The sequence below is a fragment of the Vibrio coralliirubri genome, from assembly GCF_024347375.1.
GTDB classification, from domain to species: Bacteria; Pseudomonadota; Gammaproteobacteria; order Enterobacterales; family Vibrionaceae; genus Vibrio; species Vibrio coralliirubri.
Genome location: NZ_AP025471.1, coordinates 1,383,472 through 1,498,814 on the forward strand (window position 1 = coordinate 1,383,472; position 115,343 = coordinate 1,498,814).

General features: G+C 44.9%; 108 protein-coding genes and 2 pseudogenes (2 of these 110 only partly in view). 59 read left to right on the forward strand and 51 right to left on the reverse strand.

Annotated features, from left to right (window positions below; translation table 11 throughout):
* The 4 genes from OCV20_RS22890 to OCV20_RS22905 form a co-directional block, all read right to left on the reverse strand.
* Positions 1-90, reverse strand: the 5' portion of a protein-coding gene (locus tag OCV20_RS22890) for a hypothetical protein (RefSeq protein WP_086774175.1). Its footprint begins 1,836 nt before the window's first position; the window shows 90 of its 1,926 coding nt (coding positions 1-90); it begins with the start codon at positions 88-90; the stop codon falls past the left edge of the window.
* Positions 91-92: 2 nt separating this feature from the next.
* Positions 93-1,943, reverse strand: a complete 1,851-nt coding sequence (locus OCV20_RS22895) for a hypothetical protein (protein ID WP_157896344.1) — start codon at positions 1,941-1,943, stop codon at positions 93-95.
* Positions 1,944-2,086: 143 nt separating this feature from the next.
* Entirely contained in the window at positions 2,087-3,370 is a 1,284-nt protein-coding gene (locus OCV20_RS22900; protein ID WP_086774177.1) for a site-specific integrase, read from the reverse strand.
* Between the two features lie 183 nt (positions 3,371-3,553).
* Positions 3,554-4,450: a LysR family transcriptional regulator gene (locus tag OCV20_RS22905; RefSeq protein WP_086774178.1), complete on the reverse strand. Its 897-nt coding sequence runs from the start codon at positions 4,448-4,450 to the stop codon at positions 3,554-3,556.
* A gap of 154 nt (positions 4,451-4,604) precedes the next feature.
* Here OCV20_RS22905 and OCV20_RS22910 point away from each other — a divergent pair, with 154 nt between their 5' ends.
* Positions 4,605-5,243, forward strand: coding sequence for an NAD(P)-dependent oxidoreductase (locus tag OCV20_RS22910; RefSeq protein ID WP_086774179.1), 639 nt, complete (start codon positions 4,605-4,607; stop codon positions 5,241-5,243).
* Positions 5,244-5,320: 77 nt separating this feature from the next.
* Here OCV20_RS22910 and OCV20_RS22915 read toward each other — a convergent pair whose 3' ends face one another.
* Positions 5,321-5,974, reverse strand: a complete 654-nt coding sequence (locus tag OCV20_RS22915; RefSeq protein WP_086774180.1) for a cupin domain-containing protein — start codon at positions 5,972-5,974, stop codon at positions 5,321-5,323.
* A 134-nt stretch (positions 5,975-6,108) separates the two neighbouring features.
* Complete coding sequence (locus OCV20_RS22920; protein WP_086774181.1) at positions 6,109-6,876, reverse strand: SDR family NAD(P)-dependent oxidoreductase; 768 nt, start codon at positions 6,874-6,876, stop codon at positions 6,109-6,111.
* A gap of 105 nt (positions 6,877-6,981) precedes the next feature.
* On the opposite strand from OCV20_RS22920, the gene OCV20_RS22925 reads away from it, so the two are divergent.
* The gene (locus OCV20_RS22925) at positions 6,982-7,320 is read left to right on the forward strand and encodes a winged helix-turn-helix transcriptional regulator (RefSeq protein WP_017103534.1); all 339 of its coding nucleotides are present in this window, start codon (positions 6,982-6,984) and stop codon (positions 7,318-7,320) included.
* Between the two features lie 47 nt (positions 7,321-7,367).
* On the opposite strand, the gene OCV20_RS22930 is transcribed toward OCV20_RS22925, so the two are convergent.
* On the reverse strand, positions 7,368-8,273 hold the full coding sequence (locus OCV20_RS22930) for a LysR family transcriptional regulator (RefSeq protein ID WP_086774182.1): 906 nt from the start codon (positions 8,271-8,273) through the stop codon (positions 7,368-7,370).
* Between the two features lie 210 nt (positions 8,274-8,483).
* Here OCV20_RS22930 and OCV20_RS22935 point away from each other — a divergent pair, with 210 nt between their 5' ends.
* A complete protein-coding gene (locus tag OCV20_RS22935; protein ID WP_086774183.1) occupies positions 8,484-9,203 on the forward strand; it encodes an SDR family oxidoreductase in 720 nt (239 codons plus the stop codon).
* Positions 9,204-9,309: 106 nt separating this feature from the next.
* On the opposite strand, the gene OCV20_RS22940 is transcribed toward OCV20_RS22935, so the two are convergent.
* Complete coding sequence (locus OCV20_RS22940) at positions 9,310-11,121, reverse strand: choice-of-anchor I family protein (RefSeq protein ID WP_086774184.1); 1,812 nt, start codon at positions 11,119-11,121, stop codon at positions 9,310-9,312.
* Between the two features lie 202 nt (positions 11,122-11,323).
* Positions 11,324-11,965 carry an outer membrane protein OmpW gene (ompW, locus tag OCV20_RS22945; RefSeq protein WP_086774185.1) on the reverse strand — a complete coding sequence of 214 codons (642 nt, stop codon included), beginning with the start codon at positions 11,963-11,965 and terminating at the stop codon, positions 11,324-11,326.
* Between the two features lie 401 nt (positions 11,966-12,366).
* Between ompW and glgC the strand changes: the two genes are divergently transcribed.
* On the forward strand, positions 12,367-13,587 hold the full coding sequence (glgC, locus tag OCV20_RS22950; RefSeq protein WP_086774186.1) for a glucose-1-phosphate adenylyltransferase: 1,221 nt from the start codon (positions 12,367-12,369) through the stop codon (positions 13,585-13,587).
* A 120-nt stretch (positions 13,588-13,707) separates the two neighbouring features.
* Here glgC and OCV20_RS22955 read toward each other — a convergent pair whose 3' ends face one another.
* Both OCV20_RS22955 and OCV20_RS22960 read right to left on the reverse strand, forming a co-directional pair.
* Complete coding sequence (locus OCV20_RS22955; protein ID WP_086774187.1) at positions 13,708-15,138, reverse strand: YfcC family protein; 1,431 nt, start codon at positions 15,136-15,138, stop codon at positions 13,708-13,710.
* Positions 15,139-15,579: 441 nt separating this feature from the next.
* Positions 15,580-16,137, reverse strand: coding sequence for a hypothetical protein (locus OCV20_RS22960; RefSeq protein WP_086774188.1), 558 nt, complete (start codon positions 16,135-16,137; stop codon positions 15,580-15,582).
* A gap of 292 nt (positions 16,138-16,429) precedes the next feature.
* Here OCV20_RS22960 and OCV20_RS22965 point away from each other — a divergent pair, with 292 nt between their 5' ends.
* The 7 genes from OCV20_RS22965 (at position 16,430) to OCV20_RS22995 (ending at position 19,795) form a co-directional block, all read left to right on the forward strand.
* Positions 16,430-16,777, forward strand: coding sequence for a hypothetical protein (locus OCV20_RS22965; RefSeq protein ID WP_086774189.1), 348 nt, complete (start codon positions 16,430-16,432; stop codon positions 16,775-16,777).
* Positions 16,778-16,799: 22 nt separating this feature from the next.
* The gene (locus tag OCV20_RS22970; RefSeq protein ID WP_050643743.1) at positions 16,800-17,270 is read left to right on the forward strand and encodes a hypothetical protein; all 471 of its coding nucleotides are present in this window, start codon (positions 16,800-16,802) and stop codon (positions 17,268-17,270) included.
* A gap of 2 nt (positions 17,271-17,272) precedes the next feature.
* Positions 17,273-17,767, forward strand: a complete 495-nt coding sequence (locus tag OCV20_RS22975) for a hypothetical protein (RefSeq protein ID WP_086774190.1) — start codon at positions 17,273-17,275, stop codon at positions 17,765-17,767.
* A 60-nt stretch (positions 17,768-17,827) separates the two neighbouring features.
* Positions 17,828-18,235, forward strand: coding sequence for a hypothetical protein (locus OCV20_RS22980; protein ID WP_086774191.1), 408 nt, complete (start codon positions 17,828-17,830; stop codon positions 18,233-18,235).
* Between the two features lies 1 nt (position 18,236).
* The gene (locus OCV20_RS22985; RefSeq protein WP_238382731.1) at positions 18,237-18,704 is read left to right on the forward strand and encodes a hypothetical protein; all 468 of its coding nucleotides are present in this window, start codon (positions 18,237-18,239) and stop codon (positions 18,702-18,704) included.
* 338 nt (positions 18,705-19,042) lie between these two features.
* A complete protein-coding gene (gene hpf, locus OCV20_RS22990; RefSeq protein ID WP_048611638.1) occupies positions 19,043-19,399 on the forward strand; it encodes a ribosome hibernation-promoting factor, HPF/YfiA family in 357 nt (118 codons plus the stop codon).
* Positions 19,400-19,639: 240 nt separating this feature from the next.
* Complete coding sequence (locus OCV20_RS22995) at positions 19,640-19,795, forward strand: DUF3012 domain-containing protein (protein ID WP_017061679.1); 156 nt, start codon at positions 19,640-19,642, stop codon at positions 19,793-19,795.
* Between the two features lie 162 nt (positions 19,796-19,957).
* On the opposite strand, the gene dgcA is transcribed toward OCV20_RS22995, so the two are convergent.
* From dgcA to OCV20_RS23020, 5 genes are all read right to left on the reverse strand, one after another.
* On the reverse strand, positions 19,958-20,944 hold the full coding sequence (gene dgcA / locus OCV20_RS23000; RefSeq protein WP_086774192.1) for an N-acetyl-D-Glu racemase DgcA: 987 nt from the start codon (positions 20,942-20,944) through the stop codon (positions 19,958-19,960).
* A 57-nt stretch (positions 20,945-21,001) separates the two neighbouring features.
* The gene (gene dgcN, locus OCV20_RS23005) at positions 21,002-22,009 is read right to left on the reverse strand and encodes an N-acetyltransferase DgcN (protein ID WP_086774193.1); all 1,008 of its coding nucleotides are present in this window, start codon (positions 22,007-22,009) and stop codon (positions 21,002-21,004) included.
* A gap of 91 nt (positions 22,010-22,100) precedes the next feature.
* Positions 22,101-22,991 carry a LysR family transcriptional regulator gene (locus OCV20_RS23010; RefSeq protein WP_086774194.1) on the reverse strand — a complete coding sequence of 297 codons (891 nt, stop codon included), beginning with the start codon at positions 22,989-22,991 and terminating at the stop codon, positions 22,101-22,103.
* Positions 22,992-23,086: 95 nt separating this feature from the next.
* Positions 23,087-23,923, reverse strand: a complete 837-nt coding sequence (locus OCV20_RS23015) for an SGNH/GDSL hydrolase family protein (RefSeq protein WP_086774195.1) — start codon at positions 23,921-23,923, stop codon at positions 23,087-23,089.
* A gap of 87 nt (positions 23,924-24,010) precedes the next feature.
* Positions 24,011-24,523 carry an RNA methyltransferase gene (locus tag OCV20_RS23020; RefSeq protein ID WP_017111519.1) on the reverse strand — a complete coding sequence of 171 codons (513 nt, stop codon included), beginning with the start codon at positions 24,521-24,523 and terminating at the stop codon, positions 24,011-24,013.
* A gap of 275 nt (positions 24,524-24,798) precedes the next feature.
* Here OCV20_RS23020 and OCV20_RS23025 point away from each other — a divergent pair, with 275 nt between their 5' ends.
* Positions 24,799-26,460, forward strand: coding sequence for a methyl-accepting chemotaxis protein (locus OCV20_RS23025; protein WP_086774196.1), 1,662 nt, complete (start codon positions 24,799-24,801; stop codon positions 26,458-26,460).
* 229 nt (positions 26,461-26,689) lie between these two features.
* Complete coding sequence (locus OCV20_RS23030; protein WP_050620063.1) at positions 26,690-26,908, forward strand: hypothetical protein; 219 nt, start codon at positions 26,690-26,692, stop codon at positions 26,906-26,908.
* A gap of 5 nt (positions 26,909-26,913) precedes the next feature.
* Here the strand turns inward: OCV20_RS23030 and OCV20_RS23035 are convergent, their stop codons facing one another.
* Together OCV20_RS23035 and OCV20_RS23040 are read right to left on the reverse strand one after the other, a co-directional pair.
* Positions 26,914-27,603 (reverse strand): endonuclease III domain-containing protein, encoded by a 690-nt coding sequence (locus tag OCV20_RS23035; protein ID WP_086774197.1) that lies wholly within the window; start codon positions 27,601-27,603, stop codon positions 26,914-26,916.
* A gap of 3 nt (positions 27,604-27,606) precedes the next feature.
* Positions 27,607-28,476: a LysR family transcriptional regulator gene (locus OCV20_RS23040; protein WP_048611669.1), complete on the reverse strand. Its 870-nt coding sequence runs from the start codon at positions 28,474-28,476 to the stop codon at positions 27,607-27,609.
* A 209-nt stretch (positions 28,477-28,685) separates the two neighbouring features.
* On the opposite strand from OCV20_RS23040, the gene OCV20_RS23045 reads away from it, so the two are divergent.
* The gene (locus tag OCV20_RS23045; protein ID WP_086774198.1) at positions 28,686-29,033 is read left to right on the forward strand and encodes a DUF3316 domain-containing protein; all 348 of its coding nucleotides are present in this window, start codon (positions 28,686-28,688) and stop codon (positions 29,031-29,033) included.
* Positions 29,034-29,208: 175 nt separating this feature from the next.
* Here OCV20_RS23045 and OCV20_RS23050 read toward each other — a convergent pair whose 3' ends face one another.
* Entirely contained in the window at positions 29,209-30,846 is a 1,638-nt protein-coding gene (locus OCV20_RS23050; protein WP_050643733.1) for a methyl-accepting chemotaxis protein, read from the reverse strand.
* Positions 30,847-31,106: 260 nt separating this feature from the next.
* On the opposite strand from OCV20_RS23050, the gene OCV20_RS23055 reads away from it, so the two are divergent.
* On the forward strand, positions 31,107-31,532 hold the full coding sequence (locus tag OCV20_RS23055; protein WP_017069797.1) for a DUF3010 family protein: 426 nt from the start codon (positions 31,107-31,109) through the stop codon (positions 31,530-31,532).
* A 104-nt stretch (positions 31,533-31,636) separates the two neighbouring features.
* Here the strand turns inward: OCV20_RS23055 and OCV20_RS23060 are convergent, their stop codons facing one another.
* Positions 31,637-32,536: a DMT family transporter gene (locus OCV20_RS23060; RefSeq protein WP_048611675.1), complete on the reverse strand. Its 900-nt coding sequence runs from the start codon at positions 32,534-32,536 to the stop codon at positions 31,637-31,639.
* Between the two features lie 124 nt (positions 32,537-32,660).
* On the opposite strand from OCV20_RS23060, the gene OCV20_RS23065 reads away from it, so the two are divergent.
* From OCV20_RS23065 to OCV20_RS23080, 4 genes are all read left to right on the forward strand, one after another.
* Positions 32,661-34,088: an aminotransferase-like domain-containing protein gene (locus OCV20_RS23065; RefSeq protein ID WP_086774199.1), complete on the forward strand. Its 1,428-nt coding sequence runs from the start codon at positions 32,661-32,663 to the stop codon at positions 34,086-34,088.
* A gap of 119 nt (positions 34,089-34,207) precedes the next feature.
* Positions 34,208-35,212, forward strand: coding sequence for a LacI family DNA-binding transcriptional regulator (locus OCV20_RS23070; protein ID WP_048611949.1), 1,005 nt, complete (start codon positions 34,208-34,210; stop codon positions 35,210-35,212).
* Positions 35,213-35,357: 145 nt separating this feature from the next.
* The gene (nhaC, locus tag OCV20_RS23075; protein WP_086774200.1) at positions 35,358-36,821 is read left to right on the forward strand and encodes a Na+/H+ antiporter NhaC; all 1,464 of its coding nucleotides are present in this window, start codon (positions 35,358-35,360) and stop codon (positions 36,819-36,821) included.
* Between the two features lie 12 nt (positions 36,822-36,833).
* On the forward strand, positions 36,834-38,009 hold the full coding sequence (locus OCV20_RS23080; RefSeq protein ID WP_086774201.1) for a MalY/PatB family protein: 1,176 nt from the start codon (positions 36,834-36,836) through the stop codon (positions 38,007-38,009).
* Positions 38,010-38,103: 94 nt separating this feature from the next.
* Here OCV20_RS23080 and OCV20_RS23085 read toward each other — a convergent pair whose 3' ends face one another.
* The 6 genes from OCV20_RS23085 to OCV20_RS23110 form a co-directional block, all read right to left on the reverse strand.
* Positions 38,104-38,652 carry a carboxymuconolactone decarboxylase family protein gene (locus tag OCV20_RS23085; RefSeq protein WP_050651355.1) on the reverse strand — a complete coding sequence of 183 codons (549 nt, stop codon included), beginning with the start codon at positions 38,650-38,652 and terminating at the stop codon, positions 38,104-38,106.
* A 236-nt stretch (positions 38,653-38,888) separates the two neighbouring features.
* On the reverse strand, positions 38,889-39,458 hold the full coding sequence (locus OCV20_RS23090) for a GNAT family N-acetyltransferase (RefSeq protein WP_086774202.1): 570 nt from the start codon (positions 39,456-39,458) through the stop codon (positions 38,889-38,891).
* On the reverse strand, positions 39,459-40,694 hold the full coding sequence (locus OCV20_RS23095) for a MerR family transcriptional regulator (protein WP_086774203.1): 1,236 nt from the start codon (positions 40,692-40,694) through the stop codon (positions 39,459-39,461).
* A gap of 146 nt (positions 40,695-40,840) precedes the next feature.
* Positions 40,841-42,061 carry an MFS transporter gene (locus tag OCV20_RS23100; RefSeq protein ID WP_086774204.1) on the reverse strand — a complete coding sequence of 407 codons (1,221 nt, stop codon included), beginning with the start codon at positions 42,059-42,061 and terminating at the stop codon, positions 40,841-40,843.
* Positions 42,058-43,203: a D-alanyl-D-alanine carboxypeptidase family protein gene (locus OCV20_RS23105; protein WP_086774214.1), complete on the reverse strand. Its 1,146-nt coding sequence runs from the start codon at positions 43,201-43,203 to the stop codon at positions 42,058-42,060. Before OCV20_RS23105 ends, OCV20_RS23100 begins: the two co-directional genes overlap by 4 nt.
* A 137-nt stretch (positions 43,204-43,340) precedes the next feature.
* Complete coding sequence (locus OCV20_RS23110; protein WP_086774205.1) at positions 43,341-44,777, reverse strand: Mur ligase family protein; 1,437 nt, start codon at positions 44,775-44,777, stop codon at positions 43,341-43,343.
* 66 nt (positions 44,778-44,843) lie between these two features.
* On the opposite strand from OCV20_RS23110, the gene OCV20_RS23115 reads away from it, so the two are divergent.
* From OCV20_RS23115 to OCV20_RS23145, 7 genes are all read left to right on the forward strand, one after another.
* On the forward strand, positions 44,844-45,869 hold the full coding sequence (locus tag OCV20_RS23115) for a LysR substrate-binding domain-containing protein (RefSeq protein ID WP_238382732.1): 1,026 nt from the start codon (positions 44,844-44,846) through the stop codon (positions 45,867-45,869).
* A gap of 365 nt (positions 45,870-46,234) precedes the next feature.
* Positions 46,235-47,398 (forward strand): amino acid permease, encoded by a 1,164-nt coding sequence (locus OCV20_RS23120; protein WP_086774206.1) that lies wholly within the window; start codon positions 46,235-46,237, stop codon positions 47,396-47,398.
* 341 nt (positions 47,399-47,739) lie between these two features.
* Positions 47,740-49,038, forward strand: coding sequence for a nucleoside permease (locus OCV20_RS23125; protein ID WP_086774207.1), 1,299 nt, complete (start codon positions 47,740-47,742; stop codon positions 49,036-49,038).
* A gap of 74 nt (positions 49,039-49,112) precedes the next feature.
* Positions 49,113-50,135, forward strand: a complete 1,023-nt coding sequence (locus OCV20_RS23130; protein WP_050620074.1) for an ADP-ribosylglycohydrolase family protein — start codon at positions 49,113-49,115, stop codon at positions 50,133-50,135.
* The gene (locus OCV20_RS23135; protein WP_050620075.1) at positions 50,125-51,078 is read left to right on the forward strand and encodes a PfkB family carbohydrate kinase; all 954 of its coding nucleotides are present in this window, start codon (positions 50,125-50,127) and stop codon (positions 51,076-51,078) included. Before OCV20_RS23130 ends, OCV20_RS23135 begins: the two co-directional genes overlap by 11 nt.
* 94 nt (positions 51,079-51,172) lie before the next feature.
* A complete protein-coding gene (locus tag OCV20_RS23140) occupies positions 51,173-52,459 on the forward strand; it encodes an L-lactate MFS transporter (protein WP_086774215.1) in 1,287 nt (428 codons plus the stop codon).
* A gap of 119 nt (positions 52,460-52,578) precedes the next feature.
* Positions 52,579-53,322, forward strand: a complete 744-nt coding sequence (locus OCV20_RS23145) for a GntR family transcriptional regulator (protein WP_048613788.1) — start codon at positions 52,579-52,581, stop codon at positions 53,320-53,322.
* 100 nt (positions 53,323-53,422) lie between these two features.
* On the opposite strand, the gene OCV20_RS23150 is transcribed toward OCV20_RS23145, so the two are convergent.
* Entirely contained in the window at positions 53,423-55,402 is a 1,980-nt protein-coding gene (locus OCV20_RS23150) for a methyl-accepting chemotaxis protein (protein ID WP_086774208.1), read from the reverse strand.
* Positions 55,403-55,873: 471 nt separating this feature from the next.
* Here OCV20_RS23150 and OCV20_RS23155 point away from each other — a divergent pair, with 471 nt between their 5' ends.
* Positions 55,874-56,047 carry a hypothetical protein gene (locus tag OCV20_RS23155; RefSeq protein WP_086774209.1) on the forward strand — a complete coding sequence of 58 codons (174 nt, stop codon included), beginning with the start codon at positions 55,874-55,876 and terminating at the stop codon, positions 56,045-56,047.
* Positions 56,048-56,186: 139 nt separating this feature from the next.
* Positions 56,187-56,771: a TetR/AcrR family transcriptional regulator gene (locus OCV20_RS23160; protein ID WP_017087226.1), complete on the forward strand. Its 585-nt coding sequence runs from the start codon at positions 56,187-56,189 to the stop codon at positions 56,769-56,771.
* 125 nt (positions 56,772-56,896) lie between these two features.
* On the opposite strand, the gene OCV20_RS23165 is transcribed toward OCV20_RS23160, so the two are convergent.
* Entirely contained in the window at positions 56,897-58,762 is a 1,866-nt protein-coding gene (locus tag OCV20_RS23165; RefSeq protein ID WP_086774210.1) for a fructose-specific PTS transporter subunit EIIC, read from the reverse strand.
* A 328-nt stretch (positions 58,763-59,090) separates the two neighbouring features.
* On the opposite strand from OCV20_RS23165, the gene OCV20_RS23170 reads away from it, so the two are divergent.
* Together OCV20_RS23170 and OCV20_RS23175 are read left to right on the forward strand one after the other, a co-directional pair.
* Positions 59,091-59,393 (forward strand): PTS fructose transporter subunit IIB, encoded by a 303-nt coding sequence (locus OCV20_RS23170; RefSeq protein WP_017070485.1) that lies wholly within the window; start codon positions 59,091-59,093, stop codon positions 59,391-59,393.
* A gap of 7 nt (positions 59,394-59,400) precedes the next feature.
* On the forward strand, positions 59,401-60,174 hold the full coding sequence (locus OCV20_RS23175; protein WP_086774211.1) for a PTS sugar transporter subunit IIA: 774 nt from the start codon (positions 59,401-59,403) through the stop codon (positions 60,172-60,174).
* 17 nt (positions 60,175-60,191) lie between these two features.
* On the opposite strand, the gene OCV20_RS23180 is transcribed toward OCV20_RS23175, so the two are convergent.
* The gene (locus tag OCV20_RS23180; RefSeq protein ID WP_050647271.1) at positions 60,192-61,031 is read right to left on the reverse strand and encodes a helix-turn-helix transcriptional regulator; all 840 of its coding nucleotides are present in this window, start codon (positions 61,029-61,031) and stop codon (positions 60,192-60,194) included.
* Positions 61,032-61,409: 378 nt separating this feature from the next.
* On the opposite strand from OCV20_RS23180, the gene OCV20_RS23185 reads away from it, so the two are divergent.
* Together OCV20_RS23185 and manA are read left to right on the forward strand one after the other, a co-directional pair.
* Positions 61,410-63,314 carry a PTS fructose transporter subunit IIABC gene (locus OCV20_RS23185; RefSeq protein ID WP_086774212.1) on the forward strand — a complete coding sequence of 635 codons (1,905 nt, stop codon included), beginning with the start codon at positions 61,410-61,412 and terminating at the stop codon, positions 63,312-63,314.
* Between the two features lie 110 nt (positions 63,315-63,424).
* Entirely contained in the window at positions 63,425-64,642 is a 1,218-nt protein-coding gene (gene manA / locus OCV20_RS23190; RefSeq protein WP_086774216.1) for a mannose-6-phosphate isomerase, class I, read from the forward strand.
* 163 nt (positions 64,643-64,805) lie between these two features.
* Here manA and OCV20_RS23195 read toward each other — a convergent pair whose 3' ends face one another.
* The gene (locus OCV20_RS23195; RefSeq protein ID WP_261881408.1) at positions 64,806-65,726 is read right to left on the reverse strand and encodes an IS5 family transposase; all 921 of its coding nucleotides are present in this window, start codon (positions 65,724-65,726) and stop codon (positions 64,806-64,808) included.
* Between the two features lie 633 nt (positions 65,727-66,359).
* Here OCV20_RS23195 and OCV20_RS23200 point away from each other — a divergent pair.
* The 5 genes and pseudogenes from OCV20_RS23200 to folM all read left to right on the forward strand — a co-directional run.
* Positions 66,360-66,546 (forward strand): annotated as a pseudogene (locus tag OCV20_RS23200) (IS5/IS1182 family transposase); the annotation flags it as partial.
* 475 nt (positions 66,547-67,021) lie between these two features.
* Positions 67,022-67,519 carry a 2-amino-4-hydroxy-6-hydroxymethyldihydropteridine diphosphokinase gene (gene folK / locus OCV20_RS23205; RefSeq protein ID WP_086775918.1) on the forward strand — a complete coding sequence of 166 codons (498 nt, stop codon included), beginning with the start codon at positions 67,022-67,024 and terminating at the stop codon, positions 67,517-67,519.
* Positions 67,520-67,616: 97 nt separating this feature from the next.
* Positions 67,617-67,988: a dihydroneopterin triphosphate 2'-epimerase gene (folX, locus tag OCV20_RS23210; protein ID WP_017067658.1), complete on the forward strand. Its 372-nt coding sequence runs from the start codon at positions 67,617-67,619 to the stop codon at positions 67,986-67,988.
* Positions 67,989-68,006: 18 nt separating this feature from the next.
* Positions 68,007-68,645 carry a GTP cyclohydrolase I FolE gene (gene folE / locus OCV20_RS23215; protein WP_048611743.1) on the forward strand — a complete coding sequence of 213 codons (639 nt, stop codon included), beginning with the start codon at positions 68,007-68,009 and terminating at the stop codon, positions 68,643-68,645.
* Positions 68,642-69,358: a dihydromonapterin reductase gene (folM, locus tag OCV20_RS23220; RefSeq protein WP_086775919.1), complete on the forward strand. Its 717-nt coding sequence runs from the start codon at positions 68,642-68,644 to the stop codon at positions 69,356-69,358. Before folE ends, folM begins: the two co-directional genes overlap by 4 nt.
* 155 nt (positions 69,359-69,513) lie before the next feature.
* On the opposite strand, the gene OCV20_RS23225 is transcribed toward folM, so the two are convergent.
* Positions 69,514-69,891 carry a DMT family transporter gene (locus OCV20_RS23225; protein WP_261881460.1) on the reverse strand — a complete coding sequence of 126 codons (378 nt, stop codon included), beginning with the start codon at positions 69,889-69,891 and terminating at the stop codon, positions 69,514-69,516.
* Positions 69,884-70,804, reverse strand: coding sequence for an IS5 family transposase (locus OCV20_RS23230; protein WP_086773621.1), 921 nt, complete (start codon positions 70,802-70,804; stop codon positions 69,884-69,886). Before OCV20_RS23230 ends, OCV20_RS23225 begins: the two co-directional genes overlap by 8 nt.
* Before the next feature lie 96 nt (positions 70,805-70,900).
* On the opposite strand from OCV20_RS23230, the gene OCV20_RS23235 reads away from it, so the two are divergent.
* Positions 70,901-71,083, forward strand: a complete 183-nt coding sequence (locus tag OCV20_RS23235; protein ID WP_157896354.1) for a hypothetical protein — start codon at positions 70,901-70,903, stop codon at positions 71,081-71,083.
* Entirely contained in the window at positions 71,080-71,229 is a 150-nt protein-coding gene (locus tag OCV20_RS23240; RefSeq protein WP_017092238.1) for a hypothetical protein, read from the forward strand. Before OCV20_RS23235 ends, OCV20_RS23240 begins: the two co-directional genes overlap by 4 nt.
* A 93-nt stretch (positions 71,230-71,322) precedes the next feature.
* Here OCV20_RS23240 and OCV20_RS23245 read toward each other — a convergent pair whose 3' ends face one another.
* A complete protein-coding gene (locus OCV20_RS23245; RefSeq protein ID WP_048611958.1) occupies positions 71,323-72,063 on the reverse strand; it encodes an amino acid ABC transporter permease in 741 nt (246 codons plus the stop codon).
* Positions 72,064-72,187: 124 nt separating this feature from the next.
* Here OCV20_RS23245 and OCV20_RS23250 point away from each other — a divergent pair, with 124 nt between their 5' ends.
* On the forward strand, positions 72,188-72,964 hold the full coding sequence (locus OCV20_RS23250; RefSeq protein ID WP_086775207.1) for a transporter substrate-binding domain-containing protein: 777 nt from the start codon (positions 72,188-72,190) through the stop codon (positions 72,962-72,964).
* A 479-nt stretch (positions 72,965-73,443) separates the two neighbouring features.
* On the opposite strand, the gene OCV20_RS23255 is transcribed toward OCV20_RS23250, so the two are convergent.
* From OCV20_RS23255 to OCV20_RS23280, 6 genes and pseudogenes are all read right to left on the reverse strand, one after another.
* Positions 73,444-74,856 carry a PTS fructose transporter subunit IIBC gene (locus OCV20_RS23255; RefSeq protein ID WP_086775206.1) on the reverse strand — a complete coding sequence of 471 codons (1,413 nt, stop codon included), beginning with the start codon at positions 74,854-74,856 and terminating at the stop codon, positions 73,444-73,446.
* Positions 74,857-74,869: 13 nt separating this feature from the next.
* Positions 74,870-75,310 carry a PTS sugar transporter subunit IIA gene (locus OCV20_RS23260; protein WP_017111489.1) on the reverse strand — a complete coding sequence of 147 codons (441 nt, stop codon included), beginning with the start codon at positions 75,308-75,310 and terminating at the stop codon, positions 74,870-74,872.
* A gap of 220 nt (positions 75,311-75,530) precedes the next feature.
* Positions 75,531-76,451: an IS5 family transposase gene (locus OCV20_RS23265; RefSeq protein ID WP_086773621.1), complete on the reverse strand. Its 921-nt coding sequence runs from the start codon at positions 76,449-76,451 to the stop codon at positions 75,531-75,533.
* Positions 76,452-76,632: 181 nt separating this feature from the next.
* Positions 76,633-78,931, reverse strand: a pseudogene (pflB, locus tag OCV20_RS23270) (formate C-acetyltransferase).
* A 232-nt stretch (positions 78,932-79,163) separates the two neighbouring features.
* Positions 79,164-79,508, reverse strand: a complete 345-nt coding sequence (locus OCV20_RS23275; protein ID WP_017069768.1) for a DMT family transporter — start codon at positions 79,506-79,508, stop codon at positions 79,164-79,166.
* A 220-nt stretch (positions 79,509-79,728) separates the two neighbouring features.
* A complete protein-coding gene (locus OCV20_RS23280) occupies positions 79,729-81,900 on the reverse strand; it encodes a metallophosphoesterase (protein ID WP_086774476.1) in 2,172 nt (723 codons plus the stop codon).
* 510 nt (positions 81,901-82,410) lie between these two features.
* Here OCV20_RS23280 and OCV20_RS23285 point away from each other — a divergent pair.
* The gene (locus tag OCV20_RS23285; RefSeq protein WP_017076927.1) at positions 82,411-83,559 is read left to right on the forward strand and encodes an S-(hydroxymethyl)glutathione dehydrogenase/class III alcohol dehydrogenase; all 1,149 of its coding nucleotides are present in this window, start codon (positions 82,411-82,413) and stop codon (positions 83,557-83,559) included.
* Positions 83,560-83,715: 156 nt separating this feature from the next.
* Positions 83,716-84,555, forward strand: coding sequence for an S-formylglutathione hydrolase (gene fghA, locus OCV20_RS23290; protein ID WP_086774477.1), 840 nt, complete (start codon positions 83,716-83,718; stop codon positions 84,553-84,555).
* Positions 84,556-84,632: 77 nt separating this feature from the next.
* Here the strand turns inward: fghA and OCV20_RS23295 are convergent, their stop codons facing one another.
* Entirely contained in the window at positions 84,633-85,715 is a 1,083-nt protein-coding gene (locus OCV20_RS23295) for an aminotransferase class I/II-fold pyridoxal phosphate-dependent enzyme (protein WP_086774478.1), read from the reverse strand.
* A 306-nt stretch (positions 85,716-86,021) separates the two neighbouring features.
* Here OCV20_RS23295 and OCV20_RS23300 point away from each other — a divergent pair, with 306 nt between their 5' ends.
* Positions 86,022-86,423, forward strand: a complete 402-nt coding sequence (locus OCV20_RS23300) for a hypothetical protein (protein ID WP_017061631.1) — start codon at positions 86,022-86,024, stop codon at positions 86,421-86,423.
* A gap of 226 nt (positions 86,424-86,649) precedes the next feature.
* The gene (locus OCV20_RS23305) at positions 86,650-87,387 is read left to right on the forward strand and encodes an NUDIX domain-containing protein (protein ID WP_086774479.1); all 738 of its coding nucleotides are present in this window, start codon (positions 86,650-86,652) and stop codon (positions 87,385-87,387) included.
* Between the two features lie 83 nt (positions 87,388-87,470).
* Here OCV20_RS23305 and OCV20_RS23310 read toward each other — a convergent pair whose 3' ends face one another.
* The 3 genes from OCV20_RS23310 to OCV20_RS23320 form a co-directional block, all read right to left on the reverse strand.
* Positions 87,471-88,172 (reverse strand): DUF1028 domain-containing protein, encoded by a 702-nt coding sequence (locus OCV20_RS23310; RefSeq protein WP_086774480.1) that lies wholly within the window; start codon positions 88,170-88,172, stop codon positions 87,471-87,473.
* A 21-nt stretch (positions 88,173-88,193) separates the two neighbouring features.
* Positions 88,194-89,585, reverse strand: a complete 1,392-nt coding sequence (locus OCV20_RS23315) for a YfcC family protein (RefSeq protein ID WP_086774481.1) — start codon at positions 89,583-89,585, stop codon at positions 88,194-88,196.
* Between the two features lie 121 nt (positions 89,586-89,706).
* On the reverse strand, positions 89,707-90,960 hold the full coding sequence (locus tag OCV20_RS23320) for an allantoate amidohydrolase (RefSeq protein ID WP_086774482.1): 1,254 nt from the start codon (positions 90,958-90,960) through the stop codon (positions 89,707-89,709).
* Between the two features lie 237 nt (positions 90,961-91,197).
* On the opposite strand from OCV20_RS23320, the gene OCV20_RS23325 reads away from it, so the two are divergent.
* Positions 91,198-91,944 (forward strand): FadR/GntR family transcriptional regulator, encoded by a 747-nt coding sequence (locus OCV20_RS23325; RefSeq protein ID WP_086774483.1) that lies wholly within the window; start codon positions 91,198-91,200, stop codon positions 91,942-91,944.
* Between the two features lie 153 nt (positions 91,945-92,097).
* Here the strand turns inward: OCV20_RS23325 and exaC are convergent, their stop codons facing one another.
* The gene (gene exaC / locus OCV20_RS23330; RefSeq protein WP_086774484.1) at positions 92,098-93,618 is read right to left on the reverse strand and encodes an acetaldehyde dehydrogenase ExaC; all 1,521 of its coding nucleotides are present in this window, start codon (positions 93,616-93,618) and stop codon (positions 92,098-92,100) included.
* A 327-nt stretch (positions 93,619-93,945) separates the two neighbouring features.
* On the opposite strand from exaC, the gene OCV20_RS23335 reads away from it, so the two are divergent.
* Positions 93,946-95,733: a sigma-54-dependent Fis family transcriptional regulator gene (locus OCV20_RS23335; RefSeq protein WP_086774485.1), complete on the forward strand. Its 1,788-nt coding sequence runs from the start codon at positions 93,946-93,948 to the stop codon at positions 95,731-95,733.
* 18 nt (positions 95,734-95,751) lie between these two features.
* Here the strand turns inward: OCV20_RS23335 and OCV20_RS23340 are convergent, their stop codons facing one another.
* A complete protein-coding gene (locus tag OCV20_RS23340) occupies positions 95,752-96,603 on the reverse strand; it encodes a LysR family transcriptional regulator (protein WP_086774486.1) in 852 nt (283 codons plus the stop codon).
* Positions 96,604-96,721: 118 nt separating this feature from the next.
* Between OCV20_RS23340 and OCV20_RS23345 the strand changes: the two genes are divergently transcribed.
* Positions 96,722-97,369, forward strand: coding sequence for a glutathione S-transferase family protein (locus OCV20_RS23345; protein ID WP_086774487.1), 648 nt, complete (start codon positions 96,722-96,724; stop codon positions 97,367-97,369).
* Between the two features lie 82 nt (positions 97,370-97,451).
* Here OCV20_RS23345 and OCV20_RS23350 read toward each other — a convergent pair whose 3' ends face one another.
* The 3 genes from OCV20_RS23350 to OCV20_RS23360 form a co-directional block, all read right to left on the reverse strand.
* On the reverse strand, positions 97,452-98,390 hold the full coding sequence (locus OCV20_RS23350; protein WP_238382773.1) for a LysR family transcriptional regulator: 939 nt from the start codon (positions 98,388-98,390) through the stop codon (positions 97,452-97,454).
* 104 nt (positions 98,391-98,494) lie between these two features.
* The gene (locus tag OCV20_RS23355) at positions 98,495-99,985 is read right to left on the reverse strand and encodes a DUF1254 domain-containing protein (RefSeq protein WP_086774488.1); all 1,491 of its coding nucleotides are present in this window, start codon (positions 99,983-99,985) and stop codon (positions 98,495-98,497) included.
* Between the two features lie 118 nt (positions 99,986-100,103).
* The gene (locus OCV20_RS23360; protein ID WP_086774516.1) at positions 100,104-101,582 is read right to left on the reverse strand and encodes a DUF1214 domain-containing protein; all 1,479 of its coding nucleotides are present in this window, start codon (positions 101,580-101,582) and stop codon (positions 100,104-100,106) included.
* A 287-nt stretch (positions 101,583-101,869) separates the two neighbouring features.
* Between OCV20_RS23360 and OCV20_RS23365 the strand changes: the two genes are divergently transcribed.
* Entirely contained in the window at positions 101,870-103,312 is a 1,443-nt protein-coding gene (locus OCV20_RS23365; RefSeq protein ID WP_086774489.1) for an AGE family epimerase/isomerase, read from the forward strand.
* Between the two features lie 69 nt (positions 103,313-103,381).
* Here OCV20_RS23365 and OCV20_RS23370 read toward each other — a convergent pair whose 3' ends face one another.
* Entirely contained in the window at positions 103,382-103,789 is a 408-nt protein-coding gene (locus OCV20_RS23370; protein ID WP_017061620.1) for a hypothetical protein, read from the reverse strand.
* Positions 103,790-103,928: 139 nt separating this feature from the next.
* Positions 103,929-105,260 (reverse strand): ferredoxin reductase family protein, encoded by a 1,332-nt coding sequence (locus OCV20_RS23375; RefSeq protein ID WP_086774490.1) that lies wholly within the window; start codon positions 105,258-105,260, stop codon positions 103,929-103,931.
* Positions 105,261-105,495: 235 nt separating this feature from the next.
* Here OCV20_RS23375 and OCV20_RS23380 point away from each other — a divergent pair, with 235 nt between their 5' ends.
* The 5 genes from OCV20_RS23380 (at position 105,496) to OCV20_RS23400 (ending at position 108,152) form a co-directional block, all read left to right on the forward strand.
* The gene (locus OCV20_RS23380) at positions 105,496-106,185 is read left to right on the forward strand and encodes a flavin reductase family protein (RefSeq protein ID WP_086774491.1); all 690 of its coding nucleotides are present in this window, start codon (positions 105,496-105,498) and stop codon (positions 106,183-106,185) included.
* Positions 106,186-106,305: 120 nt separating this feature from the next.
* A complete protein-coding gene (locus OCV20_RS23385) occupies positions 106,306-107,097 on the forward strand; it encodes a CLCA_X family protein (protein ID WP_086774492.1) in 792 nt (263 codons plus the stop codon).
* 186 nt (positions 107,098-107,283) lie between these two features.
* Positions 107,284-107,541: a type II toxin-antitoxin system Phd/YefM family antitoxin gene (locus OCV20_RS23390; RefSeq protein WP_017061616.1), complete on the forward strand. Its 258-nt coding sequence runs from the start codon at positions 107,284-107,286 to the stop codon at positions 107,539-107,541.
* On the forward strand, positions 107,531-107,797 hold the full coding sequence (locus OCV20_RS23395; protein WP_017069754.1) for a Txe/YoeB family addiction module toxin: 267 nt from the start codon (positions 107,531-107,533) through the stop codon (positions 107,795-107,797). Before OCV20_RS23390 ends, OCV20_RS23395 begins: the two co-directional genes overlap by 11 nt.
* A 31-nt stretch (positions 107,798-107,828) precedes the next feature.
* Entirely contained in the window at positions 107,829-108,152 is a 324-nt protein-coding gene (locus OCV20_RS23400; protein ID WP_086774493.1) for a DUF4144 domain-containing protein, read from the forward strand.
* A 155-nt stretch (positions 108,153-108,307) separates the two neighbouring features.
* On the opposite strand, the gene OCV20_RS23405 is transcribed toward OCV20_RS23400, so the two are convergent.
* Positions 108,308-109,636, reverse strand: a complete 1,329-nt coding sequence (locus OCV20_RS23405) for an anaerobic C4-dicarboxylate transporter (protein ID WP_010432780.1) — start codon at positions 109,634-109,636, stop codon at positions 108,308-108,310.
* A 411-nt stretch (positions 109,637-110,047) separates the two neighbouring features.
* Between OCV20_RS23405 and OCV20_RS23410 the strand changes: the two genes are divergently transcribed.
* The 6 genes from OCV20_RS23410 to xdhA form a co-directional block, all read left to right on the forward strand.
* Positions 110,048-110,707, forward strand: coding sequence for an HAD family hydrolase (locus OCV20_RS23410; RefSeq protein WP_010432777.1), 660 nt, complete (start codon positions 110,048-110,050; stop codon positions 110,705-110,707).
* Positions 110,708-110,871: 164 nt separating this feature from the next.
* Positions 110,872-111,498, forward strand: a complete 627-nt coding sequence (locus OCV20_RS23415; protein ID WP_086774494.1) for an HD domain-containing protein — start codon at positions 110,872-110,874, stop codon at positions 111,496-111,498.
* Between the two features lie 43 nt (positions 111,499-111,541).
* The gene (locus OCV20_RS23420; RefSeq protein WP_086774495.1) at positions 111,542-112,069 is read left to right on the forward strand and encodes a GNAT family N-acetyltransferase; all 528 of its coding nucleotides are present in this window, start codon (positions 111,542-111,544) and stop codon (positions 112,067-112,069) included.
* A gap of 89 nt (positions 112,070-112,158) precedes the next feature.
* Complete coding sequence (locus OCV20_RS23425) at positions 112,159-112,845, forward strand: DNA-3-methyladenine glycosylase I (RefSeq protein WP_086774496.1); 687 nt, start codon at positions 112,159-112,161, stop codon at positions 112,843-112,845.
* 194 nt (positions 112,846-113,039) lie between these two features.
* Positions 113,040-113,774 carry a GntR family transcriptional regulator gene (locus OCV20_RS23430; protein ID WP_050645885.1) on the forward strand — a complete coding sequence of 245 codons (735 nt, stop codon included), beginning with the start codon at positions 113,040-113,042 and terminating at the stop codon, positions 113,772-113,774.
* 509 nt (positions 113,775-114,283) lie between these two features.
* A protein-coding gene (gene xdhA, locus OCV20_RS23435; protein WP_229634943.1) for a xanthine dehydrogenase small subunit crosses the window boundary here: on the forward strand, positions 114,284-115,343 show its 5' portion. It continues 329 nt past the right edge of the window; only the first 1,060 of its 1,389 coding nucleotides appear in the window; the start codon lies at positions 114,284-114,286; its stop codon lies off the right edge, out of view.

A 115,343-nucleotide genomic window follows, 5' to 3' on the forward strand; every position in this document is an offset into this window, starting at 1 on the left:
CAAATCAAAGGTGGTGAACAACTCAAGATCTAAGCTAGATTGAAAATCAGCTCTTACGCTGGCAACATCAAATGCTCGATTACTGGTCATGATTAATCCTCGTCCCAGTATGGGTGCAATCCATCATCAATTAATTTCTCTCTGGCTAACGTAAGAGTTTCCTCGGAAAATTTTCCTATGATAATATCTATCTTTTCAATCACTTCACTAAAGTTGTTTGCGAAATGCTCCCTATCAATGCTAAATATCTTCCCCTCAAGCAATTTTTCCTTGAATGACAAGAAGTTCCAAATATCATCGATAGAATCCACAATTGCAGCACTAGGGCAGTCAAAACAAGCTAATAAATCAGAACAAGCCAACACTCCAAAATTGCTTCTTTCAGCCTTCTTACTGAATGCACTAACTGTTGTAGGCTTTGTGCAGACAGTTCCCATTGGAGTGTTTGATTGAACGTCTAGAATTGGTATCAATGAAGCCTTATACAGTCTATCTTTGACCTCTGATGCTGTTACATCGTCTTCGATCGATAAGGCAACGGATTGAATCGCAGCAGCAACACCACCTAATGAAACTTTATGCTCCACAGGAGAGCCTTCAGAATAGTTTTTCATTACAACAGCAGGACTACTCCCTGAACGTTTGATCGCTGCAACAGTCCCACCTTTGCTGTGCTCAAGTGATATCTCAGTTTCGCGTATTCTCTGTGTTGTTAGTGTTTTTAAGCCTTCGATTTCCCCAGTTATAAAGTCAACTATACATGGGTTCTTAGCGTAAAAAGCGGATTGATTGTCCTTGGTGACTCTAAAGAGAAGATTGTCTGTAGGGATATCAAATAATTCATGAACCTCTAGTAGATTCTGAATAACTCGGTATCCCGTTTTTTTTATTTTCAACTCTTCTGGGCTTGAGCTGTTCAGACTAGGCAAATCCATAGATAAATTCTTGTATATACCACGATTCTTTTGGGCTTTGAGATGAACCCACTCACCATGCTCATTATCGAACTCTACGTCACTGGTGCGAATATTGGTTAAAGTTGTGTCAGTCCATGCTGAGTAACGCGCTATAAGGTAATACGCAGTCGTATTTAATAGATTTATAGCAGCTCTTCTTGAAGAGAACCTGAGGTTTGAGTTACCCCCTACGTATTCATATGCCGACGTACTTGGTGATTTAATATATTGATAAGCTCTTCCGTGCAGTCTAAATAGAAGTCTCACTAACTTCTTATACCTTACGTCATCATACCCATTCACAGGGACACTAGAGACGCTTGGGAGCTTATTTACTGCTACTGACACGGCGTGTGGCAGACTAACCTCAGCAGCTTCGAAAGTTTTCAACAACCTTCTAGCTTTAGGCTTTGACTTAGAACTACCCTTAGCCTTCGCATCCACAGCTTTGTGAAGATTAGAAATGTAGTTAGCTAAATTGCCAGCATCGAAAAAATGACTGCTACATGTCTTTGCATAGTTCCTTATTGTACTAATGTACGCCAATAAGGTGTCACCAGATAACTCATCATATAAAGCTTTGATAGCCGTGAATAAAAGTCCAGCATCTTTCAGATGAGAGACATCATTACTCATATCAATTGTCTTGAAGCCAGCAGAACGAGTATTAATTCCTATGTAATGAGTTCCATCAGCAGCCCACATTACGCCTTCCTTGACGGATTGCGGCTTCTTATTGTTAAACATTGACTCAATTGGCGTTTGCGAAGCGTCATATTTAATACCCAAACGTTCAAACATCGACTTAACCGTACCAGTCACCTTATGATGCTTATCATGTAATATATACGCACTGACGGCTTCACCAGTCATTGGGTTTTGGTAATCGTTGTTTTCGCACCAAACAAAGTATTTCTTCAGATTAAAGAAAGCAGTTTTCTTGCCAGCATTATGTCTAGCATCTACATGAGAGAATATTTCGGTCATGTATTGAGATCTGTGACTACACACAGCAGATTGGTCGAACTCATTGGGTACACCGAAGCAGACCAGCCTTCTAGTGTCAATTTCCGTTATTGGTCGCCCCTTATAGGGCGTGAAAGTAATTTTAAATTGGTTCTGGATCATGTTTAGTCTTTCAAAATCTCTTGTGTGTACAACTCTAATTCCATTGCAGACTCTCTTTTCACTTCTTGACTTTCAATGATGCTCATATACCTAAAAGTATCCTTGTCCAACTTATGACCAAGTGTGCTTTTCACCTCATTGAATACCTCTGAAAACTTCATGCCTCTATCAAGTAATCGAGTCCCGTATTCAGTAGCAAAAGTCGCCCTTAAGTCGTGGTACTTGTGATTAAAGTCAACACCATGCTCTTGAAGAAGCTGTTGCCTAAGCTCGCTCATCCTCTTTGTAAGTTCATCTGAACGGAAAGGTGTTCCTCGGTTATTCAAAAACAACCTTGGATTATCCACTGCAAACTTTTTACCTAAGGCAAGTCGCTTATCTGAGGTTGCGTAGTCGCATAGGCGCTCATAAAGAGCGAACGGTATTTCAACTATACGTCTAACGCCGTTTTTAGTCTTAGTACCTTCGTTGCCACCCACTGAAACCACGACAGTCTCCCGAGCGCTAAGATTTGCATTAGCGAAATCACCAGTGAAAAATGAGTAAGGAAGCGTCAGCGCTTCATTCTCACGCAACCCCATCAACAGTGAAACCTGAGATGCTAACACCATATGAGGCTTTCCAAGAATTGCCAGCCCAAGCTTGAATTGCTCGCGACCAAGCGCATTTATTGGCTTCAGCTCTCTGCCGCCATTTTTCTTGAAGGAGTCAGAGATACCACGTAACTTTTGTGGCAACTTCATATCACTCGTCGCAGCATAAAACCTTTTCTTACCTGAAGCAGTGTGCTTTTCAACTCTTCGAGTGTCTGTGACGAATGGTTGGTTGATATCGCTTATATCCAACACTCTTTCGTGGAAAGCCCATAAGTAAAACCTCTTCACAGCCCCTAGCCATTGGTTTCCTGTATCAAAGGAATAATCGCCATTTTTCACCTTATCCATAACATGCCTCTTGAATGCATATGTCGGACGCTGAAGTTTTGAACGAGGAAATACGTTCCAACAACAACCGTTATCCTTCAAGAATTGAAAGTATGCTTTCAGTCCCTTGGTTGTTGTCAGATTGTTCTCATGCATGAACGCTGGATCGGCAATCAAATCAATAAGAAATAGATTTACTGGAGTTATGGCGAGTCCCGTCTCTGAATCGTAAAGTATGTTGGATTTGATGGTTCGACAGCTAGTATCAAAATTAACAGAAGAAGTTATGTTGTTTGATTCATCTCGGCTTAGAACTGGAGTACCATCGACTCGTAGTTCAACCTCTAAATATTTTATACTCACTGCATGTCCCTAAAACAATTGAAGAATAATGATATCATCACTCCAGATTACAGGAAAGATAAGAGGTTAGGAGGGTTAGAGGAATATAAGAAGTTAGGAGGGTTACAAATCCGATATCACCTTTGATATCGGATTTTTGTATTTATGGGTTGTAGATTTATGTAGGTAAGCATTTATGCCACTTCAAACATCGCCAGACTTGATATCGCTAGACCAAGCTTCTGCGGCAAAATCAATGAACTGACGAACAACTGGAAGCTGATAACTACGAGACAAATACACCGCCCAAAGCACACTACTCGGTGAAACAAAATCATCCAAAATTCGTTTCAATCTGCCATCTGTAATCAAAGGATTAGCTAAATCACAGGGCAAGCGAACAACCCCTTTTCCATGCTGTGCAGCGCGGGTTAATACCCCAACATCATTGGCTTTAATAGTGCCAGACACCTCAACAGAATAGTGCTGATTATCCTTAACGAAATCCCACTTAGAGACACTCAAATGGCGAAAACAATTGTGCTGTCGAAGCTCGTCGACTGTTTTCGGTTGACCATGTTTGTCTAAATAAGCTTGCGATGCACACACCACCGAATCAATTTCCATTAGCTTACGAGCAATCAAGCTATCGTCAGGTTGATCGGTATAACGCAGCGCAATATCGATTCTGTCATCCACCAGCTGAGCAAAACGGTCAGAAGCAAAAAGTTCTACCGTGATATTGGGATGAAGCTCTGTGAACTGTTCAACCACATCCAACAACATGTGCTGAGTTAAACCAATGGGTGCAGCAATTCGAATGGTTCCGGAGAGAGCATCGGTTTGATTAAGCGCGGTCACTTCTAACTCCGCCGTTTCATGGAGTATTTTCTCGCAGCGCTGTAAGGCGATTTCCCCTGCCGCCGTCAAACTCACCTTACGAGTGGTTCTGTGCAACAACCGCTGTTTTAACCACCCTTCGATCTCTTGAACATGACGCGAAACCTGCAACCGGCTCATGTCCAAATGCTCTGCTGCTTGAGTGAAGCTGGCACAATTTGCGACTTCAACAAAGCTACGCATCGCCGTCAATCTATCCATCACACTTTTCCTTATCCACTGAACCAAGCCTATTAGATAACTATATAGATACAATCTACATCATTTTACGATATTTATCGCAGCTTAGTGAGCTATTAGACTGCAATGGCTGTCGAGAAACAGACTCAATAAATTAGATAATTGGAGAGACATTATGAAAATTGCAGTATTAGGCGCATCAGGTTGGATTGGTAGTCACATCGCTCAAGAAGCTCAAGCTCGCGGACACGAGGTTGTTGCTGTTGTAAGAGATGCAAGCCGTGTAGAGCTCAGCGATGTTGAGGTTCGTTCATTTGATTTACAAGATGAAGCAGCCAGTCTAACGACTGCTTTCTCCGGCGTTGATGCGGTTATTGCTTCGATTGGCGGACGTGCTCTAGGCAATCACGACATCGTAAAAAGTACAGCAACTAAACTGCTTGATACACTGCCAAGCATTGGTATCGAACGTCTACTTTGGGTAGGTGGTGCGGGTTCATTGGAAGTAGCGCCAAACGTACCGCTAGTTACCGTTCCGGCCTTTCCAACAGAGCATAAAAACGAAGCGCTAGCACAAGGTGAAGCTCTTGAAGTATTCAAACAGTCTAACAGCGAGGTTAACTGGACGTTCATTAGCCCAGCAGCAGAAATCTTCCCGGGCGAGAAACTATCAACCTACCGTACAGGTGGTGACCAACTGCTCACCGACCAAGATGGCAACAGCAAAATATCCGTCAGCGATTACGCTATTGCGATGATTGATGAGCTCGAAGCTGACAAGTTCCCACGCCAACGTATTGGTGTCGCTTACTAGTCAGCTCATATATAAAAACTAAAAAAAGCCGCTTGTTCAAAACAATGCGGCTTTCTCATCTTTTACTGAGCATTCCTTTAATCCAATGGCAGATGCCCCGTTTTCACTAGGATAACCGTCTCTTCTTCCACATAAGGAAAATGCTCACTCATGTGCGGGCTGCGCATCCAGGTGTGTTTCGGGTACTCACCATGTTCGTCTTTAAAGGTGCCAGAAAGTACAAATATCTCTTCACCGCCAAAGTGGCGATGCGGCTGAAAACGTTCGCCAACCGGCCACTTCACTAACGCGACATGCTCGTGTTCGAACTCATGCAGTGGCATCACTTGCAAACCGCCAATACCCTGAAGCCATTCGGTTTCCAAAGTATTAATGCGAACTTGAGTTAAGTCTCTCGCGTCAAACTGGTTGAGCTTAACCAAGATCTTGCAGCCATTTTTGCTGGATGGCGAATGCGCGCTGCCCGGCGGATTACGGATATAAGTACCTGCAGGGAAATCACCCGTTTCATCTGAGAACACGCCATCTAATACGAAGATCTCTTCGCCTTGTGGGTGTGGGTGCTCAGAAAACGAAGATTCAGGATCGTACTTCACCACACTGGTTGTGTGGCCCGATTCTTTCTCTTCTCTTTCAAGTGGCTTACGCCAAACCCCTTTAGCAGGGCTTGCGACCCAATCTAATGTCTCGGTTTCTATAACCAGTCTCTTTGAAAAGTCCATGTTGAACATAATGGCGACCTTACTCTTGTTATCGTTTTAATTATTATGATTGTCTTTCTCGTTTCTATTCTACGCGAATACTGATCAAGGAGGCTATCTCGCTGCTATTTTGCCTGCGCGATAGCCACCTAAAAGAATCCTGATTAATTACGACCAGCAATCACACCGCCATCAACATCCCAGATGGCACCCGTTACCCAATCTGCACTGTCTGACAGTAAGAAAGAGATGCTATTAGCGATGTCTTTCGGCAAACCAACTCGACCAATAGGATGGAACGCGTTGAAGCCTTCTAGCGCTTGATTCACTTCTTCAGGTTTGATGAAAGATTCGTAAATCGGCGTTTTAACCACGGCCGGAGACACCGCATTCACACGAATGTTATGCTCAGCCAGTTCCATTGCCATGTGTTGTGTTAATGCATGCAGGCCAGCTTTAGCCATTGAATAGGCAGAAGATGGCGTCGCTTTGATTGCCTGTTTCGCCCACATAGAGCCTACATTTACCACGTTTCCGCCACCATTTTTGATCATCAACTTACTTATCGCTTGAGTGATGAAGAAGGTTGCTTTATTAAGCTGCATATACTGCTCGTAATCAGATTCTTGGTGCTCAATAAACGCTTTAGGGTTGAAGTAACCTGCAGCATTCACAAGGTAACCAATACCTTCTTCGAGCGACTCTAAATGCGCAATAAGACGAGACACACTTGCATCATCATAAAGGTTAGCTTGCCAGCCTGAAGCGTGACCGAGCGATTGCAGCTCTGACACCGCTTTATCTAACTTAGTTGGGTTATTGCCGACCACCAACACATGGATGTTTTGAGCGACTAACTGCTTCGCTGTTTCAAAGCCCATACCACTTGTGCCACCGATTACGACTGCAATACCATTTTTAGTGAAGTTCATTTTGTTATCTCCTAAGTCATGTGAACGTGGTAATCTTAGGCTTTGAACTAACACTATGAATAGTAAGTACAAATCGGTTAGGTAGGTACTTATTGGTACATCTTTATGAAAAATCAGGAAAACTTTTTTTCAAGAAAATCAGCACCAGAGCGCTCAGCTCGCATGGTAGAAACCATCTACGGCTGTAAATGGTCGCTAACGGTTTACCAATTACTGGCAAATGGCATTAATCGCCCCGGTGAAATGGTGCGCTCGGTCGAAGGGTTATCGACCAAGGTATTGAATGAATGCTTGAAGCGAAATGTTGAGTTTGGGATTTTGGATAAGCAGATGTTCAACGAACTGCCACCAAGAGTTGAGTATCAAGTGACGCCCTTTGGTGAGAAGTTCTTACTGATTCTAGAGCAGTTGGAAAACCTACAAAACGAAATCGACGAGATGTAAGCCCAAGCAAATCCACTCTATTCCAAATAATGGACAGCACGCACTATTTAGCTGACTGGCATTTGCTCAAAACGGCCTTTCACAAAATCAATGAAGGTTCGAATTCGGCTCGGTTGATAGCGGTCTCGATGATAGATCGCTGAAAAGTCCACTTTCGGTACCACCCACTCATCAAACACCTGCTCCAGTTGCCCATCATTGATCTCTTGCAAGCAATAGATGGTTGGAACACGAATAATCCCGTTGCCCGATTTCGCGCCTTGTACTAACACTCGGCCATTCTTACATTGCAACCTACCCGTCACATGCACATCGACCGTTTTCTTAGTATCGTCCAGAGCTTGAAAGCTCCACTTACGCACAGACCCCGTTAAGCAATCATGGTGGATGAGGTCTTTAGGATGGTTTGGCTTCCCTTTGCGAGTGAAATACTCAGGGCTCGCGAGTGTTCCCATCTCAATGTCCAAAAGCTTTCTTGCGATAAAGCCCGCATCTTCTAGGCTCCCCATACGAAAAGCGATATCAAAAGCGTCTTCAATCAAGTCAACTCGGTTACTACTGAAATCAAGGCTAATGCTGATGTCTGGGTAGAGCTGCATAAACTCATTGACCAGATCCGCGATGATCACCTCACCCAGATAACCGCCGACACAGTTTACTTTTATGTCGCCGCGCACTTCTTCGACATCATCAACCGCAGCAATCAGCGCTTGGTCTATGTTATCGAGGGCTTGCTCACATCTCGCGTACAGATCTTGCCCTGCGTGAGTCAGCCTCAAGGTTCGAGTGGTGCGGATAAACAGTGTCACACCCATCTGCTTTTCTAAACTACTTACTTGGCGTGATACGTGGGAGCGAGACACATCTAACTCCTCCGCCGCTTTGGTGAAATTACCTAAACGAGCGATCAGCACGAAGGAGCGAATATCAGACAGATTAATTTGATTGAGCATAGTCGCCAGCTTACTAATGAAGTTATGAGATAGACGCTTTTATTGTTGCACCATGGCAACAGTGTTTCAAGTAAAGCGCTATATATCAACAATGCTATTTTCCTTAATATACCTCCATCGCAACGAAGCAAGGCAACAAGCACTTGATTCGAATGCACTTAAACAATACGTCGTAGCCAACCGACGCAATAAAAGTACAGAGGAAATAAAATGAAAAAACTAATCGTAATTACAGGTGCAAGCTCTGGTATTGGTGAAGCAATCGCTCGTCGTCTAAGCGATGAAGGTCACCCTCTGCTACTTGTAGCTCGTCGTATTGACCGCCTTGAAGCGCTGAATCTACCAAACTCACTGTCAGTGAAAGTAGACGTAACAGACAAAGCGTCTTTTGATGCAGCAATCGCACAAGGTGAAGAGAAGTTTGGTCCTGTAGATGCGCTTATCAACAACGCTGGCGCAATGCTTCTTGGTCAAATCGATACTCAAGACGCACAAGAGTGGAAGACAATGTTCGATGTGAACGTGATTGGTCTTCTAAACGGCATGCAGTCTGTACTTGCTCCGATGATGGAACGCAATACAGGTACTATCATCAACATCAGCTCTATCGCAGGTAAGAAAACATTCCCAAGCCACGCGGCTTACTGTGGTACTAAATTCGCGGTACACGCTATCTCTGAAAACGTTCGTGAAGAAGTTGCGGCTTCAAACGTTCGTGTTACCACTATTGCACCAGGTGCTGTAGAAACAGAACTTCTGTCTCACACAACATCTCAAGAGATCAAAGACGGTTACGACTCTTGGAAAGAAGACATGGGCGGCGTATTGGCAGCTGACGATATCGCTCGCGCTGTATCATTCGCTTACCAACAACCACAGAACGTATGTATCCGTGAGATTGCTCTAGCACCAACTAAGCAACAGCCATAGGCCTTTGCTATCGCTACTAAACAAGCGATGAACTAAAAAGCGCCACTACTGAATAAGTAGTGGCGCTTTTGTTTTTATTGAGTGTAGCTACAAGCAGTAACCGTGATTAAAACTCAACGCGATAAACTGATGTACTGCCGCTTACTTCGTTCCCAACCGCAATAAAGTGGTTACCTGAACGTGTGAAATACTTAATTGATTCAGGGCCTAAATCACCCGCTTTAGCGTTGTAAGTATCGTTGTCGCAATCACCGTCGTCATCAACCTTAGTGCACACTGGCTGAGTAAAGTCACGGTTGTTCAAGTAGCTGATGAAACTTGCGTTTTTAGGCTCTGTTACGTCGTAAACCATGATGCCACCTTGGCGCTCCAGCCCAATAAATGCATAGTGCTTGCCGTTGATCTCAGCCACTTCGATAGCCTCAGGTTCTACCCCTTTATCATCACTGCGATCGTCACCACTTTGGTTGTTATCATTGGTGCTGTTGAAGTTTGCAGGATCTTGATCAAGAACGATCCGAGCGAAATCATCGCCGCTATCAAACACTAATTCGCCTGACTCATCCCAGATAGAGAAAGAACGGCTGCCGAATGCTTGAACCTTTTGGTCAGCAGCGAGTGTCCCTTGTGGCTTAATCACTTTAAGACGTGCAAGTTGCTTGTTGTCTTTCAACGCGCCAGCCAATGAGTGGTTAGCGTCAACATCTAACTTATTGCCGCGTACTTCATCGACATAAGCAATACAAAAGTCTTTTTCTGTAGTGTAGTTTTCGGTGCCTTGATAATCGTCACCGTCCCACTCAAAACCTTTCTCATCACACATTTCTTGCGTGGTCTTGATGCCATATTCACGACCATCACCTTCGTTCGCAGTCACAATGTAGGTGTTGCCCTCAACACTGTAGCTAGTGATGCTATCTGGCATGTAAAGGCCTTCTAACATTGCGTAGCTTTGTAGATTACCGATGTTTTTGTCTTTGTTTGACGCATCTAGCTTAGCGTTATCCCAAGGCTTCCCGTCTAGTCCAAGAATCGCATCCACTTGCGCACTCGCCACATCAATCGCTGCCAACGCATTGTTCTCTTGAAGGGCAACGTAGAGTTTTCCGTTATCAGCAAACGTTAGGTATTCCGGTTCAAGGTCTTGAGCTACGGTTGCATTCGGCGCAGAGATTCGAACCTTGTCGGTCAACTCTGCATGACGAGGCTGACCTTGATTAAATACCTTGAAATCAATTTGAGTGACAGTCGCTTGCAACGGACCCTTGGTTAAATCCACCAGCGTTACTGTACCTTCAGGGTCAATGCTGTAATCCGCATTCGGCTCACCTTCATTTGCAGAGGCAAAGTAGCGACCATCTTTCGAGAAGCTCACCATGTCCGGTAATGCACCAGCAGTATAAGTCGTGATCAGCTCTAATGTGTCTGAACGATAAAGGGCAATGATGCCGTTTTGTTGCTTGTCAGCATTTTCAATCGCGACAGCAACTAATCCTTGATATGTCGACACACTGTTCGCTGCACCAATATCAATACCAGAAGCTGCAGCCGCTAATTGAAGATCAATAGAACCCGAAGATGTTGGTTCGCTAGCTGAGTTCATTGATAACACATCAACTTTCTGAGCTTGAGCGTTCACAACATAAAGCTTGTCGGTACATGAATCGTAGCTGACGATTTCGGCTGCAGAAGTATCAAACGGGGCGTCGGCAATTGAACGGCCAACTAGGCTGATTCCAGTTACCTCAGCATTGGAAGCGCTTGGCTGCTCGATGGATTGGCATTGAAGGCTAAAAGCATCAAGTGACGTTTGAGATGGCGTAGCTGTCGTTGGTGATGTTGATTGAGAACAGCCTACTAGAGCAGAACTTACCGCGATAGGTAGTAATAATGTCAGCTTATTAAATTTACGATTCATATATCCTCCATAATTTGAATCGCGATCATAGAGGGCTGTTATGACACTTATCTTTCCCTTTTATTAACAATAAATGACAACAATGAGCTTCTCTTTCCCATAACTACAATAAGTTGGACTAGGCATTTCATTAACAAGTAAGCAAAAAAAAGCGCCCAAGCTGGCTGATGCTTGAGCGCCTTTAGTAAACCGAATAGGGAGATTAGAAGTTGTAACCACCACCAATCATGAATACCCATGGGTCGATATCAACGTCTGTAGAGTACTGTTTACCACCCGCTTTGTATTTAGCTGTAGTGCCGATATCTGCATACCAAACCGATGCGTTCAGGAACCAGTCTTCATTGATCATGTAGTCCATACCAATGTTTGCTGCTAAGCCCCAAGAGTCATCAAGAGATAAGTCGCTTAAACCTAGATCTTTCGCTCCTTGATTTAGTGACTCATCGAAGAATACCGTGTAGTTGATACCTGCACCTACGTAAGGGCGGAAATCACTGCTCGCTTGCCCGAAGTAGTACTGAACCATAAATGTTGGTGGTAGGTGTTTAGTCTCAGCAATTTCACCTAGACCAGTTGCAGAAATGTTGTGAGAAAATGGGCTTGCCGCTAGTACTTCAAAGCTGATGTTATCTGTAAACATGTAGCCAAAAGTCAAACCAAGTTGAGTGTTTGAGTCTACAGAGAATTCTGTATTTGGATCATTCAACACAGCGCCACTGCTGTCGTTGGGAGATACCGTTGCTGCACCTGCACGGATGATGAAATCACCTTCTTTATGAGCAAAAACATTGGTTGACATAAGAGCCGCAATAACCGCAATACCACATACTGTTTTTTTCATTATAATTTCCTTTTGGGGGCTTAATCTTTATTGGTGAATGAGTGATCATTTCTTATTTTGCGTGCAAGGTAGCATAGAATAACCCTACTTTATTGATGGAAATCAATTTGTGAAAAGTTGTGATTATTTATGTAAATTTATATCGACCCGATCACTTTATTCCTTCATTTTATTGACAGTTTTGTAATGCAACTTTTCCGTGCGTCATTTTGTTAATTCAATCCCTTCACTTTGTTCGGATCTTTTTTGGATCAAAATAGAGCAAGCCAATATCTCGCACGCATCATTTTGGTGCAGCTCTACAAGAATCAATCTCGCCTCGTATAATATTCAATGAGTTACATTTGGCTTAGTGCTTGCAAGTCTATGTTCATAATCATAAATACATTGAGGTTCTGATCATGCAAGACACTCTAACAATCGTTCTGGCCGGCGGTGTTGGCTCTCGGCTTTCCCCTCTCACCGATAACCGTGCAAAACCTGCGGTACCCTTTGGTGGCAAATATCGAATCATCGATTTCACTCTCGCGAACTGCTTACACTCTGGGCTACGCCAAATTTTGGTGCTGACTCAGTACAAGTCTCACTCTTTGCAAAAACATTTGAGAGATGGTTGGTCGGTGCTTAACCCCGAGCTCGGCGAATACATCACCAATGTTCCCCCACAAATGCGAACCGGTGATAGCTGGTACAGCGGTACTGCCGATGCGATTTATCAAAACTTGTATCTGCTGTCTCGCAGTGAAGCTAAGCATGTGGTGGTGTTATCTGGCGACCATATCTATCGCATGGATTACGCTCCAATGCTCAAGCAGCACAAAAAGAACGAAGCCGACCTAACTGTGGCGTGCATGGAGGTTTCGATTGACGAAGCCAAAGAGTTTGGTGTGATGGAGATAGACGAATCTCTAGAGATCAATAACTTTACCGAAAAGCCACGTTACCCTACATGTGTACCTGGTAGGCCAACTCGAAGCATGGCTTCAATGGGTATTTACGTCTTTGATAAAGAAGTGCTAACACAAGCGCTACTGGCGGACGCCGAAGATCCGAACTCAAACCACGATTTTGGTAAAGACATCATTCCTAAATTGGTCGGCAACAACAGTGTTTACGCATACAAGTTTGGGGATGAAGAAGGCCGAGTGACCCAAGATGCGTACTGGAGGGATGTTGGTACTATCGACTCTTATTACCAATCCAACATGGACCTGTTAAAGCCAGCTTCGCCTATCGATTTATATCAACCTGATTGGGCAATTCGTACTTACGAACCTCAGCTGCCACCCGCACGAACCATTGCTTCGGTTGAAGGTAACCAAGGAATATTCATCAACTCGATGATAGCGAATGGTGTTGTAATTGAAGGCGGCTCGGCGCAAAACTCTATCTTCTTCCCGAAAGTGAAAGTCAGCAATGCCGCGATTGTGATTGATAGTATTCTGTTTGAAGATGTTGAGATTGGAAAAAATTGCCACATACAAAACTGTATCATCGATAAGAACGTTAAGGTGCCAGATGGAACCCAGATCGGTGTTGATAGCCTTGCCGATGCGAAACGCTTCCACATATCAAAACAAGGCGTGATTGTTGTGCCCTCTTCTTACCAATTTGAAGAGTAACCTTTAACGTTGGGATAGCTTTTCTTTAAACGAAAAAAAGGCAGCGAACTCGCTGCCTTCTTATTTACTCACACGGCTTCAGTTAAGCTTAACTGTCTATGTATTCGATTAAACAGAACCTTAGAAAGGCCCTAGCTCGATCATTTGAGCAATCACAACTGAAATCAAAGCGCCCACCGACCAGAACAAGAACAGTGGCAAAAAGAAACGAACCCACTTGGTGTAAGGCACTTTTGCAATAGCCAATACCGCTAACAAACCACCATTGGTTGGGTAAATATAGTTAGAGATACCATCACCTAATTGAGAAGCCAGTGCCGCCACTTGGCGAGTCACTTCACCAATATCTGCCAATGGAATAATGATTGGCATGGTGATCACCGCTTGGCCACTGCCAGACGGAATGAATAGGTTGATCGCAGCCTGCGAGAAGTAAATCCCTGCTGCTGCCACAAGTTTAGAGCTACCAGAAATGATCTGTGCAAGATAGAAGATAATTGAATCAACAATCTTCGCGTCTTCCATAATGGTCAACACTGAGCGAGCGAAAAAGATGATCAGTACCGCAACCAATACGTCGCTAACGCCTTTGGTCCAATACTCACATATCTTGTTCGGAGATAAACCCGCCACCAAACCCGGAATGATCGCCATCGCCACGAATGCACCCGCAATCTCGGTGAAGCCGAACCCCATCGTCAACGTGCCGAAGATCATGTATGCGAACACGCCCAAGAACGCGATGCCCGCAAGCTTTTCACGTGTGGTCAGTGTTTTCGCTTCAACGTTAGATTCGTAGTGGTAACCCGTACCGTGCAACAAGCCTTTGGTCGGGTCTTGCTTAACTTTACGCGCGTAGTTAAGCACATACCAAGCACCCGTTAGCAACATGAACATGCCAACAATAAAGCGATACCACATGCCTGAATACATAGGCAGTTCAGCGATAGTGTGTGCGATACCCGTAAAGAATGGGTTAGCCAAAGCGGCGGCGAAACCGGCACAACTTGCCAGTAAAACAACACCAAGTGCCGTAATCGCGTCATAACCAAGCTTGATACAGATCGGGATCATCAAAGAGATAAAAATGACATCAAGTTCACGCATACCGGTGAAGGTAACGTTGAAGAAGATCGCCGTCATGATCACAGGTGCAATCACGTATAAGCCTTGTTTGTTTAGCTTAGTGGTTAGTGCAACAACGGATGCGTCTAACAAACCCATGTGTTTGATAATGCCAAAAGCACCACCCACAAATACCACAACGCCCATCACGCCAGAAGCGGATTTGAAGCCTTTAAAAAATGATTCGAAAAAAGAGGCTAATGTTGTTGGGTTGCTGGTCAATTGTGTGTAGCTGTCTGGGTCGATAACCGTGCGGCCATTCATGACCACTCGCTCGAATTCACCAGCAGGGATGAAGTAAGTTGCGATTGCAGCAACGATCACCATGATAACCAAAGAGAGAAACGGGTGGTTTACTTCTTTCTCTGTCGGCGCTGTGTTACCAGCTTGAGATGTAGGTACGGATGTGGATACCGTAGTCGTCATATAGACTCCTTATTTGTCAGCAACTAAGGTTCACTTAGCCGCCGAGAGGGATTTTTGGAAAAACGAAACCCTTCACGCTGAACTAAGTTCGCGCTAATTTAGGCTGTTTCAAAAAGGCCTTTGATAGATGGTGCTCTCAAATGTACATAGTGAAGTAGTGAGTACTACTCTCTTTGCGTCCGAGCAAAATGCAGATGTTCAGCCAAGTTAGGCCAAACTGAATGAGGTCATTACAAGCAGGTAAACAGAAAAGTCTGTTTTGGTAATGCGTTTTTTATCAATTACAAAGACAAGCGGCGCATACTAGCATAACGAGTCATGAATTGTCAGAAAAGTGTGAGTTTCGTCATGTTTTGGTGAGCAACAAAAAAGCGCCCACTAATAAGCAAGGCGCTTTTCTGCAATCGAATCGAGTTACTTAGGTGCTAATTCGTAGTTTTCTTACATCTCATGAGGGGCAATCCCGTACTCATAATCCGCTAAGTAACCATCCTTATAGACCTTCATTCCCTTCTCATCCCAGCTCACTTTGATCATCGCCGTGTTGCCATCTTCACTGCCTAACAGCTCAAGCATTTCTGCATCAATCTTAATGGCTTTGATGGTTTTAATACGCTTAAACGGCTTAAATTCAGCGGTCGAGGTTGGCAAAGAACCGTAGCTGCTGATCCACGTATCTTTAGGTACTAGCCATTGGTTGAAAACATCATCAACAATCGCTTTCGGCATGCTTGCGATAACAACAGAATCTGTCATTACGTTGTTTGTCTCTAGGCTGTAACCGCCCTTTCCATCCGAAACATAAGTAGGAAAATCAATGCCAATTTCAGACTCAGCTGGTAAACGGCCTAAGGTGACCGACTTCTTAACGTACAGTTCTGCCGTTTCAAATTGCTGCATGATCTCAGGGATCTTCTGAAATTCAACTGGGGCAGCAAAAGCATTAAAAGCGAAAGAAAGGGAAGCTGCAATTGCAGCGAATTTAACAGGCATTTTCATGATAACGGATCCAAATAGAAGATAGCTGTTAGAGTATCCCGTACTAACAAATACCTCAATAAACTGCAGCGTATTATATTTGTAATTGTGATACTAAGTGATGAAATCATAAATAGTTACTTTGCCCTTTCACTTCAGCTCGGCCCGCCTAGTTTCGCTGCTCTTCAGTTTCAACCTAAAAAATCTCAGTCATTTTTACCGTACTGTCAGCCTTATGTCAGTGGCGCAAAATGGTAAGTCCTGTCTTTGAACAAACCTAAAATGAGACCTCGATCATCATTTTGAGGTTCTCATGAAGGCTATTTACATCATTGCTGCCGCGTTATTGCTGAGCAGTTCCTTAGCAAACGCAAATGTGCACAAGTGGAAAAATACCGAATTTCAGACCTACTCCGACAAAACACAGGTCAGGTTTTTATTGGTAAACCGTTACACCAAACAAGCGGATTACTACCTGCGAATTGATGACAAAGAGTTTCCAAACAAGATCCAATTGGATGCAAACCAAGAGATAGAGCTGGATATCAATGTTAAGACGCCAGCCGCTCAAATAACCAAGAAGAAAATTTGTACGCGCATGGTGACGGATTCCCCGAACAGCTACGAAGTATGCACAAACCTTAAATTCAAACGATATTAACGACATTCAAGCGGTATCAATTATGCGGAGAACAATCAAAGCGTTACTTAGCGCTTTATTTACTGTCGCTTCATTGGCCATTGCTTCACTGACAAGTCCGGCATTGGCAAACCCAATACCGAGTGTGTCGAACCCTTCAGGTACCGACCGAGTTCGAACCTCTGAAGGGGCTTCATGTGAGCAAGCGATTTCCACAGGTAAAACCGTTCAGTTCGGAACCTACGGATCAACAGGTAATGAAGATAGCGACAGCTATTACAACAATTATTACTACCAAAATCAGGATGAGGCAGGTGTATACGCGGCTGTGACATTCCAATTTGGTGGTGAGGATCGAGTTGACTGTCGTCGACTCTACGAGTTCGAGCTCCGTGAGCGAGAACGTTTAGAAGAGCTAGCTCAAGCGGAACATGAGCTAAAGCTATTACAAATCGAAGCAGAGAAATATCGCCTGCTGAAGATGAAACAAAGCAATACCACTTTTTCGGAGTAAAAATGCTTAATAGAAAACCACTACTTGGCCTAGCTGCCATGTCTGTATTTTCCACTGGTTCGGCTTTTGCCATACCACCTGACCATCAAGATGACAAAACAGGTGATGTTGTATTCTCAGCATCTGTCGAGTCTCAATGTGGCATAGAAGCAACAGAAGACCAAGCCGACTTAGCTTTTGGCGAAAATTACAATGAATCTCATGCAACTGTAAAGTTAGTCAGCAACAGAAACGGAATCAAAGTTCGAGCAGAAGAGATCAAAATCGAATCGTTTGACGGACAAATTCAAAAGAGCGATGTGTTTTTCCAGTCAACGGGTACAACAGAGCTAGACCAATCGGCAGTTAGCTGGGAATCGGGTGTAGACATCACTCGAGATCAAATACGTGAAGATAACAATATGAATCTTTTCGCTCGTGTTGCGGTTGATGAAAGCAATCTCGATGCTAGTGATGATTACGAAGTAAAAACAAAATGGAAGATTGAGTGTAACTAACCCATCATCTCTCCCGCGGTAAGCCCTTTAATCATGAGGGCTTACTGACCCAGAGGCACTATGAAAACTCTAGTTTTATTCTTGGCGATATTGTTTATCGCGCCCTATGCCGTGAGCACAGGGTTTGATAAGAAAGAAGTCGAACATTTCAATCAAATGTGCGTCGATGGCTCAGACAACCACCAACGCCGAATCTTTGATGCACTGTCGAATTCTGAATACATCGATTGGTCGAGTATCGAATTAATCGACACCGAAAGTCGCGTTAACTACACCGATACTACCGTCGAAATTAAGCAAACCGACCGTGTCACGTGCGATCTTATTGTCGAATACAAATATCATCATGCCGATATTGTACTGAGCTCAAGCTATCAGGTCTCTCTCAAAGATAAGCAAACCATCAGTAATGTGGCGGTTACTGAACAAGCGGTCACGGACTTTATTGTCCGCGTTATGGTGAACTAACATGCTACGATTGATTGTCGCATTCACTTTAGTCAGCTTATCCAGTTGTACATTGGCATCCAATAACCACTCAACATTAAGCTTTAAAAAACATGTGAGAGAACGCTGCGGTTTAGAAGTGATCAATAACCAAGGTGAGATGAGTTTTGGTCGAGAATACGATGGCAGAGCCATCACGCTCAAGCTGGAGTCCAATCGCAAAGATTCTCGATTATTGCTCAAACTGCAACATATTGACCTAGGCTCAATTGATGAGTCTCGTATTTCAGAACTTGTGCGATTCAAAGTCGAGACGCCGGTTCGTTATGAAGGCGACATTAATTATTGGCGTCAGGGCGTCGAGTTTCCTGTCGATCAACTTGCATCCAATAAAGAAGTCGATATTCGAGCACGTATTACTATACCCGAGTCTCAACTCACAGCAGGAGAGTTTCACTTCAATATGGAGTGGGCAGTTGAGTGTCTATAAATTAGTAACTTAAGCTGAGTTTTTAATCAAAGAAGAAAAAAGTGAGTGAGCTGGAAAGAAAATCAATGGAGTGACAAGTTCGGAATTATAAAACCGATAAAGAGAGATTCACTGGGAATTCGCTGTAGGTTAGCGCAAATTATCAAGGATGGAGTTTTTTTGAACATGTCTCTAAAACACGAAACATAATATGCGATCAGTTCATCAGACTTTCAAGGGAGTAACAAGAGAATATTTGATAACACTGAAGTCAATCACACATGTGCTAATTCTCAGTTGGTTAATCTATCCGATGTTTGCTACGTTTAAATGACACAGTCATTGGAAAGGTATGATTTATGAAAATAAATGTTCAAACACATCATGTATCAATTAACGACGAGTCACGCAAAGACATCGAAGGTAAATTCGAGAAGATATCTAACCATTTCCCATCACTGATCAGTTGCGACATCATCATTACTAAAGAACACGGTCAACATCAGGTTGAAGTATTCACCAACTACGAAGGTGTACGAGTAACAGCAAAATCTACAGACGATGTTATGTACCCAGCTATAGCTTCAGCACTCAAGAAACTTGAAGCAGGCCTAAGTAACCGTAAGGGACAATTGAAAGCCGACCTACACGAGAAACCAACAAGCACGAAGCCAGAGATTGCTTCGGACATCATCCAAGAGATGAAATTGGTCTAACTCGATAAGTAGTTAAAGCGAAATAACGAATAGAAACTTATTAAGAATTTCAAAGCCAGCACATGTTGCTGGCTTTTTCGAGCTTACAGCCAAGCAACCCCTCCCTTCTTTACCGCCTTTAGAATTCAGCTCAACCCCACATCATTTTTAACGCCCTTAAGTTCTTAGCAGCTATAACAATCACTTGTGGTATTTGATACAGTTATAAGCAGAAATTTAGACCACAACGGAATGTTTATTATGAAGAAAATCGCGTTGATACTTTTCCTTGCCACTCAATTAATGGCTTGTACAGAAGTGGGCAGTGAAGCTTGGTGTGCCGATATGAAAGAAAAGCCTAAAGGTGACTGGACGGCTAATGAAGCGGGCGATTTTGCCAAGCACTGCATTTTTTAAGCGGGTTGTATTTAGCAATTCAGTACACCCCACTCAATGAAGCAAGTGAGCAGTTACAGTATGGTTTACTTATCTCTGTAAAACGGTACAAACAAAAAATCGCATAAGTTAACGCTTATGCGATTTTTGTATGGAGAGATTCCTAGCTAATTTGTTAGGAACTTAGAGAATAATCATCCCATCTCGATAAGTCAGTGCTGGTGCGACATCTTTGCCAAGTAATACTGGGCCATCGAGGTCGACGATTTCAGATTGAACCGCAATAGGCAGAGCTGCACGCATCGCCAACGATGTACCAAGCATACATCCCGACATCAGAGTAAATCCGAGCCTTTGGGCTTCTTCTGCAAGTACCAATGCTTCAGTCAGACCGCCCGTTTTATCGAGTTTGATGTTGACCATTTCATACTTACCCAACAGCGATGAGAGCTGTGAAGTGGTATGACAGCTTTCATCAGCACAAAGTGGTATCGGGTGCTTGATGTGCGCCAGTGAGGCATCGTGCTGTTGGGGTAACGGCTGCTCGATCATCGCAATATCAAATTCTGTCAGTTGATTAAACAACTCTTCGAGATTCAATCCTGTCCACGCTTCATTTGCATCCAAAACAATTTGAACATCTGCCGCGGCTTCTCGTACTGCACGAACACGTTCTACCACTTGCTCGCCATCAAGCTTCACTTTCAGAAGTTTCGCACCATTCGCCACATAGTCTCGAGCCTGAGTCGCCATCGCTTCTGGCGTACCAATCGAGACGGTCATTGCAGTCACAATTTGAGCAGGCAACTCAAACAAGCTATTCGGAAAGGTCTGGTCGTTCTGCTGAGCTTCAAAATCCCAAAGCGCACAATCGACTGCATTTCGCGCTGCCCCTCCGGTCAATAAAGACTGAAGGTGATCTCTTAGCTCTGACGGATCGGTAACGCCTCGTTCAAACATAACTTCTAGTGCACTAGACGCTTGTTGAATTTGCGCTAACACAGACTCCGATGACTCACCGTATCGTGGGTAAGGCGTGCATTCGCCCTGAGCTCGTTTGCCATCATGTTCAATGTAAACACGAACAACGTGACACTCAGTTCGACTGCCACGAGAGATGCGAAAAGGCGTTTGCATCGCGATAGTAATGGGTTCTGCTGTAATCTTCATAATTTCACTCGGTTGATGTTCGCTTTAACAAATGGAAACGTAGAAATGATGAAGTCGTTAAAGTGAATGTCGCAAATGCTCAGTAATGTGTTGTACACCAAAGCGCACTGGATCTGTCACCGGCACTTGATAGAGTGTGGTCCATTCTTGGCACAATGTCTCAGCATCTTCAATGCTAATCGCCGACGTGTTCAAGCAGATACCCACCAGCTTCGCGTCTGGATTGGTCAGTCGCGCCGCTTGCAAGTTGGCTTCAATCGTCTGTTTTATGCTTGGTAATTGAGCATGAGGAAGGTTACGAATATGAGGTCGCCCAACTTCATGACACAGCACCAAAGCATCCGCTTGTGCGCCATGTAAAAGACCCAAACTCACGCCTGCAAACGAAGGGTTGAACAAAGAGCCTTGCCCTTCAATGATGTCCCAATCGTGGTCGGTAAAATCAGGGCTAATCGCTTCAACTGCGCCAGAAATAAAATCCGCAACCACAGCATCAATCGAAATACCGCTGCCTTCAATCAAGATACCCGTCTGCCCTGTCGCTTTGAATTGAGCGGATGTACCTGACTCTTTAAGCGACTTTTCGATAGCTAAAGCTGAAAACATTTTGCCGACTGAGCAATCTGTTCCGACAGTAAGCAGGCGCTTACCTTGACGAGGCTTACCGTTACCAACATTAAGAACACCGTCAAAATGGCGTACATCATGAAGCTTAGTCAATCCTTGTTGCTGCATGTCAGCAAGCGGTGAAAATTCACTCAACCGTTGGTGCATGCCAGATGCAATCTCATATCCCATTTCTGCAGCGGCCATAATGGTTGACTGCCAAGAGTCAGGAATTACACCACCCGGATTTGCGGTGCCAATCACCAGCGTCTTCGCACCCTGCGCTTGCGCCTCTTGCAAGGTCATGTCCGTTAATCCCAGTGAAACGGTATCGTCAGTTAAACGCAGTTGGCCTAGGCAGATTTCAGGGCGCCATTGGTGAATGCCACGAGCTGTTTTTGCGGCGAGTGGGTCAGTAACATCCCCAAGAAAAAGAAGGTAAGGTTGAGCGATCGACATGAGTATTCCTAATTAATAAGTCCTTGTATGGATTTACTTTAATTAAGAACTTCGAAGGTGCCGAATTCCTATTTATGGCGAGCCTATAACCTTAAGTTATAGGTTGAGTATGGGTTTTCAATGAAGCGATAAATTGCTTAACGGAAATCGACTGAGGGGTGTGCTCTGCGCAAAGCATCGATACCGAAAATTGGATGTCTGGTTGAAGCGGCAACACACAAACCGAGTCGTCATTTTGATATTGTTCTGCCGTCCACGGATCAACAATCGCAAACCCCGCTTGGTGCTTGACCAGTTCCGCCGCCGCGCTATACCCACGTACATAGATTGGATGGTGGTAATGCTCATCTCGCGCAATAAGGCTTTGATGTAATAGGAGGCCTAGTGGATCGCGACTATCAAGCCCAATGATTGGTAGTGGATAATTGATAAGATCATCTAACGTTAATTCCGCGGGTAAATGATCAACCGTATTGGAAGGAACCAAAACCTTGAGCGATTCGGTTAATAGCGTTTCACTTAATATGGCAGGCGGCGTTTCATCGCCAAACGCGATAGCAATATCAAGCTCATGCTTTAATAGCCCAGCACACAGTTCGTCACGGTTAGCTGTTAGTAACTCAAAAGAAATCTCTTGATCGCGAGACATTTGGGCTATTACCGAAGTCAGCAATTTAGTCGCCAGAATCGGTGGCGCACCAATACGTAAATGCTGATGTCCTTGCTTGACTTTATTGGTCAAAGAGCGAAATTGACCCAGTTGCTGATAAACCTTTTCCGCTTCTGGCAGCAAGGTTTTCGCTTCAACCGTTGGTACTAAGCGCCCTTTAACTCGTTCAAATAAACCAAACCCGAGTTGTTGCTCGGTATGTGCCAAAATACGGGTCACGTTTGGTTGCGACACATGCAAGCTGCGAGCGGCTCCAGATACAGTTCCGGTCTGCATAATGGCGTAAAAGACTTCCAACTGTCTTAGGTTCACATTGATGTCCTTATGGTTCACGAAACAAATCTAGGGGTTGGCTTTTCTGGTATTAGCTAAGCTGTTTATCGGTCTAGCTAGCTTTTTGCGTGAGTCTATTTTAGTAGCTCAGCTATCGCAGGTTGAAGCACCTCAGCCCAAGCTTGGTAAGCCTTCGCATTCAAATGCAGGTCATCACACGAATATTCGTTCGAGAGAAGCTGATTAGGTGACAATACTGAATTTACATCTAAAAACGCAATGCCTTGCAGGGAACAGTACTCGCTTATCTTGCTATTGAGCAGTTCAACCGACGGATTCAAACCTTGCAGTTTAGAGCCCACATAAAGCGTTGATTGCACCAATATGCGAATATCATTTTCTTGCCACACCTTAAGCATATCAATGTAGTTCTGGTAGATATGGTCGACATCATAACCCTGAGCTAAATCGTTTATCCCTGCCATAAAGCAAACCAGCTTGGGCTTCACATTCAACGTGGTATCAATACGGCGTAACATGCCCGTTGTGGTATCACCCGCGAGACCGCGATTGACCATCGAGATATCACGGAAAATATCCGCCCACGGTGCCCACTCGGTGATCGAATCACCAAACATCACTAAATCTGCATTTGGAGAAAAGTGGCGATGATTATCTGATGTCATGATGTAACGACTCATGCTGTGACCTCGTTGCTGAATCTCAGACTGAAGAGCGACCGCTTTGAGGATCTCGCTATCTGGCGTGGCGCTATCAAATTGAGCCAGCAATCCTTCGATATGAGGCTTAAAAGGGCTAAGACGAGTGCTCAATTGATGATGTTCTTTAAGGGAAGATAACCTCTCTAGTAATGCATACAGAGAGCGGTTTTGACCAACTTCTTGGAATAACTGATAGAGATCGAGGACAGGGTGTTGCTGTAGCGCGGCAAGTAATTGCTTGTCTTCCATGGTGTTATCTAACCCTTCAATTATCTAGTAATGAACTCAAGATAATATCCGATTGCGTACGGGATAGATAACACTAGAAGAAGAGAATTACTTTTCTTTGATTAGCAGGTGATTACGGTTATCGCGGCTTTTCTTAATAAGCTCGTTGCTCTCGTCCATTTCATCTGACTTAGCAAGGCGATCATAAAGCAGCACGTTAACTGTCGCAGCCAAGTTCATGCAACCAACCGTTGGTACATACACGACGTGATCTGCTCTATCGGCGACATCTTGAGAAATAGAACCGTCTTCAGGGCCAAAGATATAGATGGCATTTTCTGGGTGTTTAAAACGCGGCAGTGGTGTTGCACCTTCAGCGAGTTCTACACAAACAATTTTCGTTTCTGAATCAAGGTTATCCAAAAAGGACTCGACACCCGTTAGTGGGATAGTACGCGCAGCACTCTTGGTATCGGTGTGAAATTTAGCGGCTTTTTCGTAGCGCTGCCCTGTGTATTTAACTTCGTCGACTTGGTAACAACCAGCCGCGCGCATAACAGCACCAACGTTTGTCGGGCTCTTTGGGTTAGTTAAACCAATAGTCACATGGCTTTTGTTCATGAATCTTTCTCACTTAACGAATAGACATAGCAGGGTGCTACAAAGCGTCGCATTCTACCAAAGCAGCGGTAAATTCAAAAGCATCGTAACAAACCACTCTTTTTGTCATTAAGCCCCTAGTTGCAATGCTTCTAACATCAAAAATCTAACCGCCATCATGTTTATAAAACAAAAACATTTCTGGATAACAATTCAACAACAAGTCCATTTACATTTTAAAACCACATTAATAATGTGTTGAAAATTGCATGAGATAATCACACAGGAAGCGTGACATGACCCTAACCATCAAAAACCGCCTTTATATTCTCTCTTTCATTCCCTTGTTACTAATGGCAATTGGCATGATGAGCGTGACGTATATGAAGAGCACCGAGCTAACCGCACAGCAAGTAGAATCGACGCGTAGCAATATGATGGCGATGAAGGAAAAGGAACTCAAAGCGTACCTACAAATGGCCTACTCTTCGATCAGCCCATTTTTGGATAGAGGTGCAACATTAGAAGAAGCCTTACCGACATTAAGAACATTAGAATATGGCGAGTCTGGCTATATTTTTGGTTATGACTCGAAAGGTGTTCGAGTCGTTGTTGGGCAAAATAACGATGGTATTGGTAAAAACTACTACGACCTGCAAGACAAAAAAGGCAACTACCTTATTCGTGACCTGATCAAGAACTCAAAGCTTGGTGAGTTCACCACCTACTACTTTCCAAAACTTGGTCAATCAGAAGCCCTACCGAAACTGAGCTACTCGATATTCGTTCCCCAGTGGGACTTGATGCTAGGCACAGGTTTCTATACTGACGACATCGATGCTGTAATCGCAGAGATGAAAGAGAGCTCGAATGTCGCGTTACAAAGCTCATTGACGGCCATCGCTATATTCTGTGGTTTAATTGCCCTAGTAGTTGCTGTGTTTGCCGTTGCTGTCAACCGCACCATCATGCAACCACTCGAGCAGTTTGACCGTTCAATCAGTGCATTCGCGAGTGGCGAAGCCGATTTGACCGCTCGAATGGAAACCTTCAAAGCGCCTGAGTTCACGAAGCTCAGCGAGAACTTCAATGCCTTTGTAGCAAGCCTGCAAACCATCATTCGCAGCGTAAGTGATGTCGGGCAACAAGTAGTAGCCGAGACATCTAGCATGTCTTCTCGCGCTGCGCAGGTCGACGAAATTGCTACAGGGCAACGTGAAGAGACAGAACAAGTTGCAACGGCGATGACTGAGATGACCACAACGGCGCAAGAGATCTCTAGCAACGCTAGCCAAGCGGCGGATTCCGCAAAGCTCGCAGAGGGCAATGCCAAAGAAGCGCAACAGATAGTAAACGCAGCTGCAGACTCGGTGGCAGGCCTAGCGAGTGAAGTGTCAGAAGCGAACACCGTGGTGTCTCGTTTAGAAGGCGATGTACAAAACATCTCCTCTTCATTGGCGGTCATCCAAGACATTGCCGAGCAAACTAACCTACTTGCGTTGAATGCCGCGATTGAAGCTGCGCGGGCGGGCGAACAAGGGCGTGGGTTTGCTGTAGTAGCCGATGAGGTACGTCAGCTAGCAAGCCGTACTCAAGAGAGCACTGGCGACATTCATAAGATGATTGAGCAACTTAAAGCTGCCTCAGATGCTGCCGTGAAAGCGATGGATTCAAGTCAAACCCGAAGTGCGCAAACCGTGGAAGAAGCGAATGCCGCAGCCGAAGCACTGGCGAAGATCCAAGCGTCGATTGATACCATCATGGACATGAACTCGCTTATTGCGACAGCCACTGAACAGCAAAATATTGTGGGCCAAGAGATATCTCAACGCATCGTGGTTATTTCCGACCAAAGCTCACAATCGGCCGAACTCGCGAATCAAAACCGTACAGGTAGCCAAAACCTCAACAGTCGTGCAAATGAGCTGTACCACTTGGTAGATCGCTTCACCGTCTAATACATTTTCTGTCTAGTAAGCCGTAATCAAACGCGACTTAACCCTAAAACACGTCGGGCTTCAGAATCTCTATTCTGAAGCCCGAACTTTTTGAGTTATTCAATTTTAAGACCAACAGAAAAGTCCCCTCTCCCTCGCTACTCATCTTAAGTTTTAAGTACCTATTTTCAGAAGTTGGTTAAGCTTATTGAGTTGGTGTAGATCATCGATTCGAGTATAAGGACGCAATATGTTTAATTCAGATAAGAAGAAGGTTCGCGATTTATTGATAGCCACTCGCTTTGGCGTATCGGCTTCGGAGATGAAAACCATTATTGGTGTAGAGCAGAACAAAGCGATGAAGTGTATTCTTCAGCTCAAACAAGAAGGTGAAGACATTCGAACACTTGGCGAAGGCAGCAACCCAGAAGAGTTGGTTTTATATTCTATCGGAGAAATTGAGCCTTAAGCTCGCTAAATTTTAGTCTGAGTTTGAGTTTTAGCTTCTAGACAGGTGGCGTTAAGCGGGCAATCTTGACACTTGGGTTTAGGGTTACAGAACTGCTGACCATGTTCGACTAACAAACCATGATAATAGCCGTACCTTTGTGTATCCAGAGGGATCACGCTTTCCATCAAGGCTCGAAATTTTTCATACGATTTAGGCACATCGAGCCCATTGCGAGTGAAGATCCTTCTTGCATACGCATCAATCACAAAAGACGGTTTACCTATCGCGTACACCAGAATCGCATCAGCCGTTTCACCACCGATTCCTTTGACTTCTAATAGCTTTTTTCGGAGCTGATCTTTGTCCTGCTCTCGCACCACAGACATATCGTATTGGTATTTCGAAAACCACTCAGTCACGGCCTTCAACTTAATGGCTTTTTGATTGTAGTAACCACTCGAACGAATCTTTTGGGCAAGCTCATCAAGATCCATCTCAGCGATTGACCTTGGGTCGAGCTTATCGCCTAAGTTGATGAGTGCTTTCTCTGCATTCTTCCAGTTGGTGTTCTGAACCAGAATAGCGCCTAGAACTATCTCGTAAGGGTCTTCCTTTTGCCACCAATCAAAATAGCCATAGTGCTGCTCAAGGGTATTAAATACATCGAGTATTAGCTCACTTTGGTTAGTAAGATCCTGGCGGCCGACAGTCATACACTAATCCAATTGTTCAGAAAGGAAGTCCACCAGCAGACGAACTTTAGAAGATAAGTTACGGTTCTGAGGATAAAGCGCCCATATGCCTTCCTTGTCATCTCGATAGTCGGACAGCACCTCAACCAACTCACCAGAATCAAGGTCTTCACTCACGTAGTATTCAGGTAACTGCACCAAGCCAATGCTCTGCTTAGCTGCGTCTAACAAGGCTAAACCACTGTTGCACTTAATACGTCCATTAACACGAACTGAGCGAGGGCGACCATTTTCTTTAAAGCGCCAGTGTTCAAATCCACCGACTAAACATTGGTGATTATTTAATTCAGACAATGTATGCGGCTCGCCATAACGTTCAATATATTCAGGGCTTGCACATACATAGAGTTGGCGTTGAGAGAGCTTCTTCGCCACAAGGCTTGAATCTTCCAAACGGCCGAGACGAATCGCCACATCAACACCAGAATCGATAAGATCGAGCTTTTGATTGGTCAACATCAACTCTAGTTCTACCTGCGGGTGAAGCTTTAAGAATTGATGCAGTATTGGGGCGAGTTGGCGCTCACCATAAGTCACAGGCGCGGTGACTTTCAGTAAGCCTTTGGGTGTGGATTGCATCTGCGTGACCGCAAGCTCAGCAATTTCTAAACCTTCGACCAACAACTTACATTGTTGGTAGTAGAGTTGCCCAGCCTCTGTTAGAGACACCTTTCGAGTCGTTCGATTAAGCAGTTTCACCGCGAGTCGTTCTTCGAGGTTTGCTACTCTACGACTGATTTGAGCCACTGACGTAGCGAGCTTCTGCGCCGCACCAGTAAAGCTTTCACGCTCTGCCACTGCAACAAACTCACTTACCCCTTCCCAATTGGCCATGCCTTTACCTTATGCTGAACTTTGGTTACCCATACAGTGTATTGAAGTTAGATATCAGTGTCACCTTGCTTGATTTGCGCTGGGCATAAATCTTCGGCACCTAAAGTCATTCCCTTACAGAACCATATTTTTGTCCTAACATTAACCTCACCCCCTATTTCTAGGGTGAGAATCTCTAAAACACTGGTACAACAAAGTAAGGTATCCCTATGAAGAAGTTAATCATACTTGCATCAACTCTTGTACTCAGCACCACAGCGTTTGCAGCAACTAAAACAACGATTCAAGAAACAACGCTAAAATCTGACACATATGCTAATGAAGCCGAAGCATACGATGCAGGCACCAACCTTATGGATGAGTTAAGTGCAAAAACACCTTTTGAGCTTTCAAGAGAACTGCCACAGTTCCAACAGACAACCAAATACGATTCGTTCAAGATTGATGACGCGAACATGGAAGTGAAAAAAATCACTAACATGAACGGCGATATCCATTACCAAGCGAACGTAAAAGTTGACTACCGTTACACATATAAAGACGGTCGTAGCAGCTAACACTGAATGATTGATTTGGTCTAAAGACTAATCACCTAGTCAAAAGACTGATCACCTAGCCAAAAAGAAAGCCCGCACTCACAGAGTACGGGCTTTTTTGTCGTTCAACGCTGATTAATGGGACTCAATACGAGCAACCATTATCAGCTTATATGCGTCTGTCTAATTTTGAAGATCACACTTCAAACTGAGACACAAGGCTATCTAGCGCTTCACACTGTTCGGCCAATGCCATACATGCATTTTCTGCGCTGCTCGCCATCTCAACCATTTGCATGGTGCTTTCTGCGATGCGTTGAACATTCTTATTCACTTCTTCAGACACTTGAGACTGTTGCGAAGCCGCTGTAGCGATTTGTGTGTTCATGTCGTTCATCTTTCCGATTGAGTTGCGAATCTCACTCAATGAAGACGCTGCAGTTCCTGCTTGAACTATGGTTTTCTCGCCACTCACTTTGCTTTCAGTCATCACGCCAACCGCATGTTTCGCGCCCACTTCTAAACGTTCAATCATTGATTGGATTTCGCCTGTGCTGTCTTGAGTTTTGCTCGCAAGCGCACGGACTTCATCAGCCACAACCGCAAAGCCACGACCTTGTTCACCCGCTCGTGCCGCTTCAATTGCCGCATTCAAAGCAAGTAGGTTGGTTTGTTCTGCAATGCCTTTGATCACGCCAAGGATTGAGGCTATGTTCTTCACGTCTGTGTCCAGTTCTTGAACCACACCACCCGCGTTCTCGATATCTTGCGCCAGGCGTTCAATCGAAGTCACGGTTAAACCAAGCGTGGTATCAGCCGATTCCACTTCATGGTTTGCAACGTTACTTGCGGTTGCTGCGTCTAATGCATTACCACTCACCACTTCACTGGTTGCTTGCATTTCATGGACTGCCGCAGCTACCACTTCACTTTCTCGTTGTTGGTTCGATGAAAACTCAGCAACACTTTGCGTTAACGATTTAATGTTTTCCATCTCAGCGCGTACTGCATTCGATGTGAAAATAACTTGTTCGACGGTGACATGGATCTTGCCAACAAACTGGTTGAAAGCGGAACTCAAACGAGCGATCTCATCATTACCTTCGACCTTCATACGTTGAGATAAGTTACCGTCTCCCGATGCGATCTCATTCATTGCTTTCTCTACGTTCTGGATTGGCTGAACGATAAAGCGATTTGATAACCACATCGCGAAAAGTGCAGCGAAAACAGCAACCGCCATACCCACTTCGATGATCAACTTACTCGATTCAATAGAGTCATCGGCTTGCTGACGAAGCTCTTTCTGTTTCAGTTCAATCAGAGTTCGGATATCGCGCAGTTGAGTCCGAATGATCGCAAACTCAGCATCGAGCGCTGTCGAGTAATCAATATTGTATTGGTCTGCGTTTGCTGGATCAGCGAACATTGGCTCGTGCAGTGCCACCCACTTGCTCATCGCGTTTACAAGCTTTGATAACTCGCCACGTGAAGATGGATCCAACACGCCCGCTTGATACAAGGTTTCGACACTTTGAAAACGAGGAACCGCTTTGTAAGCGTTGTCTTTAAATTCAAACTTTTGGTACTCGATCGCTGCTTGGTCTTTGGCAAGTAACAGACCTTGTGCCGAAGCGATAATCTGGTAGATATCTCGGTAGCCATCTTCTAGGTTATCTAGCACTGGCTGAACCACATTATTGAGCTCATTATTAATCGCAGCTTGAGCATTTGATCTGATAACGTTGAGCACAGTAACGGTAGAAAAAACAATCACAATCACCAACAGCGGGATCGCGATTTTACTCTTAATCGAAAGATTATTGATATTCATTGGGATTAATAACCACACTTCAAATAGGGATGCGCGCGCAATATACAGCACACATATGCAATCTCACTAAGGATTTGTGAGCCCCATCTCATAGCAAACGATGTCGTTAATTTTCGTGGTGATTATTCAACCAGAGGTTAACTCTCAAACGTTAACGTATGCTCTGATTTAGACTTATTTTCCGCTGAGTACGTGCAAATACTGGAGAAGTGTGAGAAATAACACCATAATGTAGGGCTCTAAAATAAGTAGGTAAGAACATGAAAATTTGTGGTGTTGAAATCAAAGGTAACGATGCAGTCATCTGTCTTCTTTCTCTATCAGATGGTGTATTTAACATTCCTGATTGCCGAGTTTCTAAAGTTTCAATTAGCGACGCAAACGACACACAGAATATGAAAGACTTTCAATTCTCTTTTGCAAAGTTAATGGAAGATTACCAAGTAGACAAAGTTGTGATTCGTCAACGCCAAACTAAAGGCAAATTTGCTGGCGGTGGCTTTGGTTTCAAACTAGAAGCAGCAATTCAACTGATCGACGGCCTAGACGTAACCGTTGTATCGCCTGCTGACATCAAAGAGAGCCTTAAGCGTAACCCTCTAATGATGAAGTTCAAAGAAACTGGCCTTAAGCAATACCAAGAAGCACCGTTTACAACGGCATACGCTTGCTTGATGAAGCGCTAATCAAAAGTCGCTAGCCAATATTTGATACAGAAAGAGCCTGAATATTCAGGCTCTTTTTTGTTTCTAGTCATCAGCTTTAAGTAGAATGAGTTTTGGTATACAAACTACCGCTCTAACACTGTTCGCCTGCGAGCCTTAATCCATTCTGGCTTCCTCACCACCAAATAAACCGCGGCGGCGGACAAGGCGAAGCCCATTGCACCATAGATGTCGAACGACTCACCGAAAATAAGCCAAGCTTGAATTGCTGTCGTCGGTGGCACGAGATAGAACACCGATGCCACACTTGAAGATGCACCGTGTTCTACCATGTAAAGCAGCAAGAGGATGGCAACACAAGACAGAACAACCACCAGCCAGATTAGAGTCAGTGTGAATTCTACAGTCCAGTTCACTTGCATCGTTTCGTAGCGCATTGCGAACGGCAGAAACAACGCCGCAGAAGCCAAGTATTGCACCATCGCACCGCCGACCATATCTGTCCCCTGACAGAAGCGCTTCTGATACAGAGTGCCGCAGGTAATACCCACCAAAGAAACCAAACACAATAACGTTGCCAAGCCTTTTTGGTCGTCTGACTGCCATTCAATATTGCCCATCAACACCAAACTGATACCCGCAAAGCCGAGCGCTAAGCCCAACCACTGTGCAAAATTAAAACGCTGCGAAGTACAGCTGATCATAATCAATGCGGTAAGAATCGGCTGTAAGCCAACAAGTAGAGAACTCAATCCGGCGGGCATACCCATATCAATCGCCAGATAGGTGCCACCAAGGTAGAAACCATGAATCAAGATGCCGACCACACTTGCGTGGAAGAACGCACGACCACGAGGGATACGACGCTTAAGGATTGCAATCAAAACCAAGAACAGCGCCACGTTGGCTACCATCCTCAATGAAAGTAATGTTGCGGGTTCCGCGTATTCCACACCAAGACGAGCGCCAACAAAGCCTGACGACCACAATATTACAAACACAAACGGAATCATTTTAATCAACATTACAAACCTCTGGTCAACTCTTCATCAATGCTGTTACCTTAGTTGGGTACAGATAACTAATAAAGATACAGATATAACACTTTTTATGGTTACAGATTGAGAGTGTGCAACGAGGGAGAAAAACGTGGAAGCAGAACTCAGCAGCAATAAATACTTTGCTACCGAACAACATATTAAGGCTCAGATCGATAAAGGACTCTTTCATCCAGACGATCGCCTTCCCTCGATCCGCCAGTTAAGCGAACAGCTTGGCGTGAGCAAAAATACCGTGATTCGTGCCTATCAAGAACTGGAGGCGACAGGCTGGGTCTATTCTGTACCTAAATCTGGCTATCGCGTGAAAGCACCGAGCACCACCAGCTGGGATGCATCAAGCCAACCTCAAAAAGTCGATCTGTTGTCTGTCACTAAATCGGTACTCTCTCGTCCAAAAGGTCGCCTGAAACTATTGGCAGGCTCAGCACACCCGAATATCAACAACCCTGCGATTCGTAGCTTGTATGCCGAAATAGGTCGCCACAGTCGATTACAAACTCAGCTTCCCGGTTATTACCAACTGCCTCCCGGAGACGAGCAATTAGTAAAGCAATTGTTAAAGATCACCCATGATCTTGGTGTGCCTGCGGGATCGAAAGAGATTGCGATTACTCATGGTGCTCAACAGGCGATCAGTTTGGCACTACGTGCGCTCACCAAGCCCGGCGACATAGTGGCGGTCGAGTCACCCTGTTACTTCGGTAATCTACTTTTACTTGAATCACTTGGCTTGCAAGCCCTTGAAATACCAAGCAGTGTTAGCCACGGAATCGACATTCCTTCGCTACAAAGTGCGTTGGACAAATGGGAAGTGAAAACCTTACTGCTAACGCCAAACTTTACCAACCCAACCGGTTCACGGATGCCATTGGCGAACCGAAAAGCGTTACTGGAGATCACCGGTTCTTTACCAATTATCGAAGACGATGTGTTCGGTAGCTTGGCATTCGATACACCAATCGCTAGCCTCAAAGAGCTTGATGACCAAGATAGAGTCATCTACGTCAACTCACTGTCTAAAACCTTAGACTCACGCTTGCGAATCGGTTGGTTACTGTCGGGGCGCTACCAACCTTTGGTCGAAAAGTACCTTTTATGCGACAACATGGGCAGTTCAAACCTGATGCAATCCGCGGTGGGTCAATTTCTCACTACCGGCAAATATCGCAGCCACTTATCCAAAATGAAGCGGCTCTACCAAACCAATCAAAAGCAATTCCAAAGCCTGTTACTACAAGCACTAGATAGCCACCCACACCTTGTCGGGCAATACCACCTATCAAAACCGGAAGGCTCTTTTTTAAACTGGATAACACTACCAGAGTCGGTCGATAGCTACGCGGTCTATCAAGATTGTTTGAAGCATAAACTCGGGATCTTACCCGGAACAGTATTTGGCACCAACGACCAATATAAACACTGCTTGCGCTTCACTGTCGCCAACATTGAAGAGACCAAAGATTGGAAAGAAGGGATTGTGACACTAGCGAAGGTAATCGCTAAACACGTACGTTAGATATTTCCAGTATTCGACTAATATTCTCAGTCCAGAGTTAATAGCTTTGACCTTACTAACATATTAAACATTAGAGATTCGCTACACTCGCAGCCTTTCTATGCTTGGCAGAATTAAACGTGGCAACAATAAAAGATGTAGCAGCACTTGCAGGGGTTTCAACAGCAACGGTTTCTCGTGTATTAAACCGAACCTGCTACGTTGAACCTATCACGCTAGAGCGCGTAGAACGTGCAGTAAAAGAGCTCAATTACCACAAAGATGCTCGCGCAACAGCCTTGGCCAGTAGAAGCAGCAATACGCTTGGATTACTGACGGGCAACCTTGCCGATCCATTTTTTGCGCTGGTCGCGAAGAGTGTCGAGGAAGTGGCTAGAACCAATGGCTATCAATTGGTCGTGGTAAGTGGCGGACACAATGCTCAGCGAGAAAAAGAAGGCCTCGACTTTCTTATCAGCCAAGGTTGTGAAGCAATGGTCATTCATTCAAAGATGCTCGATGACACCACATTACTGCGCTACTCCGCTCAATTACCTGCAATGGTTTTACTCAACCGCACGATTGCTCAAATATCGAATCGCTCTGTATGGGTAGATAATAAACTCGGATCTCAAATATCAGTGCAGCACCTCATCGAGATGGGTCATCGAAAAATCGCCTATGTCTCGAGCGACCTTCCAATCCAAGACAGAACAGACCGTTTACAAGGCTACCAAGAAGCTATGAAAGCGGCCAATATCGAAATACAACCTAATTGGATCATCAACCAAAACTTTAGTGAATCAGGTGGTGAAGCGGCAGGTGACATCTTAGTAAACCAATGCCCAGAGGTCACAGCCGCAGTCACCTTCAATGATGTAATGGCTGCAGGCTTAATGACCAGCTTGCAAGATCAAGGCATCTCGGTTCCCAACGATATTTCAGTCATCGGCTTTGATGATGTTTTGCTCGCTCGCTACCTTTACCCTCGGCTAACCACCATGCACAACCCTATCGACGAGATGTCGACTTATGCGGCTAACCTTGCCATAAAACTTAAAGCCGCAGGATACGCGCCTCCTAAGCAACATAAGTTCGAAGCAACACTGGTTGAAAGACAAACAGTTAAGTCAATCAAGCACTAAAATGAGACAAAATGTGACCGAAATCTCATGCACACACCTCATGTAACCGCTTACATGAAAACAGCATTGAAGTCGCACTTTCGATTTCAGAGCACGCTTATTATCCATTCCGAACAAACCCTACATTCACCTGAGGACAACAAATATGAATAACTCAAAGCCTCTACCATCGTTCGGATTAGCATTAGCACCTATAGCCGTTATGTTTGCGCTGCTTGCTATTGGATACGGTGTTTTAGGACTTCGCATTGAAGTTCTGCTACTCATTTCTGCGACTTTCACTGCATGTATTGCTTGGAAGATGGGCTACAACTGGGATGACATCATCAACGCCATTGTTGAGAAACTCGCAAAAGCGATGCCTGTTATCTTGATATTAGTTTCGGTGGGCGGTCTTATCGCAAGCTGGATGATCAGTGGCACCATCCCCTACATGGTTTACTGGGGACTTAAAGTCATCAGTGCTGAATACATACTGATTGCTGCCTTTTTTTTTACTTCTGTTGTCTCTGTATGTACTGGTACATCTTGGGGATCTACGGGTACCGTTGGTGTTGCACTGATGGGCGTTGCGGCGGGTTTAGATGTGTCACTGGCTGCAGCTGCCGGCGCTGTTGTCTCTGGTGCATACTTTGGTGACAAGATCTCTCCTCTTTCTGATTCAACAAACTTTGCGCCTGTCGTTTCAGGCACCACATTGTACGAACATATTCAGCACATGCTTTACACAACGCTGCCTGGTTTTGTGATTGCTTCTGCTGTCTTTTTCTTCGCTGGCCAAAGTGCAGATATCGCGAACGTAGGTGAACCAGAAAAGGTCACTCAAATTCTTGCGGGACTGGATAGCCTATACAACTTCAATATCCTTTTGATCATCCCACCAGTCATGATTCTGTGGGGCGCACTCACCAAAAAGCCTGTTCTACCACTGATGTTAGGTGCCTCTGCTCTTGCGATTGTATTAGGTATGGTTCTACAAGGTTTCTCTCTACAACAAGGCTTCCAAGCTTATGTCGATGGCTTCAATGTCGCTCTGTTTGAAGCGAAAGGTACAGCGATTGATGGACTAATTCCTGATGTGTCCAAGCTGCTAAACCGTGGTGGTTTGTTCTCAATGATGAGCACCATCCTACTGGTTTTCTGTGCGTTCTCTTTTGCAGGTGTTCTAAGCCTAACCGGTGCATTAAATGTGGTACTAGGTCGTTTCTTGCATATGATTCACTCAACAGGACAACTTATCGCATCAACAGTGATCGCGACAATTACAGTAGTTTTCACAACATCTGACGGCAAACTAGCCCTTCTTATTCCAGGTGAATTATTCCAAAACGCTTACCGTAAAATGGGGCTAGACACTAAAAACCTATCTAGAACCATCGAAGATGCAGGCACAATCATCGAACCACTGGTTCCTTGGACTGCTGCAGGTATTTACATGGCGAGTACACTAGGTGTTGCAACGCTAGATTACCTACCTTGGGCAATCCAATGTTACACCGGTGTCGTTTTCGCTCTGATTTATGGCTTCACTGGGTTTGGTATTGCACGTGCAAAGCCTGAACAATCAGAAGACTCCGTAGAAACTTCTCTAGCTCACAGCACTAAGTAAGGCTCACATCCTATGAATTCTTTCGACAATACGATTAACCGCCGAAACACAGGATCGGTAAAGTGGGACTTTATGGAGCAGAAGCTTGGCTTAGAAGGCACCGACTTGCTACCTATGTGGGTGTCTGACTATGATTTTCAAGCACCTCAACAAGTATTAGAACGGTTAGCTCAAGATATTTCGCATGGTATTTTTGGTTACTCAGAACGTCAAGATGACTACTACCAAGCCGCGATCGATTGGTTTAAAAACCAACATCAAACAGAAATCAAACGGGATTGGATTACAACGGTGCATGGCGTTTTGCCCGGTATTGCTATGGCGTTGCAAATGCTCACGCAAGTGAATGATCAAATCGTTATTCAAAGTCCGGGCTACGGTTCATTCCGTAAGATCATCGAACTAAATGATCGTAAGGTGTTGAACAACCCATTGATTGAATCAGAAGGTCATTACCAGCTTGATTTCGCACATTTGGAAGACTGCTTTGCGAGTGGTGCCAAAGCGTTGATTTTCTGCAACCCACACAACCCAACAGGCAGAACATGGAGCGAGCAAGAAATAATGCAAGTTGCCAAGCTTTGTCAAAAATACGATGTGTGGCTAATCAGTGATGAAATTTGGAGTGACCTAGCACTCACACCGAATACATTTCATTCAACATTGAAACTACCAAGTTCGCTAACCAACAAACTTATTGTGGCGACTGCGGCCAGTAAGACTTTTGGCTTGTCATCATTGAGAATCTCTAACTTCATCATTCCCAATGCAGAATTGAAGGGGCAGTTTGTTCGCCGTTTGGATGCTCATGGCATGGATTGCTTCAACAACCTATCAATGTCAGCGGCAACCACTGCTTATCAAGAGTGTGAGACTTGGTTAGAAGACTTAAAGCAATACCTGCAAGACAATATAGAAACGCTAAACGGATTCCTAAAAACAGAGTTGCCTCATATTCGTTTCACAAAACCCGAAGCGACTTACCTTGCATGGCTTGATTGCCGTGCAATGAAGCTAAGTGATACTGAGCTTGAGCAAAAACTCATTGCAGCCGGAATTGTACCGAGTATGGGGTGTGCCTTTGGCGAGGAAGGCTCAGGGTTTATTCGATTGAATCTAGGGTGCCCTGCAGAAGTATTAGCAGACGCTTTGGTACGACTTAAAGTGGCATTAGTTGTAGAACAATAAGTAATTAGAAAACGTAACCCAACCCAAACAACAAAGCCCCACTCAACTGAGCGGGGCTTTCATCATTATCAGGTTTTTATTTGGTTAACGGTAATTAACCTTGCCAAGCGAACTGCTCAAATACTTTGTCAACTGGCGTTTTAGCAACGTGGTTTACGTAGTTACTGATCACTTTCTGAGACAGGCCAAGAATCACTTCTAGCACTTGTTGCTGACCGTAGCCCGCTTCGAAAAATGCTGCCATTTCACTTTCAGGCACATTGCCGCGGTTACGTACCATGCTCAGCGTAAAATCATGCAGGGCTTGCAGCTTTTCAGTGGGTAAAGCTGTGCGATTACGCAGTGCTTCGGTGATTGCAGGATCAACCTTCATTGTATGTGCGATACCTGTGTGAGCTGGAACGCAGTAGTGGCACTCGTGTTCAACGTTGATGGTTTGCCAAACAACCGTTAGCTCTTCAGCATCGAAAGATGAGTCACTAAACGCCTGATGAAGCTGGGTGTAAGCCTTAAGTGTGTTTGGAGATTCAGCCAACACACCAAACAAGCCCGGCACTCTACCCATCTGCTTTTTAGCGCCCTCAAGAATAGGTTGGCTTTGCTCTGGCGCGGATTCTACTGAGTGAATTTTGAAGTTGCTCATTGCTCTATCCCTATCAATTTTCGGTTCTAAAGTTATTCAATCACGGAGCAATTAATGAATGTTCTCCGTTGGTGTGAAAACAATATAGATCAAACAAGAACGATCGTTCAAGCATTATTTTGAACACTCGTTCAAATTGTACATTGAAGCCTGACGGATATCTTTTGTTCATAACGAGAAAGCCCAACAGGCAACACCTGATGGGCTTTCTCTTTTTCTCAATTTTTTGCAAGCGACTACCAATATTCTGCGTGAGCCAAGCCTTTAACACAGCTCGACTTTCCACTTGTTACGTTGATTTCACCACCGGTCAACGATTGAGCTAACCAACCGTGAGGGAAACTCAATTCAAAGGGCGCTGGAACCTGCTCAACGGTAATTTGCCCAAAGCCCACTTTTGAGTAGTAGTCAGGATCACCGTAAGTCACTGCAAGCTCAACACCTTGTTCAGTCAGAATCTGCAAACCAAAGTTAATTAGTTGCTGGCCAATACCACGCTTTTGAACCTGAGTGCTCACCGCGACTGGTGAAAGCAAATATGCCTTGGTTTCATCGTCAAATGAAAGTGGCGTAAAGATAATCGCGCCAACAATCGTACTATCCGTATCCGACTCACTAGAATCGTCTTCAGCAACAAAGCAAAGTAGCTCTGTCGGGGCTGTGGTCGTTAAAAGATCATTGGCAAGCTTACCCACGGTTTTACCTTCGTTCTCGCCTTCTGAATCTGTAAAGGTCTGAGTAAAAACTTGAGTGACCGTTTCGATTTCGTTTGAATTATATTGTCTAAATTTCATGGTGTTACTCACTTACTTTAATTTCTTGAGCACAAAGAACTGATAATCAAAATCACGTTGATTAGAAACTTTAGAAGGCTGTTGATCCAAACCGTTCTTTGATGTGCTGCTATCGAAAAAATGTTTAACTTCATTGTCGCAATCTACGAGCGCTTTTGAGTTCGGCATCGTTGCTTTAAGCGCTTCTACTCGCTTTTGAAAGGGCTGGTAATACGCAAGCCAACCAGCGTCGCTCATTGCAAAGTGCTCCAAAACTTTATAACCCACAGCTTGTGCCTGTTTAATTCGCTCGGATACCGTCGTCATGTCTGGGTACTCTTTTTGCCAGAACGCTTTGCTCGATTCGTTAGGTTGTTCGGTATTCCACACCAAATCATTGACGACCAATATGCCGTCATCACTGAGTAAATTTCGCCACTGGTTTAGCGCCTTTTCAACACCCATGATGTAAGCGCTGCCTTCCGACCAAATTAGGTCAAACGACTTAGCTTCAAACGGCAGATCCATCATGCTCGCGCACACGGTTTTGACGTTGCTTTCTAAGCCAAGAGCCTGTGCATGCTGAGTCAGAATATCTAAGCTCGGTTGATCATTATCTACCGCCGTTATGTGCACATCCGCTTGATGTTCTACTATAGCTTTCGCTAACACAGAGGTGGCAATACCTTTACCACAACCGATCTCAAGCACACGTTTGGGAGAAACTGGAACTCGAGCCAACGCCGCTAAAGTATCTTCCGCGGTTCCTGGCCCTAAACGCTGTAAACCCTCAAAGATCACGTCAAAATCCGCCATATACTGGTCATGATCGTTCATGTCTTTTGAAAGCCATTTCAGTCGCAGTGCTTGCTTCTCATCAAAGCCTTGCTTAATTAGCCAGTCGAGATGCGCATCAGGCGCCACTTTGTCCATCGACTCATGCCAATCTTGCAAACCACTCTCGCCTAACAGGGCCGATAAAAGATCTCTCGAACGCTGTTTCTGAGCGATCTCTTCATCCAATTGTTCAAGTCGGTTTTGCAACAAAGAGCGGTCAACCTTGGCATCTAAACACGCCTGACACTCTTTTAACGTCAGGCCACCCGCTTGTAACTGCTGCAACAATTTCACACGCTGCAAGTCGCGTTCGGAATAACTTCGATAACCATTGCTGGTACGTTGAGCTTCAATCAAACCCAACTTTCCATAGTACAAAAGCGTTGAACGGCTCAGGCTAACGAGCTCCGCTAATTCAGATATGCGATACATGCACTTCTCCCTCATTTCTATCTATAAGATAAACTATGAAGTTGTAGTCAGGTCAACACTCAATTAAGCATTTTTCTCATCTTGTTTAGCTTCAAACTGGTAACGCTCTTTGGCATGTCTTTTAGCGGTAAGCTTTCCATTTATGACTAGCCATCGCTCTCGCTTAACGTCTCTTTGATTGAGGCGTACATTAAGCCGCTAATGACACAAAGAGCTCCCATAATTAAATAGCCGGCACTCATACCAAACAGCTTCACGCTTATCCCCGCAATCAAGTAAGTAAAAAACCACCAGAAATGCGTTAAAGAGAAATGAGCAGCAAAATACGGGGCGGTGTCTTCTCCCTCACACGCTTGGGTGATCAAAAGACCTGCGGAAGTTTGAATACAAGACATTCCGACGCCCATGGCTAAACACATTACGCCAAAGCCAACCCAACCGGGTGTGAAACTGCCAACGGCAAAAGAGGCACAAATCGTCAGCAATCCTATCCAATGAAAATGTTGCGGCGAGTGACTCTCTAACCACTTGGGTAACCGCAGTGCCATAAGCATGGAACCCAAACCAACGACCATCATTGCTAATGCGGTTTGCGTTTCGTCACCGTGCAGCACTTCGTGTACGTAGATAACCGTATTCACTAGCACCATCGCAGAAGCACTGGCCGCGGCAAGATACGCAAACCACAGAGCTCTCAACTTAGGTTTATTCAAGTAATTACGCAGCGCTTGCACCGCGCTGGTCTTTTTCGTTTTATGCGCTGATTCTGTCACTCGTTTCAAATTCGGTAATGTACACAGTAAGATCAACACACCAGACAGTAGAAAAGTGGCTGCATCGAGCATGAATAACTGTCTAAAACCAATCAAGCTCAACAATAGAGCCGTTAGCATTGGGCTAAAGATCTGTTCGAGATCATAAGCCATTCGGCTGAACGACAATGCTTTCGCGTACTGCGTTTTATCCACCAAGACCAAAGGTAGCGTTGATTGAAACAAGGGAGTAAAACCCGCAGAGCACGCATTGATGAGAAACATCAACACATAGACTTCCCACACTTCGGTGACAAACGGTAAACAGACAAACAACAGCGCCCTAATCAAATCCAGCGCGAACAAAGTCCTTCGTTTCGGCAACTTATGTGCGATTGCACCAAATACTGGCGCGAGTCCTATGTACGCCAACATCTTCAAAGCAAATGCAATACTCAGCACCATCCCTGCTTCATCACCCGACAGCTCATACGCGAGCAAAGCTAAGCAGATGGAACTCATGCCAGTTCCGACTAACGATATGATTTGAGCAGACAGCAAGCGAATATAATCTCTATTGCGCCACATTGGAGTAATGTCCGTTCTAGTGCTCATTCGCTTACCTCAATCCGACCTACTAAGTCAGAGAATAGACCACGTAACCAAAGTTGAATGCTGTCCCAAAGTCGTACCATCCAAGATCCTTGTTCTACAGATTGCTCTGCCACTAAAGCGAAACTTGCCACCGTATTACCGTTACTTTTCCAAACAACTTGTCCCACTTCATCCCCTTGCTTAATAGGCGCGAGCAGTGGTTTAGTCATTACCACAGATTTTTGCAGCGAATCGACTAACCCTCTTGGCATGGTGAGGTACGCATCTTCGGCGACCTTGGCACCGACTTGTTCTGTATTCCCCTTCCAAACTCGTACCTGAGACTCTATTCGATCCTCTTGCATCACTTGTTTGGTGTCGTAAAAACGAAACCCATAACTCAATAGATTCTTTGACGCAGAGGTTCGCGCTTGTGGGCTAGTGGTGCCCATAACGACCGATATCAAGCGCATCTTCCCTTCCGTCGCCGAGCTGACTAAGCTGTAACCCGCATTCTCGGTATAGCCCGTTTTTCCGCCATCGACATTAATTGACTTGTCCCAAAGCAGCTTGTTTCGGTTATATTGAGTAATCTTATTCCAAGTAAACCGACGCTCTTGATATAAAGCATAAACGTCAGCTACATCTCGAATAATCGACTTCATCAAAATCGCCATATCCAACGGAGAGGTTTGGATTCCTTCGCCATCTAAACCATGCGCATTCACAAAGTTAGTATCTTGCAGCCCAAGCGACTTCGCCCAACCATTCATTAGGCTAACAAAGGCTTGTTCACTCCCTGCAATGTGCTCTGCCAGTGCGACAGAAGCATCGTTACCCGATTGAACGATCACCCCTTTCATAAGATTTGAAACTGAAATCTCATCGCCAGGCTGAATAAACATCTTGGATGACTCTGAGAACTTTGCCGACCACGCGTTTTCACTGACCGAGACTTTATCCTGCCATGTCAATCGACCAGCTTTAATCTCTTGTCCAACGACGTAAGCTGTCATTAATTTGGTCAAACTGGCAGGGGCTAAAATGGCACGTGAGTTTTGCTCTGCAATGATGCTCCCCGATTGAAAATCCATCAAAACATAACCTTTGGCCGCCAACTCAGGCGGGTTCGGGGTTACCACAGCGAAGCTTGGAGCACTCATTCCCGCTAACAATAAGTAAGTCAACGCTCTCGCCCAGCGAAGCTTTTCTTTCAGAAGCCTTTCTTTTAGTTTCTTTTTAACCTTTGCTACCGCAACTAATGACGAGGAGACACTGAGCTTTAATACCGAAATCTTACTCATAACACTTCCTCCAAAGTCAGTGCGGCAACATCGCCAATATAGCGTTGGCGACCAACTTGATTGGTTGTGATGTACTGGTGCGTTTCTGAGCCCTTACCACACACTAAGATAAGGTCACCGCCACGACTCAGTTGTTTGGCTAATTGAATGGCTTCATAGCGATCGCTAATCTCATAGCAAAGCGTGGGGCTAACTTGTGAAGTTAACGCACGAAAAATATCCTCTTGCATCTCACCCAGCGGATTATCCGAAGTGAAAATCACAACATCAGAATGGGTAGCGCATAGTTTACCGATATCAGCAGCATCTCGTATTCGGTCGCCAGTCACACCAACGACAGTAATCACTCGCTTAGCCGACTGGGATTGGATGCCTTGATAGAGAGCCGATAGACCATCAAAGTTATGTGCGTAATCAACTAAGGCCAATGCGCCATTATCTAGCGAGAGATATTTTGAACGCCCATCCGGCGCAACAACGCTATTCAAGGCTTTTGCGATATCGGCTAGCGACCAATTAAGTGCCAACAATGTCGCCGCCATTGCTAAGCTATTCTCAACGTTAAACAGAAAAGGCAGTTGGCTGAAAACGCGCTCTTTGTTGCCTTGATTATTGAGGATGAAAGTGGCGCCAAATGGCTCAACGTTCAAACCTTCGACATAAAGATCTGCATCTGAATGATTCATTGAGAACGTCAGGACATTCACTCGGCTGCTTGCTCGCTCTATCGCGACATTGGCGTGGGGATCATCCAGATTAATCACAGCGGTACCATTGGGTTGAATACGGTCCAAGATCTGCAGCTTTGCCTGAACATAACCATCCAGTGTTTTATGATAATCAAGGTGGTCGCGGCCAATATTGGTGATCACTCCAACAGACAGAGGGACGAACCCTGCTCTATCTTGCACCAACGCATGGCTGCTTAGCTCCATTACATTATCAGTGACCTGCGCATCCGCCATATCTTTGAATAAGTTCAACAATGTCACGCTGTCTGGCGTGGTATTACTCAATTCTTGTTTGTTTCCCGCATATTCAACGCCAAGTGTTCCAATATAAGCGCTCTGTCGATTGGTCTTTAGAACCTGATTCAAACCATGTGCAACGGTCGTTTTTCCGTTTGTGCCCGTAATACCAATATGGCGAATTTTCTTATGCGGATACTGATAAAAAGCCTTGATGAGCAGCAAGCTTTGGTAATAGCTTCCCGTTACGAATACTGGTACCGATGCCGATATAGGTCTTGTTGCAATGATGGCAACCGCACCATTGGTAATCGCACTTTCAATATAACGATGACTATCATGACTCGTCCCTTCACGACAAACGAATACATCCTGACACTGAACGTGTTCACTGTTTGTTGAGAAGCGCCTAATTGACAATGCGCCCAGTTGTTTTAAGAAGCTTTTCAATGTCTCGCTCAACATTCATTTATCCTTTCTGTTAGCTAGGAATTATTAATTGAGTCGAGTATATTTTCCTGTATCACATCGATGAAATTGAACAAATCAATTCAAGTCATCAGCCATTTTGATAACCTATATTCTTTAGTGTTATCTCTACCAAATGAGAATATTGCTGTGAAAGATCTTAATTGGCGTGGAATCGACCTCAACCTACTGCTCACTTTTGACGCGCTTTTTCGCTTAAAAAGTGTATCGGCAGCTTCAAAAGAGCTGCACTTGGGACAGCCAGCCACCAGTTACAACCTAAAACGACTCCGGGAATTATTGGGGGATCCTCTCTTCGAAAGGCAAGGCAATAAGATGCAACCGACGGTGAGAGCACATGAGATAGCCCCTAAGGTTCAGACGATTTTGTCGATTTTCACGCAAGAGATTTTACCGGCGGAACAATTTGAGCCAGAGAGTTACTCAGGACAGTTCACCATTGGTGTCAGTGATTACGCAGAGCAGATTTTTGGTCCTGAGATTTTCGACACTCTTCAGCAACTCGCCCCGCTCAGTAAAGTCCTGCTCAAGCCTGTCGATAGTGCGAACTGCGTGACGTTACTCGAAGACCAAAACACGGACCTCTGTATTGGTGTTTTTCAGGAGTTACCAAGCCATTTGGATACCACCTTTCTTTACCGAGAAAAGCACCTTTGCACCTTTGATAACAAGGTGTTGAAGACCACACTCCCGATACCGCTCGATACCTATTTAAAGACGCCTCAAATGATAATTACGGCTAACCAAGAACTGACGAGTCAAGTCGATATCACGCTAGAAAATATCGGTGTAAAACGTAATGTGGTGCTTGGTACAACGCGTTTTTTGACCATTCGAAGAATGCTTTCGGGAAGAAATGTATTAGCCGTGATGGCAGAGATGGTAGGCCGTTCTGAATTGATAGATGATGATTTAGTACTATGCGATCCACCCATTGAAATCCCAGATTTTAACGTCGACATGGTGACATTAAAACGCGACGCCAGTCATCCACGTATCCAGTTTCTTACCCAGCTGGTTCAAAACCTAATTCAAGAAAAAGTAAAAGAACTTCGACTCATCAAATAAAGCTGGAGTTACTAACTAAGAGCAGCAACAGTATCTAGCAAGGGGCAAGCAAGGATTCATGAAACAAGCAAGGTTTGCCCCTACTTCACTCAAGTTAAATCATCACTTAATCGACCGCAGATCACCAAATTATTGAGTGCCCATCAATTTACAAAAGTTATCAAAACGATAAAACAAATCAACAGGTGAATACTTAAACCAACCAAGTATACTCATCACAAATCACTTCTTAACTTTTTTAGAAAAATTCAAAATTTATTAGAAATTAACCCCTAACTTTACTGAGTATTTTGTTAGTCTTGGAAACAATTATTTACAATCCAAACAAAAATTATTTGGATCGCTTGAGGTTGTTTTTCTTGAATATGAAATTATTCGGCAGTTCCCTAATCCTTTCGGGAACGGCATTAGGGGCTGGCATGTTAGCTATCCCAATGGTGTTGGCTCAATTTGGCTTCATTATCAGCTCAGTGTTAATGCTACTTATCTTTATCGGCACCACCTACTCTGCTCTTCTGCTAGCCGAGGCGTGTACAAAAACCAAAGACAATAGTGGCATGAGCAGCGTTGCTTACTTAACGCTTGGCAATAAAGGCAAACATTTTATCAATGCCCTCTTTTACCTGCTGCTGGTATGCATGTTGATCGCTTATATCTTGGGTGTAGGTGACATCATTCATAAGCTACTGCTCGATGTGGGTGTCGATGTATCAGCATCCGTTGCGTATACCATTTTCAGCCTATTGATGGGCGCTATCGTCGTCTCGGGCAAGTCTTATATCGACAAACTGAATCGCGGGCTATTCATCTTGATGGTCGTGATGCTGTTTATCGTTATCGCATCCTTGTTTAGCAACATTCGCCTTGATTACCTAACTCAAACCAGCCAATACACGGCCAACGATGTGGTGCAATACAGCGCAGTTATCTTTACTAGCTTTGCCTCTATGGTGGTGATCCCATCACTGGTTATCTACAACCGTGAAGCGACTCAAAAGCAGATCCGCAATATGATTCTGCTTGGCTCAGTGATTCCATTAATTTGCTACCTAACTTGGTTATTCGCAATTATCGGCAACCTCGGCACAGATGCGATCAGCCAGTTCCACAATATCTCTGAGTTGATATCTGCGTTCAGCGGCCAATCTGCTTGGTTGAAAGTGGTGATTGCTCTGTTCTCTGCTTTAGCCTTGGTGACTTCTTTCCTCGGCGTGTCGATGGCGCTTTACGACCAAAACAAAGACGCGGTGACCAACAACAAAGCGTTGGCTTATGCTCTGACCTTCATCTTACCTTTGGTATTAGCAGAGCTGTTCGCTAGCCAGTTTGTAAGCATGCTGGACTACGCAGGCATGGTTCTGGTGTTCCTTGCTATCTGGGGCCCACTCGCAATGGTAGTTAAGGTTCGTAGACCTGACTTCCCTCACCTACAAACTGAAGGCAGCTATACCGCAGCCGGTGGCGACACGGCACTAATGGCAACATTTGGTTTTGGCGCTTTGATTTTCGTGTCTTGGTTTATGGGGTAGATCATCACTCGGTCATAGACCTAAAAAGATACCAAGAAGAGCAGCTTTGGCTGCTCTTTTTTTATGCCTAATATTCTTATCTACAAACTCTGCCTTCATCGCCAAATCCAATTAACTAAGCCTTCAGACAAAGTAATTAGAAACAATCATTTAGATAAACCCTCTCTCAGTATTTCAAACTCCAGCCCTGCTCAAAACAGCATGTTCTATGATCATATAAAGTAGATCGATTGCTGATACATCTGATAATTAGATCACAAAATAACCTCAATGGTATTGTATTGGTATTATCATTTGAAATACCATCATTTGCGTACCCTACAGTACTAAAGGACATAATAATGAAATCGAATAACTTCAAACTATCTTCAATGATGTTCATTGAATGGTTTATCTGGGGAGCATGGTTTGTTCCCCTATGGCAAATACTCAATACCAATGGATTCACACCAACTGAGATCGCATGGTCTTACGCATGTACCGCGATCGCCGCGATCATTTCACCGATCTTAGTTGGATCAATCACCGACCGATTCTTCGCTGCACAGAAAGTACTTTCTGTAATGTTGATAGCAGGTGCAGGTTTGATGTACTTAGCGGCTCAGCAAACCGAGTTCGCCACCTTCTTCCCACTACTTTTGCTTTACTCGTTAACTTACATGCCGACGATTGCACTGACCAACAGCATTGCTTTCTCTAACGTAGAAGACGTAGAGCGTGACTTCCCGCGCATTCGTGTTATGGGTACGATCGGTTGGATTGCATCAGGTATCGCTATCGGCTTCCTACCAGGTTGGTTAGGCTATGGTGATATTTCATCAAGCAATATCCCACTTATTCTGACCGCTTTAGCATCTTTGGCTCTGGGTATCTTCGCGCTAACATTGCCAGATACACCACCGAAAAGTACCGGAAAACTCAGCCTTAAAGTGATGCTTGGCCTAGACGCTATCGTGCTGCTAAAAGACAAAAACTTCCTAGCATTCTTCGTTTGTTCTTTCATGTTCAGCATGCCTCTAGCGTTCTACTACATCTTCGCTAACGGCTACCTAACTGAAGTCGGAATGAGTAATGCGACAGGTTGGATGACGTTGGGTCAGTTCTCTGAAATCTTCTTTATGCTGGCACTACCATTCTTCACAAAACGATTTGGTATTAAGAAGGTATTACTTCTTGGTCTGTTTACTGCCGCAGTTCGTTACGGATTCTTCGTTTACGGTAGCGCAGACACTTGGTACCTCTACTCACTGCTATTCGCAGGCATCCTATTGCACGGTGTGAGCTACGACTTCTACTTCGTTACCGCCTACATCTATGTCGACAAAAAAGCACCGGCTCACATGCGTACCGCTGCGCAAGGCCTTATCACACTCGGTTGCCAAGGTATTGGTAGCTTGCTGGGTTACCGCTTAGGTGGCGTGTTGATGGAGAAGATGTTCGCTTATGACGAACCACAAAACGGACTAACGTTTGACTGGAGTGGTATGTGGGGCTTCGGCGCCATCATGATAGCCATCATCCTCGTTATCTTTATGTACTTCTTCCGTGAGCCAAACGGCGAGATCAAAGAGATCAAAATCGACAACAAATCAGATGGAAACCCATCAGAGCAGACTCAAGTAGAAAAAGCTCAAGCGTAATTTTATACCTGCTCAGTCTCTCTCCTAGTTTCTGGCTGAGCAGCTTTTAGATAACCTATTTTTGGTGAAGTAAGATGAACATTTCAAAACAAGACAGAATTTTAGGCACTTTTTATGGTCAAGCACTGGGTGATTCAATGGGAATGCCATCAGAGCTTTGGCCAAGAAGCCGAGTAAAAGCACACTTTGGTTGGATTGACTCTTTCCTGCCGGGGCCAGCTGAAAACAACGCCGCTTGTTATTTCGATGCTTGCCAGTTCACAGATGACACCTCAATGGCATTGGCTCTTGCAGACGCTATCATTGAATGCGATGGCGAAATCTCACCAGAGATTATTGCTCGTAACGTATTAAGTTGGGCTGAAGGTTTTGATGCATTCAATAAGAACATTTTTGGCCCGAGTTCAAAAGCCGCGATGCGCGCTATCAAGGAAGGGACATCAATTGATGAACTAGAAAACAACGGCGTGACCAATGGTGCGGCAATGCGCGTGTCTCCAATGGGCTGCCTAGTACCAACTACCAGCCTAGACACCTTCATCGACCAAGTCGCATTAGCTTCAAGCCCAACCCATAAATCAGACGTAGCGATTTCTGGTGCTGTAGCTATTGCATGGTCGATATCGAAAGCGATTGAAGGTCACAGCTGGAACGCAATCAAAGATCAACTACCCGCGATTGCGGTTGCAGCTCAAACTAAGAACATCACCACCTTCAGCGCTTCGATGGGGGCACGCATTGAATTGGCTCTGATGGTTGCTTCAGAAAACAGCGGCGTTGAAGAGCGTATGGAAAAGATCTATAACCTTGTTGGCGCTGGTGTGAGCACAATTGAGTCTGTACCAGCAGCAATCGCCATGGTCGAACTGGCTCAAACCGATCCAAATCGTTGTGCCATTCTATGTGCAAACTTAGGTGGTGATACCGATACGATAGGCGCAATGGCTACAGCAATTTGTGGCGCATTGAATGGTATCCAAGCTATTGATATCGATCTGAAAAAACAGCTAGACGACGAAAATCAACTCGACTTCGCGGGTTACGCTGAAACCTTCCTACGCTTAAGAGAGATTAAGGAGCAAGGGTATGCCTCATAGTGCTTTGGTTACACTGATTCCAACTCTACAAAACAAACGACAGTTGTGCCTAATCGGCGCTGCTGTGGTCGATATTGTGACAGAAACACCTGCTCTCCCGAAACGTGGCACTGATGTCGAACTCACAGAGAAAGGCATTCACGTTGGTGGTTGTGCTCTCAACATCGCGATTGCTTTAAAAAAGCTCGGCGTTGAATCTATTAATGCTCTACCGATTGGCCAAGGTAAATGGGCGGACATCATCACTGCCGCGATGGCTGAGAAAGGCCTAGCAAGTAGCCTGCAAGATCCAAGTGGCGACAATGGTTGGTGCTTAGCGTTAGTTGAACCCGATGGTGAACGTACTTTCCTGTCCGTCAGTGGCGTTGAGAACAACTGGAATCAACAAGCGCTTGAACAACTCAAGCTTCAAGACAATGCGATCATCTACCTTTCTGGATACCAGTTGTCTTCAGCTTGTGGAGAACAAATCGTTACTTGGCTTGAAACACTGCCAAGCGGTATTGAACTATTCATCGATTTCGGTCCTCGTATTGGAGACATTCCAAAGCCATTATTTGATCGCCTAATCAAGCTGAAACCGACCATATCTTTAAATCGCCAAGAAGCCGAAGTACTCGGCATGCAAGATATAAATGCGTTTGTAGAACAATGGCATAACCAGTATGGCTGCCCACTGATTCTGCGTATCGACAGTGATGGTGCTCTGTTCGCTACTCAAGATGGCTACGGGAACGTTGCGCCATTTAAAGCGACCGTGGTTGATACTATTGGCGCAGGCGATACCCATGCGGGTGGCGTGTTAGCGGGCTTGGCTTCTGGCTGGGAACTGCCTGACGCGATCTTACTTGGCAATGCAGTTGCGTCTTATGTGGTGAGTCATGTGGGTGGCGACTGCGCGCCAAGCGTTGACGAGATAACTCACTACCTTAACCAATACTAATTCCTGTTAAGTCATGTAGACACAAGGCTCAGTATTACTGGGCCTTTTTGTTATGCCTGTCTTTCTTTTACCTAGCTTTTTTGGCCTTTCTAATATGAATCATTCTTCTGTTATGAACCGTTCTTCCAATGCAAATAACAAAGCGACGAGGATTCTGCTTGCGAGCTGTGGGATCAACCTTTGTATCGGCGTGCTCTATACCTGGAGCGTTTTTAAGAACTCGCTACTAGAACTCGGTTGGAACAACACTCAAGCCTCGATGCCCTACACCATCACTATAATCACCCTATCATTGGCGCTACTCATTGCTGGTCGTATTCAAGATAAAATCGGCCCACAAAAAGTATTAATGGTGGGTTCTTTGATGGCTGGCGCGGGAATGATCTTGGCGAGCCTCTCCCTAACGCCTTGGAACCTTAATGTGAGCTTTGGTCTAGTCACTGGTGCCGGTATTGGATTCGCTTATGCTTGTTTGAATCCAACCGCGATGAAGTGGTTTCACTCTTCTCAAAAAGGCATGGTCAATGGGTTACTCGCCACTGCATTCGGGCTGGCTGCTATTTACTTAGCACCTCTTACTAGCTATCTAATCTCAGAATTCGGTCTAGAGCAAAGCCTTCAAATACTTGGAGCAGGTTTGATTCTTATCGCCTTTCCACTGGCCTGTTCTATCAAAAATCCGCCAAAGGGCTATGAGCCTAAAGTCAGCTCATCACAGCCTGACGCATTAACGCCTGCATCAACGGTCAGCCGAAATTACATGTGGAAAGAGATGCTCGCTACCAAACAGTTCTACTTACTGTGGTTTACTTACGCTTTTGGCGCGGCCGCTGGTTTAATGATCATCGCCAACATCACTTCAATTGCCGCAGAACAAGCCAACATCTTAGAAGGTGCTTATTTGATCGTGACCTTATCGATATTTAACTCGGCAGGTCGACTGGTATCAGGATTATTAAGCGACAAGATTGGCGCATTAAAAACATTAGCTATCGCGCTTGGGTTGCAAACCATCAATATGTTGCTGTTCAGTCAGTTTGTCTCTAGCCCTACTCTGATGGTGGGTGCCGCTTTGGCGGGCATTGGGTACGGCACTTTATTAGCTGTATTTCCTTCAATCATGGCGGACTTATACGGCCTGAAGAACTTCGGCGCCAACTATGGCGTGCTTTATACCGCTTGGGGTATTGGCGGCTTTATCGGCCCTATCTTGGCGGCGATATCGATGGATTGGTATGGCAGTTACTCAATCGCTTATTTGATATGTGCGGTCTTGGTAAGCATCGCGACGGTACTGACGTTCCGTGTCAAGCCCATTTCTACAGAACCGTGCAGCGACAATGGGGAAGCCTCCAATTATCAGTTTGAACGTTCAAGCTAACTCAATGACTCTCTGAGTGGTGGAATCTTTGTTTCGCCCTCAGATTTCACATTTCTCTTAAGTGTGGACTCAGACTTCGGGTATACTTCGGTTAAATATAAAAGCTAAAACAGACCTTTATGAGCGCTTATCAACCACTGCTTACCTTGATTCAAGAGCGAATCGAACAGAAAGATAAATCACCTTTGTATCTGAAGATTGCCGATTCAGTAAAGCTCGCGACTGAGCAACAAATGTTGAAGGGCGGTGACTTTATCCCAACGGAACGTGAATTCAGCGACAAGCTTGGTGTATCTCGAATTACGGTCCGCAAAGCATTGGATATTCTAGATAAGGAAGGTGTGATAGTTCGCTCTCGTGGTTTGGGCACTATGATCAGCGAGACTGTTGAATACTCAAGTAAAGAAGCGACAGGCTTCTCTCAACAAGTGGTTCTAAAAGGCAAAAAACCCGACACATTATGGATAAAGAAAGATGTTGTTCCTTGCTCTTCAGAAATCGCCAAGATGCTCAAAATCGCCGAGAACGATCAAGTCTTTCTATTGAAGCGCGTTCGTTACATCGACGAACAAGCTGTCTCTATCGAAGAGTCTTACGTCCCTGCTCATTTGATCCATGACCCAGACGAGATTCAATTGTCGCTTTACGACTACTTCCGCAGCCAAGACATATCACCAACCAAAACGCAAAGTCGTGTGTCTGCAAAAATGCCAACTGAAGAGTTCCTAGAAAAACTCAATATCGACGAAACCGTGCCTGTACTGCTTATCGAACAAACCGCTTACGATAAAAAAGGCGTTCCGATTGAATACAGCATCAACCGCTGTCGTGGTGATATGTATGTGTTCGTGAGCGAAGATTAAACCTCGTATCCAAAATACAGTAGATACAAAAAGCCCGTTACTCCTGCTATTAAAAGTAGAGACTAACGGGCTTTTTACTTCTTATTGGAGTGCTTGCTAGTTAGCTCTTAAACGTACTCGCAATATCTTTCAATGAAGCTGCTAGCTGAGCTTGTTCTTTGGCTGTTGCAGCTATTTGCGTTGCACCTGTCGTAGATTCTGTCGACTTCTGCTCTACTGCCATCACGTTTTGAGCGATGTCTTGAGTCACTACCGCTTGCTCTTCGGTAGCGGTTGCGATCTGCTCTGTCATGCTAAAGATCTCGCTTACCGATGCTGAGATTCCTTGTAAAGTGTGCTCCACCTCTTTTGAATCTTCAACCGCTCTTGACGACATCTTCTTGCTGTTATCAATCACATTGAACGCGGTTTGCACGTCTGATTGTAGAGAGCTAATGAAGCCTTCGATTTCCAAAGTAGACTCTTGAGTGCGCTGCGCCAAAGTACGAACCTCATCAGCTACGACGGCAAAGCCACGACCTTGCTCACCCGCGCGAGCCGCTTCGATCGCTGCGTTCAGCGCGAGTAAGTTGGTTTGGTCAGCAACCGATTTAATCACATCAATCACGCTGTTAATGTTATTGCTACTTTCGTGTAGATGAGTGATTTTTTCAGCGAGGCCGTTAATCTCAGAGGCCAAGGTTTCGATCGATTGGTAAGAGTGTTGAACCGTGCTCAAGCCTGCTTGTGATTGTTCATCAGCCAATTTAGCTGAACTTGCAGTTTGCTGTGTTTTAGCCGCGACTTCGTTCACCGTTGCCGATAGCTCCTCTGTGGCTGTCGCGATCAAACCGATTTGATCTTGCTGCTCAACTAAGGTTCTAGAGTTGTATTGACAAGTTTGCGCTGTCTCTTCGGCTGCCGAAGCGAGTGTAAGACTAGACTGAGACAGGCTATCGATCACTTCAGAGAACTTCTCTAATGTTTCGTTAAGCGATGAAGAGATCTGGCCGAGTTCACTGTTGCCTTCATATTTCGCTCGCACCGTCAGGTCATTATCATCTCGAACTCTTGAAAGCACTAAGGTCAGATCTTTCACTCGTGTCGTTAGGTCTGTAATTGCTTTGAAGCTAACAAACGTCGCGAACAGAGTGATCACAACAAACATCGCGATACTGCCCATCATCGCTGATTGAGCTTGCTGAGTTTTCTGATCAGTCAATGCAATAAGAGAGTCTGCCAGTTGGTTCTCTGTCTTTTTCAGCTGAACAATGCGCGCCGTTGATTGTGCGAACCAGTACACAGGGTCTACATCAAAACCGCTCATTTTCGATTCAGCTAATTCTCTAAGTTTTTCAACTTCCGCCACAGACTTGTCATTCAGTTGCTGTTCAAAGAAGCGAACGTTATCAGGATTACCCAACACCTCAAAGTTAGAGAAATAAGTATTTTGCTGTGTCACCAAAGAGATGAATCTAACCAACATGCCTGGGCCAAATTCATTTTTAGAAAAGGTGTTGTTGAGAACCGCGCGCTCAATACCAGCGCGCTCTTTACCTTGTAAAAAGTTATAGTAAGCAATGGTTTCTTTAGTGATGGTGGCATCAGAACTCAGCTCTGCAATTAAGGCAGAAACACTGAGTAACTTGGCATTGAGTTTGGTGTAGTAACCCAACGCTTCAGAAAGGGGAATCGATTGAGAATCGACTCGATTACGAATAGAAGTAATTTGATTTAGGCTTTGGCTTATTTCAGTGTTCAGGCGAGTGATTTGCGGTAAATCGATTCCAGCAGATTGCCAGTATTCTGTTTTCAGAGTACGTCTATTATCTGCACTGGTTCTTTGTGCTCGCAGCTCACTGACAAACTTAGTGCCCTGTGAGCCGATAAATCCAGCCGTCATTCCACGCTCTTTTTGTAACTCATGCACAAGTTCACTGTACACAACCGACAAACGGGTAAGTTGGTTTAATGAAGACAATTCACTGGTGGTTTCTACGCCTTTTGAAATCGCAGAAACGCTAAGCCATAGAAATCCCAAGATCGGTAAAATAAGCAAAGCGATAATTTTTTGCTTAAAAGACATATCGGTTAATTTCATTATCATTTCCCTAGCAGCTAACAAATATTTCTCGGTCATCTAGCTCAGTACGTTTCCAGACGGATGTACATTTACTGTGACCGTATAATTATTCAACTTAATTAATATAGTTCAATTACCATGCCACACAGATCGGCGTGCGCTGAAAGTAACATTTAACCTTACAAAATACATTGATTTACCGATAAAACTGTTAGCTAAGCGACCTAACGATACCAAAAACACGTGCAACAACATTTTATTGGCGTAAGTGACTGAAAGTTGACACATTTTAACTACCCAAAAGGGGTAGGGCTGCACCATTTATGTGCTAAGAGAGTGCTCTCGATCCATTCCGTGTCGACTAACGATTTCACCCTAAAAAGCGATTCATCATTAACTCACTATTCAGCGTTAACTAGATATGTATAATGCCGTGCTTGTTAAATTGAGGCTCGCAATTACATGCGACAGTAGCTGAAAGGAATTTTTATGGATTGTCCCGCTTGCGAAGAACATATCGGTTGGGAATGGGTAGAAGAAGCGGCCATTGAGCCCAATGAGGAATTCGATTGTCCAGAGTGCGAAGCAACATTGATGTACACCATCGATGAAGGCACCTACTACGGCGCTCAGCACAAGACCATAGAAGTGATTGATGATTAAGATGATTTCCTGATGATCGGGATGTTTTATTCACTCTTTGATGTTCTAAGCCTGTGCAAAGCAGCCAAACACACCTTTACTAGAACGGGCGTTCAGCATAAAATATTGAACATATGTTCAGATTAATAAAGTAGATGTTATGGCTAAGACCGCTAAGTTCGATAGACAAGACGTAGTAGATAAAGCAACGAACCTGTATTGGGAAAAGGGCTTTCATGCGACTTCTATGCGCAACCTGCAAGACGTGATTGATATGCGTCCGGGCAGCATCTACGCGACGTTCGGCAGCAAAGAAGGTTTGTTTAAAGAGACGCTCGCTCGCTATACCGAACTTGGCATCCTCAACCTGAACCGCTTCCGCAGTGAAACCGAATCGCCTATCAAAGCGCTGGAAAACTTCGTAAAACGTGCGGTTGTCGAATCGAAACAGAGCGCACCAAACGGCATGTGTATGTTGGCTAAAACGGTCGCAGAGCTAACTGATGAACACGCAGAATTGTTAGCAGAAGCGAAGAAGTCACTTAAGATAATGGAAGGTGAGTTCGCCAAGCTGATTGCAGAATCACAAGAATTGGGTGAGATAAGCAAAGAGCGCGAACCAACTCAACTTGCTCGTCATGTTCAGGTTCAAATCGCAGGCCTGCGTACCTACGCGAAAACCTGTGACGATATCGATTTACTCAACTCAATGGTTGAAGATGTATTTAAGTACCACCCTTTTTAAGGGCTGAACTTATACATTAGAAAACGATACAAAAAGACTCCACTTTCACCTTAACCGGCCTGAGCGGAGTCTTTTTAGTTTTGATCTAGTTAACTTTATAGATGATAAGCTTTGCGGCTTAAGGATTACACCTTTCTCATGATCAACGCCTGAGCATTAAGCATCGCTTCCTTAGTACTGACATCTAACGTTTTCACGTTCGCAAAGCGTTCTACTTCTTTAATCGCCACATCGTGAGCAAAGATCACCAACCTCGCCCTTTCAATGTCTTTTTGTGTGATGCGATTACCTATCCCGTTGGCACCTTGTGTTTCGACTTTAATCCGAACCCCGAGATGATGCGCTGCCTTTTCTAAAGACTTAGCAGCCAAGAAAGTATGGGCAACTCCTGACGGACAAGAAGTAATCGCCAATACATCCGCTTGCCCCTCTTCGGTTACAGAACCACCGGTAAACTGATTAGAATTCACTTCGCCTTCGACCACGTTCTTCTTCAGAAGAATCACGATAATAGCTGTCGTTAGAGCACCTACTAGTGTGCCAACGATATAGCCAATCTTGCCATCCACCACTGGCAGCACAATCCAGCCGCCCCATGGTGCATGGTTCACTACATGGAACATAAAGCCAACCACGTTACCGACAATGCCACCAGCAACAACCGCAGGCAGAACCCGCGCAGGATCGGCGGCTGCAAATGGGATCGCGCCTTCACTAATGCCAATCATGCCCATGATGCCCGCCGCTTTACCTGCTTCACGTTCGTCTCTTTTGAATTTCTTTGGTGATAAGAAAGTCGCCAGTGCCATGCCTAGTGGTGGTGTACAAATCGCAATACCAACACCGCCCATCAACCATGGTTGAGTATTCACCTGAGTTTGGGCAAACAGCGTTGCTACTTTATTGATTGGGCCGCCCATATCAAAGGCCGTCATTGCACCTAAAATACTGCCCAATACCACTTTTCCTGAGCCTGCCATGCCAGTCAGCATTTGGTTCATCTCTAGCATCACTTGAGCTATCGGTGAGCCAATCACCCACATCACCGCACCACAAGTGACAAAGGTGCCGACTAGTGGATAGATGAAGATCGAGCTCAGCGAGATCATGCTGTCTGGCAGTTTGATCTTCTTGAGTAGATTAACCACAAAGCCCGCGAAGAAGCCGACCACTATCGCGCCGAGGAAGCCGGTATTGTATTGATTGACCGCGACCCAAGAGCCAATCATTCCGGGTGCTAAACCCGGTTTGTCGGCCATTGAGTAGGCGATGTAGCCACCGAGCACCGCTGTAAAGAGAGTTAAGCCTGCGATGCCCATCTGTGCGATGTCAGCCAGAACACCGCTTTCAGGTACTGCGCCATGACCCGACATCATCACCGACAAAGACAAAAGCACACCACCTGCAACCACGAAAGGAATCATGTGTGAGGTGCCGTATAATAAGTGTTCTTTGAGGCGATTAAGAGATTGTGCCCAAGGGCTTAGTGGTTCGACATACACTTCATGATGGCTAGAGGCGTAGCTATCGAACGATTCTGAATTGGCTTCAAGAAACAGCTCTTGAGCTTCCTCGACAGATTCCACCGCCTTTAATTTTGTAACAAAGCCATCTTCGATAAGTCTGGTCGAAATCTGAGCTAGTACTTCGATATGGTGGTCGTCGTTGTTGTCTGGTGAAGCGAGCATAAAGAACACATCCGACAGCTCGCCGCCGTCTGCGCCATAATCGATGCCAGAACGGCTGATACCTACCGCCACAGCAGGTTTAGCTACGGCAGTACTTTTCGCGTGTGGAATCGCAATGCCATCGTCAAAGCCTGTATTACCGATGGCTTCACGCTTCCAGATGTCATCAAGGAATTCACGTTTATTGGAGAGCTTACCGGCACGGTCGAGCAGTTCAACAAGCTCTTCAAATACCGCCTGTTTTGAGTCTGCTTGTAAATCTAAGCAGATGATCTCGGGCTCGATAATGTTGGTGATATCCATATGCAGCTCTGCCTCGCCTGATTTCAGACTGAAGTAATTACGTAAGTGATAAGGTTAATAAGATGAAAAGATTAACGGTGTGAAGGCACTCAATATATAGGACGAAAGGTGCATTAACTGGATTATTGTAACCAAGAACTCAGAGTGTGACTTTCACCTTGGAATAAAAAACGCCAATCCATAAAATCCACAGAACCTATAACAATATCATCCCTCCGTCATGCGAGCTTTCCCTACTGGATTTCCCTTGCAAGATAGCTTTTGCAAAGTAGCTTCTGAAAGGTAGCTTATGTAACGTAACAGGGACGAGATTAAGCCGAGAATAATAATGAGAATTGTAGCGGTAACTGCGTGCCCTACAGGCATTGCGCATACTTATATGGCAGCTGATGCTCTAAATAAAACAGCCCCTAAGTTCAACGTTTCAATCAAGGTTGAGACGCAAGGCGCTATGGGTATTGAAAACTTACTGACCGCCCAAGATATTACCCTCGCAGACAAAGTGTTGATCGTCTCTGATATCGACATCGAACAACCAAGCCGATTTGACCCAGCTAAAACCGTATTTGTTCCAATGGAAGAGGTATTGTTGAGTGTCGATAAAGTCTTTATTAAGCATTGTCGAACTTAAACTTTTGATGAACGAATACCAGATCACCTTCTTCGTTAACGATCCTGCCGCGAGCTCACATGTCGCGCAGCCGCTGACTCGCTTAGCGAAGAAGTTCAAAAGCAACATCCGCATTATCAACATCACTCAAAATCGAACCGCTGATCTCTCCAAATCCGTCGCGATGCTGCAAGCCGGTTTACTTCGCGGTGATTTGTGTCAGATAACCGCGGTCGGTATTGATGCTGAGTTGGCCTGTTTCGTTCTCAAAGACGTCATTGCCGAGCATTACGACATGGTTGGGTCGCAAGTGAACCATGAATTCTCTAGCGATCTAATTCAGCGAATGCCACAGATATGCCCTCCTTGTGACATCAAATGGCATCACGCCAAGGCGCAAACTCAACTGACCAAATTTGAGTGCTTGAAAGGGCTTGCTCACCTTGTTTATCCAGAAGATCCAGATGAACTGATTCTGGCATTTATTAAGCGAGAGGAACGCTCTTCAACCTGCGTGTCACCGGGTATCGCACTGCCGCATGTGATGTTTGAATCGACTCAAGATCTCTCGATTGCGGTTATCGTCAGTGACGACCCGATTGACTGGGCATCACGTATCGGCGAAGTGCATGTAGCCATTGCTCTTGTTCTGCCAACCAAACCACAGCGTGAGCACATTGTCGCGGCGACCAACCTAACTAGAAACCTCCTTCACGATCAGGTCAATGAACGTTTGCAAAAGACCCGAAGCAGTGTCGACCTGCAAGCTCTGTTGATGTACATCTCGTCACGTCTGATTTAATGACCACCCCGTTAGACCTAGATTGATCCTCGATACTCTGTCGGCGTCCTACCGGTGCGATTCTTAAACACGCGACAGAAGTAGTTCACATCTTTAAAGCCGCAACGTAATGCCACTTCATTGAGCTTGAAGTTGTACTTTTTGAGCATGAACTTAGCGCGGTCGACCCGCACACGGGTGATGTATTCTGCTAGCGTCATGTGGCCTTGCTGACGGAACATTCGCGACAAGTGATTGGATGAAATGCTAAAGCGTGAGGCAATGCTGTCTCGGGTGATTTGACGGTGGAAATTCTCTTGAATATAGATACAGATCCCTTGATACACATCCTGCACTCGGCTGTGAGATTTCTCGACGGGCGCATCCAACATCGTCTTGCTGTATTGGAGCAGAGCTTGCAGCAATAACTCATCCATCGGCTGCTTGTTACTCTCTCTCGCGAGTGAGCTGAGCGCCTCCAAGATGTTATCAATCGCAAACCCAGAGCGAGTCTGAATACTGTGCTTTTGGATATCGTAAAAGCTCTCTTCCCCTTTGCGCTTACTCACCAAGCTTAAACCCAGCTGGCGACGACCAAACAACATACTCAGCACCGAGCAGTCGGTATCCCAGTTAGGTTTATTCCAGCAGTTGGGTGGAATAAAAATCGCGTCTCCGGCTTTGGCAATAACGTTAGTGATCTTGCGATCATGACTCTCCATTTCATTGACATACTCTCCGTCTAACACCAACTCCAAACGTGGAAAGTTCACCTGATAGCTACAAGCGGAAGGCGTGTGAAAATCTCCAGCAAACCAGATGTTATGAAACGGTTCTCGCTCATTTAACACCGACGAGATTAAGTCATGAAATATCATTATTCGAACTCTTATGGGCAGCAATAAGGCTACGGAAATAGATATACCTGTAACTGAAACATAGCGCTATTGAGCAAAATCACAATTTGAGATCTAGGTTACAAAAATCCAGTCTTAGAAATAAATCTCCAGTGCAGAAACCGATGAGGCACGTAATTCCCCAGATAACAAAACACGCCGAACCCCTTATAAATAAAAGCGTCAAAGCACGACAAATCTTGTCAATACAGGGCTACAAACGCCCGTTCGACCGATCAAAATCACACTCCACTTATAACGCAACAATCATCCAGTAAATGCATTTTTTCTTCACTACAGAAGGCAAGCCGTAGATTCCAGAATACCCCTAACAAAATAAAAACAGAGTAGGGGTTCATTATGATCACGACATTGATCAATCAAGATTTGATTAAGCTTTCGCTTAGCGCTAATTCAAAAGAAGACGTATTTAAAGAGCTGATAGACGTGCTTTACGCACAAGGCAGAATCTCAGACAAAGCACAGTTTCTTGCCGACATTAAGGCTCGTGAAGAACAAGGTAATACCGGATTTGAAGAAGGTATTGCTCTGCCACACGCGAAAAGCGCTGCGGTCATCAAACCCGCGGTTGTTATCGGTGTCCATCAACAGGGTATCGAGTACGGCGCAGATGACGGCCAGCCATCAAAACTGTTCTTCATGATTGCCTCTCCTGATGGCGGCGATAATCACCACATCGAAGTACTGGCAGAACTTTCTTCAAAACTGATTGAAGAAGGCTTTATCGAAAGCTTCATGAATGCTCAATCTCAACAAGAAGCACTAGAGCTACTGCTTAGCAAACCTGAGCCATCAGAAACGGAAACCAGCGTTGAGAAACAAGGCTTCATCATTGGTGTGACAGGCTGCCCAGCTGGCGTTGCACACACGTATTTAGCAGCCGAAGCACTAGAGAAAGGCGCGGCGGCTTTTGGCTATGACATCAAGGTCGAAACCAACGGTTCTATCGGCGTTAAAAACAGTCCAACTCAAGAAGAGATCGAACGCGCAGACGCAATAGTGGTGGCTTGTGACAAACAGGTCGACATGGCTCGCTTTGCCGGAAAACGCGTTATCAGCACCAACGTAAAAGCACCAATCAAAGACGCGCAAGGTTTGATCAAACAAGCGCTCAATGCACCTAGCTACCAAGCTGAACAAGCGCCGACCAACCAATCTGTTGTAGAGAAAGCCTCGCAAGCGCGTTCAGACCTTTATCGTTACTTGATGAATGGCGTATCTCACATGATCCCATTCGTGGTGACAGGCGGTCTTTTGATTGCCCTAGCACTAGCCATTGGCGGTGAGCCGAGTGAATCTGGCATGGCAATTCCTGCTGGCAGCATGTGGAACCAAATCCTCGAAGTGGGTGTGGTTGCCTTCACATTGATGATCCCAATCTTAGCCGGCTACATTGCTTACGCGATTGCTGACCGCCCTGCTCTGACCCCTGGCTTAATTGGCGGTTGGATTGCCAACAACGGCTCTTTCTATGGCGCTGACGCAGGCACAGGCTTCATTGGCGCAATCATCGCAGGTCTATTGGTGGGTTACTTCGTTAAATGGATTACTTCGTTTAACTACCACAAATTCGTTCAACCGCTTGTGCCTATCATGATCGCTCCGATCACTGGTTCTCTATTCATCGCAGGCCTGTTCATTTTTGTTATCGGCGCACCTATCGCAGGGCTGATGGATGCTCTTACAGCCCTACTTACTAGCATGAGCACAGGCAACGTGGTTCTGCTTGGCATCGTATTGGGTGGCATGGCTGGTTTCGATATGGGCGGCCCTTTCAACAAGGTGGCGTTCCTATTCTCAGTCGGCATGATCGCCAGCGGTCAAACTCAATTCATGGGTGCGATGGCGTGTGCAATTCCTGTGGCTCCACTAGGCATGGCTATCGCAACCAGACTTGGCCGTAAGTTCGACCTGTTCGAATCATCTGAAATCGAAGCGGGTAAAGCAGCGGGCGCAATGGGCTTAGTGGGTATATCTGAGGGCGCGATTCCTTTCGCAGCTCAAGATCCGATGTCGGTTATCCCTGCCAACGTACTGGGTTCAATGACTGCAGCGGTTATGGCGTTCTCATTTGGTATCACCAACAGCGTTGCCCATGGTGGCCCAGTTGTGGCTCTGCTCGGTGCAATGAACTACCCAATGCTGGCACTACTATGCATGGCATCAGGTGCGGGCGTGACTGCGGTTACTTGTATCGCGCTTAAAAATCTACGCAAAGCCAAGCTAACAGCAGCAGCGGCTTAAGCCATTTCAACTCCAATGGCTTGAGCCCCTCTACCCTACTGTTTTTAGTAGCTAATAGTTTTTTAGGAACGAATAGAGCTCAAGCCATGTTTCCCTTCATGGTGATTTCGATGTCTGATTTTTCTTTAGCGAACGACTCGTTCGTACAACGCTTTTTCTACCCTATGACTAACGTGATTCAGAACTACGCATGGGGTAGCCCTTCTTCGTTCAGCCACCTGTTTGGTATAGATAACCAATCAGGTGAGCCGCAAGCGGAGATCTGGATGGGCGCTCATCCGAATGGTTGCTCAATGGTGACCGACAACGGGCAGCAGACCACGTTGTCGAACCTCATTTCCAAGAACCTAAACCTATTTCTAAGCGAGAAAGTCGCGAGCCGTTTTGGAGAACTGCCGTATCTGTTTAAGGTGTTAGCTGCCGAGAAAGCGCTCTCAGTTCAAGTTCACCCGAACAAGCAGCAAGCCGAATCTGGCTATGCTCTTGAAGAGCAGCAAGGCATTCCGATGACAGCGGGCAACCGTAACTACAAGGATCCCAACCACAAGCCAGAACTGGTGTATGCCCTAACCGACTACACCGCGATGAATGGCTTTAGATCTATCAACGAGATCCTTGAGCACTTCCATTACCTTGATATTCCAGAGCTGCATTCGATGGTCAATGATCTCGCGGGCGATCAAACGCCTAATGGATTAGCCAGCTTCTTCGCGAGCTTATTGTCTTTACAAGGTGAACAAAAAGGCATGGCTCTGACCATGTTACTGATGAAGGCGAAGCTTTCTGATGCCCCTGTGTTCCAGTTGATTTCAGAGTTGGAACAGCAATATCCGGGTGATGTAGGCCTGTTTGCTCCGCTGCTATTGAACGTGATCACCTTAAAGCCCGGACAAGCCATGTATCTGGATGCCGAGACACCGCACGCTTACATTAAAGGTACGGGCTTAGAAGTGATGGCAAATTCAGACAATGTACTCCGCGCAGGGTTGACGCCTAAGTACATGGATATCAATGAATTAGTCTCTTGTACTCAATTCAATGAAAAGCCTGCAGATAGGCTACTGCTCAGCCCTATTGAGCAAGGTGATGTGATGGAATACCAAATTCCAGTCGAGGATTTTAAGTTCTCTATCGTGCAGAACTCACATCAGAGGAAGATCACCACCGAAGGTGCCGAGATCTTACTGCCACTCGATGAATCCATGGTGCTAACCCATCAATGCGGTGAAACCTGCGTGATAGAGAAAGGCCAATCGGTATTCATTCCCGCTTACGCTGAAAGTTACAAACTCGATTGCGTTGGACGCGTGGCACGTGCTTACAGCTAGCTCTATCAAGTAAATCTAGCTCTCCCGAGTAGATACAAACACTGATCATGCCCTGCTTTGCGGGGCATTTTTCTTCCCACAGAAAGTTATTTCAACACCGAAGTACACCGGCTTTGTTGCGTAATTAAATTTAGAGATAGAGCCAACCCGTTTCGCTTGTTTCTTAGTCAATACGACAAGTTTCAGGCATACCTAACCCAGTAAGCTTGTTCAACGCTTTTATCATCGCGTAAGTTTCACCCACCTGGGCATTGTAATTTCTTAAGCTCAGTTTCCCTCCTAGCAACTGTTTAACTCGATACATCGCTGTTTCTGAGAGTGAACGTTTGTGGTATCCATACCGCTCTTTCCAATACTTATTTGAGTCGTATAATTTCTGGCAACCCACGGCGAGATTTCGAGGGTGACCACGCTCCCAGAAGGCAGCCCCTTCTCTTGGGGGAATAAGCGCAATAGCTCCCTTAATCTTAATAGCAGCGTGACACGCTCTCGTGTCGTAAGCGCCATCACCAGACACCTCAAGGATACTTCGGCGTGTTTGTTTCAGTAAGTTCGGGAGTACTTCTCCATCTGTAACCGTCGATAAACTTAGCTCGGCGGCAATGATCTCATGAGTGTTGGTATCGACTGCAATATGCAGCTTTCGCCAGACTCTACGCTTGCCATCCGTCCCATGTTTTTTGACTTTCCATTCACCTTCGCCATAAACCTTAAGGCCAGTAGCATCAATGGCTAGGTGCTGTATCGCTCCTCTCGTTTTAGTCTTAAATGAAACCTCAACTTGCTTGGCTCTACGACTGATGCAGGTGTAATGCGGACAACTTAACGGTACATGGGCTAACCTAAATATCGAGTCGATAAATCCTTGCAGCGCTCTCAATGGCATAGAAAAAACTCGTTTGACCATGAGTGCTGTCGTGATAGCTAAATCACTGAACCGACGCGGCCTACCGCGCTTATTCTGTTTGCTTTGCGCCCATCCGCTTATTGCTTCTTCATCAATCCAAAAAGTCAGAGAACCACGGTTAATGAGTGATCGGTTGTATTGCTTCCAGTTGGTTGTTTTATAACGAGGCTTAGGCATAGGACTACGAGATAGAGTGGAGGTAGCTGATCAGATCGTAGGTTCTTGATTTAGTTCCATTGAATTACGCAACAAAGCCTAGAAAAGGGTCCTTTTTATACATGAATTTGCAACGAGTTTTTGAATCCGGGTGCGTGGAGCTAAAATACTTCTGTATTCTCTTCACTCTTTGTTGAGTAGAACTCGCTCAACTTCTGAATGACTTTATGCTGGCCTTTATTTTACGCTAAACAAAAATTGCATAATAATCAGGGTAATCAAGAAAACTCAGCACGTTGACTCTGATTTATAATGGAAAAATATCCCCAAATTATTCAAAAGTTTTCATTACCGACTTAAGTTTGATTCTGTCTACATAGTTTAAATACGCATTATTTATCAGTTATGAGAAGCAGGAGTTTTAAACTATGCTCACCAAGACAAGTCATCAATTAACGACACTAAAAGCTGATTTGGCAAAGATAATATAAGAGCTAAACAGCGCAAAACAACCTCTTACTTCGCTTAATCAAAATATTCGATCAGTTGAGCAAGACTTAAAGAGTGCTATCCACCTAAAGAAAAATTATGTTTCAAAGCTTTATGCCTAAGCATCGTTACAAATCGTAGTCTTTCAGACATTTTGGATTAATGAAGAAGCTATATGGTTACCACAAACGCCCATTCTCAGAAACAACGATGTATCGAGTTAAACCGTTACTAGGTAGGGCGATTGAGCTTAAAAAATTACAATACATAGATGGGGGAATCTTACGTAATAATAGAAGCGTTGAACAAATTTATGGGGTTAGGTATGCCTGAAACTCGTCGTGTTGACTAATAAAAATACTAAGTGGGAGGCTCTGTCTCTAAACTGAATTACGCAACAAAGCTACCTAACATAGCCCACTCAGAAATGGATGAGTTTTTGGAAATGGCTCGAAGACTATCCGAGAATAAGTCAGATGAAGAGATAGGTAGTCTCATCGCTAAAGTGTCGAGAGCATTGACAAACTAGTTTTTGGTCCGCATCAGTCAAACAGGACACCTCACGAAGCAACTTTTTCCATACTAAAAGTTATCTGCATTTTACTAATTTAAGTGATTACTCTAAGAAGGTTCTGTCCAGAACCTTCATAAGCTGAATTTTCGCCCGTGGCATTTTCTAGTTCAAAAGCCTCTCTTTCCGATTTAGAACCGATCTCTATATGAGTTGTCGGGAGATTTTCTTTTACCCTCCCGACATCAAACGGATACATAGCTGATCTTCCTATCGACTTACAACGTAAGAGGTTCGTTAAAAGGGAGAAAACATTATGGCCACCGTCTATGTCAGCATTGGAAGCAACATTAACCGCGAACATCACGTCACAGAATCCCTCAAAGCATTGAATAGCCGCTTTGCCCCTCTGCACATTTCTAATTTCTATGATTGTGAGCCTGTTGGTTTTGAAGGGGACAACTTCCTGAACCTAGTCGTAGGGTTTGAATGTGACCTTTCTATCGCTGAACTGGCTAAGGTTCTGCATCAAATCGAATTAGAGAATGACCGAAAGCGTGAAGCTAAAGAATATGCTTCGCGCACTATGGATATCGATATCCTTCTTTACGGTAACGAAGTGGGCACTATCGATGGAGTAGAGCTGCCGCGAGGTGAAATCACTGAGTACGCTTTTGTGCTTCGACCGTTAGTTGATGTTGCCGCGCAAGAACGTCATCCCACTCTAGATATCTCTTTTCAGCATCTCTGGAACAATTTCGATCAGCTGAATCAGAAAACCGAACTTATACCTTTCAAGGTCAGCTTCACTTAGTCCCTACAACGGCTTTAAACAGAACGCTTGAGCTTTATTGATCTTTTCCTCTAACAGGCACGTAACTCACTCTACCTTCTAAGGATCGGAAACTGTTATGAATCACAATGCGATTATCACCATCACAAATCTCAGATTAAGAACCTTCATCGGCTTCAACGAAGAAGAAAAAACTAAGCAGCAAGACATTGTTATAAATGCGGAGATCCATTACCCCGCAAACAACCTCTGCCTTTCTGATGATGTGGAGAACGCACTTAACTACAAAAATATCTGCAAAAAAATTATTGAACATGTTGAATCTGGACGGTTTCTGCTTTTAGAAAAGTTAACCAGCGACGTACTCGGTATTTGTATCGACCATTCATGGGTCCGATACGCTCAAGTGAGAATTGACAAGCCTCATGCGCTACGTTTCGCCGATTCCGTCTCGCTCACCCTGAGCTATGAAGCAGAACTCGAAGATTAATTCATAAGGAGCGACTCAATGCTAACCACAGAAGCTGAAAAAGTAAGAGAAGCTTTGCTCGAAAAGGGGCTAGAAACCCCTATGACATCGAGCGAAATGAACCCCGACCAGAAGTACAACCGCATCAAAGGACTTTTGACGGAAGTTGTCAGTACGCTTGGACTGGATTTAACCGATGACAGTCTTGCTGAAACACCTCATCGCATTGCTAAGATGTACGTTCACGAGATATTTTCAGGGCTCGATTACAATAACTTCCCAAAGATCAGTGTTATCGACAACAAAATGTCGGTTGATGAAATGGTCAAGGTATCAGACATCGATTTAACTTCTACGTGCGAACATCACTTCATTACCATCGATGGTTTAGCACAAGTGGCTTATATCCCTGAATCCAAGATCCTCGGGCTATCTAAAATAAACCGTATTGTTCGATTCTTTGCTCAGCGTCCGCAGGTTCAAGAACGCCTTACCCAGCAAATCTTGGTCGCGATACAGGCTCTGGTTGAAACCGAAAATGTGGCTGTGACGATTAAAGCAACTCACTATTGCGTTAAATCGAGAGGCGTGATGGACGCAAACTCTGAAACCACAACTACTGCGCTTGGTGGCAGTTTCAAAACTAACCCTCAAACTAGAGCTGAGTTTTTACGATGAGTGAGACGATTCTAATAACCGGTGTGGGGAAACGGTTGGGGTTTGCTCTGGCGCAGCAACTTTTATCTGATGGATACAAAGTGGTTGGCACTTACCGAAGTGACTATCCTCATTTGCAATTACTGCGCGACAGTGGAGCCGACTTGCAACAGGTAGACTTTTATCAACAAAGCAGCTTAGAGGGTTTTCTGCATTATGTCGGTCAAGAATATAAGGCGCTCCGAGCCATCATCCATAACGCTTCCGACTGGCAACCGGAGAACAAAGAAAATCCCCGTGAAAACGCATTACAAATAATGAACCAGATGATGACGGTTCACGCTACCGTGCCTTATCTCGTCAATTTAACTCTCAAAGACCAATTAATGTCTGGCGATAAAACGTCGGACATCATCCACATCAGTGATTACGTTGCGGAAAAAGGCAGTAAAAAACACATCGCTTACGCGGCCAGTAAAGCCGCACTCAACAACCTGACGCTGTCGTTCTCGGCGATGCTGGCTCCCAAGGTGAAAGTAAATACGGTTTCTCCAGCCATGATCAAATTCAATGAACATGACGACGAGGCTTACAAAACCAAAGCTCTGAAAAAAGCACTGATTCCTACAGAGGCAGGCTTTGAAGAAGTGATAGATGGCATTAAGTTTGTTTTGGCTAGTCACTATATGACAGGAAGGACTTTGCACCTTGATGGCGGCAGGCACTTGAAGTGAAGCCTATGTATTGTGATCTTGAGGCAGCATAGTCAACGTAGCGACTTAAACCTGTTTTATGAACGAGTGCTGCCCTGCATAAGGAGAAAGTTGATGTCATCTCTGAGTGAACGGAATCAAGCTGGTTTCCCAATATAAAAATGTCCTGATACTTGTTATGATTTTTTATAGCGAGTTAGATTAATAGCGACAAGCCCCGAAATTATAATGACAGTGCCAATTACATGGTAGCTCTCAATATCTTCACCCAAGATTATGTAACTCAACATGGCGGCAATCACAGGCATGAAATTCATTGATAGTGAAGTTTTCATCGCGCCAATCATGTCGATTGCCTTTTTCCAAAGATAAGTTGAAATGATGGAAAGGAAGAATACGGCATAGACGATGAGTGGGATTGACTCAGTAGAAGGAATATATGATTCACTAGTAACGAGCATAAGGGGAAATAATAGCACCGAAGCAACAAATGGCTTTGTTGCGTAATTAAATTTAGAGATAGAGCCAACCCGTTTCGCTTGTTTCTTAGTCAATACGACAAGTTTCAGGCATACCTAACCCAGTAAGCTTGTTCAACGCTTTTATCATCGCGTAAGTTTCACCCACCTGGGCATTGTAATTTCTTAAGCTCAGTTTCCCTCCTAGCAACTGTTTAACTCGATACATCGCTGTTTCTGAGAGTGAACGTTTGTGGTATCCATACCGCTCTTTCCAATACTTATTTGAGTCGTATAATTTCTGGCAACCCACGGCGAAATTTCGAGGGTGACCACGCTCCCAGAAGGCAGCCCCTTCTCTTGGGGGAATAAGCGCAATAGCTCCCTTAATCTTAATAGCAGCGTGACACGCTCTCGTGTCGTAAGCGCCATCACCAGACACCTCAAGGATACTTCGGCGTGTTTGTTTCAGTAAGTTCGGGAGTACTTCTCCATCTGTAACCGTCGATAAACTTAGCTCGGCGGCAATGATCTCATGAGTGTTGGTATCGACTGCAATATGCAGCTTTCGCCAGACTCTACGCTTGCCATCCGTCCCATGTTTTTTGACTTTCCATTCACCTTCGCCATAAACCTTAAGGCCAGTAGCATCAATGGCTAGGTGCTGTATCGCTCCTCTCGTTTTAGTCTTAAATGAAACCTCAACTTGCTTGGCTCTACGACTGATGCAGGTGTAATGCGGACAACTTAACGGTACATGGGCTAACCTAAATATCGAGTCGATAAATCCTTGCAGCGCTCTCAATGGCATAGAAAAAACTCGTTTGACCATGAGTGCTGTCGTGATAGCTAAATCACTGAACCGACGCGGCCTACCGCGCTTATTCTGTTTGCTTTGCGCCCATCCGCTTATTGCTTCTTCATCAATCCAAAAAGTCAGAGAACCACGGTTAATGAGTGATCGGTTGTATTGCTTCCAGTTGGTTGTTTTATAACGAGGCTTAGGCATAGGACTACGAGATAGAGTGGAGGTAGCTGATCAGATCGTAGGTTCTTGATTTAGTTCCATTGAATTACGCAACAAAGCCTCTAAATGGTTGGTATTATGCTGCAATCTCCCGATGAATTGTTCTGTGTGCCAACATTCTTACAAGAGCTCTCTTCCATTAGCCAACAACTTGGTGAATCAGGCTACTACCTGCTCATCAACTTATCCATCAACAGTGACAGCGTCCAGAACCTCAATAACTTTGTATCCCACTCGCTCACTTGGCAATCCATTGGTTGATTGCTCAAAAAGAGGTTGGCCCTGTGATTGCCGGTGCCCACACGGTGCAGCAAGTACAAGAAAACGCGAAGTTCGTTAACTCCGAAGTCACTCAAGCGCTGTTATACGAAGCTGAGTCTATTGTTGCTAAATGGCAACTTGATTAAAGGCGAACGCATGTTCAATCCTTTTTTGCCTCGGGCCTGTGCTCGAGGCTTTTTTGTTGGAGATAGCTGAACGATCTTGAGGGTTAGCACCATTTAATGGCTCGGAATCGCAATCCTTTTTTCTAGCCAACGAACCGCTTGCGATACCACCAAAATAAGAACAAGGTACTCCAAAACCAGAAACGTATAGATCTCTAAAGGTAAATATTCGTTCACCACCAGCTCATTGGCTCGCCTTGTTAAATCACTCAAACCAATCACACTCACTAGCGAGCTCATCTTGAGGATATAAATAAACTGATTGCCCAAGGGCGGCAGTATTTGACGGAATGCCTGCGGTAGGATAACCAATCGCATTTTTTGCCAATAGGTCAATCCCAAGGATTCGGCCGCTTCATGTTGCCCACGATTAATCGCTTGAATCCCCCCACGGAACACTTCCGCCATAAAGGCGCTCTCGGCAATGGTCAATGCGATTACCCCTGCCCAGAAGTGGTTCAAAGAGACATCGAGTAATGTCGGCATTCCGTAATACACCCACAATAGCAATACCAGCACAGGGATAGAACGAATCACCTCTACGTAAAGTCGATTAATTCCCTTGAGTACTGGTGAGCTTGAAAGCGCAGGAAAGGCGACCAATAGACCGAGAGCCATGGCAAAAAACATACTCAACAACGAAACCTGAATAGTCTCGCTAAAACCAGCCATCAAAAACTGAATATTAGTTCGTCCCTGCTCCGTCGACGGGTCGAGTACATACCATCCCCATTGATAATCTGAACATCCTGTCAGAAACAGCAGAGAAACTAGCGATAAGTGACGATAGTTCACATTTACTCCCAAAAACTCCATTTGTTATTGCCATGTTAACAACCAAATCTGTTTAATGGTTAATAATTAAAAATAATATCTACATTCATCACTTAGAAATCAGCATTCTTTAAAGGAATAAAAAATGAAAAAAAGCTTAATCGCATTAGGAATGTGCCTGCTTGCTTTTACACAAATCGCACATGCCCAAAGTCGTTTGCAGGAGATACTGGGTGCGGGAGTTCTTCGCGTTGGTACAACGGGGGATTGGAACCCAATGACAATGAAGGATCCTGCAACCAACAGCTACCGCGGCTTTGATATCGATGTCACGACTGAGTTGGCTAAAGACCTAGGCGTAAAAGTGGAATACGTCGCAACAGACTGGAAAACCTTGGTGAATGGCATCACGGCCAACAAATACGACGTGACTGGCAGCGCATCGCTCAACATGTCTCGAGCAAAAGTCGCTGGGTACAGCCAACCTTACTTCTATCTGGCTTTTGTCCCTGTCGTGCAAAAGAAAGACATAGAGAAGTTCTCTGATTGGAGTGACTTTGACAAAGCAGAAATCAAAGTTGCCGCCACGCTCGGCACAGTACAAGAAAAAATGGTGAAGGACTTCTTCCCATCGGCACAACACATCGTGATTGAAGCGCCGGCACGGGATTTCCAAGAGCTTTTAGCTCGCCGCGCTGATGTCTCCGTGACTTCAAACGTAGAGGCTGCAACCTTAGTAGAGAAGTTTAAACAACTCGCGATTGTTCCGGTGAAAGATCCACGTAAACCAACTCCAATTGCGATGCTACTACCACAAGATGATCAAGTTTGGATTAACTACATTAATCACTGGGTTGAACTGAAAAAGACGCAAGGTTTCTTTAAGCAAACCGCTGAGAAGTGGGGACTGAAGAGCATGTAGCACCACGATTCACTCATCAACCAGAGCCGCGATTAGCGGCTCTTTTTCATCAACAAGCACTTAAGATATTTCAGCCCACACGCGCCGAAACGTAACCTCATCTATAAAACCCTAAACAAATTATTCAGGCTCTCCGATTTATTCCGAAAAAGATAAAAAATCGGAGAATAACGATGAATGAAATAACACGATTATCAGCAGTTGTTGCGCTTGCCCTAAGCAGTGGGTATGCGATATCTCGTCTGACATGAGTTAAAAGGTAAATCTGTGATATTACGAAGTAACATAACGTTTTGACATCTCAGTCACGGAATTATTTTTATGGTGAAGATAGAGAGAAAATTCAGTTTGAACAGAAACTATATTGACTGATTAAATTGATTCTAGATTGATGAAAAGAACATCAAAGCGATATTTGAGAAGAAAATAGAGCCCTTAGGGGGAAGGGCTCTTGAGTTAGGAGCTTGCTTTAATTTGGGTTACGCGACCACTAACGTCGCTGCTTTTTTCATTGCCTCTTTGGTTGAACACTCAATTACGTTCGCGTTAGCAAAGCGGTGAGCGTCTTTCACTTGAATATCGTGAGCCAAGATAACCAGTCTTGCGTTTGCTACATCTAGGTCAGTGATGCGGTTCTGAATACCGTTTTGACCTTGAGTTTCTACCTTAATCTTAAGGCCTGCTGCCGCACCTGCTTTCTCTAGTGCTTTTGCCGCCATGAAGGTGTGTGCAACGCCTGAAGGGCAGCAAGTGACAGCTACGATGTCATACTCGCCTTCGCCTGCTGCAGGAGCGGCTTGAGCTTGTACTGGCGCTTCAACCATGTCTTCTTCTGTTTCTACCGCTACCGGTTTCCAGAAGCCAACGATAACGGCTGTAGTTAATGAGCCAAGTGCAATACCGACTACGTACATCGGAATGTTGCTTGATACTGGCGCAGTGATTAGGCCGCCCCACGGTGCGTGCAGTAGAACGTCTGTCATGAAGCCAAATACACAGCCCACGATACCACCGGCAACGATTGAAGGAAGAACGCGCATTGGGTCATTCGCTGCGAATGGGATAGCACCTTCAGAGATACCGATAGAACCCATGATTGCTGCTGCTTTACCTGCTTCTTGCTCTTGTTTAGAGAACTTGTTTTTGAATAGGAAAGTCGCCAGAGCCATACCTAGAGGTGGAGTACAAATCGCGATGCCTACACCGCCCATTAGCCAAGGTTGCGTGTCTACTTGAGTTTGAGCAAATAGGGTCGCTACTTTGTTGATAGGGCCGCCCATATCAAACGCCGTCATACCGCCAAGGATTGTGCCTAGAACCATCTTAGATGCACCAGCCATTGAAGCTAGGAACTCGTTCATTGAAGACATGAACAGTTTGATTGGCTCGCCGATGCCCCACAGTACGATACCTGCAGAGATTAACGTACCTAGAAGCGGGTAGATGAAGTACGCACCTAGCGCCGTCATGTTCGCAGAAAGTGGGATCTTCTTAAGTTGGAACACCACGCCACCGGCGATAAAGCCTGCCACGATACAGCCAAGGAAACCGCCGCCCATGTCAGCCATGATGCCAGAAGAGATCATCGCAGGTGCTAGTGCTGGTTTATCTGCAATGGAGTAACCAATAAAGCCGCCAAGAATGATTGGGAAAAGAACAAGGCCTTTGATACCGATATTAGAGATGTCTGCCAACAAGCCGTCTGCTGGAACCGCACCTTTGCCTGATGCCATTACCGCTAACGCCAACAGAACACCACCGGCTACGATGAAAGGTAGCATGTGTGAGGTTCCGAAAAGCAGGTGGCCTTTCATGGTACTAAGGATTTTTTTAAAGTCGCTACTACTATTTTTATTATTGGTATTCGTAGCTTGAGTTGTTAGGGTGCTCATAATTTTCTACGCCTTATGAATTAATTAAAATATTAAGGATTTGCTGTTCGTCTTTTGCGTTATGGATATCTTGAATAAATTCATCGCTGAATTTTCCAAATAGTTCTTGTAGTACATAAATATGATGGTCTGCACCGTTATCGGGTGAGGCAATCATAAAAAACACGGTTGGATTAATGCCGTCTTCATCGCCATACTCAATACCTTCACGCTTAACACCGACCGCGATTGCTGGCTCAGTTACCGCCTTACTTTTTGAGTGTGGGTAAGCGATGCCGTCCATTGAGGTAATGCTTTGAGATTCACGAATTTCGATGTCTGCCAAGAAGGCTTCTTTATTACTGATTCGGTTGTTCTCAAATAACATGCTTGCCAATTCTTCAAACAGTTCTTTTTTATTATTCGCTTGAAGGTTGTTATTAATTAAGTTGACGTTAGTTAGCTGTGTGATCATTTATTAACTCATTCACGATTGAAGTTCTTGAATTAAAATTAATGGATTAACCCGATTCGCGAAATAGCAAATAAAAGCCCTTCACTGTACATTTGTACCAAGCAAAATTAAGTGTGATTTGCATCATTCATCCAGTGTGAGATGAGTCATATTTGATGGTGTACTTGGCTTTGTTGCGTAATTAAATTTAGAGATAGAGCCAACCCGTTTCGCTTGTTTCTTAGTCAATACGACAAGTTTCAGGCATACCTAACCCAGTAAGCTTGTTCAACGCTTTTATCATCGCGTAAGTTTCACCCACCTGGGCATTGTAATTTCTTAAGCTCAGTTTCCCTCCTAGCAACTGTTTAACTCGATACATCGCTGTTTCTGAGAGTGAACGTTTGTGGTATCCATACCGCTCTTTCCAATACTTATTTGAGTCGTATAATTTCTGGCAACCCACGGCGAAATTTCGAGGGTGACCACGCTCCCAGAAGGCAGCCCCTTCTCTTGGGGGAATAAGCGCAATAGCTCCCTTAATCTTAATAGCAGCGTGACACGCTCTCGTGTCGTAAGCGCCATCACCAGACACCTCAAGGATACTTCGGCGTGTTTGTTTCAGTAAGTTCGGGAGTACTTCTCCATCTGTAACCGTCGATAAACTTAGCTCGGCGGCAATGATCTCATGAGTGTTGGTATCGACTGCAATATGCAGCTTTCGCCAGACTCTACGCTTGCCATCCGTCCCATGTTTTTTGACTTTCCATTCACCTTCGCCATAAACCTTAAGGCCAGTAGCATCAATGGCTAGGTGCTGTATCGCTCCTCTCGTTTTAGTCTTAAATGAAACCTCAACTTGCTTGGCTCTACGACTGATGCAGGTGTAATGCGGACAACTTAACGGTACATGGGCTAACCTAAATATCGAGTCGATAAATCCTTGCAGCGCTCTCAATGGCATAGAAAAAACTCGTTTGACCATGAGTGCTGTCGTGATAGCTAAATCACTGAACCGACGCGGCCTACCGCGCTTATTCTGTTTGCTTTGCGCCCATCCGCTTATTGCTTCTTCATCAATCCAAAAAGTCAGAGAACCACGGTTAATGAGTGATCGGTTGTATTGCTTCCAGTTGGTTGTTTTATAACGAGGCTTAGGCATAGGACTACGAGATAGAGTGGAGGTAGCTGATCAGATCGTAGGTTCTTGATTTAGTTCCATTGAATTACGCAACAAAGCCCGCCCAACGACATCATTAGCGCCATACTCAACGCACAAAAAAGCGCGAGAGACGGATGTCATTCTCGCGCTTTTTTAGAACCGTATAACTTGAAGTTTACGGTTAGATCTTAGCAGTAAACGTACGGCTAATTACATCCTGTTGCTGCTCACGTGTTAGCGAGTTGAATCGCACAGCGTAACCCGACACTCGGATGGTTAACTGTGGGTATTTTTCTGGATGTTCGACGGCATCCAACAACATGTCACGGTTAAGCACGTTCACGTTAAGATGTTGCCCACCTTCAACACGAATCGATCCTGCATTTTCCTCATGGTGGAAGTAACCATCCATTAGTGCTGCTAGGTTCACTTTTTGGCTTAGGTCATCTTTACCTAATGCATTTGGTACGATTGAGAAGGTGTAAGAGATACCATCTTTAGCGAATTCAAACGGCAGTTTGGCAACTGAAGAAAGTGAAGCCACCGCCCCTTTCTCGTCACGACCGTGCATTGGGTTTGCACCCGGGCCAAATGGCATACCTGCGCGGCGACCATCTGGCGTGTTGCCGGTTTTTTTACCATATACAACGTTTGAAGTAATAGTAAGAATAGATTGAGTTGGAACCGCTTCACGGTAGGTGTTCATTTTCTGAATTTTCTTCATAAAACGTTCAACCAAATCACAAGCAATATCATCGACTCGTGAATCGTTGTTACCGAATTTCGGATATTCGCCTTCAATCTCAAAGTCGACAGCGATGCCATCTTCGTTACGTACTGGTGTTACCTTCGCGTATTTGATAGCCGCTAACGAGTCAGCAACAACCGACAGCCCTGCAATACCACAAGCCATTGTGCGATGAACATCGCGATCCATTAATGCCATTAACGATGCTTCATAGCTGTAACGGTCATGCGAGTAATGGATCACGTTCAGCGCAGTGACGTATTGCGTTGCAAGCCAATCCATCATGTCATCAAAGCGAGGCATTAAGCGGTCAAAATCAAGAACTTTATCTTCGATACGAGCAACTTGAGGACCAACCTGCATGTTAGATTTTTCATCAACACCACCGTTAATGGTGTAAAGCAACGCTTTAGCAAGGTTTGCACGAGCACCAAAGAACTGCATATGTTGGCCAACCACCTGCGGGCTCACACAGCACGCAATCGCGTAATCGTCATTATCAAAATCCGCACGCATTAGATCATCGTTCTCATACTGAAGTGATGAGGTTTCGATAGACACTTTAGCCGCGTATTGTTTAAACGCGATAGGCAGTTGTTCAGACCATAGAACCGTCATGTTCGGCTCTGGTGCTGGGCCCATCGTGTGCAATGTGTGCAAGTAGCGGAAAGTCGTTTTGCTAACAAGAGTACGACCATCAACGCCCATACCAGCCATTGCTTCTGTTGCCCAAATTGGGTCGCCTGAGAACAATGAATCGTATTCAGGAGTGCGTAGAAAACGAACCATACGAAGCTTCATGATGAAATGGTCAATCAACTCTTGCGCTTGTTTTTCATCAATCAGACCAAGTTTAAGGTCACGTTCGATGTAAACATCTAGGAAGGTTGATGTGCGGCCTAGCGACATCGCAGCACCATTTTGAGACTTAACCGCAGCTAAGTAACCAAAATAGGTAAATTGGATTGCTTCTTGCGCAGTACGAGCAGGAGAAGACATATCAATGCCGTACTTCAAACCCATTTCTCGCATTTCATCAAGGGCACGAATTTGATCAGTAAGCTCTTCACGTAGACGCAATGTCTTATCTAAATCACCACCCGTTTCAAGCATCTTCTGAGTCGATTTGAACTGCTCATTTTTGTCTGATTTTAGGAAGTCGATACCGTACAAAGCAAGACGACGGTAGTCGCCAATAATGCGTCCACGACCATAAGCATCTGGCAGACCAGTAATAATACCAGAACGGCGACATGCTTTAATTTCATCGGTATAAAGATCGAACGCTACTTGGTTATGCGTTTTGCGGTACTCAGTGAAGATCTTTTCGATTTGTGGCTCTAATTCACGACCGTACACTTCGCACGACGTTTTCACCATTCGAATACCGCCATTAGCGATGATGCCGCGTTTTAGTGGTTTATCGGTTTGTAGACCCACGATTTTTTCGAGGTTTTTTTGCAATGTAACCGGCATCGTGTGAGGTGATAGTGGAAACGATATCAGTATCAAAATCGACAGGGGCATGAGTGCGGCTTTCTTCTTTAATACCTTCTAGCACCGATTCCCATAGCTGTGTCGTCGACTCCGACACGTCCGCAAGAAAAGATTCATCACCTTCATAAGGGGTGTAGTTTCGCTGAATAAAATCACGTGCATTAACGGATGTTTGCCAGTCGCCAGCTTGAAATCCCGCCCAAGCTTCCATCATATCGGTTGTCGGAATAGTCATAATGACCTCCTAAGTTATTGATAAACAGACAATATCGATGATTATTTATAATCATTGGTTTCTGCTGGCTATACTAAACCGACCAATCTATGAGTAAAGTGAGCTGTTTTCATAAAATACATGCACAAAATGCATTTATTAGAATTACTATATTATATTCAATATCTTAAGTTGAAGGTTAACAGCTCTAGATTCCAATTAGTTTGTTGTTTCAGAGGTAGGGAGTCGACTCTTAGTGACTCACGGACGTTGAAAACAGGTTGATGATCACCACGCCAGACAAAATCAAAGCGATGCCAATGATCGCGTAGATGTCTAGCTTTTGTCCGTAGACCAACCAAGACAACGCCGCGACCAACACTATCCCTGCCCCACACCAAATCGCATAGGCGACCCCCAAAGACATGGTTTGAACCGTGAGAGACAACAGATAAAAAGCAAAGCCATAACCGACTAGCACTGCGGCGGTCGCAGGAAGGGAAGTAAATTGCTGCGTTTTAGGCAATAGAGAAGTCGCGACAACTTCAAGCACGATGGCGAGTGACAGCATCACTGGAGGCGGAAGAGATAAAAGCATGTTTGAGTCCACAACATTAAATACGGCGCTCAGAATATTGTAGTTTTATTTCCAATTCATGCGATTTTCAGTAAGCAATTATTATGACGTACCTTAAAAATTCTTAAGTGTGATGGTTGATTCAATCGAAGGACAGAGAGACAAAAAGAGCCCTACAACATCATGTGTAGAGCTCTTTTTTAATAAGCTAATTAGTTAATCCGCTAACAATCTAAATAGCTTAATTTGCTGATGTTGAGCCTCTTAGGATATCGCGCTTCACTTCACCTTTAAGATCGGTCAGGGTTTGTTGGTCGATATCAATCAAGAAGTGGTCACTTGCTTGGCCTGTTGCAAATTTTTCAAGAATCACGAACAAGCTACCAAAACGAGAGCGGAACACTTCACCAACGGTATATTGGCCAAGGTCACCCAGTTCTGAATCTACCGTGCCATCGAACTCTGAAAGTTCACGACTCAGCAACTCATATTGGCGCAATTGTGTTTCACCGATATCACGGAATGCCAGTTCGTCTGCATTGCGTAAGCGGTAGAAGTCAGTCGCTAGCAACTCACCACTCCATTCTGCAAAATCTTCAAGCACTAGACCTTCTTGAGATGCAATAGCGTCAGCTTCAACTTTCGCGGCTTCCCAGTCTTGTTGAAATTGTTCGTAGTCGTCTACTCCATTTGCAACACAGCCCTCGACTGGATAATTCATTTCATCAGCTAACTGGCAAACCGTAAAATTAGTTTCTAGCTGAGACATGATCATCATCTCTTCGCCACTCATTCGCATAATCATTTCACGCATCTCTAGCGGCCAGTCATCCGGAAGGAATCGCAGGCGCGTTAGCTCACGGATGTGCCAATCGGTCAGTTCGTAGTAACTCTCTGAATTCAGAATATCTTTGTTCCAAATCTTAGCTTCTGCATCAGGATCGCCATTCGCAGCTTGAGTAAGATATTCATGCTCTTCTGCATAGTGACTGAATAGCTCGTTGTAACGTTTAACTTGGTCGATAACCACCGTCTCAACTTCAATCTGGTTATCAGGACGAATGTTCAGCAGTTTGTAGGCCGGAATGTAGCCCGCTAGCGATGGCGCTTGGATATTAAATAGAGTGTGCTGTACACCATCAATATTGAAGCTCTTCTTACCCGTATCGTTAAAGTGCATGTGGCCACCAACGTGGATATTTAGGCCAGTAGCAGCCAACGCGCGGCTGGTCTCGTCATCCGGTTCACGAGCCAGCTGATGGCTTCCTTCACCAAACAGATCTTCAATTTCTTCAGAAGCGCCGTTGTAGAAGTCGGTCATTGGGAAGTGCGAGAAAGACACCAGCGTCTTGTTCTGCTCTTTCGCGGCTTTTACAACATCAGAGATCCAATCGATCACATGTTCTTTGTGAGTCAGCATCATGTTATAACCAGCGCTGCTTGAACCATCAAACGTGTTTCCATCGACAGAGCTATCAGACGAGTTTTCTTTCGGGCGATAAACATTCGCGTCGATCGCCAGCAACCAAAGCCCTTTCACTGGCTCTACTAAGTAACTGGTATCCGGCACTTCAGAACAGCTTGAATAACCACTTTCTTTGTAACTGCCGCCCGTACCTTCATAACAGATCTCGTACATGCGCTTATCAAAAGCCGCTTCTTCTTTAGCTAAATCATAGCTGTAACTAGCTCGAGCTTGGTCGCTGCTGTAAGGCGTTTCAAAGTAGAGATAATCTTGCTGAGGATAGAAGCCGTGAGTGCCTAGGATGCTCATGATCTCTTCATAGCCCCATTCACGTACTTCTTCAGTACAGATAGTTGCTAAGTTGTCACCTTCACCCGGAATGGTCGTCCACTCATCGTCATAACCAACACACTCTTCTTTACCGCGGCTGTAGATGCGTTGCTTCTTACCACCCTCGCCTAGGTAATCAGATTTACCTGCAGGGATTGTAAATGGACGCCCTGGATCGTGGTTGCCTGGCGCTGCAAAAAACTCAAGGCCGTACGTGTCGCGGTAGTGATCAAAGATGCTCACCAAGCCACGCATATGAATCGGCTGACCGTCGTCACTAAAGTCACCTGGCAAGGCTACGTACTTCACGCCACGCTCAACCACATCATCAAGCGCCGCTATCATCGCAAAGTAGTTTTCATTGAATAGACGAGTGGAGTTCATCTGAGACTCCATCGTTCGAATTGTCGCATACTCGCCACTATCCGAGTTGTAGAGTCCCGCGAACGAACCGTCTTGAAAATCACCGTAGACATCATGGAAATGGATATCAGGCATGAACGCCACTTGCACTGCGCTATCTAGATTGCCGCTGTCGTCACTTGGTGAACTTGAATTACAACCAGCTAATGTGGCTGCTATTAAGCCTGACAGTACGGTCAATGTACTCTTTTTCATTTTCTCTTCCCAAAAAGTTAGAACTCAAAATTTGGCGAGGAGACTAGATGAGAAAAATGACACTATTGTTTCTTATATCTTACAAAACGTCGCACAACGAACGCTTATGCGACATTGCTTCAATCGTTAAAATTCAACAAGTTACCATTCATCTTAAAAGCTGATAGTTCAACAATACGAATCGAAGCTTAATATATAAATCACCATAAAACCCCCACCTAAACATCAGTAAAGGCAATGTATTCAGACCGTTTAGATAAGTCACATATCCTCAAAACCTGAGTCGCTCTGACTAAGATAGTTGCCAATAAAAAAATTCATTGAACCATACCCATTATTACAAATACGTAATAATCATTTTCTATTTATGGGGATTATCAAAACATGCACTCCCACCTATACTAGCTCCAACAAAACGAGAGAGCGGAAACAATTAAGCTCAACTACGCTTAACGGGTTGAATTTAATTGCACAGTTATCCGCTGTACTGACATATATAGGAAACATCCAATGACAATCGAAATTAAACCTGGTCAAACGCATATCAAATCAAAAGCAATGGTTGCATGGGCAGCTGGCGAGCCACTAAAAATGGAAGAAGTTGATGTACAACTTCCTAAAGCTGGTGAGGTTCTAGTTCGCATCGTTGCTACTGGTGTTTGTCACACTGACGCATTCACATTATCAGGTGACGATCCAGAAGGTATCTTCCCGTCAATTCTTGGTCACGAAGGTGGCGGTATCGTTGAGATGATCGGCGAAGGCGTTACAAGTGTTGAGATTGGCGACCACGTTATCCCACTTTACACGGCTGAATGTGGCGAATGTAAGTTCTGTAAATCGGGTAAAACTAACCTATGCCAAGCGGTTCGCGAAACGCAAGGTAAAGGCCTAATGCCAGACGGTACAAGCCGCTTCTCTATTAATGGCGAAACAATTTTCCATTACATGGGCTGCTCTACTTTCTCTGAATACACTGTACTTCCAGAAATCTCGCTAGCGAAAGTAAGCAAAGAAGCACCACTTGAAGAAGTTTGTCTTCTAGGTTGTGGTGTAACAACAGGCATGGGCGCGGTACTGAACACAGCTAAAGTTGAAAAAGGCGACAACGTTGCTGTATTCGGCCTAGGTGGCATCGGTCTTTCTGCAATCATTGGTGCTCGCATGGCTGGTGCTAACCGCATCATCGGTGTTGATATCAACGAGAGCAAATTCGAGCTAGCAAAACAGCTTGGCGCGACCGACTGCATCAACCCAACTAAGTTCGACAAGCCAATCCAAGACGTTATCGTTGAGATGACAGACGGCGGTGTTGAGTACTCTTTCGAGTGTATCGGTAACGTAAACGTGATGCGTCAAGCACTTGAGTGCTGTCACAAAGGTTGGGGCGAATCAGTAATCATTGGTGTTGCGGGTGCAGGTCAAGAGATCGCAACTCGTCCATTCCAGCTAGTGACTGGTCGTGTATGGCGTGGTTCTGCTTTCGGTGGTGTTAAAGGCCGCTCTGAGCTTCCAGAAATCGTAAACCGTTACATGGCGGGTGAGTTTGGTCTTCAAGAGTTCATCACTCACACTATGGGTCTGCAAGATGTTAACGAAGCATTCGACCTAATGCACAAAGGTGAATCTATCCGTACTGTTCTACACATGGATAAATAATCCCCCTTGGTCTCGATACTTAGGTGTCGAGACCACAGTTCTGACTTAAACATCAGAGTGAAACTGTCTTCACCACCTCCTGCCCGGTGGGTGGTGAAACTTTATGTAAAATAGACAAATTTACTCCCAAACCATCAACCTAACGGAGCACAATAGATGACAATCGAAAACATTAGCCAAGCAAAGGTTGCTGGTGGTTGGCACAAACAATACACCCACTTTTCTGCAACGCTTGACTGCAACATGCGTTTTGCTATTTTCTTGCCACCTAACGCAAGCAAAGAAAACCCAGTTCCTGTTTTGTATTGGTTGTCAGGCTTAACCTGTACCGATGAAAACTTCATGCAAAAAGCCGGCGCTTTCAAAGCCGCGGCTGAGCAAGGCATCGCGATTGTTGCCCCAGACACTAGCCCACGTGGCGAAGGTGTTGCCGACGATGAAAATTACGATCTCGGCCAAGGTGCAGGCTTCTACGTGAATGCGACTCAAGCGCCATGGGACAGCCATTACCACATGTATGATTACGTGGTAACAGAGCTTCCAGCACTGATTGAATCTTTCTTCCCAGTGACTTCTGTGAAATCGATTTCTGGTCACAGCATGGGCGGACACGGTGCCCTAACGATTGGCATCAAAAACGAAGATAGCTACCGTTCTATTTCGGCATTCAGCCCAATTACCAACCCAATGCAATGCCCTTGGGGACAAAAAGCCTTCAACCAATACCTAGGCTTAGATATTGAAGAGTGGAAACACTACGACGCTTCTGAGCTTCTAAAAACCAAAGGCACTAAACTGCCAATGTTGGTCGACCAAGGCGAAGCCGATAGCTTCCTGATTGAGCAGCTTAAGCCTGAGCAATTAGTCGAAGCCGCTAAGGTAACCAATGCCGATTTAGAGCTACGTATGCAGCCAGGTTACGACCACAGCTACTACTTCATCTCTAGCTTTATTGATGAACACATTGAGTTCCACGCTGCTTACTTAAACAAGTAGCCAGATGAATTTAGCCCGCACTTTGTAAACGCAAGGTGGGGGCTTTTTTATGCCTACTGATTTTATAACTGTTGCTTTTATAACTTCTGAATACGCTGCTTTAACGCTTCTAAATCTATATCATTGCCAACAATTCGTAATCGAACATACTCTTCGGTCATCGCGTCGCACGTAATAGCAAAATCGACACCTGAACATGTCTTGATACCGATATTCTCAAATAGCTTTGAAAGGTTAGTTCCTGTCTTTTTCAGCAACATAATGGGCGTCGATATTGACGTACCAACCACCTCAATATTGTGCTCAGACAACAAGCCGATCATTTGCTGCTTAAAGTATTCGGTTTTTCTGCGGTTCATTTCTAAGAAGTGTTTTGCATTGGGTAAGGTTGCCGATGCGATTTTTATTGAAGGGTAAGTCGGCGTAAACACACTCACCGCAGCTTCTATTGCAGAAGTCAGGTTTTCACTGCTGGCTAAGTAACCGAGTCGAATCCCTGCAAGTCCTAAGCCCTTAGAAAAGGTTCGTAAAACAATTAAGTTGTCCAAAACTAAGGTTTGATCGAGCATGGACTGTTCAGGAGTCAGGTATTCGCCATAGGCCTCGTCGACAATCAAAATAGCGCCATAACGCTCACATACTCTCGCTATCTCGACCAGATAAGCTCTGTCGTAGATTCGACCCGTTGGGTTGTTGGGGTTATCGATATACACCAAGGCAGGATTTTGGCTGCTTATTTTTGATGCCAACACACCGAACAAATCAGACTCGTTTTGATAATCCAACATGTTGATGGACTGGTACTTCCCGCCCACCAAAGTGAACTCTGATACTGCTTCAACAAACTGAGGGCCAATGCCTATCATGGTGCGATTGTTGTGATCGATAAGTTTATTGAAGATAAGTTCTAGCGCCCCTAGAGAGCCCGTGGTGTACGTAATACGACAATCTTCAATCCCAATAAACTGGCGAGTCAGATAAGTCAGCTCCGAAAGCTCCCTGTGGCAATAGTACTTATCAATCCCAAAGATAATATCTTTGACCACATGTTCAGGAATCTCTGGTGCGCCAAATGGATTAGAGCCGAGTGAGCAATCGATACGAAATGAGTGATCGACATAAGAATGGTATTCGCCACTTAACCGTGGATTTAAATGCATAAGAAAACGCTCAAAAAATATTCATGCGCTATTCTTATCGTACTAAGTTTTATCTATATAGGTCATTTCGCGACAGTTCTTCGTCTTGTTTCGAGAGACTGGTTAAAAACAAAGATTGGTTCAAATAACGAATTCTCTTAAGCCATAATCATGAGTTAAGCACTCGTGTTTCCATTTCGAGTTAACCGAACCGCTTTCTTTGCGCTAGATTAAGCTGAGATAAAATAGAGTAATAACAGAGCTTGCATCTTTACTCTCCCTAGTTACCATAGCCCCATTAACATCCCCCATATTTTGAAGGTTGCTATGAAAGCAATTAAGACTCTTTTCTTCCTGATGGTTTTATTGAGCGGTCTGTTTACCGCTTGGCTGTTTATTCCGATTCCAGCGACCATGGACAAGCAAACGCTCGACGTTCCATTAACGGAACCATTCAAGCTTGTGGCGTATCGCAGCAACCCGAATGATGCGAGCAAGCCGCTGACTTACCACTACTATGTGATTTCAGATGTGGTTGGTGTAGACGACATGGACCCATTCCTGATTACCACAGACCAGTTCGTGAAGCTTGGCGAATTCGACGAGAACACATTCAACCTTACGGTTAACGGCAAGATTGATAGCTACACCAACGATTTGTGGATCAAGAAATCTGATGGCAAGCTTCAGCACTGGTACGTGAGTATTAACGCAAACTATATTCGTTAGAGTCGAATCTAAATAAACCTCATTTCAAAACTGCGCTTTAGCTTCCAAGCGCAGTTTTTTGTTTCTAGCAACACCCTCCACTTATCCCAACCCTGTAGACATAAACTGCATTGCCTACTTTTTATTCACTGCTGCCCTTACTCTCAAGGTGTTATAAGCTCTTTAGATACGATAAGCTCAGACTATGCTCGACGCCCAATAAATCAAAAATAATAAAGGATCACCCGTGGAATTTACGCTCGACAAATTTAACGGCATCATCATTGACCCAGCAACAACCCCTCACGATGCTGACTCATTCAATGCTGAGCTCAGCGAGATCACCGAATTTTCAAAGCAGAACAACAAAGGCATCATTTGGATTAGCTTGCCTATTTCCCTGTCGCATCTTATCCCTGTAGCGACTGAGCTAGGCTTTGTGTTTCACAACTGCTTAGAAGACGAGATTACGCTGATCCACAAATCCGAATTCGTCGAGTTTGTGCCTTTCATTCCCACCCACACCTTGGGCGCTGGCGCGTTAATCACTAACGAACACAACCAAGTGCTGATGATCAAAGAGCACGGCATGACAGGCTACAAATTACCGGGCGGTCATATTGAGTTGGGTGAAGGCATTGAAGAATCGGTGGTTCGAGAAACCTTGGAAGAGACTGGCATCGAAGCCACATTCGTTTCGGTGGTTGGCATGGCGACAAGGCACCCGTATCAATTCGGTAAATCAAACCTCTACTTTATTTGTCACCTTATCGCTCAAACTCAAGAGATCGCGATTCAAGACACTGATGAAATTGCTGAAGCTAAATGGATTGATGTTGAAGAGTATATTAACAACCCCAACAGCTACCCGTTTAACCGCCAGTTAGTCGGCTCTTTGATAGGCAAACAAGGATTAGAACTTACCCAACTAGAAGGCAACTATGGCCCGAACCATAAGCCAGAGATCTTCTTTTCGAAGCACTAACACTTAGTCGTCTCAAAGATTGCAAAACAAAAAAGCCAAGTGATTTGAAACTCACTTGGCTTTTTTCGATTGAATCAATGTTGTTACTGATTTGGCAGATTGTTTAGAAAATCTTGAAAGCCTGCCTCTCGGACACGCCCCAGCACTTTTCGCAATTCACCAATTAAGCAGCCATCAGCCCAATCAACACGAATATCAATCGGCGCTTTAGTCAGGCTTTCTACTCGGAGTGATGCAGAAAAGGTTCCTCGCTTGTCTCCTCCCGCTTGTAACGCGGCTTCCAATGCAGTTATCAATATTTCTGGTAACTCTGCTTCATAGTTATCTCTATAAACAGGCGCACCATCTTCTAAGATTGAGCTTGGATTCAGCGCCGTTTGAGCGATAAAGCTGTCTGAAAAGGCCTGTAAAACCTTGTCACTTTCTAACATGTTCCCAGCAACGGCAATCGTAGGGTAAGCAATCGAGCCAACATAAGGGATATTGTCATCTCCATGAATGAAAGCACTGTCGCCATTTTTATCCATCACCATACATTGGCGTTTTGAATATTCGGCATCGCCCGCTTTTAAAGACTCAACAACCTGCTCAGCCGTCTTACCGAGAATGAATAACTCACGCGCTTTGTCCGCATACCAAGGGTTGGTAAATAACCCTTGAGTCGCACACGCCCCGACACCTCGCCAGCTATGGTTCACATAGCCTCCGACTGACACACCTCCTGTCGCAGAGATAGAAGCCGATAAACCAGTGTTTGGATTAACGTGAATAAGTGAAATTGTCATAAATGTTCAACACCAAAAAAACTAGTAACCAATCATTTGTCCAATGAACAGCGCCACCCAACATAGGGCATAAACCACCAACATAAATGGCACAATCGCTTTCAACCACTGCTCGTAAGAGACTCGACCCAGCGCAAGCATCGCTAGAGTACCGCCAGAGGTAGGTACAATTAGGTTAGTTAGGCCGTCACCCACTTGGAATGCGGTAACCATCAGCTGGCGACTCATACCTGCAAGGTCAGCAACCGGGATCATAATCGGCATGGTCACCATCGCCTGACCAGAACCACCAGGAATGAACAAGTTGATGATGCCTTGAACCACACTCGCCGCAATGGCAGCTAACGCGATTGGCATATCTTGAATCAATGAACTTAGTGCGTTCACGATGGTATCAATAATTGACGCTTGGTTAAGGATCACTTGAATAGAGGCAGCAACACCGATCACCAATGCACCAGAGGTAACGCCCGACGCACCTTCCATCATCTGCTTAACAATAGCGTTTGCACCCAAGCCGTTCACGATACCAATGGCAATCGCCATCAATAAGAAAAGACCCGCGATCTCATTGATGTACCAGCCATTAGCGAACACACCGTAAAGCATGATACCTAAGCCAATAAGAAAAACGCCCAAGGTCATTTTGTCTTTCTTATTGAGTTGGTATTCAGAAAGATCTTTACTCAGGCCGCCAGCAGTCTCTGGCTCTTTGAACTCCATTTTAGTTACACGAGAACAAATGTAGTAAGACAGAAATGCCAAAGAAGAAAGCACCATAACGGTACGCAACCAAGCACCAGAGAAGATTGGAAGTTCCGCAATGCCTTGTGCAACACCAACCGTGTACGGGTTAATCGGTGACAGAGCGAAACCCACACCAATACCACCTACCGCCATCACCGTGCCAACTAAGCTCGAATATCCAACCGCAGCAGAGATCAGTACCGCAACTGGCACTAAGGCAATGTTGTTTTCGAAGCCGACCGCTACACCAAAGAAACCATAGATGAACGTACCTATCGTAATAATTAGATTACGGTTTTTAATTCCAGCTTTATTTACCGCAACACCGATGGCATTTTCTAATGCACCAGTGCGTTGCAAAATATGGAATAGACCGCCCGCGATAAACACAATAAACAGGTAAGGTGCCGCGCTAATCAAACCTTTAGGAATAGAGACGAAAATATCGAAGAAATGTACTGACGGAATGCCTTCAATATAAGTAAATGAATCAGCAACAACCGTTGTTCTATCATCAACGACAACGCGTTCAAACTCACCTGCTGGCACTATAAAAGTAAGAAGGTAAGTGGCAACCAGTATAAAAAAGATAAGAACCATCGGGTCTGGTACGTTTTTGTACCACGCCTTCTTTTCTGCTGTTTCCATTTTCTCTGTCATGTCCATAACCAAATCTCTCCTTAGTATAGGGAGCGCCTAAGAGCTGCGCTCTGTGTTATTTGTAGCAGGCGATAACCAGAACTTTGTTCAGATACCGTTAAAGACTGCTACCAAAATCTCGAATCGTTTATTTTTGCTCTGCTTTCATCAATAGACAGAAGTTGTTTAACACTTCGACTGCAGCAACCAAATCTTGCTGAAGAATGGCTTCGTCTGGGTGGTGGCTAATGCCATCAGTACAACGCATAAACAGCATCGCAATATCGGTAAGCTTACTCACAGCCAAGCCATCATGACCTGCACCGCTGTATAGGTGTTTCGGTGTAATACCCGACAAACTTACCGCGTTACTTAAAACTGACGATAAAGAATCAGCACAAGTCACGGCTGATTGCTCATAAGTTTGTTCATGACGGTAAGCCAAGTTGTATTGATTCATTAGGCTATCGATATCTGCCAACATCTCCTCTCGCGCTTTAACACGAGAAGCGTCATTTGGTGAACGAAGCTCAATGGTAATGTCTGTTTGTTGAGGGATAACGTTGACGCCATTCGGATAGTTAGCAATTTTGCCCACAACACCGACTAGGTCTTCTTCTCGCTTACAAAGCTGATCAAACATGTGGATCACTTGAGCAGCACCTACCAAGGCATCTTGGCGTAGGTTCATCGGTACTGTGCCCGCATGACTCGCTTTGCCAATGATCGACAAGGTATGGCGCTCAATCCCAGTCATTGCCGTCACTACCCCAACAGGCAGGTTGGCTTGCTCTAACTGCGGGCCTTGCTCAATGTGCAGTTCGACAAAACCAAGCACATTTTCTTTCTCATAAGCGTCTTCACTAATGAGGTCTGGGTTACAACCAAAAGACACCAAAGCATCTCGCATGCTTACGCCGTTTGCGTCTTCAGCTGTCAACATCGCAGGATCGAAGATGCCTGAAATCGCTTTTGAGCCTAAAAGTGTCGATTGAAAGCGCGTGCCCTCTTCGTCACTAAAAGCAATCACATCAATATGAAACGGGAACTCTAACTGGTTGTTGTGAAAGTAATTAACCAGTGCGATTGGCAGTATTACTCCCAAGATCCCATCATATTTGCCCCCATTAGGCACCGTATCTTGGTGTGAGCCAAAGATCAGTGTTTTGGCATCTGGGTTAGCACTTGGGTAACGACCAATTAAGTTCGCCGCGTTGTCCATTCGAACTTCCATACCAGACATTGTCATCCAGTCATGCAGCTTTCGGTTTGCCTCTTCATGCTCTTTAGACGCACATAAACGCGTAACCCCTTCGTTGTCGGGATCGGATGTTTGGCTGCATTGAGCAATAGTCTCTAGCCATTCCCACGTTAAGCTGGCGGTTTCTTCGAATTTACCCATCTAAAATCATTCCATTCTGATCATGTACACCCACGCAATTTATCATGATAAATATCAAATAAAAGCTATTTATCATGATAAATAAACTTTTTGTGACTAAGATTCGATCAATAATCGGAGTGTTTCATAACTCAACACTCCGATTTTTCCGGGGTTTTTATGGCAAGAAAACAGGTGACATTCAGAGGAATTCCGTCAGAATTCAATAAGTACGGATAAAACCCCAGCGAGGATAATGTGGCAAAAAGCGCGAAGAGACGTAGAACACAAGAATTAGCAGAATCGATCAAGAACTGGATCGTCGAACAAGCGCTTCAACCTGGGGACCGTTTACCTAACGAACTAGAGGTTATGGAAAAGTTTGACGCTTCAAAAGGAACGGTTCGTGAAAGTATGCGAATCTTGGAAGCGCAAGGGATTTTGTCTACCAAAACAGGTCCCAATGGCGGTGTCTTCGTTAGTGAGATGAGCGAAAACAAAGCGCAGTCACTACTGAGTAACTACCTATTTTTTAAAAACACTTCGATATCAGATTTATACCAAATGCGTTTGTCACTCGAGCCGGAGATTTCAGCTTCCCTCGCGGGAAAACTAAACGAATCACAATTGCAGGCGCTGAGCGATCAAATCGATAAATATCAGACGCCGCCAGAAGATATATATCAAGAGCGTGAACACCACATCGCTTCATTGGAGTTCCACAGCTTACTGGCGAGCTATTCTGATAATGAGCTATTAAAGTTTGTGGTGCGTTTCACCGCGCAAATACTTACCGAACTTACGATTTATCACAAGCTTTACGAACCAGGAAACCACAAACTTTGGCGCACCGGTGTGCAAAGCCAACGCGACCTTGTGCAAGCGCTGGAAAAAAATGACGCTGTAAAAGCGAAGCAAATCATGCAGCAACATATGCTTACTGCACACCAACTTATGATTAAGCAAGAAGCGCAAATCGCCAACAGCTTTATCGCAGAAGAGTAAGACCAAGTACGTTCAGCTTATCTAGCACACCTCGCAAACACATAAAAACGCCAAGCTCATCAGAACTTGGCGTTTTGCTTTTCGTTTATGTTTTTATTTAAGCCAACTCGCTGTTAGTGACTTCCTAATACACTGTTCTAGAACCTATCTATTTTAGAAAAAGCCCAACGGATTCGTATCGTAGCTGATTAATAGATTCTTGGTGTTTTGGTAGTGATCGAGCATCATCTTATGTGTCTCACGACCGATGCCGGATTTCTTGTAACCACCAAACGCGGCATGAGCTGGGTAAGCGTGGTAGCAGTTCACCCAGATACGGCCGGCTTCAATGTTGCGACCCATGCGATACGCTAGGTTTGCATCACGCGTCCATACTCCTGCACCCAAGCCATATTCAGTGTCATTGGCTATTTCTAGCGCTTCTGCTTCGTCTTTAAACGTCGTCACCGCGATTACAGGGCCAAAGATCTCCTCTTGGAATACACGCATCTTATTGTGCCCTTCCAACATGGTTGGCTGGATGTAATAACCATTACCGAGATCATCTGACTGCTGGGCAACTTCACCACCAGTCAGCACTTTAGCGCCTTCTTGACGACCTATCTCAAGGTAGCTCAAGATCTTATCAAACTGCTCTTTTGAAGCTTGTGCGCCTACCTGAGTATCGGTATCTAGCGGGTTACCTTGTTTAATAGTTTGAGCACGCTCGACCACCTTGGCGATGAACTTGTCGTACACCGATTCGTGGATCAACACACGTGATGGACAAGTACATACTTCCCCTTGGTTAAAGAACGCCAGCAACATACCTTCGACACACTTATCGAGGTATTCATCTTCATGGTTAAAGATATCTGGGAAGTAGATGTTTGGAGACTTACCGCCCAGCTCAACCGTAGACGGAATCAAGCTTTCAGCCGCACATTTTAAGATATGGTGGCCGACTTCTGTTGAGCCGGTAAATGCCAGTTTCGCCAAGCGATCACTGGTTGCTAACGCTTGGCCCGCTTCGCTACCAAAACCATTGACGATGTTGACTACGCCTGCAGGCAGAAGATCGGCGATCTTCTCCATCATAACTAAGATCGATGTCGGTGTTTGCTCGGCTGGCTTCATCACCACACAACAGCCCGCAGCTAACGCTGGTGCCAATTTCCAAGCCGCCATTAAAATCGGGAAGTTCCAAGGAATAATCTGCCCCACCACACCGATTGGTTCAGGGAAGTGGTAACTCGCGGTGTTTGAATCGAGCTCAGCTGCGCTGCCTTCTTGCGCACGAATACAGCCCGCAAAGTAACGGAAGTGATCAACGACTAACGGGATGTCTGCCGCTAAAGTTTCACGCACAGGCTTGCCGTTTTCCCACGTCTCCGCGACCGCGATTTCTTCTAAATTCGCTTCAATGCGGTCGGCAATTTTAAGTAGAATGTTCGAACGTTCAGTCACGCTGGTCGTAGCCCAACTCGCACGAGCTGCATGCGCGGCATCGAGTGCCAAGCTAATGTCCGCCTCGGTTGAGCGTGCCACTTGGCAATACACCTGACCATTTACTGGGGAAGTGTTATCAAAATACTCGCCGCTGACAGGCTTCACCCACTCGCCACCGATAAAATTATCGTATTGCGCTTTAAAGTTCACCACTGCGTTGTCACTACCCGGCTGTGCGTAAATCATAGTTAGATCCTTCTTCGATTTGATATTCGTTATTGAGCGAGAGCTGTCTTATTTTTGTGGCGGCTCCCCTTGATAAAAGAACTCATGACGAGACGCCCATGTTTATACTTTCTGTTTAAAACACTGATACTTCGTGTTTTCTTCACAACAGTAACAACGCAAATCACACGCCAGAACTTCAAAACTTGTTGTTAATAAATTGTAAAACTATGATTACCAAACGTTTACAACCCAAAGTGAGTTGGCATTGAACGGACGTATGGAAACCACTCCAGTGTTCAACTGTTCCAAATTGGTACACCCTCACTGTTACGACATGGAACAGTCATGCACCTTCAACAAGCAAACACCTCAGATTGGCTTTCGTCCTCTTGGCACCGCAGCACAGAAGCGGGTCTAAAACAGAGACGACTTCCCGAAGACATTCGCCTGCCTCAATCGATTCTTAAGCAGCGACGTCATCAATCGGCTGACTTGATCCACATCGTCGAACGCAATGCGCTGCCTTTGTTTAATCAGATGTTTGCTCGTACCGACAGTCGTTTGATTCTGACCGATATTGAAGGGGTGATTCTGGCGAGTTGGGGACAGGAGCGGTTTAAGGAGAAGCTGACATCAATTGCACTCAGCTCTGGAGCCTGTTGGCAGGAACAACTGAAAGGTACCAACGCGATTGGCACCGCCATTGTTGAAGCCAAGCCAGTATCTATCATTGGCGAACAACACTTCATCCACCAGCATCGATTTATCAGTTGTTCAGCAAGCCCGGTGTTTGACCACCAAGGCAAAATGGTTGGGGTGTTAGACATCACCAGTGAACAACAGCAACACGACAGCTCAGTGCAATTACTGGTTCAAAATATGGTTCAGCTTGTTGAGAACCAGCTACTGAGTCACATCCCACAAGGCACCACTCGAATCGATCTCGCGTGTGAGAAATCTTTATTACACAGCGGTTGGCAAGGGATAGTGATAGCGAACGAAGCTGGCGAGGTAGTCGCGCACAATCAGGTTGCCTCTCAATTGTTGGATCAAACCTCGATCGTCGGCGAATGCATCGATACCCTGTTCAACCGAACCTCATTAGATACGCCTTTTGTGTTTGAGAAACAGCACCTCAAACAAGCAACTGCAAAACGCACTCGCTCTATTTCGGCATCGTGTAATTTGCACCATGGCGAGCAACAAATTGAACACGCTTGGCAGCAAGCTAATAAGGTTATCGATAAAGGGATCAGCTTATTGATCTTAGGTGAAACAGGCGTTGGTAAGGGCGAGTTTGTTAAGGCGCTGCACAAGCAAAGCCAACGTAAATCGGCGCCCTTGGTGGCGGTAAATTGCGGCGCACTGCCGAAAGACCTTATCGAATCCGAACTGTTTGGCTACGCGCCGGGCGCTTTTACTGGCGCAAGCCACAAAGGATTCCAAGGCAAGATTCGCCAAGCGGATAAGGGAATTCTGTTTCTAGATGAGATCGCCGATATGCCGTTAGAGGCTCAGTGTCGATTGCTGCATGTTCTACAAGACAAATCCGTAGTACCCGTGGGTTCAAACCAAAGCTACCAAGTCGATTGTCAGATCATCGCTGCCACACATAAAAACTTAGAGCAGCTAGTCGCAACTGGAGAGTTTCGACAAGATCTCTTTTATCGCCTAAACGGCTTAGCATTCACTTTGCCGAGCCTACAACACCGACAAGACAAGCACGCCTTAATCGAGCACATTCATCGTAAATACGCCGAAGGCGAACAGACAATCTGCCCGCACTTAATGAGCTTACTGTGCGCTTACGCTTGGCCAGGCAATATCCGCGAATTAGACAATCTACTCAAGGTCGCCGCCCTACTTGCGAGCGATGAAGCACAACTCACTCTAGAGCATGTGCCCAGCCACCTTGCTCAACATCTCACATCGTTAGCGCAAGACAATCAGCATCAACTGACGACTCCTAATACCATCACAGGTACAACGAATAACGATTTAAGAAGTACCGTTGAAGAAACCTTGTTGCAAACATATCAAGCGAACCAAGGCAACATCAGCAAGACTTCACGAATACTCGGCATCAGCCGCAATACCATTTATCGAAAACTGAAAAGCTTGGGAATCCTATAGTAAGAAACGGAATCTAAGCTACTCAGACTCCAACTCCACAAGTTGATTGAGCACTTCTTTGTCCAATACTGGATGATGTTTGCTCGCTAAGATCAACACAATATCAACCGAAGGCAACGGCGGCATATCGTCAAGAATTTTCAAATCTGAAGTCACGCTCAGCTTACCCATCGCGCCAATGGCTAACCCGGCTTTAACGATCGCTCGCTGCGCTGAAGCGGTATTGCTACACGCCAATAACTGATAAGGCGTGCCCTGCTTGGTTAAGCCATTCACTGCCGCTGCGTGGTACTTACAATCGGTCTGAAACAAAGCTAATGGGACTGGTTTAGACTCATCGAACACATAATCAGGGCTGCTTATCCATACTCCGATATCATGAGTGAGCCAGTAACCCTCTTCACTATCGGGCGCTCGGGTGACAATCGCGGCATCTAAACGACCATCATCCAACCATTCTCTCAGTGTAATACTGGGCAGGCTAAATACTTGAATAGAACAGGTGGGTTCTGCTTTCTGTAATAGGCGAATCACTTTTGGCAGAATAGTGTCGTTGTAGTCTTCAGGGCAGCCGAGTCGCAGAGGTTGTTTGTCTTCATAACGCTTTACTTGCTTTAGCGCGGTATTGTGGAGGGCGACCAACTGTTCGGCATGAGAACGTAGCGCTAAGCCTGCTTCAGTAAGTATTAAGTTACGTCCTTCTTTTTGGAAAAGAGTGACGTTGAGTTCTTCTTCCAACTTACGCATTTGAGCACTGAATGCCGATTGGGTGCGATTTATCTGTTTCGCTGCACGTGTGAAACTACTGGTTTCTACAAACGCGAGAAAGCCTCGCAAAGCATCAATATCCATATTGAAATCACCACCCATCGTTTTTATTAATGTATTGCATCAAAATTATCCGTTAGTGCGCCGCAATACAATCCCCTAAGCTCAAATGCATGCCCCCAAGGCTCAAAGCATACCCACTAAACGCAAGGAAGCAACGATGCAGCTTTATATTGGAAACCAGAACTACTCAACTTGGTCATTGCGCGCATGGCTAATATTCGACAACTACAACCTGAATACAGAAATCATCAAGCTCAAACTCTTCACCTCTGATTTTTACGACACTCTGGCGAAAGTGACGCCAACGGCCAAGGTTCCTACCTTAGTTGATGGTGACGTTGCGGTGTGGGATTCACTGGCGATTCTGGAATACGTTAACGACGCCCACTTGGACGGTGCAGCATGGCCAAAACCCACCAAAGAGCGCGCTCGTGCAAGAGCCATTTCCGCCGAGATGCACTCTGGTTTTTTTGCCGTCAGAAATGAAATGCCGATGAACTGCCGCGCACAACGAAAGCTCACACTCAGTGAAGACGCATTGAAAGACATCGCACGTATTGATGCAATATGGTCAGCACAAATGGAACAATACCCTGAAGGATGGTTGTTTGGTGAATGGTCGATTGCCGATGCGATGTTTGCACCTGTGGCATTGCGCGTAGAAACCTATGGCATCCCACTTTCAGAGAAGGCATCGCAGTATCAACAACATGTGCTTAACAGCCCATCGATACAAAAGTGGCTCGCGGAAGCAAGTTTAGAAACCGATGTGGTTGAAGAAGATGAGGCGGGTGAGCCAGTATAACTAGATAACGATGAGTCTCGATATAGCATCGAGACTCATTCAAGATTAGGCGGTTAGAAACGTTTCACTAGAGTGCGTTTTCTCAAAGTATGTTATTCAACAACTCATTAAACCGAGACGCTACCCACTGATGCGAAGCGGATGTAAATGTACGTTGATGCTGCAATAAATATAGGTCTACGTGATATTGCTTGCTCTCTACAAAATCATAAATATCGACAAACCGATGATCGAAATCTGGCAACGCATTTAAAGCGTTCATACCAAAAATCACCGCATCAGAACGAGAAGCGATTTCCATTAATACATGAGTTTGAGTACTTCGAAGCTTTGGGCGTTTATCACTTTCTAGCTCCAATAAGATCTGTTGCAAAGGGGTATTGAATGCTTGCTTGTGGTCTTCTTCAACGTTCATAGCAAGCACTGGGTATTGCATGATCTCATCTAACGTTGATGTCCTTCCAACCAGCGGGTGGTCTTTTCTAACAAACAATTTGGGGTAGATGGTCCCTATTTTGGTGGTTTGGTATTTTTGATCTAACGAGCTTGCATAATGAATCGCAAAGTCTAATTTACCTTTGTCGAGCAAGTCATAAGGGTTACTTTTCGCAGCCATCTCTATCAAGTTCACATCCGGTGCTTCTTCAAATAATCCCAAGGCTAGATTGGGAAGAATGGTGCTCCCTAGAAAGGTCGGTAAAGAGATCGAAAACGTATCGTTGCACTCTCGAGGATCAAATTGATTGCGCTGAAATAACGCGTTTAGCTGCGGCAGAATGTGTTGCAGTTCTTGGCCTAACTCTAGTGCTTTTGATGTTGGTGTTAGGCCGGTAGATGTTCTGATAAAGAGAGGATCATCAAAGGTTTCTCTCAGCCGTTTTAAGCTGCGACTCATAGCCGACTGTGACACAAATAACGCCTTTGCAGCATTGGTTACGTTACGTTCTTTAAGCAAGGTATCAAAGGCCACCAGCAAATTTAGGTCGACTCGATTCAACTGATATGACATGTCTTTTCGCATAAATCCTCTAGCTATCATTGAGCAATAACAGTACTAAGCGCTGAATAACCTTAACATGAAAAGATGCACCCATTTATAGGGTGCATTCAAACTTGCGACACCTTCTATTTCACCTTAACAAAATCACTTGGTTTCCATGAATTATCAAACCACTTTTCTGTCGGCGAATACATGCGGAAGATGATATTAAAACCTTTACCTTCCGTCGTTTGAACCCAGTTATGTTCCATTCCTTTAGGAGCATTGGGCGAAAAATGGACAGTGATAGAACCATCGCTGTTCTTCTTAATATCTTCACTCAAACCATCAAGACCAGCAGATTTTTGGTCGGTCTCTAGCATGGAGCGAGTCTGGTTATCGTAGATCATAAATGACCAAAACTGCTCTACTGGTGCATTCGGTGGCAAAGTCACCGTGTAGTGTAGACTGCCATCCAACACTTCCTTGTTGGCATCACGTGTCGCCAACAGATAATCCGACCCTTTTCCTACGGTTTTCGTCACCATATCTGGTGTAATCCCGGTTGCCATGAAGTGGAATGTTGCTCGCATATCGGAGTCAATTACGCCATTTTCATCTTTAAATTCATGGCCTGAGACTAACGGCGTGAACCACTGTCTATCATCGTAGCGAAACATCTCTTCTTTAGGGTGGAAATAGCTTGAGCGTACTTCAGCAGTCGCTATTTTTGCGGCTTCCGACAGTATTTGCTGCATACGCGTGTTTGGCACAAACTCTTGCCCTTTTTCTATTCCGATATCTTTAGCCAACGATAACCATTCAGCATCAAAAATAGCGGTAGGTTCATATTGAATAAGTGCATTCACCTCATCGTAGAACGTCTCGTCCATAGCATGAATGGTGTTGTAATCGACGCCAGAAATATTGATGAACTCGGTCTTATCTTCTTTGCCATACGGATACAGCTTGGTGGTATTTTTTAATGTTGTAATGCTCTGTTCCATACTCTCTGGTGAGCTCACCAAACGCAGCAACAGCCAATGCTGATACCCTTCGCTGACAACCTCAATGTACCCTTCTGGAACCTCGCCCTTCCACGAAGAGTGGCGGATAAAATACTTACCTGATTTAGCTGCATTGTCTGGGTGAGTGACACCAATTCGAGCAACGTACTTAAATGCAGCATTGTCGAGTAAACCCATAACCGGAGTAGGAATTTCTAGAATCACCGGGCCATTTTTTACATCAATTTCCGAAGTGACATACGGTGTCGTCGTGTTCGCTGTTAACCAAAGGCTATTGGCGTCTAAGTTGTCTTCAGAAATTGCGATGGTTTGATTGGGCTTCATGCCGATACTCTCATGCCCCAACAATAGCCCTTGTATTGAAGCAACTGGAATACCAGATAGGAAAACACGAACAGCATTAGAGACTTGAACAAAATCTTGCACCTTAGCGTGCGTTTCTAGTGTCGGTGCACCATCGGTATAGTTGAGCTCACCTAAATAGGCAGATTCGACCTTATTTTGCGTAATGACGCTCTCTGGTACTTGCGCACTAAATTTAGGCTCAGCGAGCGCCACAGATGAACAACCTAAAGTAATCAGCAGCGTAGCAATAATCGATTTTTTCATAATATTTTCTCTTGTCTAAAGTGATTCTCATAGCCTAATCGGGCCCAATTTGTATGCTTCATTTAGGGGCACGCATTAAGCTATTTACTTGCAGAGACGCTTGAGTCTCTATTGCTTGCTAGCCACTGATTTTTTCCATGTCTTCTAGCATCCAGTTTTTAAAGAAAGTCTTCGATGTTGGACGGTAAAGTCGGAACAATAAGAAGTAATCTTCACCACCTGTAGGAACCCAGTTTTCCTCCTGCCCTTTTGGTGCTTCAGGGCCGAAATACAAATCATACGAACCATCTGGATTCTTTTTCATCGTGTCAGCGTTTCGAGACGATAGTCCTACTCGATCGACCCCTTTAACAAAATTCTTGGTTTCCATGTTGTAAACAATCGCTGACCAGAAGTCCTCGACAGGCGTATCGGCTGGTACATTGAGCTTGTACGTCGCTTTGCCATCTAACATCTCACCTTGTGAATCGCGTAAGCCCGTTAGATAAAAGGTTGAACCTCCTAATTGCTTCGGCAAGTAAGTTACGTAGAAGTACGACGCCGCTCGCTTATCAACTAACACCTCATCTTCATCCACGAATGGGAAGCCAAGTTGGGCTTGAGGGCCAAAATTCCAGAAAGACCATTGCGACAGAGGTTTGCCGTTTTCATCTCTCCATAGCGCACTCACCGTTTGATCCGGTTCAACAAACTTTGATTGCATGTGCGCATAGGCCATCAGCACACCTTCACTCATCGCTTTTTTCTGCTCAGCTGTTGGGTCGAATTTTTTCCCTTTTTCAATACCAAGGTCTTTTAGTAACGACGCCATTGCTTTGTCTTGCGTTCTAACCGGGTTCTCTTGGATGACGTCATTAATGTCTTGAAAAAACGTCTCGTTGTAATAAGGGAGGCTGTCATAAGCGACATCTGTTGCATCCAAGTAATCTGTCTTAGGTGGATTTTCTGCATCGGCTAAGTTGTAGATTTTGATTTGCTTCGCGTAGTTACCCGCATCCAAATCTGTCGCCCCATTGGTTAACGACGGTCTGAATGAAAAGCCATACAGGTACGTATCCGTTTCAAATACAAGGTAACCCTTACTTTCGAGATCCTGCTTCGTACCTAATTTGTTGTCGTAACCAGGTGGCAGGAGTAGATACTTCCCTCCTTTGCCTTCGTCAGCACCTTTGTAGCCAACATCAGCAATCGGAACCTCCCATTGGTTTACGATTGAACCAAAGTAATTCACTTTGTCTGTTGCTGCTGGAACCTCAATCACCACCGGACCGTTCTTCGACGTTATCGTTGCCCAAGCGTAAGCGGTGGTATCGTTCGCGGTGAGAAAACCCTTTTCTGAACCAAAAGGTTCGTTCACGTAAACCACATCGTTGAAGTCGCCATCAAGGTCACGACGAGTCGCTTTTAGGAAATCAATTTGAGTCACAGCTGGCATATAATGGATTGCTGTTTGAGTGGCACGCTGCACCATCATTTTGTATTCAAGATTTTCAATCTGTGATGCGCGATTAAGGATGTCATCTGTATCATCGAATGATTGGGAATAGACCGGCATTGTGCTGATAGCAAGTAGCGAAGCTAATAGAAGTTTTTTCATGTTGAGCATATCTCTTCGTAAAGGTGAAACATTCAATTGTTTAAAAAACATCCTTTGTTTGAGCCCAGTATACGAACGAGACCAAATCCCATCCAATGACTTATAATCATTATGAATTATTCGAATTGTGGATAATGCTAGATACAATTCGACTATCCCGGTACCACTCAATGATCTGTAAACCTTCCTCTACTCCGTAATAATTTGGTCGATTGTGATCACCTAATCACAATGTGCAGGTGTGATTGTTTATATTCAACGAAATTCAAATAGTTAAGATAAACATCATGTTACGAGCAACGATCGCATTACTCAGTGTTACTAGCTTCGCCGTATCTGCCAACGCCCCTCTTCCTTCTGGAGAAGAGTGGCTCAATCATGCTACTGAAGGGCTTGCACCTTACTGGTTGATGCCTAGCGCTAAAGGAGAACCGGTAGGCAACTTCCCTACTTTCCGCTGTGATGACGGTACCTTGCTCGATGTTTCCGATGTGTGCCCTGAACTGAACAAAGGCTGGATCACGCCACACTTTGGCAAAGAGTTTACGCGGATGAAGTCACGTCAAACTTATGCCTATGGCGTGCTCTACCACCTTACTGGCGATAAACAGGCTTTAGCGCTTGCCAAGCAAGGTGCCTACTACATCATTGATCAGCTAGAAGATAAGCAAAACGGCGGCTTTATCGGCTACACAAAAGAGGGAAAATTAGGCCAGGATTGGCAGCAGCGTACTTCTCAAGATCAAGCGTACGCGCTGGTTGGCCTTGCTATGTACTACTACTTGACCCAAGACAAAAAGGTAGAACAAGCACTCATCGCACAACAAGCTTTTATCTTTGATAAATATCGACTTAGCGACAACAGTGGTCTTGCTTGGGTGCTTGCTGACGGTGAAGATGGCAGTGCAAAACGACGTGAGCTGGTCGCGCAACTTGATCAGATTAATGGCTACCTGTTGCTCGTCGCACCTCTGCTCAAAGAGCCCGTCAAATCAAAATGGCTTGATGACTTAAACTGGCTCACGCAAACCATGATTGACCAATACCATTCTGAAGATGAACAACGCTTCTACGGCGCAATTCACGATAAAGCTGCGATGATGCCGAATGCAAATCACAATGATTTTGGGCACACCATCAAAGCGTATTGGATGACCTATCTAACCGGTCACACACTAAAGAACTCTGAATGGTCGCAGTTTGGATTTGATGGCATGAAACACACTCTGGATCAGGCGCAATATCAGAAAGACTTTAACAATGTATCTAACTACTTTGGTGAGCGACTTCAGAAGATGTGGCAAGGGCAAGATATCACGGGCTGGCAAAGCAGACCGCACAGCCAGTGGGCGTCATCATGGGAGTGGGCTGAACTTGATCAAGCGGCCATGACGGTTTCGCTGGTCGATGGTTCAATGAAAGACGTCCTGCAATACACCTTACCGACCTTTCATGATGTATGGGTCGACCACAAATACGGCGGTGTCGGGCTTGATCCTAAGCGCACCAAAGCTTTCCATTGGGGCAACGGTTATCACCAGTTTGAGCATGCGCTGATTGGCTATTTATATGCTCGACAAGAGGAAGGTAAACCCGCTGTGCTTCACTACGCAAGGCCAACCAATAGCGAGAAGCCAATGGAACCGTATTACTATCAAGGGGATGTGGTTAAGTTGGAGAACCTAGATGATGGGACACAAAAGGTCAGTTTCAATAACATTCGACCTTAGCGCTAGTATTGGATCTGATTAAGCGGATTGACCACCAAGCCTGAAATCAATTTTCAGGCTTTTTAATGGCTATTTTCTCTTCCCTTGCTCCACCAACTTTTCATTCCATGCCGTATTGCCGTCACGCTTAGTCACGTCATACTCTGAACAGAACTGAGAGATAGTCATGTTGTTGTCGCCAGTCGCCAATTTCAACGCCAACTGGACTTGTTGAAGTTTGCTTTGCAGACGCAGAATCTGACCAGCATTTGGGCTCTTCTCTTTGGCATACTTTAAGGCTGCATGCTTACGCTCGGCCGCGCCCGCTCGGCGATCTGCTTCTGATAACAGATACTTGAGTTGAGCAACACTCTTGCCTTTCTTGAAGGCAGGATCAAGCAACTCAACGCATTCATCAAACGATGGATCGATAACGTATGGGTCAACTTTATGAGCTTGTTGGCGCATCCACTCTAGTGCGAGTTTTTCATCTGACATAATTACATCTTTACCAAAGAAACAGCCCTATATGGTATCGCTCAATAGCAAACCGCTGCAATAACAAATTGAGTGACTTTGCGCCTTTTTGTACTGTGCCGATTAACGAACTTAACAGTCACAGCCCCAATAGTTGGCTTTAGCGCATCACAAACAGCTCTTCGTGGTAGTGCTTTTCAATATCAAATTGATAGGTGTCTAATTCTTTTTTCAATGATGTAGAGAACAACTCCGGCCCGCAGAAATACATCTCGTATTCGTTGAGGTCGCCACATTGATTGACAATTCTTCCGGCATTCAGTCGAGGTGAATGTAAGGTGTCTATCACGGTCAACTTCACACCAACCGCGTGTGCAAGGTGCCACAACTCATCGATTAATTGCTTATCAACACCGCGAGTACAATAAAACAACTCAATACGAGGATGCTCTCGTTCTGTTTTGAGCGCTTCAAGTGTTGCAAAAAACGACGCAATCCCGACGCCACCAGCAATCCAAATTTGTGGCTTGCTTAGGTCAAAATCAAGTCGACCATAGGGTCCTTCAACCGTAACCGCATCGCCCGCTTTCACTCGTTCATAAAGGCCATTAGTAAAATCACCCAACTCTTTGATCAAAAAGCGTAGCTCTGAATCTTCACTGCCAGAAACAATGGTAAACGGATGCGGGTCTTCATTACCGAAACGCAAGTACGCAAACTGCCCAGCGTTATGACCATGCCAAGATGCATCAGGTTTTAACACAAGCTCCATCACCTCAGCTTGTGGAAAATATCGAGTCGAAGCAATAGTCGCTGAGTTACGATTACGACGCCCTACCAAACCCAACAAACTGTAAATCGCTGCGATAGATCCAACCAAAGCAAATGCTACGGTTAGATAATAAATAGGCTCTCCCCAATACGCTCGTTTAAGCAGTATTACTGAGTGAAAAGCGATAAACAGGTACGCAACCGACATCAGACGGTGCGACAATTTAAACGGTTTGTACTTCACTGCCGCCCATAGTGACGCCACAAGTAAAATGAGTAATAAGTAGAAGCCCCATTCGCCAATACTCTGAGCAATACCTCGCAATTCATTGACCCATAACTCCCATCCTGTCAAAACAGCTTGCGGCCCTGAACCATCGTGTCGAACAGGCTTATCTAACACGCCAGACACCACCAATGACTTAGGAATTTGGTACCACAACCAGTGTGTCACACCCAGTGCAACACCACCGATACCGAGCCATTTATGGACTCGATATGCTTTATCCATACCTTTCAGCCAATTCTCAACCATAGGCAAACGCATCGCCAAGATCATGGTGATGGACATTAACATCAGAGACAAAATACCTGAGTACTGAATCATGGCTGAGCGCCATTCAAAGACATCGCTTGAAGCGAATAATTGCGGTTCCATCGCAAACCAAAAGGCTGACATTGTGGCAATCATTGCCCAAATGATATTGCGGACTGTTTTCATTTTTTAACACTCATAAAGACGACATCATTACTTTAGCTCCTGTGATGTAAAGGGACGTCAACGCGCGTAAATCTATGCAAAGGATCTCGTTCATTGTGCTGTAGCAGAGATAAAAGAGACAAACTGCCCACGGCCAAACTAAGCGCTCTTTGATCGATAAAAGCGGATTCTTCGTACATATAAGTCCGTTAGTGAGCATGCTCGAAGATAACAATAAATGATAAGAAGAGAAGATATGAAGGACATGACCCTTTCTAAACAAGATATCCAAACAATGGACCAGCGCCACCGCATTCGTTTGGTTAATTCTTTGTCTGGATTTAAAAGTGCCAACTTAATTGGCACTTGTGATAAGCAGGGGTTTGAAAACCTTGCGATAGTAAGCTCTGTCATTCACCTAGGGTCTGATCCGGCGCTGCTCGGTTTTATTGTTCGCCCAGATAAAAGCCGCCGTCATACACTAGAAAACATTCTAGAAACTAAGTACTTCACCGTTAACAGCATTGGTGCTGACTTTGTTAAAAAGGCCCATCAAACCTCGGCTCGCTACCCTAAACCAGTCTCAGAATTCAACGCGGTCGGTTTAACGGCCTATTATGACGACAAATTCCCTGCTCCCTTCGTCTTGGAGAGCAGTTTAAAGATAGGGTTAGCGTTCAAAGAACAGATCACAATCGAAAGCAATCAAACACAAATGTTGATCGGTGAGGTTATAACGATTCACGCCACCAAACGCGCCGTAATGCCGGATGGCTACCTTGATCTAGAAGCGTTGGATTTAGTCACGGTTTCGGGGCTTGATAGCTACCACGTAACTCAAAGACTGCACCGATTAAGCTATGCAAAACCACAACAGCCACTCTTTCCACTCACTCGTGAAGGTAACCCAACCTCATGGGAAGCGTTCGAACTCAATCTAGACTAATTTTGTTCGGTAATTTGCTATCAAAAGTGCTAACGTCCTTTAATTCCAAGAGATGCATCTCACACAGGTGCATCTCACTGAGCACCCCATTGATTCTTACGTCTGTTTCCAAGGACCCTTTTGAAGTTAACTCACTTTAAATACAAAACGCGCGAAGGCCCAGACTACCGACATGGCGATCAGGTGTCTTTTATGGACATCAAACAGACCTTCGGTATGGGCAGCATTCGTGTGGGTGCTTGGGTGACGAAAGAAGAAAAAGAGTTGGCTGCAAATCTGATATTCGACTCGTTAGCAGACTTGGCTTACATCTTGGCTCTGCCACCAGAGGCAATTGGCCTACGCGGTACATTAAGCTTAGCGTTTGGCAGTGGCGGCAGAAAAGGCGTGCAAGCACACTATGCCCCCAACCAGAGAGAATTAGCCCTCGCCAAGAACGCCGGAGCTGGCGCGCTCGCTCACGAGTTTTGGCATGCGTTTGACCACTATATCGCAGAGAAAGCGTTTGAGATTGGCGATACCTCTGGCCCTCGCAAGCAGATCCTGTTCGCCAGTGATTGTTGGTTGCACGATAGAAAAGTAAGACCTCATCCATTAAACGAGAGTTTGATGTCTCTGTTTGACGCCACACTGCTTAGCGACAATAACTTGGACAAACACGATTATGTGGCTCGCAGCGTTATTGCCGACAAGGCGATGTCTGCCCGTTACTTCTCACTACCTACAGAGATGATGGCGCGTGCTTTTGAGTCGGTGATTGAATCGTGTTCCGATATCAAGAACGCTTATCTGGTCGATGGCACAACCAAGCCTGATATGTACCCCGTGTATCCAGATATGGCGCATCGCAAAGAGATATACCAAGCACTACAAGGTTACTTCGCACCATTAGGCCGATCTTTGAGTAAATAGCATTTTGAGTCAGTAACACTCTTCAGATTTACAATGAATGACATGTACCATAAGTTGATCATGTGTAACCTCTGATATAACATGTACAACAAGCGGAACATGTAGAATAGTTAATTCATGAATGATTAACTATTCTGTGTATATAGAAAGATTAAACATATCCAAAAACAACAGGGTAAATAAGTGATGAATATTGTTTCTTTTACTGAGGCCAGAAATAGCCTTAAGTCTGTGCTCGATAGAGTGGTAGACGATTCTGATGTTACGGTAATAACCAGACGAGATTCAGAAGATGCAGTGGTCATGTCTCTTGATCATTTTAATTCAATGCAAGAAACCTTGTACCTAATGAGCTCGCCTAAAAACGCTGAAAGATTGGCTGAATCCATTGCTCAACTCGAAGCCGGAAATACAACCGTTCGAGAATTGAATAATGACGAATGATCGAAAAATTGTATTTACAGATAATGCTTGGGAAGATTACCTATACTGGCAAACCCAAGACAAGAAAACGCTCAAGAAACTAAATAAGTTGATTGAAGCCGCCAAAAGAACGCCCTTTGAAGGGATTGGAAAGCCGGAGCCACTAGTCGGCAACCTATCTGGCTTTTGGTCAAGACGAATCGATGACAAGAATCGATTAGTGTATAAAGCAGATGACGATAACTTTTACATAATTGCTTGTCGTCACCACTATTAAAAGCAGTAAGCAGCACATAGAAAGGGCAGTAATGATCAGTTGGCCATCTTTGGTAAAACTCGACGGTGACGATGAGCTTATTTACGTCGCGTCCGAACAAGATTTTCAGGCGGAATGCTCCGATATGATCTTGGGCGAAGATGATTACCTCATCGATTCAGAGGGCGACAGCTACTCGCTTCAATCAAACTCAAATCAATTGTCTCTAGCTAAACGAGCTGAGCAGTATTCAGTTGAAAACGTAACTAAGCTGATTCGAAATCACGAGTTCCAGAAAGCCGAAATGTGCCTGATGAAGATCCACTTCCTGACGATCGAAGAAGCAATTCAGTCTTTGGCGTTTGAGCCTCGTTAATATAGGTTATTAATTCAAAACCTAGATTTGAATCAGAACTTCCAAGCAGAACAAACAAAAACAGCGCCTCAATAGGCGCTGTTTTTCGTTTCTTATCTCGTTATCGCTAGTTTAACTAAGCGATGAAAAGTGAGATTACGCGACCAAAAGCTAGATTAAGCGATAAAAATCTGTGCTAGTGCGTAGCCTAAACAACATGCGCCTACTACACCGATTAAGCCAACCGACATAAATGAGTGGTTGAAGTACCACTTACCAATCTTGGTGGTGCCAGACACATCGAAGTTCACCGTTGCGATATCTGATGGGTAGTTCGGGATGAAGAAGTACCCGTAAACCGCTGGCATCAAGCCGATAAGCAGCGCTGGATCCAATCCTAAGCCAAGGCCAACCGGTAGCATCATACGTGCTGTTGCTGCTTGTGAGTTCACCACAACCGATACGATGAATAGTGCTAGTGCGAACGTCCACGGATAGTTGGTCACCATTTCCACGATACCAGATTTGAACTGAGGCATTGCGTATTGGAAGTAAGTATCCGACATCCATGCGATACCAAAGATAGCAATCGCTGCCACCATACCCGATTTGAATACCACGCCGTTTGGCACATCTCGCGGGTCAGTTTTAGTCGCCAGCAAGATGATACCGCCGAAGCAGAGCATCATCATTTGGATGATCACCGACATCTTGATTGGCTTGTCGCCGTCTACGATGGTTCTGATCTCAGGCACCATCGCCACGATAACAATCACGACAATTGAAAGTAGGAAAATCAAAACCGCATTACGAGCCGAAGTTGGCAGCACTTCATCCAAAGACGTCGCAGTGGTGCTTTCGATACGCTTTTTCCACTCAGGATCTTTTAGGCGTGCTTGATATTCAGGATCGTCATTCAGTTCTTTGCCGCGTTTCAAGCTGTACAAAGAAAGCAAAAACGTACCAAACAGCGTTGCAGGCACCGTCACCATCAAAATGGAAAGCAGTGTAATAGAGTGTTGAATATCAGAAAGCTGTGCGAGGTAATACACCACAGCCGCTGAAATTGGTGATGCCGTAATGGCTAGTTGAGACGCAACTGACGCCGCTGCCATTGGGCGTTCTGGACGGATACCATTTTTAAGCGCAACATCGCCAATGATCGGCATGATGGAGTAAACCGCGTGGCCAGTACCCAATAGGAAAGTCATCGAGTAAGTCACGAACGGAGCTATCAGGGTGACGCGTTTCGGATTCTTTCTTAGCACCCTTTCCGCCACTTGCAGCATGTATTTCAAACCACCTGCCGCTTCGAGAATCGAGGCACAAGTAACAACGGCGAGGATGATCAGCATTACGGTGACAGGTGGAGACGTTGGTGGCATCTTGAAGACAAACACCTCGATAACCAAACCAATACCCGAAACAACACCTAAGCCAATACCGCCATACCGAGACCCGATATAAAGGACGACTAATAAAAATAGAAACTCAAAATACAACATAAGCAACCCTGCTAAAAATGTGGACTAATGTTATTTTCTCCCTAAGTTCAGCCATTTACTTATTGCTTGGTCACACTATGATTGCAGGCTCCCGTTAATTGTTTTTTATAAGATTATGGTCACGCAAACCGACCTGTAAGTTTATGAAATGTAATAAGAAGCCAGACGTACAAGCTAGATTTGTTATGTGGAATAATCATAATTGTTTCTGTTAGATCTGGATGGCCTATAAAACATTAAGCTCATAACTGAACGGTATTATTCCAACCAAAATCAATCACATTTAACGTCATTCAGAAGCATATTGCCGAGCCGATTGGATATATTCTTACTGAACGTTGACTCGCCTATCACTAGACACTATGTCAAAATACCCGCCCTCACGACGACAACACAGAAAGAACCACGTATATGAATTTTCAAGCTGCTATTTTTGATATGGATGGACTGCTGCTCGACACCGAGCGACTTTGTATGCAGGTTTTTGAAGAAGCATGTCACGCGCAAGGTGTTCCGTTTTTGCAAGATGTCTATCTAGGCATCATTGGTTGTAACGCAAAAACCATCGAACAGATTTTTCGAAATGGTTACGGTGAAGGGTTAGATTACCCAGCGCTGAATAATGAATGGCGCACCCGCTACAGTGCAATTGTTAAAAACCAAGCAATCCCAGTAAAAGATGGCGTGATTGAGCTGCTTGAATGGCTAAAATCGAATGACATTCCAATCGCGGTGGCGACCTCCACTCAGCTTGATATCGCGAAGAAGAAGCTTGAGCTGGCTGGCCTAGATTCGTACTTCACCTCGTTAAGCACAGGCTGCGAAGTGACTCACGGCAAGCCTCACCCAGAGATCTACTTACTGGCGGCAGAACGCCTAGGTGTTGCGCCTGAAACCTGCCTAGCGTTTGAGGACTCAAACAACGGTATTCGTGCATCAATGGCAGCGAACATGATCAGCTTCCAAATTCCAGATTTGGTTGAACCTTGCGAAGAAGTAAAAGCGCTTGGCCACACGATCAGCCCATCGCTGCATCATGTGCTGGCGCAGCTGCAACAGGCCGCCGCTTAAAAGCCCATCACAGCAATTTAAGACCAATATTAAGCCGACTCAATGAGTCGGTTTTTTTGTGAGTATTCCTTTTATAAAAGATAAAAACTCGCGCTAGAAACTGTTACAGTCGATGTGAAACGATGGAAATCGAGAAGCGATATTGATAATGGAGAAAGAAACGCGTGATTGAAAAACTTGAAAGCCAACTGCTTGATTTTGCACAACAAGAAATGACACAAGATGCGGCGCATGATATCAGCCACATCAAGCGCGTCGTTAAAACCGCTAAGGCTTTATGTGTTCAAGAACAGGCTAAGCTTGAAGTCGTTCTGCCTGCCGCTTATCTTCATGACTGCTTCACCTTTCCCAAGAATCACCCAGACAGAGCCAAAAGCTCACAAATGGCAGCAGACAAGGCGATCTCTTTCCTCAAATCTATCGAGTATCCTGCGCCCTATCTCGACGAGATCCATCATGCGATTGTCACGCACAGTTACAGCGCTAACATCACACCAGAAACCTTGGAAGCTCAAATCGTCCAAGATGCTGATCGCCTAGATTCTCTCGGTGCAATTGGTATTGCTCGCTGCCTATACGTTGGTCAAAGCTTCGATGCCGAACTCTATAACCACGAAGACCCGTTCGCCAAGCAGCGTGATTTGGATGACAAGCATTACAGTGTCGACCACTTCTACGTAAAGCTATTCAAGCTAGCTGAAACCATGAATACAGAATCCGCCAAGTTAGAAGCCAACAAGCGCACCGACTACATGCGTGTTTTTCTTGAGCAGTTGGGCTCGGAAGTTTAACGGCTTAGAAAAAAGAAACACGCGATAAGGGAGAGAGAAGGATATGGAAATAAACCGCTTTAAAGCATCCGACGCTGAAGAGGTCGTCACTTGGTTTACATCTTTAGAAGACTACGTTTTATGGGGTGGGCGAACATTTGGTTGGCCGTTAAAAGCAGCCTCCATCATCGAAAGATCTCTAGAACCCCATGTCGAGCTCTATACCTTCTCTGCATCTAAGTCATACTCTGAATCGAACGCCGATTCAAACGCCAACTCAAACGCCAGGGACTTGCTTGGCTTTATGGAATTTCAACGCATGTCAGACAATGAACTTCGCTTTTGCCGAGTTGCGATTCACCCAAACCAACGAGGCAAAGGGCTGGGGCAATCCATGATAGAAAGTGCATTAGACGCTGCGAAACAAATCCCTGATGTCACCACCATCACCTTAGCCGTATTCAAGCAAAACCATGGCGCAAAACGCTGCTACGACAAAGCGGGCTTTCAAGTGGTCGACAAAGAGCCGAGCGTGAAAGAGTTCAATGGTAAAATATGGCCCTTGTATCAAATGGAATTAAAGCTCTGCTAGCTTGTTTTGATCAACAGACTGGTTTTAATTGCTAGATTCAACCCCATATCATTAAGCATTGGCTACACAGATGTAATTTGGAACCTCCAATGACCCAAGAAAAATTCGACACTATTTATCAACGTGCGGCTCACCGTAAAGGCGGAGCAGCAGAACTCGAAAAGATTGTTCGTGCGCCCGTTTCACAAGCTGAGCTATCACAAATCACCGACGATCGTTGGTTGGCAGCCTTTACTGAAAAGGTATTCCAATGTGGTATTTCATGGAATGTGGTGAGAAAGAAGTGGCCGCAATTTGAAGAAGTGTTCTTTGAATTCAATATCGAAAAAATGCTGATGCTGCCGAACGAGATGTGGGAGCAGAAAGCGCAAGACCCGCGCATTATTCGCCACCTTACTAAGGTGATGACTATCCCTGCCAATGCCACCATGATTCATAATGCCAAGCGTGAAGCGGATTCATTCTCACAAATGGTTGCCGACTGGCCATCAGAACGTATCACTGAACTTTGGGATTATCTGAAAAAACACGGCAAGCGATTAGGTGGTAACACTGGCGCTTACACCTTACGTCAAATGGGTAAAGACACTTTTATCTTGTCGTCGGACGTTGAAGCGCACCTACGCAGTACCGATGTGGTCGATAGCGGTCGTAACACCAAGCGAGCACAAGTCGCGGCGAATAAGGCTTTCAACGAATGGCAGCAGCAATCAGGTCGTAGCCTGAGCGAAATCAGCCAGATCGTAGCGTACAGCTGTGGCGACAACCGCGTCTAGTTTTAGGGCGAATGGCTTAAAGCTCAAGATTGCACACAGTTCCCTGCAAACTAAATGTTATAAGTCATTAACAAATAAGCGTGCATCGCACTTTCATCCAGTGGCATTGTATAGATAAATGTATACAATATAGAGTAATACTCATGAATTATTCTCGACCAACCCAACTCGACTAAACAAGGGTCCTTATCTCTATGACAGTTCTCAAAAACTCTGTCTCCAAAGGTGTAAAAACGAAAGTAACAGGCCAGACTCAAGACGATGTTGTTTACTGCCATATCTTCGACGCGATACTAGAACAAAGGCTGCCACCAGCCACCAAATTAAGCGAAGAAGCACTAGCAGAAATCTTTGGCGTTAGCCGTACTATTATCCGCCGTGCCTTGCTGCGCCTCTCCTTAGAACAAGTTGTGGTGATCCGTCCTAACCGAGGTGCTGTGATTGCAGCCCCAACAGTAGACGAAGCCAAGCAGATATTTAAAGCACGTGAAGTGATGGAAATTGCTATCACTGAGCTAGCGGTTAAGAACGCAACCAAAACCCAAATCGACGAGTGTAGAAAACTGGTCGCTAAAGAGAACTGCGCCTTTGACCAAGGTGACTATGGTTCTGGCTTACGTTTGTCTGGTGAGTTCCACATCAAACTGGCTGAAATGGCTGAGAACGCGCCACTGCTGGCTTTCCAACGCAGCTTGGTATCGCAAACCTCTCTGCTTATTGCCCAGTACGAAACCGGTAGCCACTCGAACTGCTCTTTGGATGAGCATGAAGGATTGCTGGATGCGATAGAGTCTGGCGATGAAGAGCAAGCCGTTGACCTAATGCGAGAGCATTTAAGCCACATTCGCTCCAAGCTCAACCTAGACAGCAACACAGCTTCGAGCGACCTGCATGTGGTGTTCTCAGATCTGCTCAAGAGCAAGTCATAATCCTGCTAACTAGATAGCCAAATCTTTTGTTAACAACTTTTTGTTAACAAAACAGAAGAGAAGTAAGCCTCAGCGTTTACTTCTCTTTTTTATGCGTAAAATCCTTTTCCATCGTTAGAAAATCACCACTACCTCCCCTGTTCGCCTTGTTATTACTTGCCTGAATGAGGCTATAGAGTTGAATAACACCGATGCGCTCACCTCCTTAAACTCCTACAATTTTTGTATACATAGATAAAAACACATTCACACCATTAAACTTACCAAGATCCCATCAACTCTTTATAAAACAAACAAATAGATAACAAAATAAATTGTATACAATTCACCCTAACACCTCATTGTTGCATTTTTGTAAATAAATAGTTGACCACAGGGTCAGGATGGATAATTATTGACCTAGAAGTCAAAAAGAATACACATGGAAATATGTCGATATACAAGGAGGTCTCTTGATTACTTTTTTGCTCAATCAGGAAATAAGATGTGAAGACAATCTGTCACCTAACATGACAGTGCTCAACTACCTTCGTACCAAGGTTAATAAAACCGGTACAAAAGAAGGTTGTGGGTCGGGTGACTGTGGCGCATGTACGGTAGTTCTGGGTGAGGTGGTTGATGGACAACTGCAATACCGCTCAGTGAACTCTTGCCTTACGTTCGTTTCAGCGCTGCATGGCAAACAACTGATCACGGTAGAAGATCTGCAAAATCGAGATCGCTCATTGCACCCAGTCCAGAAGGCAGTAGTTGATTTTCACGGTTCACAGTGTGGTTACTGCACGCCCGGCTTCATCATGTCGATGTTTGCCCTAGGCAAAAACAAACCCGATGCGAGCAAAGAAGACGTCATGGAATCACTGGCGGGTAACCTATGTCGCTGTACGGGCTACCGACCAATTGTTGATGCCGCGATGTCGCTTTCAACAGACCAACCTTTGATCGACCAGTTCGCTGAGCTCGAACGCAACACCATCAAGAAGCTAGAAAGTATTCAAGACACCGAGGCCAACTTACGCCTTGGTCACCTCACCGCTTTTTCCCCGAAAAGCACTGATGAGCTGGCCAAGCTTTTTCAAGCCCACCCGAACGCTAAGCTGGTTGCTGGCGGTACGGATTTAGCACTGGAAGTGACGCAATTCCATCGTGAGATTGAAACGCTGATCAGCGTAAACCTTGTTGAAGACATGAAGGTATGTGAAGAGACCGACACCGATTTAATCATTGGCGCTAACCTGCCTATCAGTGACTCTTACGCGCTACTGAAAAAACACTACCCCGATTTTGGTGAACTGCTGCATCGCTTTGCTTCACTGCAAGTACGTAACCAAGGCACCATCGGCGGTAACGTGGCGAATGCCTCGCCTATCGGTGACACTCCTCCTCTGCTGATTGCCCTGAACGCGAAGATCAAACTGCGCTGTGGTGATGAGTCACGTACCATGCCGATCGAAGATTACTTCATCAGCTACAAGGTGACGGCTCAAAAAGAGAGTGAATTCATTGAGCAGATCATCATTCCTAAGCCAACTAACGACAGCTTCCGAGCTTACAAACTGTCTAAACGTT

Excerpts from the sequence above, each read along its gene's own strand:
- OCV20_RS23430 (WP_050645885.1), top strand. The coding sequence starts at position 113,040 with ATGACAGTTCTCAAAAACTCTGTCTCCAAAGGTGTAAAAACGAAAGTA.
- OCV20_RS23130 (WP_050620074.1), top strand. The coding sequence starts at position 49,113 with ATGAACATTTCAAAACAAGACAGAATTTTAGGCACTTTTTATGGTCAA.
- OCV20_RS23165 (WP_086774210.1), bottom strand. The coding sequence starts at position 58,762 with ATGGATATCACCAACATTATCGAGCCCGAGATCATCTGCTTAGATTTA.
- OCV20_RS23260 (WP_017111489.1), bottom strand. The coding sequence starts at position 75,310 with ATGATCACACAGCTAACTAACGTCAACTTAATTAATAACAACCTTCAA.
- OCV20_RS23140 (WP_086774215.1), top strand. The coding sequence starts at position 51,173 with ATGAATCATTCTTCTGTTATGAACCGTTCTTCCAATGCAAATAACAAA.
- OCV20_RS22995 (WP_017061679.1), top strand. The coding sequence starts at position 19,640 with ATGAAGAAAATCGCGTTGATACTTTTCCTTGCCACTCAATTAATGGCT.
- OCV20_RS23110 (WP_086774205.1), bottom strand. The coding sequence starts at position 44,777 with ATGTTGAGCGAGACATTGAAAAGCTTCTTAAAACAACTGGGCGCATTG.
- OCV20_RS23280 (WP_086774476.1), bottom strand. The coding sequence starts at position 81,900 with ATGAAAAAGAGTACATTGACCGTACTGTCAGGCTTAATAGCAGCCACA.
- OCV20_RS22925 (WP_017103534.1), top strand. The coding sequence starts at position 6,982 with ATGAAAAATCAGGAAAACTTTTTTTCAAGAAAATCAGCACCAGAGCGC.
- OCV20_RS23395 (WP_017069754.1), top strand. The coding sequence starts at position 107,531 with ATGACGAATGATCGAAAAATTGTATTTACAGATAATGCTTGGGAAGAT.
- OCV20_RS23055 (WP_017069797.1), top strand. The coding sequence starts at position 31,107 with ATGAAAATTTGTGGTGTTGAAATCAAAGGTAACGATGCAGTCATCTGT.
- dgcN (WP_086774193.1), bottom strand. The coding sequence starts at position 22,009 with ATGTCGATCGCTCAACCTTACCTTCTTTTTCTTGGGGATGTTACTGAC.
- OCV20_RS23195 (WP_261881408.1), bottom strand. The coding sequence starts at position 65,726 with ATGCCTAAGCCTCGTTATAAAACAACCAACTGGAAGCAATACAACCGA.
- OCV20_RS23095 (WP_086774203.1), bottom strand. The coding sequence starts at position 40,694 with ATGTATCGCATATCTGAATTAGCGGAGCTCGTTAGCCTGAGCCGTTCA.
- OCV20_RS23160 (WP_017087226.1), top strand. The coding sequence starts at position 56,187 with ATGGCTAAGACCGCTAAGTTCGATAGACAAGACGTAGTAGATAAAGCA.
- OCV20_RS22960 (WP_086774188.1), bottom strand. The coding sequence starts at position 16,137 with ATGAAAATGCCTGTTAAATTCGCTGCAATTGCAGCTTCCCTTTCTTTC.
- OCV20_RS23085 (WP_050651355.1), bottom strand. The coding sequence starts at position 38,652 with ATGAGCAACTTCAAAATTCACTCAGTAGAATCCGCGCCAGAGCAAAGC.
- OCV20_RS23035 (WP_086774197.1), bottom strand. The coding sequence starts at position 27,603 with ATGACTGTCGGCCGCCAGGATCTTACTAACCAAAGTGAGCTAATACTC.
- OCV20_RS23025 (WP_086774196.1), top strand. The coding sequence starts at position 24,799 with ATGACCCTAACCATCAAAAACCGCCTTTATATTCTCTCTTTCATTCCC.
- folX (WP_017067658.1), top strand. The coding sequence starts at position 67,617 with ATGAATCACAATGCGATTATCACCATCACAAATCTCAGATTAAGAACC.
- OCV20_RS22920 (WP_086774181.1), bottom strand. The coding sequence starts at position 6,876 with ATGAACTTCACTAAAAATGGTATTGCAGTCGTAATCGGTGGCACAAGT.
- folK (WP_086775918.1), top strand. The coding sequence starts at position 67,022 with ATGGCCACCGTCTATGTCAGCATTGGAAGCAACATTAACCGCGAACAT.
- OCV20_RS22905 (WP_086774178.1), bottom strand. The coding sequence starts at position 4,450 with ATGGATAGATTGACGGCGATGCGTAGCTTTGTTGAAGTCGCAAATTGT.
- nhaC (WP_086774200.1), top strand. The coding sequence starts at position 35,358 with ATGAATAACTCAAAGCCTCTACCATCGTTCGGATTAGCATTAGCACCT.
- OCV20_RS22975 (WP_086774190.1), top strand. The coding sequence starts at position 17,273 with ATGCTTAATAGAAAACCACTACTTGGCCTAGCTGCCATGTCTGTATTT.
- OCV20_RS23265 (WP_086773621.1), bottom strand. The coding sequence starts at position 76,451 with ATGCCTAAGCCTCGTTATAAAACAACCAACTGGAAGCAATACAACCGA.
- OCV20_RS22930 (WP_086774182.1), bottom strand. The coding sequence starts at position 8,273 with ATGCTCAATCAAATTAATCTGTCTGATATTCGCTCCTTCGTGCTGATC.
- OCV20_RS23250 (WP_086775207.1), top strand. The coding sequence starts at position 72,188 with ATGAAAAAAAGCTTAATCGCATTAGGAATGTGCCTGCTTGCTTTTACA.
- OCV20_RS23170 (WP_017070485.1), top strand. The coding sequence starts at position 59,091 with ATGAGAATTGTAGCGGTAACTGCGTGCCCTACAGGCATTGCGCATACT.
- OCV20_RS23300 (WP_017061631.1), top strand. The coding sequence starts at position 86,022 with ATGAAAGCAATTAAGACTCTTTTCTTCCTGATGGTTTTATTGAGCGGT.
- fghA (WP_086774477.1), top strand. The coding sequence starts at position 83,716 with ATGACAATCGAAAACATTAGCCAAGCAAAGGTTGCTGGTGGTTGGCAC.
- OCV20_RS23315 (WP_086774481.1), bottom strand. The coding sequence starts at position 89,585 with ATGGACATGACAGAGAAAATGGAAACAGCAGAAAAGAAGGCGTGGTAC.
- OCV20_RS23135 (WP_050620075.1), top strand. The coding sequence starts at position 50,125 with ATGCCTCATAGTGCTTTGGTTACACTGATTCCAACTCTACAAAACAAA.
- OCV20_RS23355 (WP_086774488.1), bottom strand. The coding sequence starts at position 99,985 with ATGAAAAAATCGATTATTGCTACGCTGCTGATTACTTTAGGTTGTTCA.
- folM (WP_086775919.1), top strand. The coding sequence starts at position 68,642 with ATGAGTGAGACGATTCTAATAACCGGTGTGGGGAAACGGTTGGGGTTT.
- exaC (WP_086774484.1), bottom strand. The coding sequence starts at position 93,618 with ATGATTTACGCACAGCCGGGTAGTGACAACGCAGTGGTGAACTTTAAA.
- OCV20_RS22895 (WP_157896344.1), bottom strand. The coding sequence starts at position 1,943 with ATGACCGAAATATTCTCTCATGTAGATGCTAGACATAATGCTGGCAAG.
- OCV20_RS23350 (WP_238382773.1), bottom strand. The coding sequence starts at position 98,390 with ATGCGAAAAGACATGTCATATCAGTTGAATCGAGTCGACCTAAATTTG.
- folE (WP_048611743.1), top strand. The coding sequence starts at position 68,007 with ATGCTAACCACAGAAGCTGAAAAAGTAAGAGAAGCTTTGCTCGAAAAG.
- OCV20_RS23345 (WP_086774487.1), top strand. The coding sequence starts at position 96,722 with ATGCAGCTTTATATTGGAAACCAGAACTACTCAACTTGGTCATTGCGC.
- OCV20_RS23185 (WP_086774212.1), top strand. The coding sequence starts at position 61,410 with ATGATCACGACATTGATCAATCAAGATTTGATTAAGCTTTCGCTTAGC.
- OCV20_RS23425 (WP_086774496.1), top strand. The coding sequence starts at position 112,159 with ATGACCCAAGAAAAATTCGACACTATTTATCAACGTGCGGCTCACCGT.
- ompW (WP_086774185.1), bottom strand. The coding sequence starts at position 11,965 with ATGAAAAAAACAGTATGTGGTATTGCGGTTATTGCGGCTCTTATGTCA.
- OCV20_RS23155 (WP_086774209.1), top strand. The coding sequence starts at position 55,874 with ATGGATTGTCCCGCTTGCGAAGAACATATCGGTTGGGAATGGGTAGAA.
- OCV20_RS23175 (WP_086774211.1), top strand. The coding sequence starts at position 59,401 with ATGAACGAATACCAGATCACCTTCTTCGTTAACGATCCTGCCGCGAGC.
- OCV20_RS22980 (WP_086774191.1), top strand. The coding sequence starts at position 17,828 with ATGAAAACTCTAGTTTTATTCTTGGCGATATTGTTTATCGCGCCCTAT.
- OCV20_RS23285 (WP_017076927.1), top strand. The coding sequence starts at position 82,411 with ATGACAATCGAAATTAAACCTGGTCAAACGCATATCAAATCAAAAGCA.
- OCV20_RS22955 (WP_086774187.1), bottom strand. The coding sequence starts at position 15,138 with ATGACGACTACGGTATCCACATCCGTACCTACATCTCAAGCTGGTAAC.
- OCV20_RS23030 (WP_050620063.1), top strand. The coding sequence starts at position 26,690 with ATGTTTAATTCAGATAAGAAGAAGGTTCGCGATTTATTGATAGCCACT.
- OCV20_RS23370 (WP_017061620.1), bottom strand. The coding sequence starts at position 103,789 with ATGTCAGATGAAAAACTCGCACTAGAGTGGATGCGCCAACAAGCTCAT.
- OCV20_RS23050 (WP_050643733.1), bottom strand. The coding sequence starts at position 30,846 with ATGAATATCAATAATCTTTCGATTAAGAGTAAAATCGCGATCCCGCTG.
- OCV20_RS23340 (WP_086774486.1), bottom strand. The coding sequence starts at position 96,603 with ATGGGTGGTGATTTCAATATGGATATTGATGCTTTGCGAGGCTTTCTC.
- OCV20_RS23105 (WP_086774214.1), bottom strand. The coding sequence starts at position 43,203 with ATGAGTGCTCCAAGCTTCGCTGTGGTAACCCCGAACCCGCCTGAGTTG.
- OCV20_RS23375 (WP_086774490.1), bottom strand. The coding sequence starts at position 105,260 with ATGAAAACAGTCCGCAATATCATTTGGGCAATGATTGCCACAATGTCA.
- OCV20_RS23410 (WP_010432777.1), top strand. The coding sequence starts at position 110,048 with ATGAATTTTCAAGCTGCTATTTTTGATATGGATGGACTGCTGCTCGAC.
- OCV20_RS23060 (WP_048611675.1), bottom strand. The coding sequence starts at position 32,536 with ATGTTGATTAAAATGATTCCGTTTGTGTTTGTAATATTGTGGTCGTCA.
- OCV20_RS23015 (WP_086774195.1), bottom strand. The coding sequence starts at position 23,923 with ATGGAAGACAAGCAATTACTTGCCGCGCTACAGCAACACCCTGTCCTC.
- OCV20_RS23405 (WP_010432780.1), bottom strand. The coding sequence starts at position 109,636 with ATGTTGTATTTTGAGTTTCTATTTTTATTAGTCGTCCTTTATATCGGG.
- OCV20_RS23365 (WP_086774489.1), top strand. The coding sequence starts at position 101,870 with ATGTTACGAGCAACGATCGCATTACTCAGTGTTACTAGCTTCGCCGTA.
- OCV20_RS23230 (WP_086773621.1), bottom strand. The coding sequence starts at position 70,804 with ATGCCTAAGCCTCGTTATAAAACAACCAACTGGAAGCAATACAACCGA.
- OCV20_RS23125 (WP_086774207.1), top strand. The coding sequence starts at position 47,740 with ATGAAATCGAATAACTTCAAACTATCTTCAATGATGTTCATTGAATGG.
- OCV20_RS23360 (WP_086774516.1), bottom strand. The coding sequence starts at position 101,582 with ATGAAAAAACTTCTATTAGCTTCGCTACTTGCTATCAGCACAATGCCG.
- OCV20_RS23400 (WP_086774493.1), top strand. The coding sequence starts at position 107,829 with ATGATCAGTTGGCCATCTTTGGTAAAACTCGACGGTGACGATGAGCTT.
- OCV20_RS23180 (WP_050647271.1), bottom strand. The coding sequence starts at position 61,031 with ATGATATTTCATGACTTAATCTCGTCGGTGTTAAATGAGCGAGAACCG.
- OCV20_RS22970 (WP_050643743.1), top strand. The coding sequence starts at position 16,800 with ATGCGGAGAACAATCAAAGCGTTACTTAGCGCTTTATTTACTGTCGCT.
- OCV20_RS23100 (WP_086774204.1), bottom strand. The coding sequence starts at position 42,061 with ATGAGCACTAGAACGGACATTACTCCAATGTGGCGCAATAGAGATTAT.
- OCV20_RS22940 (WP_086774184.1), bottom strand. The coding sequence starts at position 11,121 with ATGAATCGTAAATTTAATAAGCTGACATTATTACTACCTATCGCGGTA.
- OCV20_RS22985 (WP_238382731.1), top strand. The coding sequence starts at position 18,237 with ATGCTACGATTGATTGTCGCATTCACTTTAGTCAGCTTATCCAGTTGT.
- OCV20_RS23335 (WP_086774485.1), top strand. The coding sequence starts at position 93,946 with ATGCACCTTCAACAAGCAAACACCTCAGATTGGCTTTCGTCCTCTTGG.
- OCV20_RS23235 (WP_157896354.1), top strand. The coding sequence starts at position 70,901 with ATGCTGCAATCTCCCGATGAATTGTTCTGTGTGCCAACATTCTTACAA.
- OCV20_RS23080 (WP_086774201.1), top strand. The coding sequence starts at position 36,834 with ATGAATTCTTTCGACAATACGATTAACCGCCGAAACACAGGATCGGTA.
- OCV20_RS23120 (WP_086774206.1), top strand. The coding sequence starts at position 46,235 with ATGAAATTATTCGGCAGTTCCCTAATCCTTTCGGGAACGGCATTAGGG.
- dgcA (WP_086774192.1), bottom strand. The coding sequence starts at position 20,944 with ATGAAGATTACAGCAGAACCCATTACTATCGCGATGCAAACGCCTTTT.
- OCV20_RS23145 (WP_048613788.1), top strand. The coding sequence starts at position 52,579 with ATGAGCGCTTATCAACCACTGCTTACCTTGATTCAAGAGCGAATCGAA.
- OCV20_RS22965 (WP_086774189.1), top strand. The coding sequence starts at position 16,430 with ATGAAGGCTATTTACATCATTGCTGCCGCGTTATTGCTGAGCAGTTCC.
- OCV20_RS23040 (WP_048611669.1), bottom strand. The coding sequence starts at position 28,476 with ATGGCCAATTGGGAAGGGGTAAGTGAGTTTGTTGCAGTGGCAGAGCGT.
- OCV20_RS22910 (WP_086774179.1), top strand. The coding sequence starts at position 4,605 with ATGAAAATTGCAGTATTAGGCGCATCAGGTTGGATTGGTAGTCACATC.
- OCV20_RS23420 (WP_086774495.1), top strand. The coding sequence starts at position 111,542 with ATGGAAATAAACCGCTTTAAAGCATCCGACGCTGAAGAGGTCGTCACT.
- OCV20_RS23295 (WP_086774478.1), bottom strand. The coding sequence starts at position 85,715 with ATGCATTTAAATCCACGGTTAAGTGGCGAATACCATTCTTATGTCGAT.
- glgC (WP_086774186.1), top strand. The coding sequence starts at position 12,367 with ATGCAAGACACTCTAACAATCGTTCTGGCCGGCGGTGTTGGCTCTCGG.
- manA (WP_086774216.1), top strand. The coding sequence starts at position 63,425 with ATGTCTGATTTTTCTTTAGCGAACGACTCGTTCGTACAACGCTTTTTC.
- OCV20_RS23390 (WP_017061616.1), top strand. The coding sequence starts at position 107,284 with ATGAATATTGTTTCTTTTACTGAGGCCAGAAATAGCCTTAAGTCTGTG.
- OCV20_RS23275 (WP_017069768.1), bottom strand. The coding sequence starts at position 79,508 with ATGCTTTTATCTCTTCCGCCTCCAGTGATGCTGTCACTCGCCATCGTG.
- OCV20_RS23380 (WP_086774491.1), top strand. The coding sequence starts at position 105,496 with ATGAAGGACATGACCCTTTCTAAACAAGATATCCAAACAATGGACCAG.
- hpf (WP_048611638.1), top strand. The coding sequence starts at position 19,043 with ATGAAAATAAATGTTCAAACACATCATGTATCAATTAACGACGAGTCA.
- OCV20_RS23020 (WP_017111519.1), bottom strand. The coding sequence starts at position 24,523 with ATGAACAAAAGCCATGTGACTATTGGTTTAACTAACCCAAAGAGCCCG.
- OCV20_RS23255 (WP_086775206.1), bottom strand. The coding sequence starts at position 74,856 with ATGAGCACCCTAACAACTCAAGCTACGAATACCAATAATAAAAATAGT.
- OCV20_RS23115 (WP_238382732.1), top strand. The coding sequence starts at position 44,844 with ATGAAATTGAACAAATCAATTCAAGTCATCAGCCATTTTGATAACCTA.
- OCV20_RS22915 (WP_086774180.1), bottom strand. The coding sequence starts at position 5,974 with ATGTTCAACATGGACTTTTCAAAGAGACTGGTTATAGAAACCGAGACA.
- OCV20_RS23045 (WP_086774198.1), top strand. The coding sequence starts at position 28,686 with ATGAAGAAGTTAATCATACTTGCATCAACTCTTGTACTCAGCACCACA.
- OCV20_RS23310 (WP_086774480.1), bottom strand. The coding sequence starts at position 88,172 with ATGACAATTTCACTTATTCACGTTAATCCAAACACTGGTTTATCGGCT.
- OCV20_RS23320 (WP_086774482.1), bottom strand. The coding sequence starts at position 90,960 with ATGGGTAAATTCGAAGAAACCGCCAGCTTAACGTGGGAATGGCTAGAG.
- OCV20_RS23150 (WP_086774208.1), bottom strand. The coding sequence starts at position 55,402 with ATGAAATTAACCGATATGTCTTTTAAGCAAAAAATTATCGCTTTGCTT.
- OCV20_RS22935 (WP_086774183.1), top strand. The coding sequence starts at position 8,484 with ATGAAAAAACTAATCGTAATTACAGGTGCAAGCTCTGGTATTGGTGAA.